This is a genomic window from Streptomyces sp. IBSNAI002 (assembly GCF_052244475.1).
Lineage (GTDB): Bacteria > Actinomycetota > Actinomycetes > Streptomycetales > Streptomycetaceae > Streptomyces.
Genome location: NZ_JBQPXG010000003.1, coordinates 224,896 through 340,238 on the forward strand (window position 1 = coordinate 224,896; position 115,343 = coordinate 340,238).

Annotated in this window: 99 protein-coding genes, 1 tRNA gene and 4 pseudogenes (1 of these 104 running past the window's edge); 52 read left to right on the forward strand and 52 right to left on the reverse strand. The window is 69.8% G+C overall.

The window, feature by feature from the left end:
* On the forward strand, positions 1-326 hold the 3' portion of the coding sequence (locus tag ACTVZO_RS40910) for an STAS domain-containing protein (RefSeq protein WP_443303655.1). 76 nt of this gene lie to the left of the window's left edge; 326 of the gene's 402 nt are visible here — the last part of the coding sequence; its start codon lies off the left edge, out of view; the stop codon is at positions 324-326.
* 6 nt (positions 327-332) lie between these two features.
* Here the strand turns inward: ACTVZO_RS40910 and ACTVZO_RS40915 are convergent, their stop codons facing one another.
* Positions 333-716: an STAS domain-containing protein gene (locus ACTVZO_RS40915; RefSeq protein WP_443303656.1), complete on the reverse strand. Its 384-nt coding sequence runs from the start codon at positions 714-716 to the stop codon at positions 333-335.
* Between the two features lie 306 nt (positions 717-1,022).
* On the opposite strand from ACTVZO_RS40915, the gene ACTVZO_RS40920 reads away from it, so the two are divergent.
* Entirely contained in the window at positions 1,023-1,355 is a 333-nt protein-coding gene (locus ACTVZO_RS40920; RefSeq protein WP_443303657.1) for a hypothetical protein, read from the forward strand.
* Positions 1,356-1,398: 43 nt separating this feature from the next.
* On the opposite strand, the gene ACTVZO_RS40925 is transcribed toward ACTVZO_RS40920, so the two are convergent.
* The 4 genes from ACTVZO_RS40925 to ACTVZO_RS40940 form a co-directional block, all read right to left on the reverse strand.
* Positions 1,399-2,772, reverse strand: coding sequence for a glycosyltransferase 87 family protein (locus tag ACTVZO_RS40925; RefSeq protein WP_443303658.1), 1,374 nt, complete (start codon positions 2,770-2,772; stop codon positions 1,399-1,401).
* A gap of 127 nt (positions 2,773-2,899) precedes the next feature.
* Positions 2,900-3,523, reverse strand: coding sequence for a TIGR04282 family arsenosugar biosynthesis glycosyltransferase (locus ACTVZO_RS40930; RefSeq protein ID WP_443303759.1), 624 nt, complete (start codon positions 3,521-3,523; stop codon positions 2,900-2,902).
* 5 nt (positions 3,524-3,528) lie between these two features.
* Positions 3,529-4,239 carry a glycosyltransferase family 2 protein gene (locus ACTVZO_RS40935; protein ID WP_443303660.1) on the reverse strand — a complete coding sequence of 237 codons (711 nt, stop codon included), beginning with the start codon at positions 4,237-4,239 and terminating at the stop codon, positions 3,529-3,531.
* Between the two features lie 415 nt (positions 4,240-4,654).
* Entirely contained in the window at positions 4,655-5,710 is a 1,056-nt protein-coding gene (locus ACTVZO_RS40940) for an NAD-dependent epimerase/dehydratase family protein (RefSeq protein WP_443303661.1), read from the reverse strand.
* Positions 5,711-5,914: 204 nt separating this feature from the next.
* Here ACTVZO_RS40940 and ACTVZO_RS40945 point away from each other — a divergent pair, with 204 nt between their 5' ends.
* From ACTVZO_RS40945 to ACTVZO_RS40965, 5 genes are read left to right on the forward strand one after another with little or no spacing between them, the layout of a single operon-like run.
* Positions 5,915-6,466 carry a DoxX family protein gene (locus tag ACTVZO_RS40945; protein WP_443303662.1) on the forward strand — a complete coding sequence of 184 codons (552 nt, stop codon included), beginning with the start codon at positions 5,915-5,917 and terminating at the stop codon, positions 6,464-6,466.
* Between the two features lie 18 nt (positions 6,467-6,484).
* Positions 6,485-6,889, forward strand: coding sequence for an Rv1678 family membrane protein (locus ACTVZO_RS40950; RefSeq protein ID WP_443303664.1), 405 nt, complete (start codon positions 6,485-6,487; stop codon positions 6,887-6,889).
* Positions 6,886-8,010, forward strand: coding sequence for an Rv1679 family acyl-CoA dehydrogenase (gene fadE16 / locus ACTVZO_RS40955; RefSeq protein ID WP_443303665.1), 1,125 nt, complete (start codon positions 6,886-6,888; stop codon positions 8,008-8,010). Before ACTVZO_RS40950 ends, fadE16 begins: the two co-directional genes overlap by 4 nt.
* 48 nt (positions 8,011-8,058) lie before the next feature.
* Positions 8,059-8,868 carry an Rv1680 family SBP-like protein gene (locus ACTVZO_RS40960; RefSeq protein WP_443303666.1) on the forward strand — a complete coding sequence of 270 codons (810 nt, stop codon included), beginning with the start codon at positions 8,059-8,061 and terminating at the stop codon, positions 8,866-8,868.
* The gene (locus ACTVZO_RS40965; RefSeq protein ID WP_443303667.1) at positions 8,862-9,845 is read left to right on the forward strand and encodes an Rv1681 family radical SAM protein; all 984 of its coding nucleotides are present in this window, start codon (positions 8,862-8,864) and stop codon (positions 9,843-9,845) included. Before ACTVZO_RS40960 ends, ACTVZO_RS40965 begins: the two co-directional genes overlap by 7 nt.
* Positions 9,846-10,840: 995 nt before the next feature.
* Here the strand turns inward: ACTVZO_RS40965 and ACTVZO_RS40970 are convergent.
* From ACTVZO_RS40970 to ACTVZO_RS40980, 3 genes are all read right to left on the reverse strand, one after another.
* Positions 10,841-11,491 (reverse strand): fasciclin domain-containing protein, encoded by a 651-nt coding sequence (locus ACTVZO_RS40970; protein WP_443303668.1) that lies wholly within the window; start codon positions 11,489-11,491, stop codon positions 10,841-10,843.
* Between the two features lie 90 nt (positions 11,492-11,581).
* Positions 11,582-13,165, reverse strand: coding sequence for a molybdopterin-dependent oxidoreductase (locus ACTVZO_RS40975; RefSeq protein ID WP_443303669.1), 1,584 nt, complete (start codon positions 13,163-13,165; stop codon positions 11,582-11,584).
* Positions 13,166-13,232: 67 nt separating this feature from the next.
* A complete protein-coding gene (locus tag ACTVZO_RS40980; RefSeq protein WP_443303670.1) occupies positions 13,233-15,266 on the reverse strand; it encodes an MMPL family transporter in 2,034 nt (677 codons plus the stop codon).
* A 308-nt stretch (positions 15,267-15,574) separates the two neighbouring features.
* Between ACTVZO_RS40980 and ACTVZO_RS40985 the strand changes: the two genes are divergently transcribed.
* The 8 genes from ACTVZO_RS40985 to ACTVZO_RS41020 all read left to right on the forward strand — a co-directional run bounded on the left by ACTVZO_RS40985 (position 15,575) and on the right by ACTVZO_RS41020 (position 22,992).
* Complete coding sequence (locus tag ACTVZO_RS40985) at positions 15,575-15,982, forward strand: hypothetical protein (protein WP_443303672.1); 408 nt, start codon at positions 15,575-15,577, stop codon at positions 15,980-15,982.
* A gap of 103 nt (positions 15,983-16,085) precedes the next feature.
* Complete coding sequence (locus tag ACTVZO_RS40990; RefSeq protein WP_443303673.1) at positions 16,086-16,526, forward strand: ATP-binding protein; 441 nt, start codon at positions 16,086-16,088, stop codon at positions 16,524-16,526.
* A 386-nt stretch (positions 16,527-16,912) separates the two neighbouring features.
* Positions 16,913-17,641, forward strand: a complete 729-nt coding sequence (locus ACTVZO_RS40995) for a response regulator transcription factor (protein WP_443303674.1) — start codon at positions 16,913-16,915, stop codon at positions 17,639-17,641.
* Positions 17,641-19,155 (forward strand): sensor histidine kinase, encoded by a 1,515-nt coding sequence (locus tag ACTVZO_RS41000; RefSeq protein ID WP_443303675.1) that lies wholly within the window; start codon positions 17,641-17,643, stop codon positions 19,153-19,155. The genes ACTVZO_RS40995 and ACTVZO_RS41000 overlap by 1 nt, the downstream gene beginning before the upstream one ends.
* Positions 19,156-19,290: 135 nt before the next feature.
* Positions 19,291-19,842 carry a hypothetical protein gene (locus ACTVZO_RS41005; protein WP_443303676.1) on the forward strand — a complete coding sequence of 184 codons (552 nt, stop codon included), beginning with the start codon at positions 19,291-19,293 and terminating at the stop codon, positions 19,840-19,842.
* The gene (locus ACTVZO_RS41010) at positions 19,839-21,068 is read left to right on the forward strand and encodes a peptidoglycan-binding protein (RefSeq protein WP_443303677.1); all 1,230 of its coding nucleotides are present in this window, start codon (positions 19,839-19,841) and stop codon (positions 21,066-21,068) included. Before ACTVZO_RS41005 ends, ACTVZO_RS41010 begins: the two co-directional genes overlap by 4 nt.
* Positions 21,065-21,778 carry an ABC transporter ATP-binding protein gene (locus ACTVZO_RS41015; protein WP_443303678.1) on the forward strand — a complete coding sequence of 238 codons (714 nt, stop codon included), beginning with the start codon at positions 21,065-21,067 and terminating at the stop codon, positions 21,776-21,778. The genes ACTVZO_RS41010 and ACTVZO_RS41015 overlap by 4 nt, the downstream gene beginning before the upstream one ends.
* Positions 21,775-22,992, forward strand: coding sequence for an ABC transporter permease (locus ACTVZO_RS41020; protein ID WP_443303679.1), 1,218 nt, complete (start codon positions 21,775-21,777; stop codon positions 22,990-22,992). The genes ACTVZO_RS41015 and ACTVZO_RS41020 overlap by 4 nt, the downstream gene beginning before the upstream one ends.
* A gap of 62 nt (positions 22,993-23,054) precedes the next feature.
* Here the strand turns inward: ACTVZO_RS41020 and ACTVZO_RS41025 are convergent.
* A pseudogene (locus ACTVZO_RS41025) lies at positions 23,055-23,216 on the reverse strand (VOC family protein); the annotation flags it as partial.
* Between the two features lie 2 nt (positions 23,217-23,218).
* Between ACTVZO_RS41025 and ACTVZO_RS41030 the strand changes: the two are divergent.
* Positions 23,219-23,344 (forward strand): annotated as a pseudogene (locus ACTVZO_RS41030) (helix-turn-helix domain-containing protein); the annotation flags it as partial.
* Between the two features lie 684 nt (positions 23,345-24,028).
* Here ACTVZO_RS41030 and ACTVZO_RS41035 read toward each other — a convergent pair.
* Positions 24,029-24,403: pseudogene (locus ACTVZO_RS41035) on the reverse strand (NUDIX domain-containing protein); the annotation flags it as partial.
* A gap of 8 nt (positions 24,404-24,411) precedes the next feature.
* Here ACTVZO_RS41035 and ACTVZO_RS41040 point away from each other — a divergent pair.
* The 4 genes from ACTVZO_RS41040 (at position 24,412) to ACTVZO_RS41055 (ending at position 26,801) form a co-directional block, all read left to right on the forward strand.
* Positions 24,412-24,525 carry a hypothetical protein gene (locus ACTVZO_RS41040; protein ID WP_443303760.1) on the forward strand — a complete coding sequence of 38 codons (114 nt, stop codon included), beginning with the start codon at positions 24,412-24,414 and terminating at the stop codon, positions 24,523-24,525.
* 382 nt (positions 24,526-24,907) lie between these two features.
* Complete coding sequence (locus tag ACTVZO_RS41045) at positions 24,908-26,119, forward strand: hypothetical protein (protein WP_443303680.1); 1,212 nt, start codon at positions 24,908-24,910, stop codon at positions 26,117-26,119.
* A gap of 117 nt (positions 26,120-26,236) precedes the next feature.
* On the forward strand, positions 26,237-26,329 hold the full coding sequence (locus ACTVZO_RS41050; protein ID WP_443303761.1) for an SDR family oxidoreductase: 93 nt from the start codon (positions 26,237-26,239) through the stop codon (positions 26,327-26,329).
* Between the two features lie 28 nt (positions 26,330-26,357).
* A complete protein-coding gene (locus ACTVZO_RS41055; protein WP_443303681.1) occupies positions 26,358-26,801 on the forward strand; it encodes an NUDIX hydrolase in 444 nt (147 codons plus the stop codon).
* 82 nt (positions 26,802-26,883) lie between these two features.
* Here ACTVZO_RS41055 and ACTVZO_RS41060 read toward each other — a convergent pair whose 3' ends face one another.
* The 5 genes from ACTVZO_RS41060 to ACTVZO_RS41080 form a co-directional block, all read right to left on the reverse strand.
* Positions 26,884-30,852 (reverse strand): hypothetical protein, encoded by a 3,969-nt coding sequence (locus tag ACTVZO_RS41060; protein ID WP_443303682.1) that lies wholly within the window; start codon positions 30,850-30,852, stop codon positions 26,884-26,886.
* Entirely contained in the window at positions 30,849-32,087 is a 1,239-nt protein-coding gene (locus ACTVZO_RS41065; RefSeq protein WP_443303683.1) for a helix-turn-helix domain-containing protein, read from the reverse strand. Before ACTVZO_RS41065 ends, ACTVZO_RS41060 begins: the two co-directional genes overlap by 4 nt.
* A gap of 122 nt (positions 32,088-32,209) precedes the next feature.
* Positions 32,210-33,472 (reverse strand): hypothetical protein, encoded by a 1,263-nt coding sequence (locus ACTVZO_RS41070; RefSeq protein WP_443303684.1) that lies wholly within the window; start codon positions 33,470-33,472, stop codon positions 32,210-32,212.
* Between the two features lie 1,907 nt (positions 33,473-35,379).
* On the reverse strand, positions 35,380-36,360 hold the full coding sequence (locus tag ACTVZO_RS41075) for a hypothetical protein (protein ID WP_443303685.1): 981 nt from the start codon (positions 36,358-36,360) through the stop codon (positions 35,380-35,382).
* Positions 36,353-37,249: a ParA family protein gene (locus ACTVZO_RS41080; protein WP_443303686.1), complete on the reverse strand. Its 897-nt coding sequence runs from the start codon at positions 37,247-37,249 to the stop codon at positions 36,353-36,355. Before ACTVZO_RS41080 ends, ACTVZO_RS41075 begins: the two co-directional genes overlap by 8 nt.
* A 1,481-nt stretch (positions 37,250-38,730) precedes the next feature.
* On the opposite strand from ACTVZO_RS41080, the gene ACTVZO_RS41085 reads away from it, so the two are divergent.
* From ACTVZO_RS41085 to cas6e, 6 genes are all read left to right on the forward strand, one after another.
* The gene (locus ACTVZO_RS41085) at positions 38,731-39,429 is read left to right on the forward strand and encodes a PE-PGRS family protein (protein ID WP_443303687.1); all 699 of its coding nucleotides are present in this window, start codon (positions 38,731-38,733) and stop codon (positions 39,427-39,429) included.
* 890 nt (positions 39,430-40,319) lie between these two features.
* On the forward strand, positions 40,320-41,765 hold the full coding sequence (gene casA / locus ACTVZO_RS41090; protein ID WP_443303688.1) for a type I-E CRISPR-associated protein Cse1/CasA: 1,446 nt from the start codon (positions 40,320-40,322) through the stop codon (positions 41,763-41,765).
* Between the two features lie 34 nt (positions 41,766-41,799).
* Positions 41,800-42,426 (forward strand): type I-E CRISPR-associated protein Cse2/CasB, encoded by a 627-nt coding sequence (gene casB, locus ACTVZO_RS41095; protein ID WP_443303689.1) that lies wholly within the window; start codon positions 41,800-41,802, stop codon positions 42,424-42,426.
* The gene (cas7e, locus tag ACTVZO_RS41100; protein ID WP_443303690.1) at positions 42,423-43,619 is read left to right on the forward strand and encodes a type I-E CRISPR-associated protein Cas7/Cse4/CasC; all 1,197 of its coding nucleotides are present in this window, start codon (positions 42,423-42,425) and stop codon (positions 43,617-43,619) included. Before casB ends, cas7e begins: the two co-directional genes overlap by 4 nt.
* On the forward strand, positions 43,616-44,338 hold the full coding sequence (gene cas5e / locus ACTVZO_RS41105; protein WP_443303691.1) for a type I-E CRISPR-associated protein Cas5/CasD: 723 nt from the start codon (positions 43,616-43,618) through the stop codon (positions 44,336-44,338). Before cas7e ends, cas5e begins: the two co-directional genes overlap by 4 nt.
* A 43-nt stretch (positions 44,339-44,381) precedes the next feature.
* Positions 44,382-45,077: a type I-E CRISPR-associated protein Cas6/Cse3/CasE gene (cas6e, locus tag ACTVZO_RS41110; protein ID WP_443303692.1), complete on the forward strand. Its 696-nt coding sequence runs from the start codon at positions 44,382-44,384 to the stop codon at positions 45,075-45,077.
* 2,061 nt (positions 45,078-47,138) lie between these two features.
* Here the strand turns inward: cas6e and ACTVZO_RS41115 are convergent.
* Together ACTVZO_RS41115 and ACTVZO_RS41120 are read right to left on the reverse strand one after the other, a co-directional pair.
* Positions 47,139-48,329, reverse strand: a complete 1,191-nt coding sequence (locus tag ACTVZO_RS41115) for an IS701 family transposase (RefSeq protein WP_443303762.1) — start codon at positions 48,327-48,329, stop codon at positions 47,139-47,141.
* A 72-nt stretch (positions 48,330-48,401) separates the two neighbouring features.
* Positions 48,402-49,333 (reverse strand): IS5 family transposase gene (locus ACTVZO_RS41120; RefSeq protein ID WP_443303693.1). Its coding sequence is split into 2 segments (ribosomal slippage): positions 48,402-48,968 and positions 48,971-49,333, totalling 930 coding nucleotides; the frame shifts between segments, so codons are not numbered across the junction.
* Between the two features lie 1,955 nt (positions 49,334-51,288).
* Here ACTVZO_RS41120 and cas3 point away from each other — a divergent pair.
* On the forward strand, positions 51,289-54,036 hold the full coding sequence (gene cas3, locus ACTVZO_RS41125; RefSeq protein ID WP_443303694.1) for a CRISPR-associated helicase Cas3': 2,748 nt from the start codon (positions 51,289-51,291) through the stop codon (positions 54,034-54,036).
* A 371-nt stretch (positions 54,037-54,407) separates the two neighbouring features.
* Here the strand turns inward: cas3 and ACTVZO_RS41130 are convergent, their stop codons facing one another.
* Positions 54,408-55,127, reverse strand: coding sequence for a prepilin peptidase (locus ACTVZO_RS41130; RefSeq protein WP_443303695.1), 720 nt, complete (start codon positions 55,125-55,127; stop codon positions 54,408-54,410).
* Between the two features lie 364 nt (positions 55,128-55,491).
* Between ACTVZO_RS41130 and ACTVZO_RS41135 the strand changes: the two genes are divergently transcribed.
* Positions 55,492-56,916, forward strand: coding sequence for a DUF2637 domain-containing protein (locus tag ACTVZO_RS41135; protein ID WP_443303696.1), 1,425 nt, complete (start codon positions 55,492-55,494; stop codon positions 56,914-56,916).
* A gap of 23 nt (positions 56,917-56,939) precedes the next feature.
* On the opposite strand, the gene ACTVZO_RS41140 is transcribed toward ACTVZO_RS41135, so the two are convergent.
* On the reverse strand, positions 56,940-57,497 hold the full coding sequence (locus tag ACTVZO_RS41140; RefSeq protein ID WP_443303697.1) for a hypothetical protein: 558 nt from the start codon (positions 57,495-57,497) through the stop codon (positions 56,940-56,942).
* 526 nt (positions 57,498-58,023) lie between these two features.
* Between ACTVZO_RS41140 and ACTVZO_RS41145 the strand changes: the two genes are divergently transcribed.
* Both ACTVZO_RS41145 and ACTVZO_RS41150 read left to right on the forward strand, forming a co-directional pair.
* Positions 58,024-58,218, forward strand: coding sequence for a helix-turn-helix domain-containing protein (locus ACTVZO_RS41145; RefSeq protein ID WP_443303698.1), 195 nt, complete (start codon positions 58,024-58,026; stop codon positions 58,216-58,218).
* 35 nt (positions 58,219-58,253) lie between these two features.
* Positions 58,254-58,532 (forward strand): hypothetical protein, encoded by a 279-nt coding sequence (locus tag ACTVZO_RS41150; RefSeq protein WP_443303699.1) that lies wholly within the window; start codon positions 58,254-58,256, stop codon positions 58,530-58,532.
* Between the two features lie 30 nt (positions 58,533-58,562).
* Here the strand turns inward: ACTVZO_RS41150 and ACTVZO_RS41155 are convergent, their stop codons facing one another.
* The gene (locus tag ACTVZO_RS41155) at positions 58,563-58,724 is read right to left on the reverse strand and encodes a hypothetical protein (RefSeq protein WP_443303700.1); all 162 of its coding nucleotides are present in this window, start codon (positions 58,722-58,724) and stop codon (positions 58,563-58,565) included.
* 178 nt (positions 58,725-58,902) lie between these two features.
* Here ACTVZO_RS41155 and ACTVZO_RS41160 point away from each other — a divergent pair.
* The 3 genes from ACTVZO_RS41160 (at position 58,903) to ACTVZO_RS41170 (ending at position 66,171) form a co-directional block, all read left to right on the forward strand.
* Positions 58,903-58,976 (forward strand) — tRNA-Met (locus ACTVZO_RS41160).
* A gap of 213 nt (positions 58,977-59,189) precedes the next feature.
* Complete coding sequence (locus ACTVZO_RS41165) at positions 59,190-60,680, forward strand: hypothetical protein (RefSeq protein ID WP_443303701.1); 1,491 nt, start codon at positions 59,190-59,192, stop codon at positions 60,678-60,680.
* Between the two features lie 502 nt (positions 60,681-61,182).
* Entirely contained in the window at positions 61,183-66,171 is a 4,989-nt protein-coding gene (locus ACTVZO_RS41170) for a hypothetical protein (protein ID WP_443303702.1), read from the forward strand.
* 123 nt (positions 66,172-66,294) lie between these two features.
* Here ACTVZO_RS41170 and ACTVZO_RS41175 read toward each other — a convergent pair whose 3' ends face one another.
* The 8 genes from ACTVZO_RS41175 to ACTVZO_RS41210 form a co-directional block, all read right to left on the reverse strand.
* Positions 66,295-66,630 (reverse strand): hypothetical protein, encoded by a 336-nt coding sequence (locus ACTVZO_RS41175; RefSeq protein ID WP_443303703.1) that lies wholly within the window; start codon positions 66,628-66,630, stop codon positions 66,295-66,297.
* A gap of 26 nt (positions 66,631-66,656) precedes the next feature.
* Positions 66,657-66,920 (reverse strand): hypothetical protein, encoded by a 264-nt coding sequence (locus tag ACTVZO_RS41180; RefSeq protein WP_443303704.1) that lies wholly within the window; start codon positions 66,918-66,920, stop codon positions 66,657-66,659.
* A 94-nt stretch (positions 66,921-67,014) separates the two neighbouring features.
* Positions 67,015-68,520 carry a protein kinase domain-containing protein gene (locus tag ACTVZO_RS41185; protein ID WP_443303705.1) on the reverse strand — a complete coding sequence of 502 codons (1,506 nt, stop codon included), beginning with the start codon at positions 68,518-68,520 and terminating at the stop codon, positions 67,015-67,017.
* 558 nt (positions 68,521-69,078) lie between these two features.
* Positions 69,079-69,891: a phosphotransferase gene (locus ACTVZO_RS41190; RefSeq protein ID WP_443303706.1), complete on the reverse strand. Its 813-nt coding sequence runs from the start codon at positions 69,889-69,891 to the stop codon at positions 69,079-69,081.
* A 75-nt stretch (positions 69,892-69,966) separates the two neighbouring features.
* Positions 69,967-70,851, reverse strand: coding sequence for a hypothetical protein (locus tag ACTVZO_RS41195; protein ID WP_443303707.1), 885 nt, complete (start codon positions 70,849-70,851; stop codon positions 69,967-69,969).
* Positions 70,852-71,047: 196 nt separating this feature from the next.
* The gene (locus ACTVZO_RS41200) at positions 71,048-71,377 is read right to left on the reverse strand and encodes a DUF6233 domain-containing protein (protein ID WP_443303709.1); all 330 of its coding nucleotides are present in this window, start codon (positions 71,375-71,377) and stop codon (positions 71,048-71,050) included.
* 22 nt (positions 71,378-71,399) lie between these two features.
* Positions 71,400-71,666 (reverse strand): hypothetical protein, encoded by a 267-nt coding sequence (locus ACTVZO_RS41205; protein WP_443303711.1) that lies wholly within the window; start codon positions 71,664-71,666, stop codon positions 71,400-71,402.
* Between the two features lie 111 nt (positions 71,667-71,777).
* Positions 71,778-72,221 carry a hypothetical protein gene (locus tag ACTVZO_RS41210; RefSeq protein ID WP_443303712.1) on the reverse strand — a complete coding sequence of 148 codons (444 nt, stop codon included), beginning with the start codon at positions 72,219-72,221 and terminating at the stop codon, positions 71,778-71,780.
* Positions 72,222-72,386: 165 nt separating this feature from the next.
* Between ACTVZO_RS41210 and ACTVZO_RS41215 the strand changes: the two genes are divergently transcribed.
* The 3 genes from ACTVZO_RS41215 to ACTVZO_RS41225 all read left to right on the forward strand — a co-directional run bounded on the left by ACTVZO_RS41215 (position 72,387) and on the right by ACTVZO_RS41225 (position 75,117).
* Entirely contained in the window at positions 72,387-73,289 is a 903-nt protein-coding gene (locus tag ACTVZO_RS41215) for a hypothetical protein (protein WP_443303713.1), read from the forward strand.
* 134 nt (positions 73,290-73,423) lie between these two features.
* Positions 73,424-74,206: a GntR family transcriptional regulator gene (locus ACTVZO_RS41220; RefSeq protein WP_443303714.1), complete on the forward strand. Its 783-nt coding sequence runs from the start codon at positions 73,424-73,426 to the stop codon at positions 74,204-74,206.
* Positions 74,207-74,787: 581 nt separating this feature from the next.
* The gene (locus ACTVZO_RS41225) at positions 74,788-75,117 is read left to right on the forward strand and encodes a WhiB family transcriptional regulator (RefSeq protein WP_443303715.1); all 330 of its coding nucleotides are present in this window, start codon (positions 74,788-74,790) and stop codon (positions 75,115-75,117) included.
* Positions 75,118-75,292: 175 nt separating this feature from the next.
* Here the strand turns inward: ACTVZO_RS41225 and ACTVZO_RS41230 are convergent, their stop codons facing one another.
* Positions 75,293-75,664 (reverse strand): GFA family protein, encoded by a 372-nt coding sequence (locus ACTVZO_RS41230; RefSeq protein WP_443303716.1) that lies wholly within the window; start codon positions 75,662-75,664, stop codon positions 75,293-75,295.
* Between the two features lie 335 nt (positions 75,665-75,999).
* Here ACTVZO_RS41230 and ACTVZO_RS41235 point away from each other — a divergent pair, with 335 nt between their 5' ends.
* Positions 76,000-77,355 (forward strand): hypothetical protein, encoded by a 1,356-nt coding sequence (locus tag ACTVZO_RS41235; RefSeq protein WP_443303717.1) that lies wholly within the window; start codon positions 76,000-76,002, stop codon positions 77,353-77,355.
* A 149-nt stretch (positions 77,356-77,504) separates the two neighbouring features.
* Here the strand turns inward: ACTVZO_RS41235 and ACTVZO_RS41240 are convergent, their stop codons facing one another.
* Genes ACTVZO_RS41240 through ACTVZO_RS41270 form a run of 7 tightly spaced genes read right to left on the reverse strand, consistent with a single transcriptional unit; the run spans position 77,505 to position 86,281 of the window.
* Positions 77,505-78,689, reverse strand: a complete 1,185-nt coding sequence (locus ACTVZO_RS41240) for a hypothetical protein (RefSeq protein ID WP_443303718.1) — start codon at positions 78,687-78,689, stop codon at positions 77,505-77,507.
* A gap of 54 nt (positions 78,690-78,743) precedes the next feature.
* Positions 78,744-81,464: a Gfo/Idh/MocA family oxidoreductase gene (locus ACTVZO_RS41245; protein WP_443303719.1), complete on the reverse strand. Its 2,721-nt coding sequence runs from the start codon at positions 81,462-81,464 to the stop codon at positions 78,744-78,746.
* A 42-nt stretch (positions 81,465-81,506) separates the two neighbouring features.
* A complete protein-coding gene (locus tag ACTVZO_RS41250; RefSeq protein WP_443303720.1) occupies positions 81,507-82,544 on the reverse strand; it encodes a phosphotransferase enzyme family protein in 1,038 nt (345 codons plus the stop codon).
* Between the two features lie 41 nt (positions 82,545-82,585).
* The gene (locus tag ACTVZO_RS41255; protein ID WP_443303721.1) at positions 82,586-83,386 is read right to left on the reverse strand and encodes an AP endonuclease; all 801 of its coding nucleotides are present in this window, start codon (positions 83,384-83,386) and stop codon (positions 82,586-82,588) included.
* Positions 83,383-84,276 carry a hypothetical protein gene (locus ACTVZO_RS41260; protein ID WP_443303722.1) on the reverse strand — a complete coding sequence of 298 codons (894 nt, stop codon included), beginning with the start codon at positions 84,274-84,276 and terminating at the stop codon, positions 83,383-83,385. Before ACTVZO_RS41260 ends, ACTVZO_RS41255 begins: the two co-directional genes overlap by 4 nt.
* Positions 84,276-85,160, reverse strand: coding sequence for a hypothetical protein (locus ACTVZO_RS41265; RefSeq protein ID WP_443303723.1), 885 nt, complete (start codon positions 85,158-85,160; stop codon positions 84,276-84,278). Before ACTVZO_RS41265 ends, ACTVZO_RS41260 begins: the two co-directional genes overlap by 1 nt.
* Before the next feature lie 5 nt (positions 85,161-85,165).
* The gene (locus ACTVZO_RS41270) at positions 85,166-86,281 is read right to left on the reverse strand and encodes a hypothetical protein (protein ID WP_443303724.1); all 1,116 of its coding nucleotides are present in this window, start codon (positions 86,279-86,281) and stop codon (positions 85,166-85,168) included.
* A 181-nt stretch (positions 86,282-86,462) separates the two neighbouring features.
* On the opposite strand from ACTVZO_RS41270, the gene ACTVZO_RS41275 reads away from it, so the two are divergent.
* From ACTVZO_RS41275 to ACTVZO_RS41285, 3 genes are all read left to right on the forward strand, one after another.
* Entirely contained in the window at positions 86,463-87,773 is a 1,311-nt protein-coding gene (locus tag ACTVZO_RS41275; RefSeq protein ID WP_443303725.1) for a helix-turn-helix transcriptional regulator, read from the forward strand.
* A 658-nt stretch (positions 87,774-88,431) separates the two neighbouring features.
* Positions 88,432-88,698: a hypothetical protein gene (locus ACTVZO_RS41280; RefSeq protein WP_443303726.1), complete on the forward strand. Its 267-nt coding sequence runs from the start codon at positions 88,432-88,434 to the stop codon at positions 88,696-88,698.
* Between the two features lie 248 nt (positions 88,699-88,946).
* Entirely contained in the window at positions 88,947-89,870 is a 924-nt protein-coding gene (locus ACTVZO_RS41285) for a hypothetical protein (RefSeq protein ID WP_443303727.1), read from the forward strand.
* A gap of 212 nt (positions 89,871-90,082) precedes the next feature.
* Here ACTVZO_RS41285 and ltrA read toward each other — a convergent pair whose 3' ends face one another.
* Both ltrA and ACTVZO_RS41295 read right to left on the reverse strand, forming a co-directional pair.
* Complete coding sequence (gene ltrA, locus ACTVZO_RS41290) at positions 90,083-91,840, reverse strand: group II intron reverse transcriptase/maturase (RefSeq protein ID WP_443303728.1); 1,758 nt, start codon at positions 91,838-91,840, stop codon at positions 90,083-90,085.
* A gap of 584 nt (positions 91,841-92,424) precedes the next feature.
* A pseudogene (locus ACTVZO_RS41295) lies at positions 92,425-93,253 on the reverse strand (IS5 family transposase).
* 517 nt (positions 93,254-93,770) lie between these two features.
* Here ACTVZO_RS41295 and lexA point away from each other — a divergent pair.
* The 3 genes from lexA to ACTVZO_RS41310 all read left to right on the forward strand — a co-directional run bounded on the left by lexA (position 93,771) and on the right by ACTVZO_RS41310 (position 95,885).
* Positions 93,771-94,451 (forward strand): transcriptional repressor LexA, encoded by a 681-nt coding sequence (lexA, locus tag ACTVZO_RS41300; protein WP_443303729.1) that lies wholly within the window; start codon positions 93,771-93,773, stop codon positions 94,449-94,451.
* Between the two features lie 161 nt (positions 94,452-94,612).
* Positions 94,613-94,780 carry a hypothetical protein gene (locus tag ACTVZO_RS41305; RefSeq protein WP_443303730.1) on the forward strand — a complete coding sequence of 56 codons (168 nt, stop codon included), beginning with the start codon at positions 94,613-94,615 and terminating at the stop codon, positions 94,778-94,780.
* A 286-nt stretch (positions 94,781-95,066) separates the two neighbouring features.
* Positions 95,067-95,885: a hypothetical protein gene (locus ACTVZO_RS41310; RefSeq protein ID WP_443303731.1), complete on the forward strand. Its 819-nt coding sequence runs from the start codon at positions 95,067-95,069 to the stop codon at positions 95,883-95,885.
* A gap of 231 nt (positions 95,886-96,116) precedes the next feature.
* Here the strand turns inward: ACTVZO_RS41310 and ACTVZO_RS41315 are convergent, their stop codons facing one another.
* Positions 96,117-96,545 carry an NUDIX domain-containing protein gene (locus ACTVZO_RS41315; RefSeq protein ID WP_443303732.1) on the reverse strand — a complete coding sequence of 143 codons (429 nt, stop codon included), beginning with the start codon at positions 96,543-96,545 and terminating at the stop codon, positions 96,117-96,119.
* 155 nt (positions 96,546-96,700) lie between these two features.
* On the opposite strand from ACTVZO_RS41315, the gene ACTVZO_RS41320 reads away from it, so the two are divergent.
* The 9 genes from ACTVZO_RS41320 to ACTVZO_RS41360 all read left to right on the forward strand — a co-directional run bounded on the left by ACTVZO_RS41320 (position 96,701) and on the right by ACTVZO_RS41360 (position 104,343).
* On the forward strand, positions 96,701-97,729 hold the full coding sequence (locus ACTVZO_RS41320; protein ID WP_443303733.1) for a serine hydrolase domain-containing protein: 1,029 nt from the start codon (positions 96,701-96,703) through the stop codon (positions 97,727-97,729).
* 13 nt (positions 97,730-97,742) lie between these two features.
* Positions 97,743-98,228: an NUDIX domain-containing protein gene (locus ACTVZO_RS41325; protein ID WP_443303734.1), complete on the forward strand. Its 486-nt coding sequence runs from the start codon at positions 97,743-97,745 to the stop codon at positions 98,226-98,228.
* Positions 98,229-98,595: 367 nt separating this feature from the next.
* Positions 98,596-99,105, forward strand: coding sequence for a hypothetical protein (locus ACTVZO_RS41330; protein ID WP_443303735.1), 510 nt, complete (start codon positions 98,596-98,598; stop codon positions 99,103-99,105).
* A 316-nt stretch (positions 99,106-99,421) separates the two neighbouring features.
* Complete coding sequence (locus ACTVZO_RS41335) at positions 99,422-99,625, forward strand: cold-shock protein (protein ID WP_443303763.1); 204 nt, start codon at positions 99,422-99,424, stop codon at positions 99,623-99,625.
* A 235-nt stretch (positions 99,626-99,860) separates the two neighbouring features.
* Complete coding sequence (locus ACTVZO_RS41340; RefSeq protein WP_443303736.1) at positions 99,861-100,745, forward strand: hypothetical protein; 885 nt, start codon at positions 99,861-99,863, stop codon at positions 100,743-100,745.
* Between the two features lie 204 nt (positions 100,746-100,949).
* A complete protein-coding gene (locus ACTVZO_RS41345; RefSeq protein WP_443303737.1) occupies positions 100,950-101,699 on the forward strand; it encodes a hypothetical protein in 750 nt (249 codons plus the stop codon).
* Positions 101,700-101,870: 171 nt separating this feature from the next.
* Positions 101,871-102,434 (forward strand): matrixin family metalloprotease, encoded by a 564-nt coding sequence (locus ACTVZO_RS41350; RefSeq protein ID WP_443303738.1) that lies wholly within the window; start codon positions 101,871-101,873, stop codon positions 102,432-102,434.
* 2 nt (positions 102,435-102,436) lie between these two features.
* The gene (locus ACTVZO_RS41355) at positions 102,437-102,985 is read left to right on the forward strand and encodes a hypothetical protein (RefSeq protein WP_443303739.1); all 549 of its coding nucleotides are present in this window, start codon (positions 102,437-102,439) and stop codon (positions 102,983-102,985) included.
* Positions 102,986-103,212: 227 nt separating this feature from the next.
* Complete coding sequence (locus ACTVZO_RS41360) at positions 103,213-104,343, forward strand: hypothetical protein (protein WP_443303740.1); 1,131 nt, start codon at positions 103,213-103,215, stop codon at positions 104,341-104,343.
* A gap of 9 nt (positions 104,344-104,352) precedes the next feature.
* Here ACTVZO_RS41360 and ACTVZO_RS41365 read toward each other — a convergent pair whose 3' ends face one another.
* The 13 genes from ACTVZO_RS41365 to ACTVZO_RS41425 form a co-directional block, all read right to left on the reverse strand.
* The gene (locus ACTVZO_RS41365) at positions 104,353-104,685 is read right to left on the reverse strand and encodes a DUF6354 family protein (RefSeq protein ID WP_443303741.1); all 333 of its coding nucleotides are present in this window, start codon (positions 104,683-104,685) and stop codon (positions 104,353-104,355) included.
* Positions 104,686-104,908: 223 nt separating this feature from the next.
* A complete protein-coding gene (locus ACTVZO_RS41370) occupies positions 104,909-106,762 on the reverse strand; it encodes a DNA cytosine methyltransferase (protein ID WP_443303742.1) in 1,854 nt (617 codons plus the stop codon).
* Positions 106,763-106,870: 108 nt separating this feature from the next.
* Entirely contained in the window at positions 106,871-107,293 is a 423-nt protein-coding gene (locus ACTVZO_RS41375) for a hypothetical protein (RefSeq protein ID WP_443303743.1), read from the reverse strand.
* Positions 107,290-107,931, reverse strand: a complete 642-nt coding sequence (locus ACTVZO_RS41380) for a hypothetical protein (protein WP_443303745.1) — start codon at positions 107,929-107,931, stop codon at positions 107,290-107,292. The genes ACTVZO_RS41375 and ACTVZO_RS41380 overlap by 4 nt, the downstream gene beginning before the upstream one ends.
* A gap of 86 nt (positions 107,932-108,017) precedes the next feature.
* Positions 108,018-108,209, reverse strand: a complete 192-nt coding sequence (locus ACTVZO_RS41385) for a hypothetical protein (RefSeq protein WP_443303746.1) — start codon at positions 108,207-108,209, stop codon at positions 108,018-108,020.
* A gap of 75 nt (positions 108,210-108,284) precedes the next feature.
* A complete protein-coding gene (locus ACTVZO_RS41390) occupies positions 108,285-108,878 on the reverse strand; it encodes a hypothetical protein (RefSeq protein WP_443303747.1) in 594 nt (197 codons plus the stop codon).
* A 100-nt stretch (positions 108,879-108,978) separates the two neighbouring features.
* Positions 108,979-109,317, reverse strand: a complete 339-nt coding sequence (locus ACTVZO_RS41395) for a hypothetical protein (RefSeq protein WP_443303748.1) — start codon at positions 109,315-109,317, stop codon at positions 108,979-108,981.
* A 300-nt stretch (positions 109,318-109,617) separates the two neighbouring features.
* The gene (locus ACTVZO_RS41400; protein ID WP_443303749.1) at positions 109,618-110,574 is read right to left on the reverse strand and encodes a methyltransferase; all 957 of its coding nucleotides are present in this window, start codon (positions 110,572-110,574) and stop codon (positions 109,618-109,620) included.
* A gap of 147 nt (positions 110,575-110,721) precedes the next feature.
* Entirely contained in the window at positions 110,722-111,609 is an 888-nt protein-coding gene (locus tag ACTVZO_RS41405; protein WP_443303750.1) for a hypothetical protein, read from the reverse strand.
* 169 nt (positions 111,610-111,778) lie between these two features.
* Complete coding sequence (locus ACTVZO_RS41410) at positions 111,779-113,833, reverse strand: type I restriction-modification system subunit M (RefSeq protein ID WP_443303751.1); 2,055 nt, start codon at positions 113,831-113,833, stop codon at positions 111,779-111,781.
* Between the two features lie 205 nt (positions 113,834-114,038).
* Positions 114,039-114,221: a hypothetical protein gene (locus tag ACTVZO_RS41415; RefSeq protein ID WP_443303752.1), complete on the reverse strand. Its 183-nt coding sequence runs from the start codon at positions 114,219-114,221 to the stop codon at positions 114,039-114,041.
* Positions 114,222-114,309: 88 nt separating this feature from the next.
* Complete coding sequence (locus tag ACTVZO_RS41420; protein WP_443303753.1) at positions 114,310-114,750, reverse strand: hypothetical protein; 441 nt, start codon at positions 114,748-114,750, stop codon at positions 114,310-114,312.
* A 75-nt stretch (positions 114,751-114,825) separates the two neighbouring features.
* A complete protein-coding gene (locus ACTVZO_RS41425; RefSeq protein WP_443303754.1) occupies positions 114,826-115,329 on the reverse strand; it encodes a DUF4262 domain-containing protein in 504 nt (167 codons plus the stop codon).
* Positions 115,330-115,343 lie beyond the last annotated feature (14 nt).

The window sequence follows — 115,343 nt, forward strand, 5'->3', positions numbered from 1 at the left end:
CGCCGGTTCTCCAGGGGGCGCTGGCGCAGGGCGCCGTGCATGAGGGGGTCCTCATGGTCGATCTTCAGGGCGTTGCGTTCATGGACTCCGCGGGCCTGCTGCTTGTTTTGGACCTGCACCGGCGGGCGGAGTGCCTGGGCCTGCGGGTCCTGGTCGTCGGCTGGCAGTCCCAGCCCCAGCGGCTGATGGCGCGGGTCGCCAGTATGCCGGGGCCCGGCTCGTCCACCGGTGAACGCTATGCGCTGGCGGGCTTTCGCCGCCTGATCGAGAAGCGAGCCTGGCGCGAGAATTTCGCGGACCTCGACGTGGCGCTCGACGGCCTCTAGCGGCATCTAGTGGACAAGCCGCCGACGGCCGGCTGTCGGCGTGCGGCGCAGCGGGAGGGTCGGTGGGCAGCGACGGCCAGTGCCCGGCTGGCCCGGGTCGAGGTCGTCGATAAGGTCCAGGAGCCGCAGGGGCTGGCGCTGCCAGTTGTAGGCGAAGAAGTCGATGCCCCGGCCATGTATGTGGGCGGCCATGTCCAGGAGGCGGTGCAGGCCGGTGACGTCCATGAACGTCAGGCCGCGCATATCGCAGACCACTACCGAGACCTGGCCGTCCGGAAGCGCCCACAGCCGTTCGAGGGCCGGCCGCGTGTCGAGGTCCAGTTCTCCCACTGGGCTGCAGTGCACGGTCGGACCGTAGCGGCGGATCATGATGTGGAAGTCGGGCTCCATGCCTCTCACCTTGCTACCCTGAGCGGCTTGACGCGTAGCCGACCCCAGGCCGGGATCAGGGCCCGTTTCGATAGTCGCCCCGCCCCGAGCACGGCAGCAAGCCGGGCAGGCCCCGGCGTCCCCTTTCGCCCGTCACGTCGCCGAACCCGTTCTCGCCCGCCCGCCTCCACGAGTGGGCCGAGCGCACCGGATCCTGAAGATCATCTTGTTGTCTCTTTGGCGCCTTCAGCAGGCCCGCCGGTCCGTCGGGCTGCTCCGCGGACATCAGTTCCGACAGTACGGCGGCGCCTCTGCCGGCCAGCACGAATGCAAGCGACGAACACGGAGTTCGCATGCATCAACCCGGAGGTGTTCATATCCTCCGACACCAACGACTACCGCAGCGGGCTTATGCAGCTCCTCGGCGTGCTGGACTTTCGCTCCTGCAACGACCGGCGCAAGCCCGTCATGGAGGCGCTCAAGCTCACAAGCGACCCAGGGCACCTACCTGCCGCTCGGCGAGACCATCGCGCGGGAGGGGGTGGTGTGCACGGACTGGATGTGGTTCGCGATCTTCACCCCGGCAAGGGGCCCACGCGCGTCATGCGCACGGTGTACGGGGCATGCGTCTTCCAGGCGCTGCGCGAAAGGCTGAGCTGAACGAACCCGTGTCACTCAGGATGGAGTGAGAGTGCTGGCCCGGCTACTGGTGGTCCGCAGTCGGCCGGCTGCGTCGTAGTGCCCACCCCGCGAGCACGGCGGCCGCAGCCATGGCGTACGCGGTTGTGCCCACGGTGTACCGGCCGTCGAAGGTCCGTCCTATGAGGTACGTGGCGGCGCCGGCGGCCTGGACGCCCAGCCATTCCCAGCGGCCGTCCAGGGCGACCAGTGCCACGAGGAGGAGTGCATACCAGGAGTAGCCGGGGGTCAGCAGGAGGAAGGTCGTGCCGGTGATCAGCAGGGCGCCGGCCCAGGGGCGCTCCCGATCTCCGTGCCGCACGACGTGCCAGGCGACGGCCAGCAGGGCGACGGCCAGGACGGGAAGGATCAGAGAGTCGGGGAGGAGCAGGCGCAGCAGGGCGTACCGATTCGTTCCCGAGGCTGTGTCGTCGTAGCCTTCCTCCTCGAGGTAGCCGCCGAGGTAGCCGAGGACCGAGCCCTTGGACATCAGCGTGTACGGCAGGTAGACCGCGGCCGCCACTGCGGCGGCGGGGAGGAGTACGGTCGCTGCGTCCCTGAGGCGCCGCACTCCTGAGAGGGCGCCGGGCAGTACCAGGGCGGGCAGGAGTTTGGTGGCGGCGGCCGCGCCGAGCAGGGCGCCGCCCGCACTGGGGTGCCGGGTGACGATGCCGAGGGCGAGGACGGTCAGGAGGGCGCCGAGTGTGTCGGCGTGTGCGTTGTTGACCGCTTCGATGGGGACGGCCGGGCACCAGGCCCAGTACGCGGCGTGGCGCACGTTACCGACTCGGCGCAGCACGAGCAGCAGGGCGCCGGTGACGCCGAGTGCGAGGAGCATTCCAGCGATTTGGAGTGGTTTGTGTCTGGCGTTGTCGGGGGCGAGGGTGCGGACGAGCAGGAAGTAGCCCTGGGCGACGGGCGGGTAGATGGAGTGGGCCTGGGGGCGGTTGATGCGGGTGCAGTGCGTCGTGCTGTCGTCGGGGGCGGGGATGCGGGCCCGGTCGGGATGTGCACAGGCGGCGCCGGTGGGGAAGAGCCAGCCGTCGCGCAGTCCCGCCAGCTGCGGGTCGGCCGGGGGGTGGTCGTAGGGGGAGATTCCGGCGGCCTGTACTCGTCCGTCCCATGCGTAGCGGTAGATGTCGGTGCTGGTGCGTGGGGGCGCGGCCAGGCCCGTGGCAGCTACCGCGATGCCGCCCGCCAGCACCAGCGCCACGGTGTGACGGACGGGCGTCTTGCGCAGTGACCAGGCTGCGGCGGCGAAGAGCAGCCAGCATGCCGCGTACCAGCAGGCCAGCCCGGCCGGATCGGTGTGGTACCCGTCGTTTCGGATGGTCAGGACCAGGACGGTGGTCAAGGCGGCCAGCAGGGTCGCGGTGCGGGCGGCAGGTGCACGGTTCACCGGTTCGCGGCTGCCGTTCCTGCTGTATCCGGCGGGTTCATCGGCCTGCCGACAGCCTTGCGGGGCGGCCGTGAACCCGGAGGGGCGCATCCGCGTGCCGGGCGGCTGTGTGGTGCGAGGGCGGTGGTCAATGGGGCCCGGACTGTGTCAGCAGGGTCAGAGCGGCGGCGAAGCGGGTCTGTGGGGCGGTGGCGGCCACGGCCCGTGCGTCGGCTGCGGTGTCGACGTCCCGCAGCACGGGCAGGTCCCGCACGGTCAGTCCGGCCTCGGTCAGCCGTCGGCGCTGCCGGGCGCCGGTGTCGGGGGCGTCCATCCGTACTCCGCGCAGCAGCGCGGGATCGGGGTGGGCCAGTCCCAGGGCCCAGAATCCCCCGTCGGCTGCCGGGCCGAACCATGCGTCGCAGCCCTGCCAGGCGTCCTGGGCGAATGCGGGCGCGAGGACGGCGGGGGTGACCTGCGGGGTGTCCATGCCGATCAGTACGGCCGGGCCGGTGCAAAGTCCGAAGGCCGCGGCGAGGCGTTCGTCAAGTGTGCCCGGTGCCTGCGGTGCGACCTCGATGCCGGGCGGAAACCAGGCGCCGGCAGTGCCCTCGAGGACAAGCACGCGTCGTTCGACGGGGGCCGCGAGCATGGCGTGGAGGGAGTCGCTGAGCATCGCTTCAGCCAGCCAGGCCGCCTGTCGGGGCGTGAACGGCGGGGTGAGGCGGGTCTTAACCCGGCCGGGCATCGGTTCCTTGGCAAGGATGAGCATCGTGGTCACCGCGTAGCCGCCCCACCGGACGCCGGAGCATGCCGGGGTGGCTCCGACAGCACCGCGCGCATGTCGTGCACCGCGTGCCAGGTACCCCTCCACGTTCCGGTGACCTTCGACTTCCCGGCCCGAGGCAGATACGGGACATCGACCTCGCTGACCCGCCAGCCCGCGTCGGCCGCGCGCAGGACCATCTGAAGCGGGTAGCCGCTGCGCCGGTCGGTCAGCCGCAGGCCGATCAGCGGCTTACGCCGGGCGGCGCGCATGGGCCCCAGATCGTGCAGGCGCAGCCCGATACGCCGGCGCACCATCTGGGACAGGGCAAGATTCGCGGCCCGCGCGTGAAGGGGCCAGGCCGCATGTCCCTGCGGGCGGCGTCGTCCCAGCACCAGGTCCGCCGTTCCGTCCGCCACTTGCTGTACGAAGGCGGGCAGCAACCCGGGGTCCAGGGAGGCGTCGCAGTCGCAGAAGCAGACGAACTCCGCCTCCGCCGCCAGCAGCCCCGTATGACAGGCGGCGCCGAACCCGCGCTCCGGCTGGTACACGACGGTCGCGCCGAGAGCGGCGGCGATGGCGCCTGAACCGTCGCTTGAGCCGTTGTCCACGACGATCGCCCGCCAGGTGGGCGGGATGCGTTCCAGTACCCAGGGCAGGGCGCGGGCTTCGTTCAGGCACGGCAGTACGACGTCCACCGTTACGGCGTTCTGGCGGGCCATGGTCTCGCTCCACGGGGCATCGAGTCTTCAACGGTGCCCGTCAAGCACCCTGACGGGCACTCGATGGGAAGGTCCTGAAAGAGAACGTGCTCGGCTCGAAGAGGGACATGATCTCCGTGCACAGCGGGAGTCCGCTGCTGCCGACGACGGCTCCAGAGCATCCGTTCCTTGATCTTGACGACCTCGTCGTCCTTCAACCGTTCGACGACTCGCCAGCGGATACCCATGAACGTGGCCACATGGGCCACGTTCCGGGAGGTCGGCAGTTCGCTTTCCTCCAGGGTGAGTTCAGCCACCTTGAGGAGCATAGCCATCGCCGATGGTCCCTGGTCGATGACACACCCGGATACCCATGTCGGCGTGTCCGGTGAGGCCGTGCGACGGCGGGGAGTGACCGCCGCAGGGGTCTTCCCGATCAGGTTCCACGCTGCGGGCTGTGCGCGAACTCCGCCATTCCTTCGGTGAAGCCGGTCTGCGCCCGCCAGCCCAGTTCGCGGGTCAGCCGCTGCGAGGATGCGGTGATGTGCCGTACGTCGCCGAGCCGGTACTCGCCGGTGACCACGGGTTCCGGGCCGTCATGTGCCCGGGCGAGCGCCTGAGCCATCTCCCCGACCGTGTGGACCTGCCCGCTGCCGGTGTTGAACGCACTCAGCATGCCGGGCTCCCGGCCGGCGAGGGCCTCCAGCACCAGCACGTTGGCCGAGGCCACGTCCCGGACGTGTACGAAGTCCCTGCGCTGCCCGCCGTCCTCGAACACCCGGGGAGCCTCCCCGCGGGCGAGCGCGGAGCGGAAGAAGGAGGCGACGCCCGCGTACGGGGTGTCTCGCGGCATCCCCGGACCGTAGACGTTGTGGTAACGCAGGGACACGGCCCGGCCGCCGGTCGCCCGCGCCCATGCGGCGGCCAGGTGCTCCTGGGCGACCTTGGTTGCGGCATACACGTTGCGCGGATCGAGTGGCGCGTCCTCGTCCACGAGCCCGGGCTCCAGATCGGCGCCGCAGTCAGGGCAGGAAGGCTCGAAGCGCCCGGCATCGAGATCCTCGCTCGTCCGTGGCCCGGGGTGTACCTGTCCGTGCCGGGGGCAGTCGTAGCGGCCTTCCCCGTAGACGACCATCGATCCGGCGAGGACCAGCCGGTTGACCCCGGTCTGCGCCATGGACGCCAGCAGCACGGCGGTCCCCACATCGTTGCAGCTCACATAGGCGGGCGCCTCGGTGAAGTCTTTGCCCAGACCCACCATGGCCGCCTGATGGCATACCGCGTCCACCCTGCGCAGCGTCCGAATCAGCGCATCCTGGTCCCGTACGTCCGCGTGGACCCATTCCGCGTCCGGGGCGGATGGGTGTGCGGCGGTCCGGTGGACCGCTGGCAGCTGGGTGTCGAGTACGACCGGGTCGTGGGCGCGGTCGGCGAGCGCGGTGGCGATCTGCGAGCCGATGAAGCCCGCTCCGCCGGTGACCAGTACACGCATGACCCCAACGCTAGGCCCTTCCCCCCCTGGGCTCCGGGGCGCGCCGCGCTGTCGTGGTGCTGGGAATGTGTTGACCGCTGTCCGGTCTGCAGGACGCACTTGGTAGGGGCGTCTACGGCTTGCCGTGCCCGGGGCGGCGTGAGTGGATGGAGGTGCGGCAGAAGATTTCTCAGGTTCCTGGAGCATGATCAGAGGTCGTGCAGTATGGCCGTCAACGAGCAGACCGAGCGCCCGGGACCGGAGCCGCTGGCCTCGTCGCGTGCTTCCCGAGTGCTTATGGCCGTGTGCCGGGTCACGGTCGCCCTGCTGTGGATCCAGAACCTCTCCTGGAAACATCCGCCGGACTTCGGGCACAGCAGTGACCCCCCGGAGGACCTCTACGCCTGGACCCTCAGAGGGGTGGACAACGAGGTCTTCGCCCCGTGGGCGTGGCTGGTCGAGCACGTGATCGTCCCCCACTTCGCGGTGTTCGCCTGGGGCGCGTTCGCGATCGAGGCATGCCTGGGAGCGTTTCTCCTGGTGGGTCTTGCCGCCCGGTTCTGGGCGCTGGTCGGTCTGGTCCAGACGACCGCCATCACCTTCTCCGTGCTGAACACCCCGCACGAGTGGTTCTGGTCCTATTTCCTCATGTATGCCGTCCATCTGGCGCTGCTGGCCACCGCTGCCGGGCGCGCCTACGGCGTCGACGGCGCTCTGCGCCCGCTGTGGCGGCAGCGGGGCGGCCGGCTGTCGCGGGTGCTGATCGCGGCGTCGTGAACCCAGGAAGGGGCTCCCATGCGTACTGCGCGCTCCGCCATTGGGCGCACGGCCGCCGGTCTGGGCATCGGCGCTGCGGCCAGCTGTGTCCTGGCCATCGCCGACGGCCCGCCGTGGCGGCTGGTCACGCTGGGCGGGACGGGGACGCTGGTGATGCTCGTCCTGGCCGCAGTGGCCGTGACGGCGGGGCTCGTGGAGTCGCGGGCGTTGATCGCCCTGGCCGGGGCGGGTTTCCTGGCCGCGGCCGTTGTGCAGCTGGTGCAGATCGCCTGGACCGGTGCGAACCACCTGCTCGGGGGCGACGGATCGACGGTGGCCCTGCTGCTCGGCTTCGCCGTGGGACTGCTCGCCCTCGGCCTCACCCCGGCGCCCGACGACCGTGATACCCCCACGTCCGCCACGGGAAGGCACGATCCCGCATGAACGTCGACAGTCTGTTGAAGCCCGTCCTGGCCACCGCCGCCGAACACGCGCCGGCCGTTGATGCCGAGTGCCGGTTCCCCACCGAGGCGGTAGCGGCTCTGGGCGCCTCGGGCCTGCTGGGTCTGACAGTGCCCGAACGGGAAGGCGGGCTGGGCGTAGGCCCGCGAGAGTTCGCCCACGTCACGGCCGAGCTGGCCGCCGTGTGCGGGTCGACGGCGATGGTCTACCTGATGCACGTCAGTGGCGCCATGACCGTAGCGGCCGCGCCGCCGAAGGGGATGCCGTCACTGGTATCGGCTCTCGCGGGAGGCGAGACGCTGGCCACGCTGGCGTTCAGCGAACCCGGGTCCCGCTCTCACTTCTGGGCGCCGGTCTCCCAGGCCGAGCGCAACGGCGGCCCGGATGCGCGGTTCACAGCGGACAAGAGCTGGGTGACCTCCGCCGGACACGCACAGATGTACATCACATCCGTGCTCTCCGCCGACGAGGCCGGCACCGTCGACCTGTACGCCATCGAAGCAGGCGACCCGGGCGTGTCCGTCACCGGGACGTTCCGCGGCCTGGGCCTGCGCGGCAACGCCTCCGCTCCGATGCGCTTCGACGTGACCGCCCCCGACCCCACCCGCCTCGGCGAGGCCGGCAGCGGCCTCACCCTGATGACCGAGACGGTCATGCCCTGGTTCAACCTCGGCAACGCCGCCGTCTCCCTCGGCCTGGCCCGCGCCGCCCTGGACGCCGCCGTTCGCCACACCAGCGCCGCCACCCTCCAGCACACCGGCCAGAGGCTCGCCGAGCTACCCACCATCCGCGCTCGCCTCGCCCGGATGTCGCTGCAGCTGGAGGCCGCGGACGCCTACCTGCGCGCAGCGGCGGGCAGCATCGCCGCACCCGACGAGCAGACCCCGTTGTACGTCCTCGGGGTCAAGGCTCTGGCCAACGACACTGCCCTGGCCGTCACCGACGACGCCATGCGGGTGTGCGGCGGTGCGGCGTTCTCCCAGCATCTGGCCGTCGAACGGTTCTTCCGCGACGCCCGGGCCGGTCACGTCATGGCCCCGACCGCCGACGTCTTGTACGACTTCTACGGCAAGGCCATCACCGGCCAGCCGGTATTCGGCTGAACCTGGACCGCCCGCACGTGCACATGCGCCCGGTGAAGGAGGGACCGAATGGAACCGCTGGTCGTGGGAGCAGTGGCCTACACCCCCAACGTGGTGCCCATCTGGGAGGGCATCCGCGACTACTACCGCACCGCACCGGTCGAGATGGACTTCGTCCTGTTCTCCAACTACGGCCGCCAGGTCGACGCACTCCTCGCCAAGACCATCGACATCGCCTGGAACACGAACCTGGCCTGGGTCCGCACCGTCCTGCAGAGCGATGGCCACGCCCGGGCACTGGCCATGCGTGACACCGACCTCACCTTCCGCAGCCACCTCGTCTGCCGCGCCGGGGCCGGCCTGCGCGGCCCCGCCGACCTCCGAGGCCGACGCCTCGCGCTCGGCAGCCGCGACTCCGCACAGGCGGCCATCCTGCCCCTGCACTACCTGCGCCGCGAAGGCATCAGCGACGGGGACGTGGAGCTGCTGCGGATCGACAGTGACATCGGGAAACACGGCGACACCGGCCGCAGCGAGCTGGATGCCATCCGGGCGGTCCTCGACGGCGACGCCGACGCCGCCGCGATCGGCATCACCACCTGGGAATCGATCGGCCGAGACGAACTCATGCCCGATGCCCTCGAGGCGTTCTGGACCAGCCCCACCTACTGCCACTGCAACTTCACCGCGCTCGACACCCTCGACACCGCCCGCGCCGACGCCTGGACCACACACCTGCTGGCCATGGACTTCAACAACCCCGAGCACCGCCGCATCCTGGAACTGGAGGGCCTCACCCGCTGGCTGCGCCCGCAGCTCGCCGGCTACACCGACCTCTTCCAAGCGGTCGAGGAACAGGAGATTGCGTCGCGATGGTGATCCTCGACCTCGTCGAGAAGCTCTCCGCCACGGCGGAGGGCGACACCGTCACGCTCCCCATCACCACACCCGCCCAGGCCGCCCTCGCCGCCTCCTGGTGCCGGCGCACCGGCAACACCCTCATCACCGCCGACGACACCAGCATCACCATCCGCAGGGGCCGCCCACCCGACCCGATCACCGCCCTGCCCCCGGAGCGCCGCCCCGGGGCACGCCTGTGGCTCTACACCAACTTCGACTGCAACCTCGCCTGCGACTACTGCTGCGCCCGGTCCTCACCACAGACAGCCAGACGAGCCCTGGGCGTGGACAGGGTAAGAGAGATCGCGAAAGCGGCCCCGGCCGCCGGGGTCCTGGAGATCCTGCTGACGGGCGGCGAGCCGTTCATCCTGCCCGACCTCGACGAGATCGTCTCCGCGTGCACCGCCGCGCTGCCCACCACCCTCCTCACCAACGGCATGCTCTTCCGCGGGCACCGCCTCCAAGTCCTCCAGGCCATGCCCCGCGACCGGCTCACCCTGCAGATCAGCCTCGACTCTGCCACCCCCGACCTCCACGACTCCCACCGCGGCAAAGGCACCTGGGCCAAAGCAGTCGCCGGCATCCGCATCGCCCTGGGCGAAGGCTTCACCGTTCGGGTCGCGGCGACCCTCACCACCGACGACCGGCACGAGGAGCATGAACTGCGAACCTTCCTGGACTCGCTCGGAATCACACGCGAGAACCAGGTCGTCCGACCCCTCGCCCACGAAGGCGCCGCGGACGACGGTCTGGAACTCACCGTGCAGACCCTGATCCCGGAAGTGACCATCACAGCCGACGGTGTCTACTGGCACCCCGTCGGCGCCGACGACGACGAACAGCTCGTCACCCGGAACGTCTTCCCCCTCGACGCCGCCATCGACCTCGTGCGAGAGCGATTTCGCTCATTCCGGAACACCGCCGACTCCGCAGCCCTCGCCTTCCCCTGCGCATGACCCGACCACACTCGACCCGAACGGCCGGAGTCCCCTGGCCTCGCGGGTGACGCTCCTACCCCGGCCAGATCGAGCGCAACTACGTGCGGCAGAGCACCTCAAGGCGATTCGTGTGCTCTCTGGTGGACCTGGGGCGGCCCGGCGACCTCCCCCAGAGACTGGGCGCCGGGCCTGGCCCGCACACGCCATTCCGGCACGGGCTGCAGCCGACCCTAACCCGCACCCCTACGAAGACGAACCAGCCGCGCCGCCTTCCTCACATGACGCGTGTGGCGACGACTATGGCCGACGCCACAACGCATCCAGGGATCAACAGCCCAGAACGGAAGTACCGCTCCACGAACTCGGTTCACCGAATTGCGACGCGGCACCGAACCCGGGGCGGCCGCTACATCCGGATCACGCCCGGAGGGAGCGTCGTTGGCCGACCGTCATGTGACCAGGGCTGCAGGCTGAGGTAGGCCCTGACATCTGACAGGCACACCAGCGCGCTGGGTGGGGATGTGGACACCACCGCGGGTGAAACCATCACCCGGGAGCTTGGCCGGGTCGGCAACTGTCAGATGCCAGGGTTAGGGCCCCGGCCAGAGAGTCGAAAGCGAAGGATCGCCGGCCGGGGGTGCGTCCCCGGTCCGTTCAACGACCCAACGGCCATCTGGTTACTGCCGGTTGCGGTCCCATCGCTTCGATGTGGCAGGGCATCGCCATGACAGCCTTCACAGCCGCTCGCACGGGCTGGCGTGCGCACCGTCCAGGCTCCGGACGCCTTTCCGGCGAAGCACCAGGACACCGAACCAGCCCTGCCCATCAGCCAGAAGCAGCCCTTCGCCCGCTCCCTCGATCGGTACACGTCCCGCGTCACAGAACCCGCTATGCAAGGGCCGGGCTCGTCCTGCCATGGCCCCGGCTACTGCTGGTCAAGCCGGTGGCCCTGCACGCCCCCGCAAAAGGGGGATGCAGGGCCGCCTGGCATTCCTGGGCCGAGGCAGGGGGTGCTACTTCGGCATCAGGACGCTGTCGATGATGTAGACGTTGGCGTTGGCGGTCTTGACGTTGCCGCAGACCACGTTCGCGGTGTCGTTGACCTTGTAGGCCTCGCCGGAGCCGGTGGTGGTGACCATGCCCTTCTGGAGGGTCTCGAAGCTGCCGTTCTCCAGCTGCTTGGGCGTGAGCTTCTGGCCGACGACGTGGTAGGTGAGGATCTTGGTGAGCTGCTCCTTGTCGGCGAGGACCTTGTCGAGGTCGGCCTTCGGGATCTTCGCGAAGGCGTCGTTGGTGGGGGCGAAGACGGTGATGTCCTTGGCGTTGTTGAGGGTGTCGACGAGACCGGCCTGCTTGACGGCGGCGACCAGGGTGGACAGGGCCGGGTTGTTGGACGCGGCAGTGGCGACCGGGTCCTTGGCCATGCCGTCGAAGGAACCCGCGCCATCCTTCGGCACGCCGGCGCAGGCCGGGCCGAAGGGCTTGTCGCCGGTCATCGTGTCGCCTGCCGGGGTACTGGCGTCGGTCTTGGCCTCATCGCCGGCGGCCGCGGTGGGGGCGGCCTTGGTGTCGCTGCCGGAGTCGGAGCAGGCGGCGAGCGAGAAGGGCAGCAGGGCGGCTGCGGCGACGGCGATCGCGGTACGGCGGATCTTCATGCTGTTCATTACGGTTTGCTCCTTGCGGAATTCTTCAGGGGTTTGAGAGGGATGCTGGTTGTGCTGCCGGATCCGGTCCTGAGCGGGCGGTCCGGTGGTCTAGGGGATGGTGACGAAGACGCTGTGCCAGCCGCTGGCTCCGTCGGGGATGGTCCGGGTGCGGTCTTCGGTCTGCACCGATCCGGTGCCGTCGGTGGCGCGGACGGTGATGGTGTGTCCGCCCGGGGTGGGGTTCCAGCGGTAGGACCACTGGCGCCAGGTGTCGATGGTGTCCTGGGCGGCGAGGTCTGCGTCCTGCCACGGCCCGTCGTCGATCCGGACCTCGACGCGGGTGATGCCGCGGCGCTGGGCCCAGGCGACACCGGCGACCGTGACGGGGCCGGCGGCGGGACGTCCGAACGGCTTGGGGGTGTCGATGCGGGCCTGTGTCTTGATGGGCGCCTTGCGGGCCCACTTGCGCTTGACCCAGTAGGGGTCGTAGGTGTCGAACGTGGTCAGTTCGATGTCTTCGATCCACTTGCAGGCGGACACGTAGCCGTAGAGGCCGGGTACGAGCATGCGGACGGGGAAGCCGTGGTCGAAGGGCAGCGGTTCGCCGTTCATGCCGATCGCGAGGATGGCGTCGCGGCCGTCCATGAGGTCCTCGACCGGTGAGCCGAGGGTCATGCCGTCCACGGAGCGTGCCACCAGCTGATCGGCTTTGCCGCCCTTCGAGGGAGGCCGGACGCCGGCCTCTTGCAGGAGGTCGGCGAGGGGGACGCCGAGCCAGCGGGCGTTGCCGATGTAGGGGCCGCCTACCTCGTTGGACACACATGTGAGGGTGATGTCGCGTTCGATGAGGGGGCGGGCCAGGAGCTGGTCGAGGGTGTAGGTGCGGGGCCGGGTGACGCCTTTGCCGTGGATCCGCAGCCGCCATGTGCCCGCGTCGATCTTGGGAACGACGAGTGCGGTGTCGACACGGTAGAAGTCCCGGTTCGGTGTCGTGAAGGGGCTGATGTCGGGCACCTTCAACTGGGCGCCCGCCGGGACGGCAGGGGCCGGTGAGGCCGGCTCAGGAAGGACGAGGGCGTTGCGGGAAGCCACGGCGCCCTCACCGCGCCGGCCGACGAGGAATCGGCCGAGTGCACCGGCGGAGGTGGCCGCACCGGCGGTCACGGCGGCAGCGGTCAAGAACCCCCTCCTGCTCCATCCCAAACTGTCGCTTTCGCCGCCCACAGCTGCGGGGGTCGATGCCTTGCCCGCCAGGAGATAGAGGATGCCTGCGCCGGCGGCGGCTCCGGCGAGCGAGGGCAGGGCGTCACCGATTCCGGCAGAGTCGGGCCGGCTCCAGGCCGCGGCCGCACCGGCGATGCCGAACAGCAACACGCCGGCTGCGCCGGTCCGCCGGTGGCGCAGGCTCAGCATGCCCAGGCCGATGGCGAACAGCGCGAGGAGGGCAAGGATCCCGAGCTGCAGGACGGTCTTGTCGTTCTCTCCGAACGTGCGGATCGCGAAGTCCTTGACCGGTGCCGGTGTCCGGTCGATGACCGCGCCGCCCACCACGGTCACCGGTCCCGCGGCGGGCCGCACCAGAGCGGCGACCAGCTCGGCCACGGCCAGAGCCGTGAACGCGGCCAGGAGTCCGGCCAGCGCGCCGAGCACGGCGCGGAACAGGGTGCTGCGGAAGCTGCTCACACCTCTCATTCGGCAGCACCCGCCCGGCGGATTGGCCCAAACCCCCGGGAGAGTGAACCGTTCGCCCGTGTTGCCTTCACGGCGCGGACGTGGCCGCCTTGGTGCGGCCCTGGTCACCGAGTGCGCGGTCGGGGCGGGCCGGGTCACGTCCGGGGGTGCGGTCGCCTGTCAGGCGGGCGGGCCACCAGGTGCGGTGTCCGAGGTCGAGGATGAGGGCGGGGACGAGGAACAGGCGTACCAGGAGGGTGTCGATGAGGACACCGAGGGCGACGATGCCCCCGATCTGTGCCAGGTAGAGCAGGGGCATGACCGTCAGCGCGGCGAAGGTGGCGGCCAGGATGAGCCCGGCGGCGCTGATGACGCCGCCGGTACTGGCCAGTCCCCGCCGTACCCCCGCTGGGGTGCCGAGCAGGACTGCTTCGCTGCGGATCCGGTGGACGAGGAAGATGTTGTAGTCCACCCCGAGCGCGACGAGGAAGACGAAGGAGAACAGCACCACGGCAGGCTCGGTGGCAGCGTCGCCGAGCAGCACGCGGAAGGCGAGCGCGGCGGTCCCGAACGCAGTGAGCAGGCTGACCCAGGCGGCCGCGACCAGAAGCAGCGGCAAAAGCAAGCAGCGCAGGAGCACGATCAGGACGGCCAGCACCACGACCAAGACCATGGGCGTGATCAGCCGGTGGCCGCGTACGGACGCCTGGTGCAGATCGGCGAGCTGCGCGCTCTGCCCGCCGACCAGCGCGTCGGTCCCGGCGAGCGCGGTACGAAGGCGGGTCACGGTGTGGCGGGCTCGGGCGCTGTCCGGGGGATCCGTCAGTGTCACCAGGATCTGCACCCTCTCACCGGGACCGGCGGGGCCGGGGGCGGTGGTGGTGGCCGCGACGCCCGCCGTCACAGCGATGCGGCGGCCGGCCTCGGCGGCGTGCGCGGCGGGAGCGACGACGGCCAGGGGGCTCGCGGTACCGGCGGGGAAGTGACGCGCCATGACGTGGTGGCCGGCAACGGAGGGCGAACCCGGAGGCAATGCCCGGTGCAGGGGCACCCCGCTTTGGGTGAGCAGCGGCGCGCATGCCGCTCCCACGGCCAGCAGGGCGAGGCAGCCCAGCCACACGCGGCGCGGCCGGCACTCGATCGCACGCGCCGACCGTGTCCACCAGCCATCCGCCCTGGCCGGCCGCAGTGCGCGTCGGCCGCATAGGAGGAGGACGGCCGGCAGGAAGGTCAGTGACACGCCGGCGCAGCAGCCCATGGCGATGGCCACAGCCGGTCCCAGCGCCCGCTCGGAGGGCAGGCTGCTGAACAACAGCGTCATCATCGCGCAGGCGATGGTCGCGGCGCTGGCCAGCACCGGCGGCGCGGTGGCCCGGCACGCGGCCGCCATCGCCCGGGCGGTATTCGGCTGCGTAACGAGTTCTTCGCGGTAGCGGGCGGCCAGAAGGAGGGCGTAGTCGGTGCTGGCTCCGACGACCAGGACGAACACGATGCCCTGGCTCTGCCCGTCAATGGGCAGCAGGCCCGACCGGGCCAGGACGTACAGGGCGGCGCAGGCCACGGCCAGAGCCATCAGTGCGCCCGTGATCACCAGCAGCGGCATCAGCAGGCTGCGGTAGACCAGCAGCAAAATCACCAGTACTCCACCGATAGCGACGGCCAGCAGAGCGCCGTCGGTCTTCGCGAAGGCGCCGTCGAGGTCGACCTGGGCGGCCGCGGGCCCGGCCACGTGCACGCTCGTGCCCGCGACGGAGGAAGCCGCCTGCCGGACGGCAGTGAGCTGAGCGGGCAGATCGTCAGGGCCGACGGAGATCACCGAGATCAGAGCCCGGCCATCGCCGGCAAGCACCGGGACGACGGCGGGGCCGGGAGCGGAAAGCCGGCCAGTGACCTGACCGGCCGCCTTCCGCTGCGCCAGGGTGATCCGTTCGCTCTCGGCGCGCGGGGTCCAGATCACGGCAAGGGGCAGCGGCTGGCCGGCGGCGGCCGGATTGAGCAGTCGTGCCGCCTCGGTGGACTCCGCACCTGCCGGCAACTGCACCACGTGGCCGGCCTGCGTCACCTCGCCGAGACGGACGGTGAAGGGGCCGGTGGCGACAGCCAGAACCAGCCACAGCAGCACTACGACTAGTGACCTTGCATGGTTGAGCCTCAACGCGAAGCCATCCCTCTGTGTTGCCGCCGCTGCCGCCCCACGGGCTCCGTCCGGCAGCAGAGCACGGGCGCCTGGGTTGCTGTCCTCCTCTCGTTTCGGCACGGCACAGGGACCGGGATGGGCGGGAGCGCCGGAGATCACCCGAACGGCTGCCGCGTATTGGCCACAGATTCACGCAATCCGGCAGATGGTTCGTCCCGAATCATCCGCATAGGGCCTCGAAAGTGCAGGGGCCATGAAGCACAGCGATCGAGCAGTTGAAGGAGGTGAGTGCGATGACCGCATCTCTGCGCGTGCGGCGGCTGGTTGCCGGAGCGGCCTCGGCCGGGCTGTTGGCCGGTGCGTCCGCGCTGGGCGTCTCCGCCACGGCACAAGCCGCGCCGGCACCGTCCGCGGTGGCCTCGACGGTCACCGGCGACCGGGACCACCGGCATGACCGGTGGGACCGAAACGACCGCCATGACCGGTGCACCTGGGCCAAGGGCCACTGGTCACAGAAGTGGGTCAAGGGCCACTGGGAAGGCAAGTGGCACCAGGGGACCTGGCACCACGGCTACTGGGACCACCACGGAAAGTGGCACGACGGATGGTGGGGCAAGGGCTACTGGAAGCAGCACTGGGTGCCCGGCCACTACATCAGCCATTGGGTCCCCGGCCACTGGAACTGCCACGCCAAGTGGTGACCGCTGGCCAGCTGCGGTGGGGCTCCGGGTTCACCGGAGCCCCTACTGCGCTTCCCTTCCGCCCGGCCCCGGTCCCGGGGACCGCTCACCTGGAGGAATCACCATGGACACCGCCCTCACATCCCGCGCGTGTCCGGCCACCCTGCACGTCCAGCTCCCATCGAGTGCGCAGGCGGCGCGTCAGGCGCGTCAGGGGGTCGTACGAATACTGGCCCTGGAGATGGAAGGGGCACCCTGCCCCCGCAGTGTCGCCGAGGACATCCTGCTCGTCGTATCCGAGCTGGTCACCAACGCAGTTCTGCACGCCGATGGGCCCTATGCGCTCACCTTCAGCCTCGAGAAGGGACGTGCCGGTATCGCCGTCAGCGACGGCTCCGGCGACCTGTCCGGCCACCATGACGGCACCCAGCGGATTGGGCCGGGCGGCCGCGGCCTGAACATCATCCGGGCGCTCGGCGCCGATCTCTTCGTCTGCCCGTCCGACCACGGCAAGCAGGTCATCGCAGTCCTCACCTGGGGCACTTCGCCGAATCATGGCCCCTGACCGATGCACTGCAGCAGAGCCAGGCCGCTACACAGACCACGGCATTGGTTCCGGAGGCCCTGACCGGCCTTGCACATCGCGCTCAGCCCCGCCGCCTGGCGCTGTACTGCTGATGGTCGCCATGACTGATGTCGTCGGCTGTCCCCGTCCTCACGATGGGTCGCGGCCTCGGGAGTGCGCAGCTGGACGGGCGAGAGTGACTCATCGCGATCCTGCCCGACGGCAACCGCAGTCAAGATGACGGCATAGCCCTCGTCGAGGCCGCCACCCGTACTGTCGCCTCAGCCGTCAATGTCATACCGGAAGGGCATCCCGAGCCGTGTTATGTGGAGATGCAAAGGCGGCTCTCAGCTTCCTTTGAGGTTGCTGCGGTACGGATGGAAACCATGACCGACACCGCACCGTCCCCCACCACCGTTCTCGTCGTGGACGACGAGCCGAACATTCGTGATCTCCTGTCCCAGACCCTGCGCCTGGTGGGCTTCGACGTCGCGGTGGCAGCGACCGGGTTCGACGCACTGACGGCCGTAGAGTCAGCCTGCCCTGGTCTCATCGTGCTGGACGTCATGCTTCCCGATCTCGACGGATTCGAGGTGGCGGCCCGGCTGCGGGCAGCCGGTCAAGAGGTGCCGGTGCTGTTCCTCACGGCCAGGGACTCCCAGGACGACAGGATCCGGGGGCTGACCGCTGGCGGTGACGACTACGTGACGAAGCCGTTCAGCCTGGAGGAGGTGGTGCTGCGGATCCGGGCGATCCTTCGCCGCACCCGTTCAGGAAATGGTCCGCGCACCGAGGAGGCTCCCGATGCTGTGCTGCGCTACGCCGACCTCGAGCTCGACGAGGACCGGCACGAGGTGCGCCGCGCCGGCATGCGCATCGACCTTTCACCGACCGAGTTCAACCTGCTGCGCTTCCTGCTGGAGTATCCGGGCCGGGTGATCAGCAAGGCCCAGATCCTGGACCGGGTGTGGTCCTACGACTTCGGGGGCGACAGCCGGATCGTGGAGTCCTACGTCTACTATCTGCGTCGTAAGCTCGACTCCACCGGCCCCCGACTCATCCACACCGTCCGCGGCGTGGGGTACACCTTGCGGCTGCCGCACGGAGACCGGTGATGCTGTCCGGGCCCCGCCGGTGGCGGCACTGGACGCTGCGGTCCCGGCTTGTCGTGGTGAGTGCCGCCTTGACCGCGGTCGCCCTGATCGGCGCCAGCACGGCCGGGGTGGTCCTGCTGCGCTCGTACCTTGTCGACCGCGTCGACCGGCAGCTGTCCGTTCCCGGCTGGGGAGGCCAGCAGCAGCGGCTGGTGCGCAGCCTCGCCGACCCTGCGCCGGACGGGCCGCGCGCCCCCGCGTCCGGCGACCAGTTCCTGTCGGGGGTGTTCGGTTCCGACGCCCGGATCTACCTGTTCGAGCAGGGCGGCAAGCGTGTGATGTACCCGATGGACGACCCCGAACCGGGCCCCGCCCTGCCATCGGTGGCGGAACTGGCCGGGCATGCGGGTGTTCCGTTCACCGTTCCGGGAGAGGACGGGGGCGCCGACTGGCGGGCCGTCGTCAAGGTGGTCGAGCCGACGGCCGGCCTGGAGCAGGGCGGGTTCATCGTCACGGCCATCTCCCTGGCTCAAGTGGAGGAGACCACGGACCGGCTGATGCTGATCGACGCAGCCGTCGTGGCCGGCGCGCTCGCGCTGCTGGGGGCGGGGGCGGCGTTCCTGGTCAGGGTGGGCCTGCGCCCTTTGACGCGGATGGAGGCCACCGCCGGGCTCATCGCGGCAGGAGACCTCTCACAGCGTGTCCCGGATACGGATCCCCACACGGAGCCGGGCCGGCTGGGCGGCGCGATGAACGCGATGCTCGGCCGCGTGGAGTATGAGATCGAGGCCCGCACGGCCTCCGAACTGAAACTGCGGCGCTTCCTCGCCGATGCCTCGCACGAGCTGCGCACCCCCCTGACCTCCATCCGGGGCTTCGCCGAGCTCTACCGGCGCGGTGGTGACCCGGTGGACGCCATGCGGCGCATCGAGGCGGAGGCGGCGCGGATGGGGGTTCTCGTGGAGGATCTTCTGATGCTGGCCCGGCTGGACGAACAGCGGAAGCCGGAGCAGCTGCCCGTCGACATCCTGGAGCTCACTTTGGACGTGGCGCGGGCTCTGCACGCCCGTTCCACGAGCCGTGTCGTGCGGATCCTGGACCTGGACGAGTCGGGCGCTCTGATCGAGCCCATGACGGTGATCGGTGATCCGCTGCAGTTGCGGCAGGTGCTCGGCAACCTGCTGGCCAACGCCGACCGGCACACACCTCCCAGCGCGGAGATCACCCTGCGGCTCGGCTCCAGGTGCCCCGATGCGCTCGGCCCGGCCGTCGCGGCCACGGGCAAAGCGGGGCCCGGTGACCGTCCGGCCGCGGTCATCGAGGTGGCCGACACGGGCCCCGGGGTGCCGCCCGGGCATGCCCCGTACGTGTTCGAGCGGCTCTACCGCGCCGACCCTGCGCGCACCGGCGGCGGTGCGGGTCTGGGGCTGTCCATCGCGGCCGCGATCGTGGAGGCGCACGGCGGTCGGCTGGATCTGGCGGCGCGGCCCCCCGGTACGGGCGCGACGTTCCGGGTCATCCTGCCGCTTTCATGACGCGCCGCCGATTCCCAGGTGGCTTTGAGGTCGGGCCCAGGGTCCGCTGAACCTGGGCTGCCAGCATCACCACTCGTACGGACACGCGGGCCGCGTCAGCGGCCGGCGGTAGTCGGATTCAAGGGAGTGGTGAGGATGCGAACGGCGCTCCAGGCGCGTGCGCTGACATGGCCGGCCGCCGTGATCGTGGCGATGGGCCTGCTGTCGGGATGCGGCGGATCGGACGGCGCCACCTCGAAGGTGGCCTCGGTCAGCGGTGAGGGGAGCGGGTCGGGCGGTGCAGGCTCGGCCAAGAGCGATGCCGAGCAGTCGCAGGAGTTCGTTTCCTGTATGCGGGACAACGGTGTCGACATGGAGGACCCGGACCCCGAGACGGGGAGGCTGAACCTCCAGTCCGTCATGGGAGGCGGCGCCGACTCCGGGGCGCTGCGCACGGCGTTGGAGGCCTGCCGGGACAAGGCTCCGCAGGCCATGAAGGACCGCGGCGGCCAGGGCACCCCGGACGCGGCGCAGCTGGAGAACATGAAGAAGTTCGCGGCGTGCATGCGCGAGAACGGCGTGGACATGGACGACCCGGGCCCCGAGGGCTTCGACCGGGAGTCGATGAACATGAGCGACCCCAAGTTCCAGGACGCCATGGGTGAATGCCGCGAGTTCCTCAGCGGCATGATGGGAGGCCGGAAATGACCCTCCGCGAAAGCACCGAGAGCCTGGAGGCCGTGGACGGCGGTGCCGAAGCCGATCGCTCCGCCGGCCAGACCTCCGCCGCCCCGCGCCGCAGGAAGCGACCGCTGCGCGCCTCGCTGGTCGCCGTCGCGGTGGCTGTCGCCGCCGGAACCGGAGTGGCCGCCGCCACCGGAGCCCTGGGCGGAGACGGCGACACGACCACCTCAGCCGTGTCGTCGGGACCACCCAAGACGGCGAAGGTGGAGACCGCTTCACTGACACGTACCGAGACCGTCAGCGGAAACCTCGGCTACGGTGACGTCACCGGAGTCCAAGCCCCGCCTTCCGGTGCCTCGCAGGGTGGACAGAGCACGACCGGCAGCGGTTCGGGCGTGATCACCTGGCTGCCGAACGAAGGCGACACCATCGCACGCGGCGACACCGTGTACAGCCTCAACGAGGTCAAGGTGCCGCTCCTGTACGGGTCCACCCCTCTGTATCGGACAGTCCAGTCGGGCAGCGAGGGCAAGGACGTCAAGCTTGTGGAGGAGAACCTCTCCGCCCTGGGATACACCGGTTTCACGGTGGACGACGAGTACACCGACGCCACCGCCACCGCGGTGAAGGCATGGCAGGAGAACCTCGGCCGCGAAGAGACCGGAACCGTGGCCCCAGGAGACGCGGTCGTGGCCGTCGGCGAGCGACGGGTGGCCGATGTCAAGTCCGCCGCCGGCAGCGCGCCCACCGGGGACATCCTGACCTGGACCGGCACGGAGCGGATGGTGACCGTCGACCTCGAAGTGAAATTCGAGGACCTCGTCGACGAGGGCACCAAGGCCACCCTCAAGCTCCCGGACGGCACCAAGGTCGACGCCACGGTCAAGGGTATCGGCACGGCGGCGACCGCCGCCCCGGCCGCGGGCAGCACCGCCGGCTCCGCGGGGGCCGGCGCCAGTTCCGCCGACGCCACGCTCCCGATCGCGCTCGAGGTCAAGGACCAGAGCAAGCTGGGCCGTTACCAGGCCGCGCCCGTGGACGTCACCTTCGAGGCGGAGACCCGCAAGGATGTCCTGGCTGTTCCGATCAACGCCCTGGTGGCGCTCCGGGAGGGCGGCTACGCGCTGGAGACCGTCGGGCCCAAGGGCGTCGAGTACCTGCCGGTGGAGCTCGGCATGTTCGCGGGCGGACTCGTCGAGGTCTCCGGCCAGGGCGTCACGGCCGGCCTGGTCGTAGGGGTGCCCAAGTGAGCCCCGCCACCCCTGCGGTCATCGAGCTGAGGGGCGTCTGCAAGACGTACGGGGAGGTCGCCGCCCTCGCCGGAGCCGATCTGGTCGTCCAGCGCGGTGAACTGCTCGCTGTCGTCGGACCCTCTGGCTCCGGCAAGTCCACCATGCTCAACATCATCGGCACCCTCAGCCGGCCGACCGCCGGAACCGTCGCCATCGACGGCCACGACGTCTCGCAGCTCAGCGACCGCCAGCTGTCCGCGCTGCGCGCCGGCACGATCGGCTTCGTCTTCCAGCAGTTCCACCTGGCCCCCGGTGTCCCCGCACTGGACAGCGTCGCCGACGGGCTCCTGTACAGCGGAAAGCCCCGTGGCGAACGGCGTCAACTCGCCGAACGGACCCTGCGTCGAGTGGGTCTGGGCCACCGGCTGTACAACGAACCGCACCAGCTCTCGGGCGGTGAGAAGCAGCGCGTGGCCATCGCCCGCGCCGTCCTCGGCGACCCGCCCCTGCTGCTGGCCGACGAGCCGACCGGCGCACTCGACTCCCGCTCCGGGGCAGTCGTCATGGAGCTGCTCCACGAACTCCACGACTCCGGAACCACTGTCGTGATCATCACCCACGACCGCGACATCGCGGCCTCCCTCCCCCGAGAGGTCCGCATCAAGGACGGCCACATCGAACACGACTCCGCCGTACCGGGCCGAGCCTACGAGAGGGCCGGGACATGACCACCACAGCACCTCCCCGTCCTCGCCCGCAGGCCGCCCGCCTGAGCCCGGCGGACGTACTGCGCGTCGGCGGTTCGGGCCTGCGCTCCCGCCCCATGCGGGTGTTCCTCTCCGCACTCGGCATCGCGATCGGCATCGCGGCGATGATCGGCGTCGTAGGGATCTCCACCTCCTCCAGCGAGGAACTCAACCGCAAGCTGGACGCGCTGGGTACCAACCTCCTCACCGTCTCCCCCGGGCAGTCGTTCGGCGGCGGCGACGCGCACCTGTCTGCCGAAGCCGTTGAGATGGTCGGCCGGATAGGCTCCGTCGAGTCCGTGTCGGCCATCGGCAAGACGGACGCCAAGGTCTACCGCAACGACCGGATCCCCAAGCAGGAGACCGGCGGCATCGGGGTCTACGCGGCCCGCACCGACCTCCCCGACACCGTCGGCGGCAAGGTGGCCACGGGGCAGTGGCTCAACGACGCCAGCGGCAAGTACCCGGCCGTCGTCCTCGGACCCAAGGCTGCCGAACAACTGGCCGTCTCCCAGGCCGACCCCGACACCCAGGTGTGGCTGGGCGGAGAGTGGTTCACGGTCGTCGGTATCCTCGAACCCAACGAACTCGCGGCCGAACTGGACGCCGGCGCGTTCGTCGGCTGGGAAGCCGCCCAACGAAACCTCGACTTCGACGGGTACCCCACCACCGTGTACACCCGCGCGGACGGGGCGGCGGTGACCGACGTACAGGCCGTACTCGGTGCCACGGCCAACCCCGAAGACCCCAGCTCGGTCGAGGTCTCCCGGCCCTCCGACGCCTTGGCCGCCAAGGAAGCCACCGACGACACCCTGAGCGGACTGCTCCTGGGACTCGGTGCCGTCACCCTCCTCGTCGGCGGCGTCGGAGTGGCCAACACCATGGTCATCTCCGTACTGGAACGCCGCGCCGAAATCGGCCTCCGCCGGTCTCTGGGAGCCACCCGCGGTCAGATCCGCACCCAGTTCCTCTGCGAGTCCCTCTTGCTGTCAGCCCTCGGCGGTGCGGGCGGCGTACTCCTGGGCATCGCGGTCACCGGCGGCTACGCCACCTACCAGGGCTGGCCCACCGTGGTACCTGCCTGGGCCATGGCTGGCGGAGTCGGCGCCACCCTCGTCATCGGCGGCCTCGCCGGCTTCTACCCAGCCGTCCGGGCAGCCCGCCTGCCCCCGACCGAAGCACTCGCGGCCTCCTGAATACCGGTGCCCCCTGCCACACCTTCCGGGCAGGGGGCACCGGTGCCGCGGTGGGAGGGGGGTCAGCAGCCCCATTCCTGGTTCATGTCGAGGTCGCCCTTCTTGGCCTGGGTGAAGGAGAACCAGTTGCCCGAGTCGTCACGGAAGATCGCCTCCGTGCCATAGGGCCGCTCCTGGGGTTCCTGGAGGAACTGCACCCCCCGCGCCTTGAGGGCCTGGTAGTCGCGGAGCCTCCATCCGTACCCTCGCCGCCAGCGCCGGGCGTTCGTACGGCTTCGTCCACCGCATCCTCACCGAGGCCGGCGTCCCCCTGCGCGGTCGCGGCGGTGCCACACGCACCCCGAACGCCTGATCAACAGTCGCCTGGTTCCGGGTGGCAGACAGGGGCTGTCCGGGCGCCTTGAAGGAGTCACGATGCCGCCTATACCCGAGGGATTGACCCCCGCCCGCTGGCAGTGGATTCGCCTGGCCACCAGCTGCCAGCCGATCCCCTTCATCTACCACCCGCCCGCCCGCCTACCCCGCCGACCGGCGGCAGATCCGGCTCTATGAGAGGGACGGCCTGGATGCGGGCCAGTTCGTCTGGCAGGTCTGTGACGCCTGCCGCCACGGCATCATCAACAAGATCTCCATCGACGAGGAATGGCAGAGCCGCGGTATCGGCCGCCGTCTCATCACCCGTGCCCTGCACGGCACCTGCGGCTACACCTGGACCACCACCGGCCAGTGCGAGCAGGCCCGGCGCTTCTTCCCCGTGATGACGGCAGAGACCGGGGCCGCCTTCACCCCGCTGGCCACGACCTGTCCGCACATCCGCGAACACGACCGCATCCCGTACGGCCAGCGGCCGAAGCCGGTCCTCGCGCGCGGCATCTGACTCCGTACGGCTGGGAGCCGACGACGGCCTCTGACACCAGGCACGGAATTGCCGTCCCGTGGCACGGCGGAATGCCACCGGAACGGCTCGACCATCATGGCCTACGGCACCCGAACGTCCAGGGTCTTCTCGTCCTCCGGGTCCGCCTCGGTGCAGCCGCTCGACGTTGATGTTCAGGCCGGTCTCCTCGTGGACCTCGCGGCGGACCGTGGTATCGAGGGCCTCGCCGGGGTGCTGGCCGCGGCCGGGGAGGAAGTAGCAGTCCTGTCCGTCCCACTGGGCGCGCTGGAGCAGGACGCTGCCGTCGTGGAGGATGACGGCCTTGGCTGCGTTCCGGACGGTGGCGGTGACGGTTTCGGCCACGTGGGGCTCCCACTCGTGATCGGTGTTGCCGAGGGTCTGGTGGTCCAGTTCAGTCTTACCGAAGCCGAGGCGGCGCCCGGTGGCCTTAGCCCAGCGGCGTCGTTTCCCCGGTGGCGTGAGCGGACTGCATCTCCCTGGAAGACGACGCCGAGCAGATCCGTGAGTGGGCACCGCTGGCGATCACCGGGCTGCTGCAGAGCACGGCCTACGCCCGGGAGACGATGACCGCGACCGGCGAGAAGCGCACTTCCGAGGAGATCAAGGCGCTCGCCGAGGTACGCCAAGCCACGTGATCGGGGAACACGGGGACGCCGCGGTGATCTGCGCGTCCTCCACCACCGTCAACGGCAAGCCTGCCGCCGTCCCTCTCGCGGACGTACGGGCGGAATTTCGGGCCCGCCCCGGACGGATCAAGCCGAGATCGGCCGCACCCGCTGCGGACCCGCCGGGGCCGTCCTGTCCGCCCTGGGCCTGGTGTTCGGACACGACGACGGCACCACCGAACTGTCCACCCGCTACGACAGCGCATGGCTGGGAATTCCGTTGCGCTTCACTGCCGGCGAGCCCGTAACTTGCCTGCCTCTGCTCGACTTCACCGAGACCAGGGCTACCGGACGCGGCCCGGTCGAAGCTCCACTCCGCCTACGCGGACATCGCCCCCTCCGAGAGGACATCGTGAACGCGCTCGCCACACGCATTCAGGCCGCCGACGCGACCGTGACCGTCATCAGCAACACGCCCTCCATCACGCAGTGGGCCACCCGCTACTTCGGCGACTGGTGGAACGCGGCAGCCGTAGAACCCGCCACCGTGTGTGCGGGCCCGATCGTCCTCGCCGACGTCAACCCCGAGCGGTACGCAGACATCGGGCGGCAGGTCACCGAGACCCGCCACAAGGAGATCGTTTACGCGAAGGCTCCGATGCTCGTGGCCGAAGACCGGGATGGTTCGGTCCGGGCGTTCTCCCCGCGCGACCACCTCGCCTACATCTCCGAGCCCCACACCGGCAGCCTCACCATCGTCGGCACCGATGCAGAGACGGTGGCCGTCGCCTCCTCCCGCCTGGCCCGGGAAATGGTCCGCGGGCTCCTGCTGCGGGATGGCTGGACCCTGCTGCACGCCTCCGCCGTCGTCATCAACGGGAACGCGGCCCTCTCCTTCGGCTCCAAGGGCGACGGGAAGACCACCACGGCGCTCCTGCTGGCCCGCAAGTGCGGCGCCGGCCTCCTCGCGAACGACCGGATCTTCTTGCGCCCCGACGAGACCGGAGGAGTCCAGGTGCTGTCGTGGCCGTCGGCCGCCGCCCTGGGCCCGGGCCTGCTCGACGCACTCGGCATGTACGACGTCGTCCACGAACGCCTCATGAGCGGGGAGCATCTGCACCCCACGCAGGACGCCCGGGTCACCGCCTCGCTGCTGGAGGACCAACGAGAGCCTCTGTGGTCGCCGAACGGCAAGGAGATGAAGGTCCAGCTCTTCCCCGACCAGTTCCCCGACTGGTTCGGCATGGAACTCGCCCCCATCGGCCGGGCCTCCATGCTGTTCTTCCCCGCGATCCTCCCGGACACCATGCCCGAACTGGTGGAGGAGGACCGGGGCCTGGTCGAAGGCGACTTCATGAGCGGTGACACGGAGGACCGCTACCCCGACGTCTTGCGTCTCGTTCGGGTCGACGGAGGGGGCCGCGCCCAGGACCGCGAACGCGTCGCCGCCCTGCTCGCCGAGCTGCCCCACCAGAGCCTGTCCTCGGCCACGACCCCGAGGCCGCCGCCGAGTTCCTCGCCCAGGTCGCTTCCGTGGACTGACCCACTTACCAACCCGCGCCCGGCTGGTCTCGCAGGCGCCGTGACAGGGTGCACCACCCACGGAGTTCCTCTCCGGACCTGACCAGGCAGTCGGCACGGAGAGCAACGGCGCCGGGGACATGTCTGGGGACGTGCTCCCCGGCGCCATCGCCGAGAGATTCGCCGCCAGAGCATCCCCCGTCGCGGCCACCCCGACGACATCGCCGCCGCCGTCACGTTCCTCGCAACCCCCGCCGCGTCCTTCATCACCAGCCAGACGTTGCACGTTGACGGTGGCTGGCTCCTGCCCTGACATCCGCAGCCAAACGAAAGGTCGCCCGATGAAGCAGCGCGTCCGCGCGGTACTGATCACCCCGAAGAACACCATGCTCGCGATCAGGCGGATCCGCCCCGGCATCCCGGAGTACTGGGTCCTGCCCGGCGGCGGAGTCGAGGCCGACGACGAGAGCCTGGAGGCCGCCCTGCACCGCGAGGTGTGGGAGGAGATCGCCGGCCGCGCCGAGATCACCGGCCTCCTGCACACCGTGGAGTCCAACGACGAGCAGCAGTTCGTCTACCTCGCACGGATCACGGAATGGAATTTCGACGAGCGCAGCGGCCCCGAGTTCAGCCGAGACGACCGCGGTGAGTACCGGCTCGAGGAAGTACCGCTCACGGTCGAGGGTCTCGACTCGATCGACCTCAAGCCAGAGGAGATCACCGACGAGATCCGCAAGGCCCTCGACGACGGCCGCCTGGCTGCCGCCGTATCCAGCCAGAGCTGAGACCCGAACTCACCAGCACACGCCGCCGATCCCATGCCGGTGCCCAGGGTGTACGTCACGTCGGTGACCGCGGCCGACGCCATCAGACCGTCTGCCTGGCCGGGCTGTTCCATCCCGGCCGGGGTGGCTGCCCTGCGGCCAGGGTGTGGGCCAGGTGATCGGCGATCGTGAACGCGACCCTGGGGTCGGAGATGAACGCGGCCGGCTCGATGCTGCGGGTGACGATCAGGGGGACCACGGTCCATTCCAGGCCGTCGGGGGCCTGGCAGGCGCGGGACGCGGCGGCGGCGTGCGTGGTGATGGTGGCGGCCTTGGCGAGGAGCTTGTCGCGGTAGCGTTCGGTGAACTTCCGGATGTGCTGGACGAGGTTATGGGGAGCGACGGCGCCTTCGGGGTTCTTGGCCTCGATCACCCATAGGCGCTGGCTGGCCGGGTCGGCGATCAAGAGGTCGATCTCGCCGGTCAGTCCCGGGATGCCGAACTGTGCGGCGGTCTTCTCCAGGAGGCGGAAGTGGTGGGGCAGTCCGGCGTCGCAGGCGATGGTCTTCAGGTCGGCTTCCAGGCGCTCGTCGAGGTGCTGGCGGTGGCGGCGCAGTGCCTCGCCGACGGGGTTGGGCAGGTCGGGGTGCGGGAGGCGCCCCTCGTCGAGGTACGCGGCATACACCTCCTGGGCGGCGTGGACGAGCCACGGCAGGACCAGCAGTTGCCCGCCCTGGTCGATCAGGGGGTGGGTGGCGGGCCGGGTACGGCGCTCGACCTCGGTGTAGGCGTGCGGGCCCGCGGGAGCGGCGTTGCCCGGATGCAGGCGTAGTCGGTCGACGGCGGCCGCCAGGTCGGGCTCGGGCAGTCGGGACCAGGCGGCGGCCTCGCGCACCAGGTCCTCGGCGGTCACGGCAGCGATGCCGTCCGGTCCGGTCGGCCAGTCGGCGGCGGTGGCCAGCACGGAGCTGAGAGCGGCGAGGCCGAAGCCCCAGTGCTGGTGCTGGTGCAGGAGTCCGTCGGCCCGGGCGATCTGGCTGCCGGCGGGCAGAGCTGGCGCGGTGAACGCGACCGGCGTACGTACGCCTCCTGTCTCGAGCCCGGTGGCGGGGGCGAAGTGTTCAGGGTCGGCGCTGCTGACCTGGGCGATGAAGTTCTCATGGCGGGCGTGGTGGTAGGTGTCCGCGTCGAATCCCAGGTGCAGCAGTTCGCCGCCCGGGGCGTCGGCGGTTTCGTCGTCCGTGCTGGTGATGGTGAACACGCCGGTGGGGTGGATTTCCAGGTGGAGGTCGTGCAGGCGCCGGGCGGCGGCGACCGCGGTGGTTCCGCAGTGCAGGACGAGCTCGGCCAGGGCGACTAGCTCGGCGACGGCCAGGGTGTCGACGGGCCGGCATCCGACGGGCGGGCAGATGATCGCCTGCTGGAGCAGGAGCTGCAGGGCGGACGTGGCCGTGGCCGCTTCGATCTGGCGATCACCGGCTTCCGTCGCCCAGTTCGCTCCCCAAGGGGCGGTGAGGTTCACCGTCACCTCGTGGCGGCCCCGGGTACGGCTGCTCCAGGCCGCGTTCAGGTGCCGCGCCAGCTCCTCGACCAGGCCCGGCTGGTGATCGCGGATCTTCCGGTCGAGCTCGCCTTCGAGCGCGTGCAGCAGCCGTTCACCGGGGCCGCCGCTGCTGTAGGCGTCGGGGCCGTGCCAGGTGCCGGACGGCACGCCGGCGCGGCGTACGGCCGCGGCCGCGGTGCGCAGGGAGCGGGCGTGGAGGTGCGGGGAGCGCGGCAGGGTGTAGTGGGGGGCGGTGGCGGGCCAGTAGGTGGTGGCGCCGGTGAGACGAAGCACGGGGTGGGCGGCGTCCCAGGCTTCGGTGAAGGCGGCTTGGGCGCAGCCGGGTTCGGCGGCGCGGCCGTGGCGGATCTGGTCGGTCAGGTGGTGCAGGAGCAGGCCGAGGACGCGGTGGCCGGCGCTGCCGTCGCCGGTGAAGGACTCCAGCAGGGGTGGGTCGAGGTCGATTCCGATCCGGGCGCGGCCGGGGTCGGCCCCGGCATGTGCCAGCAGCCGCTCCTCCGGCTCCTGGTCCTCATCGTCCCGGTCGTGGTGTTCGGCCGGGGCCCGGTGGGGCTGGGTTCTCTCGGTGAGCACTACCACCACCGGGGCGCCCTCGGGCAGGGTGAAGTGCGCGGCTACGGGCGGGCATCCGGTGATGGTGCTGCGGATGCTGTCCGCGAGCCCGGTCATCGCGCCCAGGTCGAGAACCGCCCCCCGTTCAGCGGAGGGGCTGGCCACGACCACGAGCGGCGGAAGGGTACTGACCCGCACCACCAGCCCACCGCCAGCGCCGCCCCCGTCACCCGCCTCCGAGAGGTCGGCGTACGCGCCCGCCACGCCCGGCGCGGGCTCGGCGAGGTGGGCGAAGCGCCAGTGGATCGCGGTCGGCAGCCCGGCGGCGGCTAGGACGTCGTCCAGGCGAGCCCATGCGGCGGCCCGCCGCCACGTGAGGTCGAACCCGGCCGGCGGGACGACGGCCACCTCCTCGCGGTCCGGGCCCGGCAGTAGCATCGTGCCTTCCCCCAGCCAGGAGGCCCAGGCGTCGAGCGGTTCCCGGTAGAAGACGGCGTCGACGCCGGGGTGCTCGGTCAGCTCCAGCACGAACAGGGCCAGCAGAGCCGGGTCCCCCTCCGCGCCAGCGAGGATCTCGGCGAGCTCCTCGACATGGAGGTAGGCGGTGTCACGGATCAGCTCCGGCCCCAGCACCGCTGGCCCGGCATAGACCACGAGCCGTCCCCGGCCCGGGTCGCCGGCAGCGAGAGCGGCGCGCCCCTCCTCGACCCGCCCAGACAGGCTCTCGGAGAGCGCGCTGACGATCGCGATGTCGTACCGGTGGGTGGGGGAGGAGATCACGCACACCGGCCCCGGCCGCACCGGGGCCTCCCGCAGACCCAGCAGGTTCGCAATGCGTTCCACCGCAAGCTCCTGCAGCCGCTGCTCCACAGCCACACGGTCCGGTACCTCGGCGATCAGCTCCCGCAGCGCCGCGGCGAAAGTGTCCAGCGCTGCGGACACGGGCACCAGCCAACGGCGGCCGTGCGCGACGACGGCGAGCACCGGACCCAGCAGCGGCGCCGCCGGGTGGTAGCGAAGCGGCAGATCGGCCAGATCCGCGGTCAGCCAGTCCAGAGCACGAGCTGCCCGCTCCGGATCCCGGCACAACCCGACGAGCACAGCCGGATCCAGATCCGCCAACAGCCGTGCGGCCTCCGCTTCATCAGTGCTGATCCCGCACGTGAACTCCCCCGGCTCCTGGTCCTCGTACTCCTGCGGCCAGGCCGGCGCGAGAACGGTGACCACACGGTCGGTGTAACGCAGCGCGAGCTCCAGGACGTCGGTGAGGGTGAACCCGCGCACCGCAAGCAGCGCCTCGTCGACGGCCAGAGCCGTCATCTGCGCGCCGCGCAGGAACGGCAGCGGGTGGTCGAGCTGGCCGGGATGGACCAGCAACCGCTCCCCCGCTACCTCGGCCGTCACCAGCGTCCGCGGGTCGTTCGGCTCCGCTGCGGTCACCGTTCCCCGACCCGGAGCAGCCCGGACGGCGGCCTCGACCAGACCAGGCAGTTCACCGGCCCCTGCTTCCGCGCCCGTTCGGGGCCGTGTACGCAGGACCCGGGTCCACAAGAGCAGCAGATGATCATGGAATCGGGAACAGCCCGGAGAGGCGAGCGCGGCGTGGAGCAGCACCAGGAGGGACTCGGTCGAGTACCGGGCCAAGGCCCGGTCGATCAGCTTCCACTGCACCCTCCGGTGCTGCGCGGAGGTGGGCTGCTGTGCCGTTGCCATCGTGGGCCTGTCTCCCTTGCCGGATTCCTCCCCGAAGCCTGGCAGGAACTCCCCTTCCGGCGCTGGGTATTTGCCGTCGGGCACCACCAGTCTCTTCGCCCAGAGCGCATTCACCCCGGTGGCCAGCAGCCCGCCGGTGCCGTAGCTGTCCGGGCCGCCCGGTCCGATGAGGGCCGTTCTGAGGTCGTCGATCACCGGCGACGCGTTTGCCGCGGTGCGGGCGACCGTGAAGCGGGTGATCACGCGCACGCTTCCACGGCCGGACGGGTGAGGTGGTCACGCCAGACGGGTCTGGCCGGATCGGAGGTGTCCCAGCCGCGCCAGGCATCGTCCAGGAGTTCGCCGGTGACCGGGTCGACGGCGCCTTCGGGTACCAGTCTCAGCGGCGGGCGGGCCGGCCTGCGATTCTCGGCGCTGCGGCGGGCCCGGTGTTCCAGCCATCGCTGGTACCCGGCCCGCTGGTCGGCGTGCCGCTGGCGGCGGCGCTCGCCCAGCCCGTTCGTGCCGCGTTCCTCTGCCACCCGGACCAGCTGCTCCTCGTCCGGCTGCAGCCCTTCCCCGCCGAGACCGGCCAGGTGCCGGGGCAGGTAGAACAGCCCGTCAGCCTCCTCCACCAGGCCGTCGGCGATCAGCTTGTTCATACGTCGACGGACCGTGGTGCGATGCAGCCCCGAGGCCAGCGCCAGAGCGGGCACGTCGGCTCCGTCCAGCGGATCCAGACAGGCCAGCAGCCGTGCCCCCGAGGCACCGTGGCCGAAGTGGTGGAACGCGTCGTGAGCCATCACCTTGTCCAGCGAGCGGGTGCTGAGAGAGGGTGTGTGCATCGCCGGGACACCTCCTGCCCCCCTCTCCCCTGCAGCTGGCAAGTGTCCCGGGGCTGCACCACCTGCCTCGGCCACCACTGGTGGGACGCGTAGAACCCACTGCGAGCCGCAGTTCTTCCCCACCCCCGCGCTGATCAGCCGCATCCAGCCCGCGGCCCGCAGCCGGGTGTTGCTGGCCTCCACTGTCGACTTCGCGCATCCGATCAGCTCAGCCAGCTGCCGGACCGACACCTGGTGGTCCAGCCCGCCGGAACGCTCCGCCAGCCGCAACCGGGCCGTCAGGTTCTTCTCGTCGATCCCGCCGCTGCTCCCCCGCCACACGGCACGCTCCACCGCCTCGCGAACCCCGACGACCTCCACCACGCCGTCGACCCGACACGCGATCGTGCCCGACGAGCCCACGAATCGGCGGGCCTTGGCCAGCATCTCGCCCAGCTTGCCCTCGGCGTACCGCTCGCCCTTGCGTGACCGCAGAGTCCGCGCCCAGGCCCCGCCCGCTGTCGGGCGCAGCACCAAGACTTCCCACCACCGCGCGAACGTCCACTCCCGCCCAGGCTGGGAGACCGCGACCGCCAGGGCCATCGTCAGCCGGTAGCCGGCCTCGGATTCGGTACGGCCGCCGTACCGGCCGTGGACGTCACCATCGAGCAGCAACCGCCGAGCTCGCGACGATAGCTCGGGCAGCGACTCCACCCACGCCCGGAGCCCGGCCGACGGGGATGTCGGCGCCCCGATGTACACGTGCCGTACCACGCGGCTCCTCGATCGGCGGCCGTTCATGCCGCTCCCACCATCTGGTGCGAAGTCGTCCAGGACAGTGCGGCTTCCTCGGCGGCCGCGACAACGGTGGCGTCCTGGACGCTCTGGTCGAGCCCAGCGGAAACGGCGGTTTCGCGAGCCAGCGCAACTCGGTGTCGGACGTCCGCGCAAGCCCGGGCCGCTGCAGCAAGCTTCTCGGATCCCGGCAGCCCCGCTCCGGCCGCGTCCATCGCAGTGATCTCCGCCTCGCGTACCGCGAACCGCACCGCGCAGCGGCCACACCGACCACCAAGCGCTCGGCCGTCGGCCCAGGAACCGCAATCCGGGCACCGGCAGGACAGCGAGTCCATCGGATCCTGGGTGAGACTTGGGGCGGTCCTGACCGGGGGTTCGGCTGTCGGAACCGGCCGAGGTGCCGGGGCGGGCCGGCACGTCCAACACCGGCCGCTCTCGGCCAGTCGGCTCCTGCAGTCCGGACACTCCCCGGCCTCCAAGAGCCTCTGGCGCTCCCGCGCGGCACGCCGCTCCAGGCGGACGGCCAGACACTCCGCGCACTGCTCGCCCGAGTGCCAGCGAACGCCCTCCTCGCAGCGCGGATCGTGGCAGCCCCACCGCACCGCGGCGACCTTGAGCAACCAGCCCTCAACACTGCGCATCGAGTCCGGAGATGTCCTGGCGAACCGGGCCTCAAGCCGAGCCCGCAGCCGCTCCGGCTCCACACCCTCGGCCAGCTGACTGCCCAGCTGGCGGGCGAACTCACGCTGCACGTAGGTCCCGGCGCGCTCCACCAGCCAGACCACCGGCTCCATCACCCACGCCATCCGCGGGCTGAAAGTGAGCCCCGGACCCGTGTAGGCACCGGCGTCGTCGGCACCGGGTTCGGAAGAGGCGGGGATTGAATTCTCATCCGCGCGCAGCGCGAGACCAGAGCTCTTCGACCCAGGCGAGCCGTTCGGCTGCGGGTTTTCCACAGGGGCCTCGCACGCTACTACCTCAGCCTCGCCTATGGCGGATGAGTCCAATCCACCCTCGTCAACGAATCCGTCAATCTGCAGGTCTTCCTCAGTCGCGAGGGATCCGTCACCAGCCGGGGAACCCGAACCGTCACCAACACCTGAACAGCCAAGCGCCTGTTCAGCAGGTGCCTCATCGCCCCCGTCGTGCTCCACAGCACCCTCGACGAGGCCAGGACGCTCCAAGACTTCGTACACATGCCGGCCCTGAAAACCTGCCCTGCGGTGCACCTTGAGCCACCGCAGAGCCTCCAGGGAGTCCACCACGGCCGACGCCGCACCCGCCCCAATCCCCTGCCCCGCCCGCTGACCCGAGTGATGCACCAGTACCTCACCCAGCTGCGCCTCGGAAACATGCACACCCCGGGCAGCCGCGTACGCCAACGCCGCCCACGCCCGCAACTGCCGCGGCTCCAACAGCTCCGCTGCAACCACCGGCACCCACACAAAGGGTTCGTGACGACGCAACGGCCGAACGCGGCGCTCCGCCGTCGTTCCGAGCCCACCCGGCTTCGTACGCCGACGCGAGCGAAGCTCCACCACACCGCTAGAGGCATCCGGTCGCGACAGTGCCCGCAGACCCCGCTCCACCGCCGAAGTACTCATCCGCAAGTAGCCGGCCAACACGGATACCCCGGCCGTGCAACCCTCTGGGCGCCAGCCCAGGGCAGCCGCCTTCACATACACCGACAGCGCAACATCCGGATACGCACACGACGAAACCAACCGCCACGGCACCCGCACCCGACCTCGACGAGTCAGAGCTTCGTCGAGTGCACGAGGGGACAGCGCAGTGCCAAGACGCCGGGAGATTCGGGTGCGCGAGGTGTGAGAATCCGGATCACTCACGGATCCGTGCTGTTTAGAGGAGGGTGCCGTCTCGGCGATGGGCAGCACGAGGTCCACCCCAGGAGTCGTAGCGATGACTTGCTCCGGGAGCTAGGAAGGGAATTTGGCAATACCAAACCGGCCCGGGTGGCCCTGAGAAGCGCCGGCCGGGTAGTTGGTTCGGTCAGAAATGAGACGGGTTCCTGGCGAAACTCCGATCGCGTAGGGAGGTTGGAAGTGAACGTCAGGTAGCTCGCGGTGAGGGTCAGCCGCGAGCCGGACGGTTACGAAGTAGCAGGCTGGCGGCGCGTCACTCCGCGCCTCGGAGCGTGCTTAGGCGTCTTCGCAATTACGGACGGGAGCTCATCGATCCAACGGCCGATAGGGAGCCTGATTGCTACCTGGGCGTCGAGAGCGGATGGATCCGTACCCTCGGGAGTTGAGGCCTCTAGGAGGGCTCGCTCCGACCGTGAGTTTGCGATGTGTACGGCTGTTCCGAGGACGTAGAGAGTCGTTTCCGGGGTTGTCTTCTCATCAGTTACCGCGTCGCGTACGGCGTTGAGGGCTGCGAGTAGCCATGTATCCGGCTTCTGCTTAACCGAGCGTTGCTTCGGCCTATCGGGCCACGCAAACTGCGAGAGAACGCGGTAGACGCGCAGGACGACCACGTCGGCAGCGAAGCAAGGCTCGCTCAGCACTCCTATATCGATAGCGCGGTAGACCCAGTTCTTACTGACTCCCGCAGCTACCGCAACGGCGTTGGCGCTGAGAACAGCACTTGGCATTGGCAGGCTCTCCTGTGCTCCCAAAGGGAAGGTTCCGTCGGACTACAGCCTAGCGGATCCGGCAGAGGGAGTTCCCTGTCAGGGACATCAGGCAATGGCTTGGTGAGGTGGTCAGGTCGTGGGTGCGTGGGTATACGAACGAACCCGGGTATCGGCTTGGCGTAGAGCCCCCGTATCGGTGTTCCTATCGGTAGGGCTATGAGAATCGGCATCGGTATAACTCCTGGTCACAGCCGCTGAGGGGGAGCACTCAGACCGCAGCGCCAGGTTGGGATCTGTCGTCTGTAGCAGCCATGGCGAGGGCTGGCTTAAGGACTAGAAGGGCGTGCCTTGCGCCGCGCATATCCGTCGTTTGAGAGGGCGGGGCGTACTGCGCAGGCCCCAAGTACGCGGCGTCCATAGGAGATATGTGATGGCAGCTCGGCGTGTCGCCCAGGAGTGCCGCTGCGAGCGTGACTTGGGGCTGGCATTCGTGCGATGGAACAGAAACGGGGTGTAGACCGCTCAGTGCGGTCTACACCCCGTAGTGCTGTGTATGTAGAGAAGCGTGGAGCCGGATAGCTAGAAGAGAGGAGGCAGCTCCGGCTTTCTCAACGGCCCTTCAGCTTCGAGCTTCTGCAGGTGGACGATGACAAGGGCAGACACCACGTACAGACCCTTGCGCGAGTAGTCCGCCTCGTCAAGAAGGGCCTTGATCTCAGAAGCGTTTGCCTTTGCCTCGGGGCCCAGGCGAAACGTGGACTTCTTGCCACTGCCCAGGTAGCCCAGGCGCTGGTCGGATAGCCTCTTGTACAGGACGACGAGTTCTTGCGCGTCCATTGGCGCTTCTCGGTACACGACGTCCATGTAATGGCCAGCCGCGAGCTCGGGATTGCCGGAGGAGCGGCGGTCGCTGGCGATGCGACTGCGTAGGGCATCCCACACCTCCGGAATCATGTTGGCCCCGTGAGAGGACCAATCTCGCGAGTTCGTGCGAGAGTCCGCGAAGGTTGAGTGGATCGCTGCATGCGTCGGGCCGAGCTGGTTCGCCGCTCGAGAGGCCTTGCGAGGCTTCTGCGCAGGGGCCGGTGAAGTCAACTCGGGCTCAGGTGTTGCGTTCTGCTCCGGCATCGAAACGACGGACTCAGGCTTGGGTGGGTCGTCGGCTACACGATTTCGCGAAGGCTCTGCGGGGGCAAGGACTGTCCGCGCCACAGGCTGCGCCGCGGAGACAACGACGGCCTGCTGAGCGGGCACATCGCCTTCTCGAAGCGGCGTGGGCGTTTGATCCGTGGCGACCGGGCTTGGCGCGATGGGGGGAGGCGTCACCAGGCTGGCGGGTGAGAGGTCCGTCACCACGGCAATGGGTGACGCCAGGGCGGTTACATTGCCCATGAAGCTGGCATCGGCGACCTCTTCGGCCTGCTGGAGAAGCGTTGCAGCGAGATTGGCCTGAGGGGCCGGAGGACGTCGCCTCCGCACAGCACCGAAGGCGCCAGCGTCCTTCTGGTCCGCCTTCTTTTTGTCTCCTCCCCCGCTTTGCATGGCCTGGCCGTCAGACACTGACGCTCTCCCTCGCCACACCGTTCAGCTGGTCCTCAACCCGCTGCGCGACCTCCCACTCGCCCTCGGGAGCATCCATCCGGTCCAGCACCTCCTGGAGGAACTTGGCATAGCGCTTGCCCGGGGCGTGATTCGCATAGCCAAGCACCGAGGGAACCCCTATGGCGTAGCTACGCGAAATCCGTGTGTCCTCGCGGATGTCGGTAACGAACGGATGAAGGTTCGTGTCGATCATGAGATCCCGAACCTCCATCTCTTCCTGTGACCAGTCCGACGGCGGCTTGGCCATATTGAGGACGGCTCCCAGGAACTTGGGGTCAGCGTTGGTCCTGTCCTTGACGTGGCGAATCGTTGACCGCATGGCAACTGCACCTTCGACCGTGGCGTGCTTGGGAAGGCACAGAGTGAGGGCGTAGTCGCTGGCCGCGAGAGCGACACCGTTGAGGGCCTCAACGGCCGGCGGCGTGTCGAAGACTGCGTAGTCGAAGTCGTCTTCGATCTCCGCCAGGAGCTCGCGAAGCACCTGGACTTTCTCGTTCCCGGCCGCGTGCAGAATGTGCTGCGCGTTAGCCATGGTGTGCTGCTCCGAGGCCAGAAGGAACAGCTGTCCGGCGCCCTTGAACTTGTGCAGCAGCTCGCTGCGGTCGATGAGGATGTCTCGCACGCCCGCAGGCACGCCCTGAGCCGCCATCTGGAGCTTGAGCCCGAGAGAGAGGCCGATCTGGGCCTTGCTGAGGCGAACGCCGAGAGCCTGGCCGGCCTGGGCTTGAGGTTCGATGTCGAGGACAACAACGCGAGCGCCAGTAAGAGCGAGGCCAGCCGCAAGGTTCACCGTCGTGGTGGTCTTGCCCGGTCCGCCCTTCTGGCTTGCAACGGCGATCTTCTCCACAGGTCCAACTCTCCTCGGCAGCTCGGGCTTTGCGCGACGTTCCGATCCGTCCTTCTCGATCTGACCAGCCGTGCCGGCTTGGCCCTTCAACGAGGTTTCTGTCAGGGAAGTCATTTGGTGAGGAGACGATAACAGGAATCGGTCGCATCGGACGGCAACGGCGTGTCGCTTGCGAGAGACGCGTGAGGCGGAAGAGGGAGGGAGCGGAGCACGGTTCGGGCCGCCGGTTCGCCGGTGGGCTGTTGGCTCTGGTAGTCGGGTGTAGCTGCGGCCTTGACAGCGATGGGTGAGACCGCGGACGCATCTGTGCGCAGGAGGGACGGAGACCGGCTCGTCGGATCTCCTGGGTCACCTCACTACACGCCTCAGGCTCGTTCTTGTGTAGCTGCGTGAGGCCGGTCTTGCGCACCGAAGTGTGTTGTGTGTCCCTCTCGTCGGGACGTCGGTGCTGTGAAGGCGTACTTCCTTCGACTGCGGTCTGGTGCGGTAGGACCGTAACGCGGTCATGCGGACGTGGCTACGGAGATTCGTGAGCTGGGTGTCTCTCAGGGAGTGCATGCCGAGCGGTAGCTGTGGAGCTGGGTCGCACAGAAGTGTGGACCCTATTTCGTTCCACCGGAGATTCCGTGCTTGTGGCGTGCTGTGTGTCGAGCGTCGAGTGTGAGGTTCGCTCTAACGTCAGATGGTTGCGAAGTACGGAATCGCGTGCGAGCGGACGGAAGTAGCGTCTCAGTATCCAACTAATGGTGAGGCGGTCCGAGGGTCTTACGTCAGTACGCAACATTGATCGCTCAGTGAGACTGGCTTAGTTAGAGGCGTGAGGAGCCTCAGTGTTGCGTCAGTCGAGGTGTAAGACCGTTAGGTGTTACCGGCAATCCAACGAGGCGCAGACCGTGCGGTCATTCGCACTGGCGGTAGGAAGTAAGGGCGTTCGGTTGTGCGGTCGGACGTTAGGTCCTAGTAGATGACGTAGGGGTGGTTGCTGTAACGCAAGGTAGATCGGTAGGTCTGGATATCGATCGGGCTATCGGTAGTACTTGCTATCAAGACAAGTGTCGGGATATGCATCTGGACTCGTATGGTCACTTCGATAGAGATCTTCATAGGTAGCTTCATAAAGGTCTCTATCTGGCTTGGCTTCTGGATTTCCATCGGCATTGTTATCTGGACTGCTATCGGCATATCTATCGGTATAATCGCAGGTCAGAGTGGGTGCAGCTGAGTCACGCCGAGCGACTCGTGAGGCAATATGTCACGAAGGGTGCGGGGGTCTGAGGCCACGGCGGAGGGCAGCAGGACCCTGCCTGACGTGGCGAGGTGAGCCGGTCGAACTACCCGGCCCAGGCTGATCGGAGCAGCGCGGGTGCACAGCTGCCGTTGACATCTGCCAGACACCCCGTCCGTGATGGCACCGCCGCCCCGGCGGTCCTCATCACCAGGTGCCGGCGGGCCAGTTCCCAACGTCAGTCACAATGGTGGGCGTGGATGGAACGGATGAGAGCGAGGGCGCGCCCATAGACCTGGGCGCGGCGGTGAGCATGCTCGCGCAGTTCCTTCACCGTCAGCCGCTTACCGAGTCGATCGCCGCGCTGGAACGCCGTCTGGAAGGCGCCGACGCTGCACACGCAGCCCGGGCCGCCGCTGAAGCTGGGGTGGACGCAGACCTCCTTGCCTCGGCGCTCACCGTTCGCGAGAGCCTGGGCCGCATCAACGACCTCATCCACGCCTCCGGCATCCTCTTGGTGCTCCCGCACGTCCTGGAGGTGGATGAGAAGATCATCGTGCGGCCGTCCTTGGGCGCCGGCAACAACGCCAGCCGGCCCTACGACGTCGAGACCGACCAGCGCGTAGTGGAGTTCAAGCTGGCACGGTGGCGCGGCGCCGACGCGGCCCGGAAACGCCAGACCTTCAAGGAGCTGGCCATGCTCGCTGCCGACCGGTCCGGTCGCCGCGCCGACCTTTTCGTCATCGGCGCCGAACCTGGCCGTTTCCTCCGCTCAAGCACCTCCAAGGCCGCCTGGGCGCTGGACCGCTCCCCCGGAGCCCTCCGCACCTTCCAGGCCGCCTTCGGATCCCCGGATATCCAGGTGAGTGAGTTCACCGCCACCTACGCCAGTCACTTCCGCATCATCGACCTGGGCGACCACCTGCCGCCGGCAGTGACCCGCCTCCTGCCATGACCGAACACGTCACCATGTCCCAGGAGACGCTTGATCCACAAGCGAAGCATGAAGGCCGCAAAGTCTCCCGGCCCACCCCAACCTCGCTGCACCGCAGCGCCGTCGGCATCCCGTGCCTTTCCGCCCGGCGTGGAGTGCCGGCCGACCTGTCGCCTATCCGCCCGGAACCGGATCCGCCACGGCCGGGCGTCGTGCGCCGACTGCGGGTGCACACGGCCGAGCTGCCTTGAGGGGCCGCCTGCAAAGCGCGGCGCCAGCGGTAGCACGAGTGCACTGACGGCCGCCGCGGCCGGGCCGCGGACAGGGCCTGCGGTAGGGCGGCTGAGCAGCCGTCCCGTAGGTCCTGTGCTGTGCAACATCTCACAAGAAATAGCATCAATAGGTGACCGTTCAGGACTTACTGATCGCGTCGTTGGACTGAGCCTGGCCGGGGGAGGGGCTACCGGTATAGCCATTCCGATCGGGTCAGCCTGAGGGGATGAGCGGCTGCCGTTCCGTCAAATATGGGGCTCTCGGGATGCAGTTGCGCGTGTCCGGAGACGGGTGGCCCAGGCGAGGGAGTGATCGGTCGAAGGCAGCCGAAGAGCGGCCCGGCGGCGCGCCGACGGGCAGGTCGCGGGACTCTACCCAGCACCTATGACAACCGGAAGCTCCCTCACAGTCCGCTCATGACAGCTGTTTTGCGCCACCCGGCGACCGCTTGCTTCCATGACGCTCACTCACCGCCCTGATCTGCACTTATGTCGGTCCGGGTGGCCGTTGCAGTGAGAGGAAGGAGCAGCGTGTCGCATCCGTTTCGCGTTGACCGTGACCCCTGTGTCCCGGTCCGTGTCCGTGCCGGTCTCACTGAGGACGAGGTTGAGGAACTGGCTGGTCTGGTCCCCGGGGCCGTGGACGGCGGCACGGTCATCCTCGGCCTGCGGTCTGTGTTCGCGGCCGCGCATCTTCTGGCCGACCTCAACGTGCCCGAACCGCCAGTGGAAGCGATGTGGCGCCGGGTCCTGGCCGCGGTCGCCCTGCGTGTCGGCGGCCTCGAGACCCCGGACGGCGAGGCCTGGCTCGACGCCCGCGAGGACCTCCTGGAGCGCGGCCGGTTCGACGCCGACCGGGTCGCTGGCTACTTCGACCCGGCGTCGGAGCGGTGGCGCCTGTTCGGAGGGCCGCGTCCGTTCCTCCAGGACCCCCGCCTTGCCGACGAGGGCGGTGACCTCGCTCCTCCCGGCCGGCTGGTGATGACCCGGGCTTCCGGTGCGAACGCACTGTGGGCGGACTCCACCCCGCAGGACGTCCCTGTCGACGCGGGGGAGGCGGTCGCCTGGCTGCTGACCTGGCGCGGCTACGGGCCCTCCGGCACCGCGGGAACGCGCCGTCACGGCGGCCGCAGCAGCCACATCGCCAAGGCCGGCCCCTATCGCGCCCTCATCTCCTACTTCCCCCACCACCCCGACAGCCTGTTCACCACCCTCGTGCTGTCCGTGCCCGCACCCAGCGCCTGGCCCACGAACCCGGGCCCCGACCAGGCCCCTTGGGAGAGCGAGCAGCTGCACGACCCACTCGCGGTACTCCCTCCCGCCGGACCCGCCTCCCTCCTCGCCAGCCGTGCCGCCCACGCCGTCCTGCTGACCGGCGACGACGATGGCCGGACCGTCGGATGCCGGATCACCTGGGGCACCACCACCGACCTGCCGCCCGCCACAGACCCGTACGTCATCGAACGCGACACCGGCGGACCCGTACGTGCCTCCCGCAGCCGCGCCGTCTGGCGCGACCTGGACGCCCTCCTGCTCCACCAGCGGCCCGGCGACAAGAACACCCTGCGCCGCCCCACCGTCTTCGACCACCTCGCCGAGCTCGACCCCGACCTCCTAGGCGTCCTAGGCGTCCGCGCTCTGGGCTGGGACCAGGAGCGCCGCGACCTCGACCGCGCTTGGTACAGCGCCACCACCCCGCCCGTGCTGCGCCACCTCGCCGAAGCCGACCCCGACGGCGCGGCCGCGATCGCCGCCGCCCACCGCAGCGCCGAGACCTGGGCCGGCCAGCTGCGCCGCGCTCTCGCTGCGGCCTGGCGCGGCGCCAACCCCCTGCGCCACAAGGACGACCAGCCCGGCTTCGTTGACCAAGGCTCCGCCCAGTACTGGGAGCGCGCCGAACCCGAGTTCTGGACCGCGATCACCACCCCCGACACGCCTCCGGCCTTCCAGCCCCTGGCCATCACCTGCTTCGACACCGGCACCGCCGCCCTCAAATCCACGGCCCGCGGCCGGCGAGCCACCGCACAGGCCCGCGCCAAGCTGTTCCGCGCACCCGGCAAGGGCGTCTCCCGCCCGGCCGCCTGACCCCTTCACGTCCATCTGGAAGATCGGCGAACCGATGACCTCCACCACCTCCGACCAGCCCGCCGTGGACGGCCCTTCCCGGAAGAACGAGCCCCCCTTGTGGCTCGTGCGGGAAACCGCCTACATGAGGTACGTCGCCGACGTCTGCTCCACCCCGCAAGGCCGACGTGACCTCCGAGACGGCCTCAACATCCGTCGCCTGGACGAGTCGTGGCGCATGATGCGCCACCTTCGCCCCCGCATCCCCAACTGGGGCCCCGACACAACCCTCGCCCACCTCGCCGTCGCCGGCCTCTACGCCCACCAGGCCGCCAACCCCACCACCAGCCGTGACACCGCCGTCCTGTACGACCCCGAGCACGGCAACCTCGGCTGGTCCCTCGAACGCGCCGTCCACCATGGGGTCCTGCGCGAGGACGGCACCGCCGACCTCCTGGAGCGCACCGCCCGCCAGCGCCGCCTCCAGCCCGCGCTCGCGCTGCTCTCCCGGCCCGTGACCCGCATGACCGCATCCGGCATCCCCGTCTCCTGGCCCCGGCTGCTGCACGACCTGAACGGCTGGCCCAAGTACCGCACCCAGATTGCCGACGCCTGGATGCAGAGCCACTACAACCCCCACCCCACCCCCGACACGAACGCCGCCGAGGAGCTTTCCGCATGAGTCTCGTCATCGACATCCACGTCCTGCACGCCTACCCGCTGTCCAACCTCAACCGAGACGAGTTCGGCTCCCCGAAAATCGCCGTCCTCGGCGGGGTCGAACGCACCCGGATCTCCTCCGCCTGCCAAAAGCGCGGATGCCGCATCAACACCGAATCCGTCCTCGGCGACCGGGCCCTGCGCACCCGCCGCATCCCGGAGAAGGTCGCCGCCGAGCTGCGTGCCCGCGGTTGGGACGAGAAGGAAGCCCTCGACGCCGGGCAGGCCATCGCGCTGTCCGCCCCGTTCTCTGGCCTGAAGCTCGCCGACGCCGGCACCACCAACGTCATGCTCTTCGTCCCCGAGTCGGTGATCGCCGACCTCGCCGACCTTGCCGCCGCCCACCGCGAACTGCTCGCCCCGGCCGCCGAGCTGGCCCGCGCGCAGGCCGACGCCGCCGACAAGACCAAGCCCAAGGGCAAGGCGAAGGCGCCGGATCTGGACAAGGACACCAAGGCCAAGATCGCCGAGCTCAGGGACACCATCCGCGCCGTCCTGTGCCGGCGCAACGGCTCCATCGCCGCCTTCGGCCGGATGCTCGCCAACACCCCCGAAGCCACCGTCGACGGCTCCATCGCCGTCGCCCATGCGACGACCACACATGCCGGCGAAAAACAGCCGGACTTCTTCACTGCGGTCGACGACATCCCCGGATCCGACAATGGCTCCGCCCACATGGGCCAGCACGCCCACGCCTCCGGCACCTTCTACCGCTACGCCACCATCAACGTCGACGAGCTCGTCCGCAACCTCGACAACGACCAGGCCATGGCCCGCGAAATCATCCACGCCTTCCTCACCGAGTTCGCCTGCCACGTCCCGACCGCCAAGAAGAACAGCACCGCACCCTTCACCCCGCCCGCCCTGGTCCACATGGTCGTCCGCGCCGACCAGCCCATGAACCTCTCCGGCGCCTTCGAAGCCCCCGTCACCGCCGACGACACCTCGGGCTGGACCGCCCCCAGCATCACCGCCCTCGACCGTCACGCCGCCGCCGTCAACTCCTTCCTCGGCGACGAGCACCTCCGGGCCGCCGCCCACTCCGGCACCGCCGACCTCACCCAGGTCACCGCCCTCGGCACCCACATCCCCCGCCTCAACACGCTGGTGTCCACCATCACCGACACCGCGCTCGCACCGGCAGGCCAGCAGTGACCCCCGGACTTCTCCTGCACCTGTCCGGGATGCAGTTCTGGGGCGGCCCGAAGGGCGGCACCACCCGCACCAGCCACCCCCACCCCACCCGCAGCGGCATCACCGGCCTCCTCGCCGCCGCACAAGGCCGACCCCGCGGTAGCGACCTCACCGACCTCGACGAGCTCACCCACACCATCCGCATCGACCGGCCCGGCCAACGCCTCCTCGACTTCCACACCGTCGGCGGCGGCCAGCCCAAGCACCAGACCGTCCCCACCGCCAGTGGCGGACACCGCGGCAACGCCCTCGTCTTCCGCGACTGGTACCTCCACGACGCCGCGTTCACCGTCGCCGTCACTGGCCCGGCCCCCCTCATCGACGACCTCGCCGCCGCGCTGCGCGACCCCGTCTACCCGCCCCACCTCGGCCGCCGCGCCTGCCGCCCCGACACCCCCGTCCTCATCACCACCACCGGCCATCCCGACACCGCACTCGAACACCTCCCTCTCCACCGCAACGCCCCCCGCACCACGGAGAGCGTGCCGGTGACCTTCCTCCAGGAACACCCGCCCGCCCCCAACACCCCCCACACCCGCACCATCGACGACGCGCCCCGCCCCGGCCGCACCTGGACAACCCGCCGCATCTGGGAAACCACACGTCACCTCCCCGCCACCCGCTGCGCCGGCCTCGGCACCGCTTACCTCAACGCCCTCACCACGCACCGAACCCACTAACAGCCACCACCCGCCCACGCGGGAATCCCACCGGAGCACCCCCATGCCCCCCACCGCCCACCTCACCCGCCTCAAACTGAACGCCATGTCCGCCGAGGTCGCCCGCGACCTCCGCAACGTCCACTCCCTGCACCGCACCGTCCTCACCCTCGCCCCGGACCACCTCGGCGACAGCCCGCGCCAAGCAGCCGGCATCCTCTTCCGCCTCGAACACAACCCCCGCGGCCAGACCCTCCTCATCCAATCCCGCCACCCCCTCAACCTCGACCAGCTGCCCATCGGCTACGCCACCGCCACCGACGAACGCGACCTCACCCCCCTCCTCGCCTGGTGCCAACCCGGAATGCCCGTCCGCTACCGCATCCACGCCCAGCCCATGCGCAGCACCCGCCCCGAGAACCCGGAACGAGACGAGAAAGGAAGTCTCAAGCGCGGCCGCCGCATCCCCCTGCACGGCGACGAAGCCACCCACTGGTGGCACGACCGCGCCGCCGCCGCTGGCCTGACCCCCGACACCGACACGACCAGCACAGACTCCCAGCCCGACATCGCCGGCTGGAAAGACAACCTCGACCGCAACGGCCAACGCATGCGCATCTGCGGCCGGGTTACCCGCTTCGAGGGAACCGCCACCATCACCGACACCCCCGCCCTCCACACCGCCCTCACCACCGGCGTCGGCCGAGGCCGCACCTTCGGCACCGGCCTCCTCTCAATAGCCCCCCTCACCCGGATGTAGACCCACCTCAAAACACCCGGCCCCAGAAACCTCGAACCTTGATAACAAAAGAAGCAAAGCCCTCAGAAATGGGCAGGTCAAGAAGTGTGCAGCCCGCCCGCGCGGGTGTCCGACGGGCCGGCGGTCGCGCACCGAGCGACCGATGGGGTGCAGCCCGCCCGCGCGGGTGTCCGACGCTGACAGAGGGACACGAGATCGGGCACTATGAGTGCAGCCCGCCCGCGCGGGTGTCCGACGCTTGGGTACGTGATCGAGCTGATCCCCGGCACGTGCAGCCCGCCCGCGCGGGTGTCCGACGTCGTCCGGGTCCGCATACGGATCCTGGATCCAGCGAACCCGCCCGGGCGGGTGTCCGACGTGCTCGATCACGGACGTGGCCGGTAACTGGATGTGGAACCCGTTCGTGCGGGAGTCCAACGGCCGCGGCCACGGTATCGACGTAGCCGTCGTGATTCTCGTCCTGCCCGCGCGGGGTCCGACTGGTGGTGACGGCAAGAGCACCTTCGCGCGAGAGCAGCCCGCCCCCGCGGTTGCCCGGCGTACGGCGCCTGGGACGTGACGACACCGGTCGCGTGCAGCCCGCCCGCGCGGGTGTCCGACGTCGTGGCCCCGCAGGTCGCGGTGGATGTCGGGGTGGAACCTGCCCACGCAGGTGTCCTGCGTGGCCGAGCTTGGCCCCGGAGTTGTCGATCCGGTGGAACCCGCCCACGCGGGTGTCCGACGACGTCTCCGCCCCGGTTCTTCTCTCCCGAACCGTGAAGCCCGCTCACGCGGGTGTCCGACGGCCTCGCGGCACCGGGCCCCTTCGTTGGTGTCGCGAATTCTGCCCGCGCGGGTGTCCGACGGAGAAGGGCAAGCCGCTGTGCCCGGGCGAAGTGAAGCTCGCCCGCGCGGGTGTCCGACGAACTTCCCGCCGTCTGGCTCCAGGGTGAGCAGGTGGAACCCGCCCGCGCGGGAGTCCGACCTCGCTCAGCATTGCGGGGGCGCATGCCCTGATGTGGTGCCTGCCCGCGCAGGAGTCCACCGTTCCCAAAGGGCGGCGGAGGCGTTGCGATCCCGAGGAGTCCGCCCGCGCGGGAGTCCCACGCGCGGTTGGCACTACCGCGAGGTCGACCGGATGTGGAGCCCGCCCGTGCGGTAGTCCAGCGGCAGGCCCCCCAGCACAAGTGCGGCAGGCTGGGTGTCGCCTGTCCGTGCGGGTGTCCGACGTACTTCGCCCAACCAACCCACTGGGGCATGATGTGGAGCCCGCCCGTGCGGGTGTCCGACGTGTCCGCCGGGGCTTTTGCCTTGTGAGTACCGGTGAAGCCCGCCCGCGCGGGAGTCCGACGGCCAACATCGCCGCTTTCGCCTCGCAGTTGGAGTGGAGCCCGCCCGAGCGGGAGTCCGACGGGGGAGGTCGATTCCGTGACAGCCCCGGGCGCTTGGAACCGCCCGTGCGGGAGACCGGCGAGCGCCAACGTCGGCGTCCGCGTCGTCACCGGGTGGAGCCCGCCCACGCGGGAGTCCTTCGACCACTGGGATGAGAGCGCGGCCTGCCGGAGCGTGGAACCCGCCCGCGCGGAAGCCGACGCCACCGCCGTGCGGCTCGGCGACGGATGGATCGTGGAACCCGCCCGCGCGGCTGTCCGACGTGCACCCCGGGCACCATGGCGCATCGCCACCGGTGGGAACCTGCCCGCGCGGGAGTCCGACGCAGTGGAAGGAGCACGGCTGCTCTGTCCGCAAGTGCAACTCGCCCAAGCGGGTGTCCGACGCCGTGGCACCACGCGTTCAGGGCTCTGGTGGAGTGCAGCCCGCCCGCGCGGGAGTCCGACGTTGGTGCGTGCGGCGAGGGCCGCCAGGTTCACGTGGAACCTGCCCGCGCGGGAGTCCGACGCCCCCGCTCGTCGGCCTAGTACTGCAGCGGTCTTTGTGGTGATGGTTTGTCGGTTTCGGGTGGGGTGTGGCCGCGTCGTTTGTAGTGGCTGACGCGGGCTTGGTGTTGTCGGCGGCGGCGCCAGTGTGACCAGTGCAGGATGTGTTCGACGGGTGGGGGTCGGCGGTGGGTGAGTCGGGTGATCAGGCGTCGGATTTCGGGGAGGGTGAGGGGTATGAGCTGGGAGGATCCGTTTCTTCTTTCTCCGTGTCTGCCTCGCGCGCCTTCAGGACAGTCAGGCAGGCGTGGGCGGCCATGGCGAGGGTGATGTGGCGGTGCCAGCCGGGATATCGTCGGACTTGGTAGTCGTCCAGGCCGCATTCCTGCTTGGCGGTCTGGAAGCATTCCTCGACCGCCCATCGGCTGCCCGCGACGCGGATCAGCTCTTCCAGGGTGGTTTCGGCGGGGCAGTAGGCGATGTAGTAGGAGATCTGGTCGGGCCGGCTGACGCTTCGGCGGGCGATGACCCAGTGGCGGCGGTCCTCACGATGCCAGGGCCGGACCTCGACCCTGGCCCAGTCGTAAACACGCGGGCCGTGGGCGCCGTTGCCGCAGGAACGGCGCTTCCACTTCTGCCTCGCAAGGCCCGGGAAGAGGTCGTGAACCGGGTGGTCCATGGCCCAGCGGGTGACGACGGTGTCGTGCCGGGTGGTGGCCATGACGTGAAAGACGTCCGCCCGCTCGAGTTCCGTGCGCCAGCCTTTGGAGAAGCCGTAGGCGGCGTCCGCGGTCACCCACCGGAACGGGATCTTCTCCGTGATCGCCCGGCGGACCATGGCCTTGGCGATGACCACCTTCGTCTCGAAGACGGTCGTGTCCTCGATACCCGCGGCCCGGCATCGCTCGCGGTCATCGGTCCATGACGTGGGCAGATACAAGCGGCGGTCGATCAACGTGCGACCACGGGCGCCGGAATAGGCGAGGAAGACACCGACCTGGCAATTCTCCGTGCGGCCCGCCGTTCCCGAGTATTGGCGCTGAACTCCGGCGGAGCGGATGCCCTTCTTCAGAAACCCGGTGTCGTCGACGATCAGGACCCCGTCGGGGTCGCCGAGGTGCTCGATGACGTAGTCGCGGACATCATCGAGCACCTCGTCGGCATCCCAGTCGATCCGGTTGAGCAGTCGGTGGATCCGGTCCGGCCCTCCGTGCCCGGCCTCCTCCGCAAGCGTCCAACCGTTCTTCCGCTCCAACGGCGCTATCAGACCCCGCATATACGCCAATGCCGACTCCCGCGGCTCCACCCGCGAGAACCGATGGACAAACCGCGCATGCAACTCCGACAACCCCGCCGACCACACACGGGCATCCGCCCGCACCGACTCCCACCCCATATCCACCACAACGACATAACTACCCAACCGTCACCCAAAGAACCGTTGCAGTACTAGGGCCTGTTTCTCGGATCATGTGCGGAGCCAGATGGTGAGGGCTGCGAGGGTGACGGTGCCGAGGTAGATGTAGGCGCGTTTCTCGTAGCGGGTGGCGACGGCGCGGAAGCCCTTCAGCCGGTTGATGGCTCGTTCGACGGAGTTGCGCTTCTTGTAGCGCTCGCTGTCGAAGCCGGTGGGTCGGCCGCCCCGGGAGCCGCGGTTCTTGCGGTGTCTCTGCTGGTCGAGGCGTTCGGGGATGGTGTGCCGGATTCCGCGTCGTCGCAGGTAGCGGCGGTTCTTCCGGGACGTGTAGGCCTTGTCCGCCAGGACGTGGTCGGGGCGCGTGCGGGGCCGGCCGACGCCGATACGGGGCACGGAGATCTCCTTCAGCACCCGCTCGAACTGGGGCCCGTCGCCGTAGTGTCCGGGTGTCAGGACGAGGGCGAGAGGCCGGCATCGTCCGTCGGCGGCGAGGTGGATTTTGGTGGTGAATCCGCCGCGGGAGCGTCCCAGGCACTCGCGGATCTGACCACTTCCTTCAGCCGGACGATCAGTCTCCGCAGCACCGGATCGACCTGGTTCGTCCCCTGCAGGTTCCCCTTTTGAGGATCGGTGGCCGCCGGCGTCTTCCTCGCGCCGGCGGCGTGCTGGTGGGCCCGCACCGCTGTCGAGTCCACCGAGACGTCCCAGTCGATCCGGCCCTCCGCGTCCTCAGCCGCCTGGATCCGGGACAGCAGCATCGACCACGTTCCATCCGCCGACCAGCGGCGATGACGTTTATAGATGGTCTCCCACGGCCCGAACCGCTCCGGCAGATCCCGCCACTGCACACCCGTCCGGACCCGGTAGAGCACCCCGTTGATCACCCGACGGTGATCACTCCACCGGCCCCCACGCGCACCACCAGGAGGTAAGAACGACTCCAGCCGGTCCCACTCCGCGTTCGTCAGATCCCCACGGCCCATACAGCAAGCCTGACCCCAACACCCCACCCACGTCATGCGATCCGAGAAACAGTGCCTAGGAAACCGGTGCATGTGAACCCGCCCCTGCGGGAGTCCGACGAACGCCCACGTCTACGGCCGCCGCCGCGAGGTATGAAGCCCGCCCGCGCGGGAGTCCGACGGAACGGGCCCTGTACGCGGCCGGTACTGCGGAGTTGAACCCGCCCGGGCGGGAGTCCGACGACCAGCAGATGGAGGACTGGGACCCGACCCCCGTGGAACTCGCCGCGCGGGAGTTCGACGGCAAGAGCAGGTTGATGGACGTGGGGGCGTGGTGGAACCCGCCCGCGCGGGTGTCCAACGAAGCGCGACGGCCCTTACCAAGCCGTGGAACCCGCCCGCGCGGGAGTCCGACGCAGCTGAAGCGGGTCGGCGTCACCCACAAGCAGTTGAACCCGCCCGCGCGCGAGTCCGTCGTGCGGGCACTGCTTCAAGAAAGCCGTTAGCCGGTCGAACCCGCCCGCGCGGGAGTCCGACGACGTTCATGTTCCTGGACTCGCCCCGGGTCCAGTGGAATCCGCCCGAGCGGGGGTCCGACGAGACTGCGAACGGTGCTCTCCCACTGCCTGGGGTGGAAGGGAGTCCGAGGTACCGCAATGCCCGCGGCCTTCCACGTTGGTGGAACCTGCCCGAGCGGGAGTCCGACGCCGTTACTCACACCAGAGCAGCGACTCGCCTCGTGGATCCCGCCCACGCGGGAGTCCGACGCGCATCACCTCGTCCAGGCGGTGGACGTTCGGGAGAAACCCGCCCGCGCGGGGGTCCGACGTCGCGCTCACGCTGCAGCTGGTGCAGTTCGGCGTGGAATCCGCCCCTGCGGAAGTTCGACGAACCCGTCCTTCCCGACGCTCGGGTAGACCGCGTGGAACTCGCCCGCGCGGGTGTCCCACGAAGGTGTGGCGTATCAACGTGGTCGAAACCACGTGCACCTGCCCGTGCGGGTGTCCGACGACGGCCACCGCCGTGTCCCCGGCCGGCGCGTAGCGGAACTCGCCCCGCGCGGTAGTCCGACGTTCAAGGACATCCTGGAGACGATCGTTGGTGTGTGGATCCTGCCTGCGCGGGAGTCCGACGATGGCCCTGGAAGACGAGCGCCCCCGCCTTTAGTGGAGCCCGCCTGCGCGGGAGTCCGACGAACTGGCTGACCAGAGAGGGATTGCGCCCGAGATGGAACCAGCCCGCGCGGGAGTCCGACGAGTCCGGAAGGCCACTGCGTGCCTGGCCGGTGGAGGAACCCGCCCGTGGGGGAGTCCGACGCACCAGGTCAACCCAGATCGGACGGAACTCCGGTGGCACCTGCCCGCGCGGGAGTACGGCGTACGGCGACATGGACGATGACGACAGCATCCGGTGGCACCCGCCCGCGCGGGAGTCCTTGGACAGCTGGGATGAGAGTGCGGCCGGCCGGAGCGTGGAACCCGCCCGCCGGAAGTCCAACGTGCACCCCGGGCACCATGGCGCATCGCCACCGGTGGAACCCCGTCCGCGCGGGAGTCCGACGCCGTACAGGCCCTGCATGCTGATGGCCATGCCGTGGCACCCGCCCGCGCGGGAGTCCAACGGAAGGGGTTCGCCAGAGCAGGAGCGGGACATCCTGGAACCCGCCCTCGCGGGCGTCCGACGATGGCCATGAGGGGCAGAGTCCACCACCAGTCGCACAGGCCGCTGTTGCGGGGGTCTCACGGCGGCGCGGCCAGCATGCGCTGCGGCCTGCTCCGCTACCCGCCCCTGCGGGATCCGCCGATCATCACGGCGGCGACTGCGCCGCCGACGAGGTACAGCACGCCCTGTGCGGGGGGTCCGCGGTCCCCAGAGGGAGGTCGCGGGAGGAGATAGCCGGCCTCGTGCCAGGTCTGTCCTTCGCCACTGGGCCATCGTGGGTGTCCTATCTTTTACGTTTTGAGGTGATTTTCTCAATGGTCTTCGAGTTGTGCTCCTGTGTGTGGGGGAAGTCTGACGAGTTGCCTGCTCCGTATCCGCTGGGCTGTCATTCGCTGGATACCGCGGCTGTCGCGATGCTGCTTTGGGATGTTCATCTCTCCGCAGGACAGCGCCGGTTTGTGGCCGAGTCGTTCGGGGTCCCGGAGCGGCAGGCGCGTGCGCTGGTGGCGTTCTGGGCTGGTCTTCACGACCTGGGAAAGTGCTGTCCTTCGTTCCAGTCGTCGCCGACGGGGCCGGAGCCGGAGTTCCTGCGGCAGGAGGAGTTCGCTTCTCCCACGGGCTGGATGAACGAGGGTGCGGTCCGTCATGAACGGGTGACTCATCTTGTTCTGCCGTCGATCCTGGCCGATTACGGGTATGACGCCGCGTCGCGGCCGGGGAAGTCAGTGGCCCATCAGGTGGCGCAGATCCTCGGGGGACATCACGGGGTCTACGGGCTGATGCTGGACCGGGCGACGCTGAGGCATTCGGAGCGGGCGGAGCCGCGGGTTGGGACGGCGCCGGGATGGCGGGAGCAGCGAGCCGCGCTGGTGGATGTCGTGCACGCGGCGTGTGGACGGCCGGCTGCGCCGGGCCGTGTGGCGCCTGCGGGTGCGGCGGTGCTGGTGACCGGTCTGGTGGTCCTCGCGGACTGGATCGCCTCCGGTCATCCGTGGGTGCGTGCCCGCCAGGACGACTGGATGGCGGACGAAGACGAGGACTGGCAGGCCCACTTCGAGCGGGCGTACACGGCTGCGGGCCCGGCAGTGGAGAAGCTCCAGCTCGCGGCGCCGCAGTGGGCGCCCGCATCCCGTTTCGAGGACGTCTTCCCAGAGATCACCCGCCCGTACCCGCTGCAGGCCGACATCGCCGCGCGTCTGCCGGGTCTGGTGAGCGGAGCGGGCATCTTGCTGGTGACCGCACCGACCGGTGACGGCAAGACGGAGACCGGGCTCTTCGGCGCCCGCCTCCTCGGCGCGGCAGCAGGCCAGCCAGGGCTTGGGGTGCTGCTGCCGACAATGGCCACGACCGACGCGATGTGGGACCGAGTCCGCGCTTACGTCCGCCGTGCCGCGGCAGCCGACACCCCGGTCACTTTGCTGCACGGGATGGCCTGGCTGAAGGAGGCGTACTCCACGGACGCCCCTGATGCCGAGCTCTGCGACGACGGGGTGTCCACGACGGCGGGTGACTTCGTGCGCCGTAAGCACCTCGGTCTGGCCGCCGGGACCGCGGTGGGTACCTGGGACCAGGCCGCGATGGCCTGCCTGCCCATGCGGTTCAACACCCTGCGCTGGCTCGGCCTGTCCGGCAAGACGCTGATCATCGACGAGGCCCATGCCTACGACGCCTTCGGCCACGCTCTCACCGTCCGCCTGCTCCAGTGGCTCGGCCACCTCGGAGCCCCGGTCGTGCTGTTGTCCGCGACCCTCGCCGGCAGCCTCGCCGAGCGCCTGGTCCACGCCTACCTCCAAGGCGCCGGCCACACCTCCCCGGAGCCGGTCACGCCGGCCTACCCCGGCTGGCTGTTCGCGGACGCGGCCACCGCCACCGTGACCACCTCCGCGACGATCCCCAGCACCCGTGCGCACTCCCTCGCCGTTGACCAGCAGTCCGTGCGCCACACCCACGACCCCCACGCCGCCGAGGGCCGCGCCGCGCACCTCGCACGCCTCCTCAGCCCGCTGTACGACGCAGCCGAAGACCCGGGCGCTGTCCTGGTGGTCTGTAACACCGTGCCCGACGCACAGGCCACCTACCAGGCACTTGCCGCCCGCTCCGGTACCCGCACCCCCAACCTCCTGCTGCTCCACGCCCGGATGCCGCAGTGGCAGCGCGAGGACCTCACGCACCAGCTCCTCACCCTCCTCGGCCCCCGCGCTCAGCGGCCCCACGAGCCGTGGATCGTCGTGACCACCCAGGTTGCCGAGCAGTCCCTCGACGTCGACTTCGACCTCGTCACCACCGACCTCGCCCCCCTCGCCCAGCTCCTCCAGCGCGCCGGCCGCGGACACCGCCACATCCTCGGCCGCCGCGGCCGCCGGCCGAGCTGGGCACCAGCCCCGCGCCTGGTCGTCCTCGTACCCGCCGGAGACCTTCCCCCGCCGACGTGGGGCAACGTCTACGACGCGGCCCTGCTGCGCCGCACCCGCGACCTCCTCACCGAGAAGGCCGGCAGCCCCGTCGCCATCCCGGAGGACGTCACCTCCATGATCGAGACCGTCTACGCGGACCTCAACACCCTCGCCGAGCAGGCCCTCCACGACGACCACCGGCGCGCCGGCCAGGACGCGGCCGCCGACACCGCCGCCATCCCCGCCCCCGACACCCTCACCGACCTCTACCCGATCACCGACCGCGACCTCGACCCCGACCTGCTCACCACTCGCCTCGGCGCCGACTCCGCCCGACTGCTCCCGGTCTACCGCACAGCCAACGGCACCACCTGGCTCGACCCCCAGTGCACCCGCCCACTGCCGATGCCGGCCTCCGGCCACAAACGCCTCACCCGCGCCCAGGTCGCCGACCTCGCCCGCCTGAGCGTCCCCGCCCCCGGTACCTATCTCCCCAAGGGCCCTGACACCGCCGTGCCCGGGGCATGGAACAAGACCCCACTCGCCCGTGAGCTGCGCCTGCTCCCGCACAGCGTTCTGCCTGACGGAGGCATCCAGGGCCACCGGACCGAGCGGCACATCCTGCTCCTCGACCCTGTCCTCGGCCTCGTCCGCACCGCCGTCCGGTGAACCCTGAAGATCGTCGGGCCGTTGTGGGGGCGGTTCTCAGCAAGGCCGGGGCGGCGCGGATCCTCTTGCTGGCTTCCGGACCACGGCTGGCGTGACCCAATTGCCCTGGCAGTCCTCCTGGAGCGCTACCCCACCCTGGAACCGGCCGGGCCTGCTCCCCGTGGCGCCCGTCACTGCGAGCCCGCGGCTTGAAGGAACTCCCGGTGCGTTACGCCGCGGAACGCCGCGCGGACTGAGTCGCGCCGACCCGCACCTCGGCGTAGACCGTACTGATCACCGGGGTGGGCTGGTTCGCCCGCCGGGAGCCGCGGCTGAACCTGCTGTCCAGCCGTGCTGCCGTCCCGCGACACGGTCCGGGAGGCCCGGGCTACTCAGGTGGCGGTGCTCAAGGAGGAGACGGCTAGGGCCCCGAGGATCATGTAGGGGCCGAAAGCGAGTTCGGTCTTCCTGGACGCTTTCCCAAGCAGCATCAGGATGAGGCCGCTGGCCGCGCCGAGCGCGAATCCGGCGATGGTGCCCCACAGGAGGGCACTCCAGCTCGACCAGCCGAGAAGGGCACCGACCGTCGGCGCCAACTTGATGTCGCCTCCGCCGGCCCGGATGACGAAGTAGACCGTCGTAACGGCCGTGGCTCCGGCGAGGGCGCGCCAGATACTGCCGGGCTCGCCTGCGAGTTCGGCTCCGGTGACGAGCAGGAGGGTGCCAGCCGACGCCGGCAGCGTCAGGACGTCGGGCAGGCGGTGGACGGCGAGGTCGATGAGGGCCAGGGCCGCACCGCAGGCCAGCAGCCAGTACTGGGCTGCACCGATCCAGCCCGTGGCCCCGGTGGAGGCAAGGGCGGCGAAGGACGCTCCGGTGAGGAGTTCGGGGAGCCAGGCTGCCGGACCGGCTTTCGCCTTGCAGGACGGGCATCGGCCGGTCGTTGCCCGGAGTCGGCCTCGGAGGCCGGGGGAGAGGTAGTCGGCGTCGCAGGAGGGGCAGGTGCGCCGGTTCGGCTCGCCGCTGGGTACGGCGCGGGCGAAGATCAGCGGCCGGGCGGCTGCGCCAGCGGCCAGGCCCGCGAGGAGCGCGACGGCGGTGACCACGTGCATCTGGCTCTCCAGGCGATCTGAGGTAGCTGATTTCAGCCAGCCCGCAAGCTGGACAACTGAAGCGTAACGAAGTCGCCCGGGGTTGCCGCCGGGTGGGGCAGATCGTGATCTTCAGTACAAACCAGCAGGTCGCACAGGGTAACGTGAGGCAAAAGGGGGTGGTTCGCAGACTTCATCCCTCGTACCGTTCAGAGTCACCGGGGTGGCTTGAATGCGAGGGCATGTCGATCCGGTGTCACACCCGAGGCGTTGATCGCACCTCTATGTGCGATGCGCGCCTGCGCACGGACTCGACGAGAAGGAAGTACGACCAATGACCGCTGGGTCGAGCAGCACAAGTCTTCAGCCGCCCCACTTGCCCGACGTGGCTGCGAGGCCTGCCCGGGTGCGGTGGACGAGGGGACGCAAGGCGCTGTTCGGTGCCATCGGGTTCGGGTCGACCGTCATCGCGGCGGTCGGTTTCGTCGGCTCCTACACCGCGGTGCGCGCGCTGGCGGAGGAGAAGGGCTTCGGGTCCTTCGCGCCGGCCTTCCCGCTCGCGGTGGACCTCGGGATCGCGGTGCTGCTGGCCCTGGACCTGGCCCTGACGTCGATCAACCTGAAGTATCCGCTGCTGCGCTACATAGCCTGGCTGCTGACGGCCGCGACCATCACCTTCAACGCGGCCAGCTCGTGGCCGGACGTGCTCGGCTCCGCGATGCATGCCACGATCCCGTTGCTGTTCATCGCGGTGACCGAGGCGATGCGCAACGCGATCGCCAAGGCCACCTCGATCGAGCTCGACCAGCACATGGACTCCATACGGCTGTCCCGCTGGTTCCTCTCCCCGGCGGCGACGTTCTCCATATGGCGGGACATGAAGCTGTGGGAGATCCGCTCGTACGCCCTCGCCCTGCAGCGCTACCAGGAGAGGATGCTGCTCCGCCAGGACCTGAGGGCCGAGTACGGACGCGGCTGGCGGAGGAAGGCGACGAGCGCGCAGCTGCGCCCGCTGCGCCAGGCCCGCCTCGGCATCGCGGTCGAACGCGGGACCACCGACGTGCTGGTCGCCGAGCAGATGCGTGACGAAGTGCCGGTCCAGGCGCTCGCCCCGGTGCAGTCGCCGCGACCCGCTCCTCAGGGCCCGGCCGTCGTCCTGGAGGCGACGGCGGCCCTCGCGCCGCAGAACCTTCCCGCCCCGCCCGCACCCGCGGCCGACGCCGTCCAGGCGCGCGCGGTGGTGCCGGAGCAGTTCGTGCCGATGGCTCCGGATCCGGCTTCTCAGCCCGCCGTTGAGGCTGTCGCCCCGATCCCGGCCACGCGCGAGGAACTCGTCGAGCCCGGCCTCGACGTGGGCACGCCGCAGTCCGGCCCGGTACGGGCTCCGGTCGCCGAACCGCAGAGCGGGGACCCCGTCGCACCCCAGGGCGTCGACGCTGCCGGTCCCAGAACGGGCGAGAGCGGCGAGGAGTCCGAGACCGCGGACGACGCCGAGGACGACGAGGCCGCCGGTGGAGAGATGGAGGAGCCCCGGGTAGACCTGGGTGTCGCGCCCCCGGGGGAGACGAAGGGGCAGCGCGCCGAGCGGATCTACCTGGCCCACCAGCAGGCCGGGGTGGAGCTGACCAAGCCGAACCTGGCCCGGTGGGCGGGCTACCAGCAGGAAGGGTCCGGCCGCACGCAGTACAACAAGCTGGAGAAGACGCACGGACCGATCGTCGTCCGCGAAGGCGCCGACCAACTCGACCTGGACTGGCGCCAGCCCGGAGGCCAGGACGCCGGACTGCGGCCGGCCGAGCCCGTGCGTTAGAACCCGGAGCGGACCGGGGCGCTCTACGGGGCGTGTGAGGGGCGGGGCAGGCCGTTCATCCAGCACAGGTGGGAGACCCGCCGGTGAAGGGCGGCCCAGTCGTCGCCAGCCGGTGCGAGGCTCTGCTGGAGCCGGTCGCAGACTTCGCTCAGGCACCGAAGGGCCTCACGGCCGCGTCCGCCGCGTACCGCGTTGCGGGCCCGGTCCAGCAGCAGATCGGTCTCGGCGTCGGGCGCTCGTCGCTGCATCGCGGTGATATAGGGCAGGAGCTCGGGGATGACCGGCGTCAAGGTGCGGTCGGAGAACGCGACGGACCGCGCCCGTCGGAACAGGTGCACGATCACGACGAGCCCGGCCGTCCACACCACCTGCTGGGCCAAACCCAGGAGCACACCGCCCGGGCGGGAGAGCAGGCCCAGCTGCATGATCAGCAGGAGGCCGAACTGGCCCGCGGTCACGAGCGCGACCCAGCCCATCGGGCCCGGGAGCGGCGAACCCCAGCGACGCTCGGGGTCTGCCGCCTTGGCGTACCCGACGGCGCCGAACGCGATGGCCGTGAGCCAGCCCAAGGTTCCCGCCATCACCGTCACTGCATGCACCGCGCGCCCTGCCCTCATCTCGCCCGTCTGGTCGCACGACACTACCCGGGCGCTCTGACACCGCGAGGTTCCCGATTCAGGGGAGGCCCGGCCGCCCGCGCCCGGTGAGCCGATCCTGCCGAAGAGCCCATGAAGGCTTGGCGGTGAAGTTCCGGCACCATCCGACGGCGTGGAGGAGCAGAACGGAAAGGAGGCCGCCGCAGCGTCGACGACCATGGCCGACACCCGAAACGCCCTCCTCCATGCCGGTGAAGATCGCCTCCGCCCCGCCCCCCTTCGCGAGTCCGGTCGTTCTGTTCGACATGCGGTCGGGACACGGTGAAGAGGGCCGAGGATGAGCAAACGCCAGAAGGGCCGAGGGCATCGCAGCGTGAACCGGACCCCGCGCCCGGCCCGCCACCGTGCGGCCGCTGCCCCAACGCCCACGGCGGCGGCGGTGGCGCCCGCTGTGCGGCAAGACGGCCCCCGAATTCCCGCGCTGGCCGAACCGCCCCCACTCGGCCGGAATGTGGCACAGACCTACATCCGTCTGACCGAGGCCGGGGCACACACGGTGCAGGAGTTGTGCGAGGCGGTGGGCTACACCCCGCGGACCATCAACCGCCACCTGGAGGACCTGACACGCCACGGCCTGGCCGTCTGTTCGACGGACGGCCGCTGGACGGCGATCAGGACCCCGGGGCGAGCGCCGGCGGTCCGATGATTACCTGATCTCCCAAATCAGAGGGAGACTGCACCATGGATGAATCGCTGTTCATCGGTCGTCCCGCAACAGGGAAGACCCGTCTGCCGGCCGATGCCGACATCGCCGCGTTCGTGTCGCAACTTCGGCGCGCTGAGCTGGAGATCGCCACGCGCGAAGGCGGTGCCCGTCCGATCGCTGACTACCCGCTCTACGTGCTCTCCGTCGATGCGGAGCGGCTTCGGGCCCGCCATCCCGACAGCGGAGAACTTCATCAACTCCTGGACACCGTGGCGAGCCGTGGGCCCGCAGTCGATGTCGTGATGAAGAGGTAGAGGCCGGCTTTCGGGCCGGGCCAGGCATGTTCAGGAGTCGCGGTCCTGGGTGTCGGCGACATCCTGGTCGGCTTCGCGGAGCCACTCGCGCTTCTCGCGAGCCCGTTCGGTGCCGTGGTCGAGTTCCTTGGGGTTGTGCCCGGGACAGCAGTAGTCCCGGCGCTTCCCCCGTCGCGTCATCATGATCGCCATGGCGCTTCCTGTTCCTGTTGGTCGAGCACCGTGGTGACTGGCCACCACGATGCGGAACGGATTCAACCTTAACTAGATTCATGGAATTAAGCAATCAGTTTTGTGGAGTGGAGACGCTCCACCGGGGGAAACGCGGTACGGACAGGCGCACGGGATGCCGTACAGTCGAGTTCACCGACGCGGGGTGGAGCAGCTCGGTAGCTCGCTGGGCTCATAACCCAGAGGTCGCAGGTTCAAATCCTGTCCCCGCTACTGAACCAGTGGCCCCGGCGCTCAACGCACCGGGGCCACTGGCATTCGTCACCCCGGCTGAACAGCATCCCGGTAGGCACAGGCACAGGCACAGGCACAGGCCCGGGCGACGGATCGGGCATCGGTCCCCCGATTTCCCCGCGTTCCCGTACGCGCTGACGTCCCGCCGGGGACCACCACGTGCCGTACCCAGGGGGTGCTAGCCTCCGCCGAATGAGCAGCTCTGACTCCGGCTTGGTGCCGGTGCACATCGGCCAGCCGGCGCCCGGATCCGAGCAAGAACAGGAGCTGCTGCTCCGCCAGCAGTGGCCCGACTACCGCGGCCATGTCAATCCGCCCACGCCGCCGCGCGTCCCAGGCGACGTGCCCTGGGAGCAGCATGGGCTGCTACCGCGGTGGCTGGGCATGGAGAGCAGCGACTGCGCCGTGGCCGTGGAGCCCGGGTTGTTCTTCGGGAAGGGCGATGAGGAATTTCAGCGCTTCCTCGCAGGTGCCCGGCGCCGAGACGAAGTCGCCCTCATCGTCGCGTTCGTCGGCAATACCGACGACGATCGTGCCCGAAACCCACTGTCGTCGGTGGATGCCTCCGTACGCCTCGGTGACCGGTACACCAGTGCCGGGGCCCGGCGACTGCCGACAGGGACGTGGCCACAGATCGCACCGGGAGTGGAGGGCGCCGACCGCGACCTGGCACTCCGGCTGCTAACCCGGCCCAAGACCGCTCCGTGGTGGAGCCTGAACCTGCGCGGCAGCCAGACAGTCCATGGCGGCGGTGGCAGGCCCCAGGACCATCCGGCCGCCGGCGAACTGCACCCCATCCTCATCGACGCGCTCGGCGATCCGGTGGTCGCGGCCTGGACTTCGCCGTCAGGCGACCAGCGGTGGTACCTGGTCCCGGACGCCACCCGCTGGGAGAGCACGCTGGGCTGGCTGGTACACCGAGCTCTCCCCGAGTATGTGCCGTCCGCGCTGCGCCGCGCACGGTCTCCGCTCTTCGTCGACCCCGATCTCCAGACCTCCGACGAGCAGAACACCCGGCAGGCCCTCCAAGACCTGGAGGCCCACTACGCGGAGGAGAAGCAGCGTCTCGAGCAGGCCCTGCAGGAAGCCAAGGAGAACGCCGAGCCGGTGCGCTACGGCCTGCTCTACGGCAGCGGATCCGAGCTGGTCGCCGCCGTCGCACAGGTACTGGCCGCGGCCGGAATGAGCGCCGTCGACCTGGACGAGGACCTCGGCGGCACGAAGTCCGCCGACCTCCTCGTCAGCGCCGACGGAGCCCCAGATCGTCTGGTCGAGGTCAAAGGAGCCTCCGGCCCCGCGCAGGAACACCTCGTCGGACATCTCCAGCGACATCTGGAGACCTGGCCCCAACTGCGGCCGAACCAGCCGGTCTCCGACGGCGTGCTCATCGTCAACCATCAGCACAAACTGCACCCGGCGGAGCGGTCGGCGGACGTCTACTCACGACCGGAGTTCGTCGCCTCCCTGACCTCCCTGCCCGTGACGGTCATCAGCACCATGCAGTTGTTCAACTGGTGGCGCGCCGCTGACTGGACAGCGATCCACACGGCGGTGCTCGGCGGCAGCGCCACCTCCTCCACGGGCCCGGCTCCGTCACCGGAACCTCCCACTGCGCCATCGACGGATCGATCGAGCAGCGGGTGGCGGTGGCCAGGCCGGCGCGCTGGTCACAGCCGGCCGTGAGCGACCGGCCCGCCGCCCTCCACACCGAAGCGTCGCCGTGCGCAGAGCCTGGCGAGATCCACCCGGCGGCGCTTCTTTGATCGGTCCCGCCAGACCGAGAACACCGTCCGGTCTGGCGGGGACTCGACCCGAGCCGGCTTTCCGGTCTCTCTGTCAGTGCGGACTGACACACTGATGCGGCGCGGTCCCATGTGGCCGCCACGAAGCTTCGAGGGGGAGCATCATGGATCGCAACGTACCGCCGGATGGGCAGCGTGCGGGGACAACCGCAGATACCGCTGGATGGGGAAGCGCACTCTTCGTACCAGGTCGTTCAGCCGTCGCTCCCGGCATCGCCAAGGGCGGCGGGATGAAGTGGACCACGACCGCGGAACGGCTGGCGCTCATGCCGCAATTCCTGGAGCCTCTCGGCCTACGCGTCGTCGACGACATCAGCGACAACCCGGCCGACGAGGACTGAGGCAACAAGCCCTCGACGAGTGGGCAGGTTCACATCCTGCTCGTGGTCCGACGAGCAGCCGCCCGTCAGCCGAGAACCGACCGCGGCACGCTCGCCGGTGTCCGTGCTGGCTTCGGTGACAGCTCCTCACCTTGGCTCCTGGCCTGTTCAGGCTTCGGCTGTCAGCCGTGCTCGCTACGCTTCCTGGTTGGTGTGAGGCGGCTTCGGTTCGGCTCGCCCGGTCGGGAAGGGAAAGTAGGCATGGCGAAGGGGGCCTCCCCGATTTCGGCGGGCGGTGCTGGCACGGTCTTCGAGTACCGCGTGGCGGCGTTGGACGTGGTGGCACTGCTGTGCTGCCTTCCTGTTCCCGGGCTGGACGTCATTCCGGATGAGGTTGGCCTGCAGAAGGCGTCTACCGCGCCGCTCGACGATGTCGTGGTGAGCCATGAGCGGGGCCCCTACCAGCTCCTTGTGGAGCGGCAGGTCAAGCGGACGCTGGAGATCGTCCCGTCAGCGAAGGCGTGGAAGAGCCTGATCGAGCAGTGCCTGAAGAGCCTGGAGCGCTTCGGCGACGATGTGGACGCGGGGCGCCGCCGTTTCGGCGTGACCGCCATCGGCCCGTCCGAGGACATGGAGAACTTGCGCGAGCTCGCGGCCACGGCCGCGGCACAAGCCTCGCTTGAGAGCTTCATCGAGGGGGCACTGCCGCCACTGGGCGAGCAGTACCACCGCGTGTGGGCGCACCTGAAGACCACGGTCGCCAACGCCACGACGACGCCCGGCGTCCCGCTCCCGGCACCGGAGTCGGTAGAGCTCACCGCATTTCGCGTCGTGCGCCGCCTCGTCGTGCAGATCGAGGCAGAAGGCCCCGGCGACCGGTACGCGTTCCTCTGCTCGGCGCTGGAGGAGCGGCTCATCCCTGACGGCGCCGCCTACGACGCCGCCGAGGTGTTCCGCATCGTTGAGGACCTGGTGGCCGAATGGGGCCCACGCGGCGGGTCGATCACCCGGGAGATGCTCCGCAACCGGCTGTCGGCGAAGGGTCTGGTCCTCCGGGGTGACCCGCCGGCCCGCGCAGCAGTGAAGGCATCCGAGGAGTGGACAGACAACTTCTTGAGCCGGCCGCAGGTCAAGGACCAGCTCGGCGGAATACTCCGTCTCGACCGCGCCACCTTGGGGGCCGAACTCGCCGACACCATCGACGCACACAAGATGGTGCTCGTGACGGGCCCCGCGGGCACCGGGAAGAGCGCGCTCACCCGCGCCGTCGCCGGAGAGCTTCGGCAGCAGGGCCACGTGACGGTGCTCGGCCTGTCGCTCACCGAGCACGCCTGGCGGACCGTCGCCGACATCGACGGTGACCTCGGAGGCCCGGGCCGCCTCGCCACTGCTCTGCGCGGAGCGCCGACCGGCCGCCGCCTCCTGGTCGTCGACGGCGCCGAACAAGCCCTGTCCGACGACGGTAACCTCCTCACCGACCTCCTCTCGCTCCTTCCCCGGGACGAAGAAGGCGAGGCCCTGTGGCACGTGGTCGCGGTAGCCCGTGAGCAGGCCGCCGACGCAGTGAGCGGACACCTGGCCAGCCGGGTCGGTCAAGTCGAAACGATGACGGTCGGCGACCTCACGCCCGCGGAGAAACAGGAAGTCCTGACCGCCTTCCCGGGGCTGTCGCCGCTGGCGCGCTCCCCGCGGGCCGCCCGGCTGTTGAGCACCCTCTACACGGTGGAACTGCTGGTGAGGCTGCTCGACGTGGCAGCCGACCCAGACCGCCTCGTCGGCGAGGAGGACGTCGCCGAACTCGTCTACGAACACCTGGTACGCCGCGGGCAGAGCGTGCGCCCCGACCTCGGCCAGCCCGACGACCGCAGTGACGTCTACCTAGACCTTGCCGAGGAAGTTCTCGCCGGCGAGCGATTCGCCCGGCTGCGGTCCGGCACCGGGCTGGCCAAGCAGGGTCTGGTGAGCGACGGCATCCTCATGCGCGAGCGCTCGGCCTTCGGCTTCGCTCACGACGTGATGCAGGACTACGCCGTCGCCACCCTGCTGTGCGAGCCGTCAGCACCGGACCCGACCCTGGCGCGGTCTCCCCGGCGCCTGCTGCGAGCCGTTCGGATCGCGGCCCAACTACGCCTGGCACGCGCCGGGCATGCGGAGACCGTGGCCGCCTGGAACTGGATCACCGACATCACGCGGCGGCTGCCGGAAGGAAGCGCCGACACCCGCTGGCAGGACGTTCCCTTCGAGGCGCTGTTCGAGCTCGGCCGACCGGAACCGGTCCTGTCAGCGCTGGCCGAGGTGCTGCTCGCCGACGGGGGCCGGGCTCTGGCGGATGCTGCTCTCCGTCGCCTTCACACCGTCGTATCCGCGCTGCCGGTCCTCAGATTCCTTACCGTCCACGCGGCCCACCTTGACGAGGCCGCGGCCAGCGACGCCCTGTGTCTGCTGGGCCGCTGGCTGCCGGCGCCCCTTCGGCTGGACGAGGACCTGGCAGCCAGCGTGCCTCCCGCGGTGGCCGCTTGGTTCCACAGCGGATCCAGCCAGGCCGAGCCGGCCGTGATCGCTCTTGCCCGCACTGCCCGCTACCTCGGTGAGGCCGGACGGCAGACCTTCGAGGAGATCTGCGCGACCGAGCCCCTGGTGGTGCAGCAGGTCCTGGAAGATCAGGTCCTCGCGGACAATGTGGCCCGCCACGCTCCTGACCTCCTGGCGCTCGCGGCACGCGCCTTCTACCTGGGACAGGCGACGGTCCCGCGCTCGGTCTCCTTCCGCGAGGGTGTCCGGGATCTCGGGTGGCCGGGTTGCTACCGGCCGTCGGCCATCGACCAGTTGCCGACGCCCGCGCCGCCGCCGTGGGTGCCGAACAACGCCCCGGACCCGTCCCTTCTCGGCCCGTTCGAGGCTCTCCTTGCGCACGCGCCCGCACTCGGTCTGGCCGTTGCCGGGCAGATTGTGGATGCCGCCACCGACGCGGTCACGCGTATCGAGACCGAGCGCGGAGAACGCGATTTCTCGCTCGTGTGGCCACTAACCCAGGGGGAGAAGGTGTTCACGGGCACGGCCCGGTCGTGGCGCTGGCCGTGGGCCGGATCACTTGGGCCGGGACCGGCTCTCGCCGCGGCCGCCAGGCTGCGCCGCTGGGCCCACGACCAAGCGGCAGCCGGGGCCGACCTGGGCGAGCTGGTGGAGCAACTGCTCGGCTGCGGACGCAGCATCGCCCTGGCGGCCATCGCCATCGGCGTGCTCGCCCAGAACGCCCACCGCGTCGACAACGAGCTCGATGCCGTCCTCGGGCAAGTGGACCTGTGGGCGCTGCCGTACTCCGACGCCATACAGCTGGACCACTACGCGCTGCCGCTGATCGTGTGGCGCGCCTCCGGCAAGCGGCAGGACGCCTACCGGGAGACGGCCCAGAAGTTGATGGCGGAGCACGCACACCAGCGGGCTACCCGTGGAACGGATGCAACGGCCCCGGACGACGTCATCACGGAGGCGGCGCTACTGCTCGACAGTTCGAACTACCGGATCGTGGACCTGCCCGATGGAAGCGGCCGCATGCTGATGAACGAAGCGCTCCTCCGCCGACACCAAGCCAGGCAACAGGACAGTCTTCTGAAGGAGTCCAGCGAGCGGTTCGCGCTGCTGAACGATGCCGGGCACGCCCGCGACGGTTCCGAGGAAGCCGACGCTGCAGCACTGTTCGACCGGTGGGTCGCGCTCGATCGTGCCTACCAGCAGGCGTCGGCCGACAGACCCACCGAGCTGGACCAGATCGGTCCCATGGTCGCGGCCGTGGTGGTGAAGTCGGCCGCCACGAAAGCGGGCGCGGTGGAGCCACGGCAGGTGCAATGGGCGGCCCCAGTGCTGCTCGCCGCGGCCGCTGCCACGCCACACGCGAGCACCGCCGACTGGGACGTGGAGGTCCGGGAAGTCGACTTCCGGGCCGCGGACCGCTCGGCTGCGACGGGCCTGCCCTTTCTCCTGTCCACTCCGGTGCTCCTTGAGCAGGCCGGCATCAGCGAGAAAGCCGTACGGGCCGACATGCTGCAACTTGCCGGCAGCGCCTTCATAGAGGTCCGGTCGCTGCTCTGCGAGGCGATCACCCTGCTGTGGGACGAACAGGCGTGCTCTGGCCCCCGCCAACCCCTGCACACCGCAGCCATCGAAGCGCTCTTCGAGATGGCGGCCACCGCCGGCCTGACCCTCCAGGAAGACGAGGAGAATCCTCGTACCCCCTTTCGGCTCCCCGATCCGGTTGAGGCCGCGCTCACCGAGGGCACGGCGTACTTGGATCTCCAACTCGTCGGCTACACCGCACCCGCGGCGTACCTCGCCGCCGTATCCGACTGCCCGCACAGTCGTGACGCACGGCGGCTCGCCGAGGCGCTGGCCGAGCACGACCGGCTCACGTGGACCAGCCAGTCGATGGCCATGGCAGCCGCTGCGACAACGTGGCGCCGCACGCACGATGCCGTAACCGCGCAGTTCGCTCTCGACGGAAACCGGGCCCGCCTCGACTCCTACCTGACCGCCTTCGACACGGACCCGCGAGCACTGGCAGGACTCCTTCACGCTCTCGAAGAGCATGCCACCAGCCAGACACGCGTCCAGGAGCTTCTCGGGCTATGGCCGGAGCTGCTCAACCGGTACGCGCCGCGAGCCGGCAAGGACCTCGGGCGAGCACTCCTTCCCCGGCCGGCACGTCGCACACCCTGGTCCCCCGAGCATGCACGCGGTCTCCAGAAGGCGTGGGCCCCCCACTACGCGGGGCGGCCGGACCTGGCCGACCATCTTCTGGAGATGCTCGATGCGCATGGTCTGTTCGGCGGCCGGGAGGTGAGCATGGTGCTCGACGTCCTGGGCGACCACTCGGGCGCCGTGGCCGTATCCTCGCGCCGGGCTGCGAGGTTCCTTGCCCGGGCTCTGTCCGGCGAAGTGCCGCCTATGGAGGTTGACGAGCGTGCCCGACGTCTCCTCGACGCTCTCGCCACCCAGGGGCATGAAGAGGCGCTGCTGGTTCAGCACCGACTGGAGGAGTCCTCCGGTCTGAGCTGAGCGGGAGAAGTCGGCACTGCACGGCCACCCGCTCACTGCCCCGAGGAGATGCAATCCACCGAACGTGCTCGACCGGCAGGCCTACCTACGCCGCCCCGCAGAACGTGGGCCGTGGCGGGTGGATCAGCTCGTCCAGGTCTTGAGCTGAGCAGCAACCTCCCGAACCGGGAGCCCGTCCCGTGCCGCGCGGGCCAGAGGGAACACGGTGTCCAGGCCAGGGCTCACCCGCAGGCCGCACGCCGACAGGTAGGCCGCGGTCACCGCCGCCGCGAACAGCAGGTTCCTCACCTCCAGGCTCGGGTTCCTCGCCAGTTCACACAGCAGCGCCGCCGCCTTGTGATGGGGCTCGGAGTAGACCTCTTGGCCCTGGATCTCCGCACGGTGACGCGCTTCCGCGGCGATCGGCACCCCGTAGTCGACGACCTCGGGGTCCCCGGGGATCTGCTGGGCGACGGCCAAGATCCAAGGGAGATCGATCCGAAGGTTCACGCGGCGTCCCTCGGCGCGGTCTCCGCCAGCCCCTCCGGGAGACCGGGGTACCGGTCCTCACCGAGCTCCGCCTCGAACTGGTCCTTGTACGCGCCCAGGAAGTTTCTGGCGCCGGTCATGAACAGGGCGCGCGACTCGTTGACGTCCTGCTCAATCAGGTCGGCTACGTATCCCTGCAGGGTCAGACCGCGGCGCTTGGCCCGATCCTCGGCGGCCGCCTTGACGTCCTCGTCCAGCCGGATGTTCGTCTGCTTTGCCATACCCACCACCATAGCTATCCACCGATACCAGCCGCTAGCAGATGGAGAGGCCCGCCACGAGCATCGTCCTGCCGGGCCGGGCCCACCTGGCGGCTCACACGTGCCGCCCGCATGCGCGCGTGGCGGACAGCAGTGCCGCGACGGCCAGGCTGCTCGCGATCCAGGTACCGACTCCGGCCGCGACGATGCCCACGACCGGACCTGGGGACCCGGCCGCGAGGAGCGCGCAGCCCACGGCCCCGCTGAGCAGACCGGCGGTGGAGGCGAGCTCCGCCTCCTGACCACGCCGGTGGAGCACCTGCTCGACCAAGGCCCGCACGGCGGCCGCCGCCATCACGAGCACCGGCCCAGTCACCATGCCCACGAGAACCGCCGCCCACCACGGCATCGCGCTCCAGCCCAGCAACACGACCATCGCCACCGAAGCGATCAACAACGCCGCGAACACCCCGACGACACCCTGCTCGCTCTCCCCGCCGCGGGCGCCTTCGTGCCGGGCCTCCAGCCGGGACCCCACCGCCACGCAGCCGCCGGCCAGCAACCCCATCAGGACGCTCGCTGCGTCCGGGAAGGAGGTGAACGCCATCAGCTGCCCGCAGACCAGGACTCCCGTCAGCGCCCCGGCCCGCCAGGCCGCCGAGCGCGACGCACGCCCGGTCGGGCGTACGGAGCCGACAGTGGTCGGCGCGACGACCGGCGCCGAAGCGAGAGCCGTCCTGGCCGCCGTGCCGGACGCCGCCGCGGCCGCGACGACCGAGTCGGCCACCCGCATGGTCGTCGCCGGTAGTGCCCGGAGCCGCTGGGCGACGTCCGCGGCCGTCGCGGGCCGGCCCTGCGGATCCTTACTCAGCAGCTCCGCCACCAAGCGCTCGAGCTCGGCGGGCACCTCGGGCCGGTGGGAGCGGACTGGTACGGGGGCTTGGTTCTGATGCTGTGCCAGCACCGGCCACCCGCCGCCGGGGAATGGCGGCGCGCCGGTCAGCAGCTCGTACAGGAGGCACCCCAGCGAGTACAGGTCGCTGCCGGAGCCGATCTCCGCGTCGCCACGCGCCTGCTCCGGAGACATGTACGACGGGGTGCCGATCACCACCCCGGTCCCGGTGAGGGCATGGCCGACCGCGTCGGCACGCCGCGCGATCCCGAAGTCGCAGACCTTCACCCGCCCGTCGGCAGCGAGCAGCACGTTCCCGGGCTTGATGTCCCGGTGCACCACGCCGGCCGCGTGGGCGGCCTGCAGCCCGTGACAGATCTGCTCCCCCCAGGCCACGGCATCGGCGACCGCCGGCAGGCCGTCGGCCAGGACCTGACCGAGCGACTGCCCCTCGACCAGTTCCATCACGAGGTAGACGACCCTGCACCCGGCGACCACCGCCTCGCCGAGGTCGTGGACGGCGACGACGTGCGGATCACACAGGGAGGCCGCGGCCCGACCCTCGCTGTCCAGCCGCAGCACCAGGTCCTCGTCCTCGGAGCAGATGAGGATCTTCACCGCCACCTGGCGGCCGAGCCGCTCGTCGACCGCCCGCCAGACCTCGCCCATCCCGCCGGCGCCCAGGAGGCCGACCAGCCGGTACCGGTCCGCGAGAGTGATTCCGCGCATGGATGACGCCCTCCTTCCGGCCGGCCCCACGGGTCGGTCCGTACTGCGCCGGGCCCGTATGCCCGCCGTCGGAGCGCAGCCTACGTAAACGGTTCCGGCACACCGCTCACAGCGGCTCCGACCTCCCCTCTCGGCTGCCGCGCCGCCCCGTCACGTCGACGGCACACCCTCCGCGATCCCGCCCCAGGGCCCGGCTCAAGTACCAGGGGGCCGCGAGGTGCAGTGGACGCTCTTTCGTCAACGGGCCCAGGGCCACCACCGGCGACGCGAGGGCGTTGGATCAGCGAGGCCGGGGGGAGGTTCGTACGGCTCTGCGATGCGGTCGGGCCCCACGCCGATCTTGTGTGGGTGCACACATGCCGGTTCCCCGGCGGGGGTGTACCGGTGTCCGTCGGCCGGGTTGAAAGGTGCTTCACGGGACGGCCGGTCGAAGACGACGAAGTCCCCGCGCGGATACCGGAGGGCTGGGCAGATCCCGCACAGACCATGGTCGGAGTCGGGATCGGTATGGGGAGGGCGGCCATCCATGCCAGCACACGCTATCGGCAGGACCTGACGTCAGCCGCCGTTGCGGAAAGCCGCGTACTGCCGCGCGGCGTCGCGCAGCGATTCCGACCAGGACCCGGGGTTCTCGTCGGCGATCTCCGCCCACAGCCGGGAGTTGGCCTCCGCGAAAGCGTTCAGCGCGTCAGAGGGAGCGGCGCGCCACGCCGGCATGCGGGACGCCCACCGCTCGGCTTCGGCGGGACTCTGCTTGCCGGTGGCGATCAGCCAGATGCACCCGAGGGCCGGGTCGAGCCAGGGGGCGGCCGTGGTCGACCAGGCCCAGTCGACCAGCACGGCCCGCTGCCCCGTGATGATCACGTTCTCAGGGTTGAAGTCCGTGTGGGCGAGGCAGCGGCCGGCCAGGGCGGCGCGGTGCACTGGTTCGGGGATGTACGCCGCCCAGCGGTTCTCGGCGCGCTTCAGCTCGACTGCGGGGGCGGGGATCTCGGCGAGAGCGGTGAGGGAGTCGGCGAGCAGTAGGAGGTCGGGGGAGCTCGCCGAGTAGTCCGCGTGACGGCCCTCCTGGACGAACTCGAAGCCGAGGAGATCCCAGCCGTCGGCTTCCAGGCGCCAGAGAAGAGGCGGGGCGAGATGCCCGGTGTACGGGGCGACGGCGGCCTCGCGGCGCTGGGTCCAAGCCCGGGGGTGGCCGCTACGCAGGCCCTTCACAAAGATCGTTCCGCTGACGGTGTCCAGCCGGACGGCGATCTCGCTGTTGTAGCCGCCCGAGACGGTCTCGGCCCGCTGGATAGGCCCGGTCCTCGCCTCGATCTTGGCCTGGACAGCCCGAGGAAGATCAGTCCAGTGGAGACGGGGAGTGACCATGGGGCTCAGCATCGCAGACCCGGGGGGCCGTGCGGGGCCGAGCTGAACGAAGGCGCGCGCCGGACGGCGGCGCGGCTATGGCATCAGGCGTACGCGGATGCGGGGGTCGAGGAGATCTTCAGGAAGCCAGGTCTGGCCGGCCTGGAGTTGGATGGACGCCCCGCCGCGGATGAACGTCCTGGTGAGCTGCCGCCCAGCCGGGCTGCTGAGCACGGGGAGCACGGCGATATCGAGGCGATTCGGGGGATTCGGCCAGAGGCGGGCAACGAGCCCCGCGCGCTCGAAGGGGTGGTCGATGTCCATCCTGGGGTGGCTGAGAAGTTGGAACTGGGCAACGCGCCCGTCCGGAAGCCCGAATCCCAGGTGGGTCGCCTGGCCGGGCCCGCCGCCTCCGTCCGGATGATGGATGCGGGGCAGGAGCAGCTGCTCGTCGGGGACGGGTTCCCCCTCCGGAGCCTCTGGGTCGAAGATGCTCAGCCACAGCGAGAGATCACCGGGCAGCTCGCCGGTGCTGCGTAGATCCGCAAGCCACTCCCCGGGGAATTCCCACGGCTGCTGGTCGTGCTGCGGAGGTTCGGAATACACGGCCTCGGGATGCGCGGACAGCAGCAGCGTCTTGACCGCCCAGCGGGCGAACGAGTTCACGGCAGGCCCGGAGATCGGGCGCAGCTCGTCGAGCAGGGTGCGCACCGCTGCTTTCGCGGGCTGCTCGAAGGTGGTGTTGAGCCAGTCGTTGCACTTCAGGCCACCGGCGGACTCCTCCTGCCCGCATGCGGGAAGCATGAGCCGAGTGAGCTGGGGGCGCTCCACCACTCCGCTGGCGTACGGGACCACTTCACCGTTCACCTGGACCGTGAAGGGACCTTGGCCGCTGAACCGCTTGAGGAACCAGGACGGCAGGACGTGCTCGCGCGGCGTCCGTACCGGGGCTCCGCAGAACACGCAGTGGAGGGCAGTCATGGAACGCGAGCGTACGCCGGGAGACGGGCCAGGACAGGAGTGATACCGACCCCGGGTCCGCGATCCGCTACACAGCGCGGTGGGCAGGCGGGTCTCAGCGCGGGGGTGCGGCCCCCGTCGCGGCCTCGGGTGGCCAGGACCGCACCCCTGACCATCGAACGTACCTCCGTCGAGGGTGCTCGTGTACGGCGATGGGTCAGCCGGCCATGCCGAGCAGGTTCTCTGGGCTGCAGAACGGGCAAGGCGCGATGCCCGCGGCGAGCAGACGGCGAGCCTCTTCACGGCCGACCGGCTTGCCATCGCCCATCGAGCAGTCCCCGGCATGGACGGACAGCGCCTTCGCGCCGGAGCCCGTCCGGATCGACTCGAGCTTCCAGTCCGGCGGCGGAGGCGGGGGCCGACGGGCCTGGGCAACGGCGAGCTCCGCCTCCAGCGCCCGGACCTTCTCCTCGGCCTGGCGCTGCTGCCAGGACAGCCAGGCCAAAACGGCCCGCCAGCTCTCCAGACGCGCCTCCAGCTCACTCACGACGCCTGCGCCCCGGGCCTGGTCACGAGGTACTCCCAACGCTTCGGCCCAGAGCAGTTCCGGCATGCTCCGGCCTGGCCTCGGCCGCTCGATACAGCTCCACCCGGCCCGCTGTGCCGCAGCCGTGCTCCGCCCAGTAGGGGTGAGAGCTGATCCGGCAGAAGGTTCGGATCAGCTCGCGCCGCAGTTCCGCCGTGCCAAGAGCGGGCTGGGTGACGAGCCGGTTGTAGATGCGGATCTGCCGGCGCTTGAGGGCGACCAGATCGGGAGGGAAGGGGAGGTGCTGCATCCATCCATTCAACCAGCGATCGAACGAGTGTGCGAATCGCGGGTTCGATCAGTGGGTGGATTCCTGCCAGGGAAAGCTGATCAATCCCACCGGAAACTGATCACGGTGTGCTCACGCACCGGAAGCCCGCTGCCGGACCGCTTCGTACGCCTCGCGGGCGTCCTCGGCGTCCAGATAGCCGGAGATGCCCCCGACCTCAGAACCGGTACGGGTAATTGCGCGGTACCAGGCGTCTTCAGGGCCGACGAACAGGGGACTCCGTCCGGGAAACTGGTCGGCGGTCACGTCAACGATCACGCCTTCGCATTCCGCCCATGCGTGGGTCTGGAGAGGTCCGCTCTCTGTTCCCCGCCGCGGGCAGTCACCCGATACCCGGTGCCATGCACCGCCGATACCCGCATCGCGCATGTACTGGCACACGAAGTCGGCAGCCACACAGCAGTAACCGCCAGGAAAGGTCTCGGTGGCGAAGAACGCCAGCTCACCGGCCTCATGCGCGGCCTTCATCGCGCGCCGCAGACGGGCCGCGATCGCCTGCACCTCTCCCAAATCCATAGTGCCGATCCTTTCAGGGCACGCTATGGAACGGCAGTCCCCGCGAGCCCGGGAACGGCCGGCAGCGCTGCCGGAGCCCGAGCTGGACCTCCTGGCACCGAACGGGCTGTGCGGTGATCCTGGAAAGGGACGCCATGGCGTCCCTTTCGGAGGTGGGAGGCGGTCATGCCCGACCGGCGGTCGCGCGGGTACCAGCCGCGCTGGAAGCCCCAGGCGCCCACACTGGAGCTGCTCGCGGCGGTGGACCGGGTTCTGGACCGGTACAGGGCCCAGTTGCCGCTCACGATCAGGCAGATCTGGTATTCGCTGATCTCCGATGGGGTGCTGGCCAAGGAGGGCCGCACCTACAAGCGGCTGATCGAGGTGATGGGGATGGCCCGCCGCTCGGGCCGGATCCCCTGGGAAGCACTCCGAGACGACACCGAGATCCGAGCGGAACCCGCCTTCTACGCCGGCCCCGACGATTTCCGCGCCGCCTTGCGCCAAGCCGCGGTCGACTACCGGCTGGACCGGCAGACAGGGCAGCCGATCCGATTGGAGCTGTGGTCGGAGACAGCGGGCATGGTGAACCAACTTCGCCGGTTGGCCGGCCCGTACGGGGTGCCGGTGTACTCGGGCAGCGGGTTCAGCGGCCTCCCGGCGAAACGGGCGGCGGCGCTGCGCGCGGCCGCGGACCGCAGGCCCGTGAAGGTGTTCGTCATATCGGACTGGGACCCCAGCGGGGTGCATCTGTTCTCCGCGCTCGCCGAGGACGTCAGCGCGTTCGCCGCCGTGGACGCCCCCGGGACGGAGGTCGCCTTCGAGCGCCTGGCGGTCACCGAGCGCCAGATCGAGGAACACCGGCTGCCGACCGCCCCGACCAAGGCCGGCGACAACCGATCGTTCACCGGAACCTCCACCACCCAGGCCGAGGCCCTGCCGCCCGACGTCCTCGCCGCCGTCGTACGGGAAGCGATCACCTCCCACCACGACCCGCACATTCTCGCGAGGCTCCTGGAACGCGAGGAGCGCGAGCGCCACGACCTCCTCACCGGCCTCGGACTCCAGACCGACCCCGGGCCCGACTGACACGAGTGGACCGGGATCGAGGCGCTCGCGAACTTGCCCCGCTGAGCGGCCCCGGGATCGGACAGACCGGGATACCAACAGGTCCGCGCCACCCAGGAGCCGTTCGCGGACTGGGCGCTGCGTAGGGTTGTCACATGATGTTGCCGCTTGAAGAGGACTCCAGGCCGCCCTATCTCCAGGCGGCCGACGTTCTGCGCACCGGGATCGTGGTCGGGGAGTACGCCCCGGGCAGCCGGCTGCCGTCGGCCCGGTGGCTTCAGGAGCGCTTCGGGGTCTCCAGCTCCACTGTGCAGAACGCGCTTCGGGTGCTGAAACAAGAAGGCTTGGTCTATTCCGTCCTGGGGCGCGGCAGCTACGTGAGGAGCACGGCCCCCAACCCGTCAACGGCAGGCTGCGCGGGGCATCCCGGCAGCGTGTCCGAGGAGACGGAAGCAGAGCACGATCCCCGGCCCCCGTACGTCAGGACAGCGGACATCCTCCGGCAGGCGATCCTGTCCGATGAGTTCGGACCGGAAGGACGACTCCCGTCCGCCCGCGAGCTCCAGGACCGATACAAGATCGCCAACTCGACCGCACAGAACGCCGTGCGCGTGCTCAAGAGGGAGGGCCTCGTCTTCGCGGTCAAGGGCAAAGGCGTGTTCGTCCGCCGTACCGTGCGGGAAGAGCACTCCAGCGGGACGAGGCAACTCCCAACGCGACAGGGCACCGCCCCCGCCCCCGGGCGCACCGGCGGACCGGGCGACCACGATGCTGCCGCCAAGCTCGCTGCCGCCGAGCAGCGCCTCGCCCGCGCCGCCGACGCCTACCGGGCTGCTGCCGCCGAATTGGAGATCATTTCCCGTGAGGCGCGCAGCCGCGGACTGCTCCCGCCGGCGACCGAACGCGTGGCCGCGACGGCGTCGTCCAGCATGGCCTGAAGGACGTCGGCGGCACGGCGCGCGGTGAGAGCGCTGCCCCGGTCCAGCCCGGATCCGGTGCCTTCGCCCAGCCTGCGCTCCATGCCGGACACCATGGCAAGCCGCACCGACAACCGGGTCGTATCCGCCTGGAACCGGCTGGCGTCAGCCCGATGCGGGGCCCACCCCTTTGGCAGATGGCCGGCGACGCGGCATGGTGGCGACGAAGACCCCCAGCGCCGCGAGCGCGACTACGGTCGCCATCGCTGCGGACGCGGTGCTGTTCGGGCGGACGATCCAGGCCGCGATCAGCGCGACGGCGGCGCTGGGCAGCCCCCAGATGAGAGCCCAGCGCCGCCAGCGCGCAGACTGCGTGGGGCTACTGGGGCGGGAGGCGGTCTCGGATGGTTCGGGCACGGCGTCTCCTTTGGACGGGCAGCACCGAACATACGCGCCCGCGCGGCATGCTGCGGAACCACTCGAAAGGGTGGCGGCGACAGCCCGAGGGTAGGCAGCCACGTGGCCGGCGCCGTACGTTCACGCTTCGGCGCACCGCCTACGCTGGTGCTGCGACGGGGAGTTGGGGAGAGGGAGGGGGCGTCGTGGGGGAATCGGACGTCGACTGGGGGCAGGCGGCCTGCCGGACCGGGGATCCTGACGAGCTGTTCGCGGAGGGCGCCGCCCAGAACCGGGCCAAGGCAGTCTGTACGGGCTGCGCCATCCATACCGAGTGTCTGGCACACGCCCTCGATACAAAGATCGAGTTTGGCGTCTGGGGCGGCATGACAGAGCGCGAGCGGCGGGCTCTGCTCAAGCGCAGGCCGACCGTGGCCTCGTGGCGGAGGCTTCTGGAAGCCGCCCGCTCGGCCCATCAAGACCAGACGACCGCGACCGGTTCCGAGCAGGGGACGCCCCACTCGCTGGCCGGCTGACGGCCCATCGCCGCGCAGCTCACGCCGCGGCTTCGCCAGCTACCCGTAGTCGAACTGCTGGGCTCCGCAGGCCAGGGCGCGGCCGCCGGACGACCGGAGAACTCAAGCGTTCCGCTAGCCGGGGCACCATTCCGCATCTACTACCGGGGTAGAGGATCCGGGGCCAAGGAGACCTTCATCCACGGCACCGCGACGCCGCGGAAGCTGTGCCGACCGGGTTCACGTCGGACTGGTCGGTGAGACTGAAGCCCGTCACCATGATCATCGGCGAGTCCTCGGCGACGGAGCATACGGGTGTTCCGCAGCGCGGGCAGAACCCCCGCCGCAACGTCGGCCACGTCGCGTACCAAGCGGGCTCGCCGCCGGGGCCGCTCCAGGTGAACTTCTCCAGCTCGAACCCGACCCACAGCATCGCCGGGGACCCGCTCATGAGCGTGCAATGCTCGCAGGAACACAGGTGGGGGTCGTCCGGTACCCCACTCGCCTCGTAGCGGATGTTGCCGCACTGGCACCCACCCGTTCGTACAGCAGTAGTAGGTCCGGTCACTCGAACATCCCCCGTGGCAGAAGGGCAGTTGGGAACGCCGGTGTGTCACCGTGCCTCGCTCCCCGGGCTGGTGTTCGGCACCCAGACCCTACGACGGGGCGCAACTTCACCCTCCACGGTGAAGCCGCGAAGCCCCGATGACCACTGCGCCAGTCGCGCGCCGTACGGGGACGATCCGGTGGCGACAGCCCGACGAGACCTTGAAGGCGCCCTGGGCACCTCGGGTGCGGTGACGGAGCAATGCCAGGCCGAGCGCGGCCATCCCCCGATGGGACGAGATGGGATCATGATGTCCAGGACCCGCCCAGGGGGGACGGGCGCACCGGGAGGGCAACATGATCGACCTTGAAGAGCGCGTGAACCGCGTGTTCAATCCGGACCTGCGCCCCCTGGTCCGGGAGGCATACCGTTGCTACGCCTCCGGATCCGCCCGCGGCGCGATCGTCTTGACCTGGACGGCCATCTGCGCCGACCTCATCGCCAAGGCCCAGATCCTTCACGAAGAGGGCGAGAGCCACGCCCAGGCCCTGGTTGCCGACGTGGAGCGAGCCCAGGGCAGCGTGGAGTCCGAAGCGATTCCGATCATGCTTGCCCTGGAGAGGAGCGTGCTCGAGACCGCGGAGAAGCTCGAACTGATCGACTTCACCCAGCGCAAGCAACTGGAGCGCATCCGCGACGACCGCCACCTGTGCGCGCACCCGTCCATCCGGCCGCTCGGCGAGCTCTACGAGCCGACGATGGAGTACGCCCGCGCGCACCTCGCGGCCGCGCTGGAAGCGGTGCTCATCCACCCCCCGAGCCAAGGCCGCAAGATCGTCGGCAGCTTCCTCAAGCACGTCGTGGACCCCGGTTTCGACTACGACACCGAGTACCTCACCTACACCTTCTTCGACCGGGTCCGCCCCAGTGCCAGGTCCAAGGTCGTCGAGGCCGCCGCCAAGTTCGCCGTCCTCGCGATCGACGATCCCGCGATCGAGATCGAGCCGGAGCAGTTCGCCGACCGCACGGCCAAGTGCCTGCGCAGCTTCGCCGAACGCGACACCGAGGTGGTCAAGAAGGCGGTGGCCAAGCAGATGGCCCGCCTTGAGACGGCCGAACCCGCCGTACAGCTGCAGGCCCTCGGCCGGCTCGGCGACCTCCCCGCCTTCTGGGCATCCCTGGCCTCCCCCGTGCGCAACCTCCTGAACACGAAGATCGAGAACATCGGGAACCGGGCGCCGTACAGCGAGATCACGACCGCGGAGGCCAAGGCCCTCGCCCTGGTCGCCCACCCCGAGCTCCGTTCAACGCTGCCCGCGCTCACCGAGGCGTTCCCCAAACTCTGGGTCATCCCCCGTGCCCAGATCATCGAGCAGAGCCCCGACCCGTACTTCACGTCCTTCCTCCCGGCGCTCCTCAAGGACGTGGGCTCCTACGACCGCGGACAGCAAGTCGCAGAGAAGGCCGTCCTCCCCTGCGCCGGCTTCCTGTCCAGGCCCGATCTGGAGCAGGTCCTGACGGAGTGGAACGACAACGACCAGTGCTGGGGCCGCGCCATGCCGGGCTACCTCGTCGAGCTCTACACCCTCACAGGCCACCTCGGAGACGGGCGCAGGAGTCTCTGGACGCCCATTCTGGACGACGTCAAGGGAGACGAGCGGCTCTTCAACCTCATCGCCTCCGGCATCGGCTCGACCGAGACCACCGGCTGACGGCGGACCAGGGGCGCTCGCCGCGCCCCTCGGAACCTCTACCGGTTCCGCGCGGAGTGCCACGGCCCTCGAGTACCCCGCCTGGTTCACGCTCAGGCCGCAAGTCGATCTCCGGGCGATGGTGCCGTCAACCCGTGCGGACGCCTGTGTCACGCGACTTCTTCGGTGTGGTTACGTCCGACGTCAACGAGCGACGCGGTGAGGGCGGTGAGAAGTCGTGTGGTTGCTGCCTGGTCGTGGCTCAGGTCGACCGCCTGCCGTGGCAGGCGGTTCAGGTGCTGAAGGACCTCGGTGCGGGCGCTGGGTGTCCCGGCGTTGCCTCCGTCGGTGAAGCCGAAGAAGTCGGGGTAGCGCTCTTCGTCCGAGGTCACGAAGACGGTGGCGGTGACCTCGGAACTGCGGTCGTCGTTCACGCGGGCCGGGGCCCTGGAGGAAGAGGCGACGCGCGGAAGGAGAACACCGGCCGCGATGCCGGTGGTGGCCAGGGACAGGCCGAACCAGCGGGTGAGCTGCTCGGGCCAGATGTGTGCCTTCAGTTCCCGGCCGGACGCGGACATCAGCGCACCGGTACGCCCGGTGGTGAGGGCGTCGGTGACGCGCTGGTCCTGGGTGGGATGGGGCGGTTCGCCGGTCTGGAGGTGGGAGCGGGCGGAGTCGGTGAAGGTGAGCGCGTGGAGGAGTCCGAGGCCGACGGCGGCCGCGGCGGGCCACGGCAGGAGGTCGAGCGTGCCGTTGGTGTTGGGACGGGCGAAGCAGCAGTCGTTCGCCAGTAACGCGGCGCCGGTGGCCGCCAGGGTGAGAGCGGCCGTGGTCTTGCCCGCTCCGGAGTCGCCCAGGGTGAGCAGGGTGCGCCCGCCGGGGAACACGACGGCGGAGGCGTGGAGCAGTACCCACCCGTCGGCAATGAGCCGGGCACGCACCATCTCGCGGGCGAAGCGGGTGGCGGCGGTCGCCAGCCGCGTCGGCTGGCCCCGAAGGGCTGTCGCCTGGAGGGCTCGTGGGCTGCTGATCTGCAGGTGCTGCTCGGCGGGGGCGTACTGGTAGGCGAGGGCCGGCTCGGACAGGGTGTTCGCGCTTACGGTCCCGTCTGGGTGGCGGGTGTAGCCGATGGGCTCGCGGGCGAAGACGGCGTGCTGCGTATGAGAGATGGCCACGGGGGCGCGGTGGTCACCGTCCATGACGGTGACCACCGGCCCGGGCACGGCGGTGCTGCCTGCCGTCGGCGAGGCCTTCCAGTACCGGCCGAAGTACCTGGTAGCCCAGTCGGTGACACCGGGGGTGTTGGAGCGGATGGTGACGACTCGCTGGCCGGCGGTCAGGGAGAGGGCGTGCATCACGGCGGGGCCTTCCGGTCGGCCCGGCAGGTGGCCGGGGCGGGTCAGGTGCGGCTACGCGCTGGTCTGGGAGGCATCCGGGGCTGTGGGAGCGAGCGGTGCCCGCTCGCGCAGGACGTCGGCGAGCCGAGCGATACGGCGCAGCGGCTCGAGGTCGGGCACGGGCGGGGCGGCGTGGGTGAACAGGACCGCGGCGGCGTGGCGTACGGAGGTCTCCAGCGGGGAATCCGCCAGGACTTCATCGTGTACGACGGCGCCGTCGCGTACTGCGGTGAGCCGGTGGTGGTTGCGCTCGAGTTGCCAGCCGCCGGGTGCGGTGACGGGTTCAAGGTGCAGGGTGAAGCGGGTCCGTCCGGCTTGGACGGTGACGTGCCGGTAGCGGTCATCAGCCGCGCGAAGTCCCTGGCGCCACGGGGGCCGGGGTGCGGGTGCGGTGTCGTCGGCCTGCCCCGGGCCGAGGATCGAGGAGGTCAGCTCCAGTCGCAGTGCGCCCAGGGCGCCGGGGCGGGGGAGGTCGGCGCGTTCGGTAAGAGCGGAGACAAACAGGGCCGGGTCGTATTCCGGCTCGGTCGTGGTGGTGGCCGGGTCGGAAGCCAGGTAGTGCTCCCACGCCGGGGCGGGCAGGATGCCGCGGGTGACAGCGAGCATGTGCAGCCATTCGTAGCCCAGCACGCCGTAGTCGCGGTCGATGAAGCGCCCTGAAGCACTGTCGGGGCGCCGGTCCTTGGTGAAGAGCACCGCGACCTTGTCGATGGGGGCTCCGGGCTCCAGCGCGGCGATGAGGCTGGTGAACGCCGGCAGCGTGGTGGAGTGCCGGTACTGGTCGTTGACGACGATCCGCGCGGCGGGATGGTCGGCGAGCAGGACGTTGAAGGCGTCGATCTCGTGCCCGCGGCAGGCCGGCTTCTCCATCAGGACACGGGCGGCCGGGTTGTGCCGGAGGATCGCGCGGAGCACGGCCAGGTGCTCGGAGGTGGGACAGCAGACCGACCACAGGTCGATGCCTGCGGCCACCGACGGGGGCAGTTCGCTGACCTGATGGGGGAAGGTCCGCAAAGACGCGGGCAGGTCCTGGTGCTTGGGGTCGATGACGGCCGGGGTGGCGCCCAGGGCGGTGAGGATCTCGGTGTGCAGGCGCCCGGCGACGCCGTAGCCCACGATCGCGGCCCGCTCCAGACGGCCACGGGCAGCGGGGCGCGGCGCGGGAGAGACGGCTCGCTGACTGGTGCCAGCGCCCGGTGCGGCGTACAGGTCGTAGTACGCCTCCCACAGGCCGACGTCCGTGATGGCGGTGTCGGCCGGGGCGGTGTGTAGTCCGGTGGGGATGCGTCCGGGGTCGGCGCACAGGGCGGTGGCGGCGATGAGGGTGGCGGCGCGGTAGGCGTCGTATCCCTGGCTAGGGATGGAGTCGGCTTCGAAGAGGTTCATCGAGCGGCCGTTGCCCAGCAGGGTGACCGCCCTCTCGCCGGGCAGGTCGAAGCGCACGCCCACGCCGGGGATCTCGACGGCGCCTGCGCGGTGTGCGGCGTTCTCGGTCAGGGCGCTGAAGTCGCGGGTGGCGAAGGGGGCGAGGAGTACGCCGTCGGGAAGGACGCTCAGGTCGGTGTCGGTCAGCGCGATCTCGCCGGTGGTGCCGATGATGAGGAAGGGTCTGGTGGCGGCGAGGGCCTGGTTGGCGGTGCGGTAGGTGGTGAAGCCGTGCTCGGCGGCGTCGATGAGCGCCGGGAGGTCGGTGTCGACGATGTCGACGCGGCAGCCCAGATCGCGTAACTGGGCGGCGAGGCGGGAGCCGAGGGTGCCGTAGCCCAGCAGCAGGACCTGACGTCCGATGATCTTGCGGTCCGGGAGCAGGGCGCGCAGCCGTCGCAGGCAGGAGTCGGCGATCTCCCGGTAACCCAGGCGGGACTTGACCTGCGAGCGGGCCATGTTCAGCACGGGGATCGCCAGCTGGCCGGCGGCGGCGATGCGCTTGATGCCGCTGACTGTCAGCTCCAGCGCGGCGTCCACCGTGCGGGGCGCGCCGACGGCGCCGTAGCCGCGGGCCAGCAGGCCGCCGTCGTCGACGACCAGTACCCGCCGGCCGGCCGCGTGCGCGGCGTCCAGGAACGCGTCGATGTCCGCGCCGACGCGGGCGAGTTCGTCCCGGTGCGCGTCCGGGTCGTTGACGGCCGTGTTGTCCAGGACGTCACTGCGGTACCCGCGCGCGGTGAACGTGGCGTGGACCCGGTTGCGGTTCCACGTCTTGTCGCCCTTGTCCAGGGCGAAGATCCATTGAGAGGGGATCCCGGCCCGCTCCATCGCCAGGACGAACCCGGTGCTGTGCTCCAGGTAGTGGTCGCGGAAGAGCAGTGCCCAGTTGTCGAACGCCGGCTGCGCGGTGCTGTAGCGCTCCAGCAGCGGCATGGCCGCCCGGATGCCGTCCAGTTCGCTGCTGGTGTAGGGCAGGGCGCGTGCGGACAGAGCGTCGTGGAGCTCGGCAGCGAGCTGGCTCCCGCCGGGGCCGGGCCGGGGGTCGATCAGGATGTCCACGGCGGCCGGCGGCGGCGTCTGGAAGCCCAGTGTGCGCGGCGCCTGCGGTGGCAGGCTCTTCCACCGCACCGTGACCAGTACGTGTGCGGTCACCGGGTCGGTGAGCCGGAGCGTTCCGGCTTCCTCGAGCTCGCACCGCAGCTGGTGGCGCTCAGCGAGCGCGGTGGCGGCCGCCGTGATCGTCTCGCCGCTGATCGGTCCGCGAAGGACCACCCACTGGTCGGCGGATATGGCCGTCGTGGACATCGCTACTCCTTCATTCGTGGCCCGCCTGAAGGGCGGGAGCCGTCAGCGGCGGTGCGCTGCCCGGGCCAGGGCGCTCTCGACATCACCGAGGCCCGCCAGGAGTCGTTGAGCCGCGGCGTGCCGCAGGAGCCAGAACTGGTCCAGGTCCTCCTGGAGCAGGCCGGGCCTCAGGTAGTGCTGCTTGACGCCGTACAGGCTGGTCATCAGCTGCAGCAGCGCCACCCGGGCGCACGCGGTGACGTCGGCCGCCGGCACGTGCGGGTTGGTTTCCAGGTAGGCGCCGACCAGGTTCACGCCCGCCGCGATCCAGTCCTCGTCGAGGACGACGGTGCGCGGGTCGAACACGATCCGGCCCAGCTCGTAGGCGACCAGGAACGGGTCGGGGGGCAGGAAGTCCAGCACGGCGGTCAGTTCGTCGCCCTGGAACAGCAGGTTGACCGCCGAGTAGTCGCCGTGCAAAACCTGCGTCGTCAGCGGCGGAAGGCCGTCCAGGAGCTCGGGGATACGGTGCAGCACCGCGCGCCGCTCGGCCAGCGTCCGCAGCGCCTGCTCGTCGAACGCATCACGCTGCGCCCGCTCCCCGGCGATGCCCAGCAGCTTGACCGTGGTGGCTTCGAGCTTGTCGACGTCCGGGCGCAGCCACTTCTCCAGCTTCGCCGACGGGCCGGATCCGGCCGGGTGGTCGGCGAACGCGGTGTGGATACGCCCCAGGGTGGTTCCAGCGGCGCGCTGCTGGTCGGGGTTGAGACCGTCTTCGACGACCGCGCCGGGCACCCATTCCCACACCGAGACGGCGATGCCGTCCTGCCGTACGACGGTGTCTCCGTTGGCCGAAGGGTGCACCGAGGCGACCGGCACCTGGTGAATGCCGGCAAGCTGCGTCTGGTCGACCGCGGCCTGTTCGGCGCCCAGGTCCGATTCGCTGCCCTGGTAGTGCTTCACGAACAGCACCTGGTCACCCACACGAGCGCGGTAGTTGATGGTCACCTGGCCGACCGGCAGCCGCTCCAGCACGGCGCCGGGCAGGCCGTAGGCGCTGGCGAGCACCGCGGTGAGATCAGGCTGCGCTTCCGGGTCCAAGACAACCCCTCCTTGTAACGTGTAGTGATCGGATGAATACCCTATGGCCTTCGCGGGGGCGTCGGGGCACGCTTCGCCCACCACCGGAAGGCATCCTGGTGCCGGTCCAAGCACGCCTGGGCGGTGCGTGGTTGGCCGGTCCACTCGACGGCGACCTCGATGCCCTGCCCGCCGCCGATCCGGTCCCGGGCTCGTTCGGCCACCAGTGCGCGGCCCGCCGTGTCCAGGCCGCGTCCGTCGTCGGACAGGTGCAGCACGCGGGAGAGGACGAGCACCCGCTCCAGCGCCGCGTCCCCATCACCGCCCGCTGAAGGCAGGGCGGCGGCGAGCTGGGACGTGTCGGCCAGCACCCTTAAGCGCGGCCACCGTGCCAGCAACGTCTCCAGGGCGCCCAGCGCGGCGGGTGCCAGCCAGCCGGGGTGGTGGAGCTCCACCAGCAGCGGCAGCCGGACCGTCGGCAGCTCTCCGGTGAGCATGGCCTCCAGCAGTGGCCCCCGGGGCACGGCGCGGCCCAGCAGCCGTACCCAACCGGCGCCGATCGCGGCGCCTGCGGTTACCAGGAGCTCCAGCTCGGCCCGGGCCCGGACCCGCTCCGGTACGGACGAGGCGAACAGGCCGGCCAGGTCCAGGTCGGCGGTCACCCCGGTGACCGGCACGAACCATTCCCCGCACCGACGCCAGTGCGCGAGCACCTCCGGGTCCTGCCGGGCCAGGTCGAATCCGCGCGGGCCGCCCCGCAGATGCACGAACGGAACACCGTGCGCTCCGGCCCACGCCAGCAGCTCCGGCACGTCCATGCCCCGCACGCCGATGCTGTAGAGCCCGATGCCGGCCGCACTCACACCGTCCCCCAGTCCAACAGCAGGACGGGTTCGGCCGGGCGGCCCGGCGCGTCCAGCAGGGCGAACAGTTCCGGCGCCTTCCCGCCGGGCACCGTCCGGCACCAGACCTCGGCCAGGGCCGGATCGAGATGCCCGGCGAGCCAGCGGCAAGCCGTGGTGAAAGCGTCCTGGTACGCGCCTTCGGCAGCGGGTGCCAACTCGTGCATGCCCACCACCGTCCAGCCGCCCCGGTGCACCTGAAGCGCACCGAGCGTGTCGGTGGCGGCGGGCGTGCCAAGCAGGCCGAGGAAACCGCCGGGCGCGGTCAAAGTGGCCGCGCTCGCCGGGACGCCGGCTGCGTCGATGACCAACCGCCCCCGCCCGGCGCCCTCCGACGGTACACAGATGACGCCCGGAGCCCGGCCGATCGGTGCGTGCCGACGCGTGGTCACCACCCGGATGCGGGTGGCGCCGCGGCGGTACAGCTCCAGCACGCATCCCAGCGCGACCGGTCCGGACCCGAGGACCAGCACGTCGCTCAGGTCGTCGGTGGGCACCCGGTCCAGGCCCAGGCACGCCATCTGCTGGAACCGGGCCAGCGCCACCAGTCGAGCTTCCATCCCCGCAGGGGCAGTCACCGCCCCGGGACAGGCCGGATCGAATGCGGCTCCGTGCGGCACCGGGGCCAGCACCCAGCCCGCCGCTTCCTCGGTCCGGCCGAGCGCCATGTAACCGGCCTCGCGGTCCGCCCCCGCCAGATGCCGCCGCTCGGTGCCGGGGCTGAGCACACTGAACCGGCCCGTCAGCATGCCCGGCCCCCGCTCAGCCGCCGGAACCAGGCGCGCCCGGCCCTCCCCGACGCGGATCCGGGCTCCGACGTACCGGCGCGCTGCAGGCTTCTCCTCGGGCATCAACGGACCTCCATCGCCTGATGTGGTGTGCTGGTGCTGGCCAGGTCCTCGACCCTGCCGGCGATCACGTCGGGGGCTCCCCACACCGCGTGCAACGGGAGGGACCCGGCCAGCGCCCGCACCCGGTCCTGGCGATGTGAGGCGGCCAGGCCGTCCTCGAACTGGCGGAGCACCACCGGACTGTCGTCAAGCACGCGCTCCAGCAGATGACCGCTCGCCCGCCACCACACCGTGGCGGCCGTGTGCGCGTCCAGCACCTCAACTGCCCCCGCGCCGGCCGCCGGGTCGCCGTCCACGTCCACCACGGCGGCCACCGCCACCGGGCCCGCCGCGACCAGCGGCGCCTCCCGCAGCCCGGGCAGGTGGCCCAGATCCACCCGGTCCCCGCCCGGCGGCGGCAGCGCGAGGTCGGGGAACCAGCGCAGCGTCGGTCCGCGGCGGGCGAGGAACGCAGCCGTTCCGCCCAGCACACGGGGCCGCCGGTCAGGGTCGGAAAGGTCCACCAGCGCCACGTCACCGGCGAGCACCCGCCAGCCCCGGCGCACCAGCGCCAGCGCGACGAGCGATTTGCCCGCACCATGTCCGCCGAGCAGCACCACGACCCGGCCGTCGGCCGGAAACCACAGGGCAACCGCGTGCAAGCACAGCGTGCCGCAGGCCAGATGCAGCAGATGCAGATGGGCGTTCAGCAACCGCCGAGCGTCCCCCTTCGACACGCCGCCCGGCAGAAGGGCGGCGCCCGGACCGGCGCTGGGCCCCAAGGCGCCCGGCAGGACCCCGGGCAGGTGCGGGGCGATCTCGTCCCACCGGCAGGCCAGCGCCGTATCCGCCTCCACCCCCAGGCTCCGCCCGGCGCTCACCACCTCGTACGTGCCCCGCCCCATCCCATTCACCGGCCCCGCCCCATCTCCGGGACGATGTCCTGAAGGGCCCGCCACACCGGCGCCGACTGCAGCTGCTCCACCGCCACCCGCAAAACCGCCGACGGAACCCCGGACAGCAGCCCTTCCAGCAGCCGGGCCCCGGCAGCCTGGTCCGCCAGTCGCGGCCCACCCATCAGACCCAGCGGATCGCTCACGTACAGCAGTTGCTGAGGGACATCAGCGGCCCGGGCCACCGCCCGCTCCAGCATCCCCGCGTCCGCCCGTACGTCCTCCCCGGCGGCTGCATCACCGTCCACGATCACGACCGCGCCGAGCGGAACAGGCGGCGAGTACGTAATGTCGAGCGCGGCGCGGTGCTGCGCCGGTGTGAACAGGATCCGGTCGCGCTTCACACCGGCCACAACCGTCCGCTCACGCCGCCCGCCGCCGATGTTGCCGGCGAGCTGCACGGGCACCGCGACGCGGGTCGGCCACCCCACCACCGTGCCGTCCGGGCCGATCAGCACCAGGTCGTCGGCCAGGAACCGCGCACCAAGCTCCCGCACTGCCCGGTGGGCGAGCGTGGACTTCCCCCCGTGGCGCCCCGCCAGGAACACCAGCGCGCTGCCGTCGACGGCGACCGCCGAGGCGTGGAGCATCCGCCAGCCCGATGCCAGCAGCCGGGACGCGAAGAACACCCGCCCCAGATAGTCCGCCCACCGCAGACCGACCACGTCCCCGGGTGCCACCAGCAGCCGCGTCACCTGCTGCCCCGCGTCGACCTCCATCATCACCGCCGCCGCCCCCGGCCGATAGCGCGCCACCAGCCGCAGTACACCATCGCCGACACCCACAATCGCCAGGCGGCGCCCCCCATACGGCAATTCAAGGACCAGCCGACCGTCGAACAGGCCGCCACCATCCTCGAACTCCGGGCCGAGCTCCTCGACCTTGAGCGTCCACTGTGGCACTGCGGCCGGTGGAGCAACGGAGCAAGCCGGGACCAGCATGCCCAACACGGACCCGAGCACGTCGGGCGTCGGCGTCTCGATACGCAACCGAACACCGTGCAGCTGAACAGCACCGTGACTGTCCACCGACGTCCCCGAGGTGCGATCGACAGGCATGCTGTCAGCAAACATGGGACCAGTCCCTCCCAGCCAGAACAAGGTCGCGCGGACGGTCCACTGCGGGCACGTCGGGCCGCCGAGTCGATTACAGAGCAACAGAGCCGGTTCGCAACAGTGTTCGGGTGTCATTCTCCTGTCATTCCGCCCGGCGAATACACCTCAGAGAGGTGGGCCGGGGTGCTTCCATGGAGTGGTGGACGAACCCATCCGGCATCCTCTGGCCTACGCACGGTGGCTGCACGGCTGGTCACAAGCCGAGCTCGCCCGGCGCGTGAAGGAGGCAGCCCGACGCCGCGACCGCCGGGCTGGCACCAGCCGCCAACGCGTCTCCCTATGGGAGAAGAGCGTCACGCCGGACGAGTTCTCGCAAGAACTCCTGTCCGACATCTTCGACGTCCCGCACGAACACGTGACCGCGCTGGGCTGGCCGCACTGGCTGCCCGGCCACGAAACGCCCGCACCCCTCGGAGCAGGGCTCACCGTCACCGTCCTGAGAAAGGCCGCGCAGATGGCCGTGGACCGCCGCACCTTCCTGACCTACACACCGGCCGCCCTGGGCGCCCTCGCACTCCAATGGGCCACGATCGACCCTGCACTCGCCGCCAGTTCCACCAGCGGACGCCCGGTGGATCCCGCCCTCGTCGACTGGTTAGAGAACTCCGCCCACGACCTGACCAGCCTGCCGACCGCGCACCGCCAGCACACCGGCGCCCTCCTCGACGGACACCTGACGACCGTCGTCGATCTCCTCGAACGCGGTAGCTACGGCCACGCCGTCGGAATCCGGCTGCACTCTCTTGCTGCCGCCCTCAGCCAGACTCTCGCCTGGCACCGATTCGACTACGAACACCACGCCGCCGCCAACCGGTACTGGCACGCCGCCGTCCACGCCGCTCACCAGGCCGGCGATACGGACATGGGCGCCGGAGCCCTCTCCGACATCGCCTACCAGAGCATCTGGCTCGGCCATCCCCGCGCTGCCGCCGACAGCCTGGAGCACGCCCTCTCCCGCACCACCAACCCGACCGCCCGGTCCCTGCTGTTCCTGCGCAAGGCTCGAGCACACGCAATGCTCCACGAGGCCCGCGCCTGCTACCGCGACCTCGCCCAAGCCGAGAAGCTGCTGGACTCGACCACAGAATCGGCACCCGAGTGGTGTTCCTGGATGAGCTATGCCGACTTGGCAGTGGATACCGGCAGGTGCCTGATCGATCTGGGACAACCAGCCCGCGCCCACGACCAGATCAGCCAAGGAATCACGCTGCTGCCCACGGCACGAGACAAGACCAAGGCAGTGTTCCTTGCCTACGAGGCAGAGAGCCTGCTCGCCCAGGGAGACATCTCCCAGGCCGCACAGCTGGCTCGCCAGTCCCTCGGCCTTGCCCAACAGATCGGCGCCTCCCGCTGCGTTCAACAGATCCGCGACCTGTCCGCCACATTCGACCCGCTCAGCTCGGAGCAGGGCGTCGACCGCCTGCTCTACGACGTCGCACTGACGAGCTGAACTTGTCCGCCACACTCTCCTCTGGGCGTGGGTCAACGCAGAGATCGTGGTCGCCCCGCTCCCCAAGCCGCTGACCGAAACCACCACCCGCCGCTCCACGCGTTGGCCAACAAGACCCCGACGGCAGACAGCACCGGCACGCCGCCACATCGCGCGGACAGTCCCTCCAGTCCCTCCAGTCCCTCCCGCTCCTCCGGTCCTGGCCCCCGGCCCCGGCCAGCCGTCCCACCCCGACTGCCCGCATGTCGTCGTCCCTGGCATCGCCAGCGCACCAGAGCCCCCACGGTGCGGCCCGCACCGCCGCCACCGCCACGCCATCGCCCGGTACCTCCCGAACCGCACCGCCGTCGCCGCCCGCCAAAATCCGCGCTCCCCGACAGGCGGTTGGGTCCCCCTCGGATGATCCTTGCGCGGCGGCCATTGGTGGGCCATGGCGACGACCGGCTCGTGACGTTCGACAGCGGTACTCCTCCACACGAGCTTCGGCACCACCGTCTGTTCCATTCGCGGGTCCGACTCCCAGCGTGAGCCCTACGCTGGCTGAATGCCCTGGAACTGGCTGCAGATCAGACTCCATCCAACTGGGCCCGGTACAACGGGCTACGGCGAATCGACCTACGGACCTGGCGGCTTCACATACCTTGCGGCCAGGTCAGAGGTGCAGAAAATCCTCGACCGGCTGGCCACGGAGGTCCCGCAGACGCCCGCCTACGGTGCCGCTGCCGCGTCGTGGCGCAAGGGAGACGTCGCCGACGACACCCTGACCGCGGCGCTCCTGGTGTCCCGGGTCTTCGAGTATGAGGAGGGGCGCAGCGCGGCGGAAGCCGCGCAGGAGTGGCTACAGGGGTTCAGCATGCGGGTGACAGGCGAGCCGCACCGCGTCGTCGTCTCGCCAGCAGCCCCCGGCGGAACCTTCGGGAGGTAGCCCGGGGTGGGCACTCGAATCGATGAACGACAGCGGATCGGCCAGCGCGGGGATCACGCGGGGCCGCTACCTCCCTGCCCGGCCTCGCCCAGCTGATGGCTTCCCAACACGGCGGGCAGGCCCGCCCAGGCCATCACCCTTTCGGGGGAAGGCCGCCGGGGGAGGCCGGTGGATACGCTGACGTCGGGGCTGCGCCGCCGGCGCACAGGACGGGAGGGCGGGAAGTCTGCGTGGCAACTTCGGTATCGGTGAGCGAGGACGACCTGCGCACGATGCTGGCCGAGCGCAGTGGTCTGGACAGGGACTTGCTCTGGTATCCCGTCCACGACGTACCGCGCTCCCTCGGCCTGTCGTGGCCCCTGACCGCCGAGCAGGCCGAGGGAGCGCTGTCCGACCTGCTCGACCGGCTTCGCCGTGTCCTGCCTGCACCTCGCCAGGAATGCGCAGGCCGGCGGTACGTGTACCTGTCCGAGATCACCGACCGATACCAGCGCGCAGACACCCGCCGCATCCTCGAGCGCATCCAGAGCCGCGGGGCCACCCCGGCGTGTCCGGCCTTCGGCGGCGAGGACTACGACCCGCGCTCGGAGCGGGGATGGGGTGCCCGACCCTCAACCGCCCCCGATCACGGCGGCAAGCCGAACTGGGCCTGGTGGCGCGAGGTGCGCGAGGCTGGCCCGCGGCCGCTCTACCAGATGCCCGACCCGTACCTCGGAGAAGACGAGCCGCCCGTCGACCGCGCGCTCGGCCTGCGCGAGCGTACGGGCGATAGCGCTGCCTACCGCGCGGCGCTGAGTGCTGCAGTCCGGGAGGACCCGCGGCAGATTGACTGCTGGGCGCATCTGGGAAGCGAAGCGTTCGAGCGCGCCGATGCCGACGATTCTGCCTTGCCAGAAGCCCTTGGTTACTACCAGACAGCCGTAGCCGTCGCCGAGTTGTCGCTGCCGTCGGCGTTCACCGGAGTCCTGGCCTGGGGGGAGCTGAACAACCGGCCCTTCCACCGGGCGTTGCACGGCCTCGGGCTGACCTGGTGGCGGCTGGGCGAGACGGTGAAGGCGGCGGCGGCCTTCGGCGACAGCCTGTGGACCAACCCCGACGACAACCAGGGCATCCGCTACCTGATCGGGCAGGCGAAGGCGGGCGTGCCGTGGAGCCAGGCTGAAGAGGACTAGGAGTTGTCGTCAAAGTGTCACGCCCACATCAGGAGCGACGCGAGGGTGACGGCTGCTTGGTAGGACTGGGCGGTCTTGTCGTACCTGGTCGCGATGCCGCGCCACTGGTCGGGTAGCCGGGTCATGTTGCCATGACCCGGCCCCCTCAGAACCGGGCATGCCTGTTTCCAGGCACCACGGCTCAAGCAAGCCCAAACGCTTCACAGAATCTGCTATTTGTTGCTGCCATCTCGTGCATGAAGCTGCTGATGACATTCGGAGTGAACGAGTCGAAGGTTCTTGACTTCATCAGATCCTCCGTCTCGACGGTAGGCGAAGTGGTGCTTATGCAACCGCTTCTTCATCGCGTCGAACCAGTCGATCCACTCACGTGGGCTTTCCGGCTCGTATTCTGCTCCGGCGATGAGAGCCTGACCGCAGAGCGGACAGCGTCCTTTCTGACGGGCTGCCAGAGTAAGGCTGATCTTGTCCATTGGCGGAGGTGTGCGCGTCCTACGGCGCTGACTCCAGTAGTCATGGAGCGCGGGATCGTCGGGTGAAGACTTTCCCTTGACTAGTTGGTGTCTTCTGATGTTGGTCCAGGCAAACTTGGGAAGATGTGCACCTGTGGTGCGATCACCGAAGACCCAGTTATTTTTCTTGGACCGGTTGAGTCTGCCGAAGTACTTGTTGACGATCCAGTGCTTCGACTTCTTCGGGTGGGTGCGCTTGGCCCACTTGTAGGTGAGCGTCCACACGTAACTGTCCAGCGCTGAGAATGTCTTGCTGGACACCACCGTTCGGTAGTACGCAGACCAGCCCCTGACGATCGGGGAGAGTCTGCGGAGCACGACTGTGATGTTCTGCCCGAGAAGAGCTTGCATCTCGGAACGCAGACGATACCGAATTCTCTTCACCGCATCCTTGCTGGGCGTAATGATCAGGCTGTCGCCATGGCGTCGGACGTTGAAGCCGAGGAAGTCGAACCCTTCGGAAAGGTGAAGGATTCGCGTCTTCTCTTCGTTGAAGCGAAGACCTCGGGGTTCAAGCCATTCGCCAAGCTGCGACTTGACCGTCTCAGCCTCCTCCTTGCTCGTGCAGAACACTGCAAAGTCGTCGGCATAACGCACCAGGATGGGCGTGCCCTTCGCGGCCCACATCACTGTTCCTTTGCGGGTTGCGAAACGAACGCCTGCGGCTTCCTCCATTCCGTGGAGTGCAATATTGAGCAACAAGGGACTGATCACTCCGCCTTGAGGTGTTCCCTCGTCGGTGCGAGTGAAGCGTCCGTTGTCGATCACGCCCGCCTTCAGCCACTGCCGGACGAGTTCTCTGGCAGGGAAGCCGCCGACGCCGCTGAGCAGGTGGTCGTGGTCGATGCGGTCGAACGCTGCGGCCAGGTCGGCGTCGAGTACCCACTGACGCTTGGCCGTTTTGCCCTTCGCGGTGCTGAAGATCGCCTGGATGGCGTCGTGGCATCCGCGGCCTGGTCGGAATCCGTAGGACCGTGATTCGAACCGGGCTTCCCACTCGGGTTCCAGTGCGTTCTTTACGCGCGCCTGAACTACTCGGTCGCGCATTACTGGGATGCCGAGCGGGCGTTGCTTTCCATTGCTCTTCGGGATGTAGACCCGCTTGACGGGCCTGGCTCTCCAGGGTTGGGTTTGCTGGCCGATGTCGACCGCCATGCGAGCTCGCGCCTGGGGGGTGAGTGCTCGTTCCCTATCGATGCCTGCCGTCTTGCGGCCCTTGCTCTGCTGCGTCACCCGTTTCACGCTCAAGAGCGTGTTACTGCGGCTCCGCAGCATGAGCTTCTGCAGATTGCGGACCTTCTTGAGGTCCCCTTCCTGTGCCGCTTTGAAGATCCGTTGTCTCAGGCGCCGTACGTTTCCCTCAGTGCTGGCCCAGTCGATCCCGTGCCAATCCAGTGGTTCGCCCTGCGGTCCGTTCGCTGTGGAGGTGCGGCCGGCAGTAGAGACTGTCTGTCGCATGTTCCTCCTTCGCGTCCAACTTGTCCGGCAGGTTCTGGCGTCATTACTTGGGATGATTCAAAGGCTCACCCGGCCCACGTGGGCACCCTTTCGGGTCAGGCCATCAGACCTGTATCCGGCGAGTTATGGCCTGGGTTGAAGGACTCCAGGGTTTTCCTCTGACCTTTCGGTCGACCGGCATTCGCTTCTTGGGCCATCCTGTTCCCGCTGGAGAGTTGGGCCTTCCTTGCGGTCGGCTTACCGGGCGAGCCCGGACTCCAACGGGGTTTCCACGTTCCACACACGTAAGCTTCGGCTGGGGTGGGTGCCCCCTCTATCCCGGAACCGGCGGTGTCCTCCTCCCGACCTAAAGTCCTCGGGAGTCGCCTGGCGTATTTCAACGCCGAGTTCTGTAGCCGCTGATTGCGAACCATCGGGCGGCTTCAACCTTACGAGACATCAACGGGGGTTCACGCGGTTCACCCGTCCAGCCTTTCCCTCGCCTGTTGTTCCCCGATGGCCAGGGAACCCTTGGGCTTGAACGCTCAGCTTCACACCCCGCTGTTACCAGCGACGCATGTGAGCGCGGGAACGGATTGCGGACACTAATCCGGGGTCAGCACATTCCTCCTTCCTTCGTGGCTTTCCCACTTAACGTGTGCGACTTCGTGTCGCACCTTGAGCCGGTTGAAGCACCGTTCCACCACGTTGCGGCGCTTGTAGACCTGCTTGTCGAAGGCCGGCGGCCGGCCTCCCCGACTGCCTCGCCGGGTCCGGTTGCGGACCTGGTCAGACCGTTCCGGGATCGTGTGCGTGACGCCGCGGCGCCGCAGCCAAGTACGGATGGCCTTCGAGCTGTAGCCCTTGTCGCCAATGACGTGGTCGGGCCTGACGCGCGGTCGACCCGGCCCGATCCGGGGCACCCGTATCGCGTCCATCACGGCGGTGAACTGAGTGCAGTCGTTGGTGTTCCCGCCGGTCAGGACGAACGCGAGGGGGCGGCCCGTCCCATCGCAGGCCAGGTGAATCTTGCTGGTCAGTCCGCCGCGGGACCGGCCGAGGGCCGGGCTGCGGAGCCCCCTTTTCGGGCCCGGCCGCGTGCTGGTGGGCACGGACAACGGTGGAGTCCACCGACACCAGCCACTCGATGTCGCCTGCCGCGTCCGCTTGCGCCTGCACCGCCTGGAGCATCCGCTCGAAGGTTCCGTCCGCCGCCCACCTGCGGAAACGGGTGTGAAGGCTGGCCCACGACCCGTACCGGTCGGGCACGTCCCGCCAGGCGACCCCGGTCCGGAACTTCCACACGATCCCGTTCAGAATCGTCCGGTCGTCCAGCCGCGGCCGCCCCAGCACGGGCCGAGGCAGCAACGGCTGCACGAGTTCCCACTCAGCGTCCGACAGTTCATGGCGACGTATCACCCGACCATGATCCACAACGCAAGATCACTTTGACGACAGACCCTAGCCCAGGCCGTCCCGCCGCCGAGTCCCGCTGCCGTTTTCCCCCGCGCCTTGGAGGTGCCGCCACGCGACGGCCGTCACCATGCCACCCTGACTCGTTGACGCCCGCCTACCGCCCAGATCCAGCCCGGGCCGAAGGCGGCAGCCTTTCGCAGCTGACCAACCCGGTCAGCGGCTGGACACCGTGTCGGGCCAACATCGCGGACACCCTGGATCGGGGCCCGCGGCCATCAGCTGCTGGAGTTTCTACGCCCAGTTTCGAGTCCGACGAAGTGACGTTGCCGGCGCTCACGTTCTACGTCCGCACGATGGTCAGGTCCGACCGCGATGAACCAGAGCCGTCGGCCAAAAACGTGCGCTGATCAGGCAAGAGTCGAAGGCGCAGCGCTCGCGGCGTCCAGCGTCCCCGCGTCCACAGCTGTCGAAATGATGTTCCATTTGTCAGTGGGTGGGGCTACTGTCCAGAGACGCAAGATCGCAAGGGGGCACCATGAATATCACCCACTTCCGGCCGGGCCGGCCTCCGGGCATCCGTCAGGGCTCCGATGGGCTGACCGACAGGCAGCGGGCCATCGTCGAGTACATCGCCAGCTCGGTTTCGGACCGCGGGTACCCGCCGTCGATGCGCGAGATCGGTCAGGCCGTCGGGCTGTCGAGCACCTCCAGCGTTGCGCACCAGCTCCTGGCACTGGAGAAAAAGGGGGAGCTGCGCCGCGACCCGCACCGTCCCCGCGCCTACTGCGTTCCCCCCAAGGCCTTTACCGCCGAGGAGTCTGAGCTGCCAGAGAGCGCGCCGAAGGCGGTGGAGGTTCCCCTTGTCGGCCGGATCGCGGCCGGTGCGCCGATCCTCGCCGAGGAGGTGGTCGAGGACACCTACGCTCTGCCGCGCCAGCTGGTGGGCGAAGGCGAGCTCTTTGCCTTGAAGGTGGTGGGCGACAGCATGATCGACGCAGCCATCTGCGACGGCGACATCGTCACCGTCCGGCGCCAGGACTCGGCCGACCACGGTGACATCGTCGCCGCCCTCTTGGACGGAGAGGCCACCGTGAAGCGTCTGCGGCGCGAGGACAACCAGGTCTGGCTCATGCCCCACAACGTGGCGTACCAGCCGATCCCGGGCGACGACTCGGTCATCCTCGGCAAGGTCGTTGCCGTCCTCCGCGCCCTCTGAACCCTGGAACGGTCCGCCCGGTCGACGGGCGAAGGGCTCCCGGGCGGACTCCGATCCTCATCTTGTCCTACTGACTCCGGGTACACGGTGAACAGGGCCGTCCTCTGAGCCGAACGAGACATCTGATCGCTGGTCGAGTTGAGCCCGTGGTCACGGAAGGGATGGCTGTTCGATCGGGCTGTTGCACGCTGAAGTCCTTCGAGGTGGAGGCCCCCTTCCGGGCGACGACCAGGGAGGTTGCGGCCACCGCGGTGAAGTACGTGACTCAGGAGGTGAAGGTGCCGGCCGAGGTGTGGGCGGCGTACGACTGGCAGGACGATCGGACCTAGCGCCCGGCAGTGTCAGGACCCCACCAACCCTCCCTAGACCCAAAGCCGTTCCCCGCGACGAAGTTCCGGTTCGACATCACCTGCGAGACCACCAGTACAACGGTCTGTATCGCCGTCCACATCCGCGACGGCGGATTTGTGAACGCGTCCGCCGAGGGCACCGACATGCGACCGCGACTACTACGGAGCGCTCCCGGGCGTACTGGACCGCAAGAACTTGTACCTCGCCCGGCTGATCGCCCTGGTCCCCGACTCGATTCAGGAGTGCGACGGATTCTGACGCTGGGTGCCCGGCGGGTGGGGCTGGGGCTATCCGGCCGCCGACCCGTTCTCGCTCCTGCCCACGGAGCCTCCTACCCTGGAGCAGGAACGGCGTTGGGCGGCGCGGGAGCGGATAGCACGGACGCGGCTGCGCACTGTGAAGAAGCGGATGTCGGACGAGTGGCACCGCGAGTACGTGCCGCGGCTGCGCGGCCAGGCGCGGAAGATGAACGAGAACGGATACTCGCGCCCGCGGATGGCTCTGGAGATGAGCCGGGGCGAGGACGGGGTCGAGCGCGCGGAGGCGCACCGGCGGCTCGCCGCGGCGGCGGAACTCGGCTTCATCCCTGCCCTCGGCGGACCGCCCGCCCAGGGAGATCCGGCGGCCCATCTGGAACCAACTGCTCCCCGCACCGGAGCAGGACCGGTCATAGTCGGTGCCAGCCTCATCAACGTGCTGGAGGGCTCAGTCCCTCGGGCGCAAGTTGGGGCCTTGGAGCTCGGCATGCCCGGTGGCGGCGATGCGCAGCGCGAGAGAGCGACCCGCGTCGGGGTGAGCGGCGAACCCCGCGCACACCGCGCCGAGAAGGTTGCTGTCCTGGCCGGTCTCGTGGCAGACGATGTGCCCTTCGTCGGCCACGCAGTCGCGCACCAGGCGGGCAAGCTGTCCGGGGGCGAGATTGCCCCGGTTTCCGGGACGGAAGTCGCATGTCGCGCACTGGTCGGCCATGACGCGGACACGGCCCGTGTCGTCGTCGGCAACCGGGGTCTGCCCGATGGTGACGGTGCGGTTGACCTGGGGCACGGGCGCCGGACCTCCGAGATGAGAGTGGAGCGGGACTGAAGGCGTCAAAGCGGATGAGCGCACCGCCTGAGCACCACGGGGCCTTCCAGCAGGAGCCAAGGACATCCTCCCAGCGGCCGGCGCAGGTGGGCAACCAGGTCAGCGCTTGAAGTACCCGTCGGCACGAAACAGCCGAAACCCAACGACCGCTAACGCGGAGGCCCCACCACTGATGCTCCGGTCTGGGCTCAAGCGCTGGACCGCCGCCTGGTCGCCTCGCTGACCAGTGGCTCATAGCCCGATGGCCGCCTTGGGACCCATGTACGTGCCGGCCCCAGGAAAGCCGTCCTGGCACAGCGACATGAACCTCTCGCTGAACCCGAGGCCGGGCAGCTCAGTGAGCTTCACGAACTCGACCTGCCGGATCGGACGCGTATCCGCGCCCGCCGTTACGGCCCCGATCTGCCCGCCGACCCGGCATGCCTCGAAGGTGATGTGGAGGACATGAGCGGCCGTGTGGTCGCAGACGTACAGCAGACGGCCGACCTCGACCTCGGCACCGGTCTCCTCCAGCATCTCCCGCTTCAGTGCCTCTTCCAGGGTCTCCCCGGGCTCGACCTTGCCCCCGGGCAGGCTCCACGACCGATCGCCGTCGGTGTCTTGGTCCAGCAGCAGGATCTGGCCGTTCTCGATGACGATGCCCGTCACGCGTGTATGCATCGGCCGACGCTATCGCTTGACGACATCGCCGCGCTGGCCGTCGCGGCACCACCTCTACTATCCAGAGGCTGCACCATCTGCGGCGCGGCATTGGCCACTTGCTCGACGGGTTCGCCACGCTGGGGGCGGAGATCACCACCGAACCGGAGGACTAGATGAGCGCCCTGCCGTTCACCACCGCCGACACCGACCTGCTCCACGAGGGCCTGCGCCAGGCCGTCGCCGACGGCGCGAGCCCCGGCGGCGTCATGGTCTGCGGTACGGCCGCCGGAGACCGCGCCATCCTGACGGCCGGGGTGGTCTCCCCGGAAACCAGCCGCCGGGCCCCGGAGGGGGCCACGGTGTACGACATCGCCTCGCTGACGAAGGTCGTCGCGACCTGGCCGCTGGTCGGCCGAGCCGTCGACGCCGGGCTCCTCGACCTGGACGACTCGGTGCGGGAGTTCCTCCCCGCCATGGAGGGGCCGGCGCCCAGCGCCGCCGCGACCGTCCGCGAGCTGCTGTCCCATACCTCCGGGCTGCGGGCCTCCACCCGCCTCGACTTCTACGCCGGACGCACCGAGCCCCTGTACGAGCTGATCTGCCGGGAGCCGCTGGAGGCGGCCCCCGGCGCCCACCGCTACATCAACCGCGGCTTCATCCTCCTCGGGCAGGCCCTCGCCCACGTCCACCAGCGGCCACTGGAAGACGTTGCCGCCGACATGTGGGACGAGCTCGGGATGAAGGACACCTCCTACGGGCCGGTGCCGTCCGCGCCGGCGGTCGCGCCCACCGAGCAGCGGCACGGGGCTGCCCGGCTGTGGGGGACGGTGCACGACGAGAACGCTGCCACCATGGGCGGGACCGCCGGGCACGCTGGAGTGTTCGCGCCCGCCGACGACCTCGCCACCTACGCGGAGGCCCTCCTCGACCGGCGTCCGGACAATCCGCTGGCCGCCTGGCTGGGCGAGAGCATGACCGCGCACGCCGAGATCGAGCCGGGTCTGCACCGGGGACTGGGCTGGATCCTCGCGGACGGCGGCACCGTGGCGTACCACCACGGCTTCACGGGCATGAGCCTCTACCTCGCCCCTGCCTCGGGCCGCTACATCGCCATCGCCACCAACGCCGTCCACAACGGCCCCGCCCGCACCCGCATCGCACCTCTGCGCGAGCTCATCCTCAAGACGATCACCACGACCTGACCGGAGTACGACCGTGACCCACCCGCACACCAGCGAACCGAGAGTCAGCGCCCGCGCGGTCGTGCTCAACACCCGGGCCGAGATTCTCCTGGTCCGCCACCGCGACCAGGAGCGGGAGTTCTACGTCCTGCCCGGGGGCCGTGTCGAGCCCGGTGAGACCTCGGCGGAGGCCGTGCGCCGGGAAGTCCTCGAAGAGACGGGACTGTCGGTCCGGATCGGTGAACTGCGCTGGGTCAGGGAGTACCTGCCACAGCGCCACCAAGGCGATCCGCACCACACGACCCGTCTCCAGCAGCTCCAGCTGTACTTCGACGCCTACCTGGAGAACGAGAGCGTCGCCGCGCCGCCGGGCAATCCCGACCGGACCCAGTTCGCAGTCGTGTGGCACCCTGCCGCTGCGATCGGTGAACTGGCGCTCCTGCCCGCCGGCCTGACGGGCCCGGTGGCCGATCTCGTAAACGGCCAGGCCGGCCCCCGGTACCTCGGCGACCTGCCGTGAGCATCCCCATGGATACACCGTCCGTCGGCGAGATCGTCTTCGTCAGGATCCGGCCAGTCGTGATGCCGCCGCCGAAAAGCGCCGCCGGGGGATGCGCCGAGGCCTGAAGGGCGCACCGGTTGGGGCCAGCCACCGTGTGACAGCGGGCGGCAGCGCGTGGCAGAGGGGCTGTGGCCGGGCGGAGTCGCAGAGTCAGAAGGAACGGGGCCAGGCTGTCGGTATGGTGCCGTAGGGTGCATCGACGGTGGCCCAGTGGCGAGAGGCCCGATCGTGCTCAGGGGGAGATGTGGCGTTTAGTTCGCGTATTCGGGTCTCCCGCGATGCACGCGGTGAGCCGGACTACACCGCGCCTGCCGGTGGGATCGCGATGGGCACCGCGTGGGTCGCCTTTGGCGCGGCGGCGTACTTCGCGCTGGAGTCCCAGCTGTGGCACGACCACCAGACGACGGCGTACGCAGTCATCGCCGTGGTCACGGCCGTCGCGACGTTCGCCGCGTTCCTCGCCGCCAGGACGGTGTTCCGCCGCTTCGGAGCACACTGGTGGCACATCGCTCTCGCCACGGCGGTGCTGTGCTGCACGGGCGCGGCGGCGCCGGAGGCTGCCGCCTACGTGTTCCCCGACCAGATGGCCCGGTATCACCGGGAGCTCGGCGGCCCGGGGCAGTGCCTGCACGGCACCCCGTACGCGAGTGAGCGCGAGTTCCCGAAGGCTTCGCAGGTCACCTACGACGACCGGGACTCGGAGCGGATGACCGTCACCCCGATCGACAAGGCGTACCAGCCGCTGGTTCTTGATCACGCTGTCCGGGGCGGGCTCCACCGGCTGACCCCGGCCGATGCGAAGTCCAGCCAGATCCTGGAGTCCCACGGCTGCTGAGGCCCTGCACCGCACCAGACGAGTGCTGTCGGCAGGACTTCGGCCAGCTCTCCCCGCTGAGGGAAGTCCGGAGGGCGTTGCCAGGGGCAGCGGCCCGCCCGTCGGCGTCAGCTCGTCTTCTGGCCAGCGAAGGCGAGGCGGTGATCGTCGCTCTCTGGTAACGGCCGGTTCCGGCATGTAACTTCACCTTCAGCTGTCGTGGTTCGCAGTCCCTGCCCGCGCCCTGGCGTGGGCGTTTTGCTGTGCAGTGCCGGACCAGGGCGATCACCTCCGGATTCGCGTGGTGCGGATCCGACCTCGACTGGAAGGCATGACCATGGCCAGCGGAACCGTGAAGTGGTTCAACTCCGAAAAGGGCTTCGGCTTCATCGCGCAGGACGGCGGCGGACCGGACGTCTTCGCGCACTACTCCAACATCTCGGGCAACGGTTACCGCGAGCTCCAGGAGGGCCAGGCCGTGACCTTCGACATCACGCAGGGCCAGAAGGGCCCGCAGGCGGAGAACATCACCGCCGCCTGAACCGCCTGCTGGCCTGCCCCGGAAGCTTGGACTCCCGGGGCAGGCTGGAGCGAGCTACCACCCTGAAACACACGGCCCGGCTACAGCCTTAACCCCATGGACCCACAAGACCCAGGTCCGACGAGCGTCTGAGACTGGCCGGCATTGGCTCCGTTGGCTCACTCACCGTGGGTGCCAGCGCGATCCGGGTGAGGCGGTCCCCGGCGACGTGCGGGCGGTGGGTGACAGTGGGGGCATGGTCGATGTCGACGCGGTAACGATCAAGCTGTACGGGCTGCGCCCGGAGGAGTTCACGGCAGCCCGGGATGATCAAGCGGCGCAGGCCCGCCGGGCGGGAGAACCGGCCGCGGCGAAGCACATCGCGGGCCTGCGCAAGCCGACGCTCGCCGCGTGGGCAGCGAACCTGCTCGCCCGCGCGGACGAGGACCAGGCCCAGCGCCTCCTTGCCCTCGGGCAGGCGCTGCGCGAGGCGCACCGGGCGCTGGCCGGGCAGGACCTAAGGGAGCTGTCGCACCAGCAGCACGTGGTGATTGCCGCGATGGCTCGTGAGGCCCGCAGGCTGGCGGGAGAAGCGGGGCACGCCGTCTCCGAGGACGTCCAGCGCGAGGTCGAGGGGATCCTCCACTCCGTCCTCGCCGATCCGCCGACGGCAGAGGTGTGGGTGCGGGGAGTCCTGGTGAAGGCACCGACTGAGGCGGTCGGGTTCACCGGACTGGAACCCCCACCAAGCAAGGCGCCGCCCCCGAAGAGGCCGGCGGCGACGGCGAACACGCAGAGACGGTCTCCCAGCTCGGCGCTGTTGGCCGAGGAACGGGAGGCGAAAGAGCTGGCCCGTGCCGAGGCGGACCGCACGGCCCGGGAGGCGGAGCAGGCCGAGGACGCGCTCGCACGGGCGGAGGCGGACCTCGTGCAGACCCGTACGGGGATCGGTGCGCTCGACGAGCAGATCGCGGCGCTGCACACACAGCTTGACCGGGTCGGGCGGGAACGAACCCGGATGAGTGCTGCTGAGGAAGCCGCCGTCCGCCGTCATCATCAGGCCGACGAGGAGCTGACGAAGGCGCGTTCAGCAGCCCGGGAGGCCAAGCGCGCCCTCAAAGCACTGGATGGCGGGCGCTGACCGCAGGGGCCCGGCACCGCAGTACGAGCCCGGACGAAGGCACACCGACGACACCACGTGGCCTGGAGCAATACGCATTCCCGCAAAGATCACCTCGCTCGTCGCTATAGACCGCTTCCCTCGGTGCAGGTCACTCATCTGAGCAACCGGTTCGCGACCTGATAAATGGGAACGATCCGCTGTCGCCCCGGGGAGAATGGCGGCATGACGAGCGAGGTATCTGTGAACGCGCAGCCGTTGACGGCCGCCCAGGCCGATGCCTTGCACATCGAGACTCACACCCCGTACCTCGCTGCCCATCCCGAGTTGCTGGACGGACTAGCAATTGCAGAGCCGTCCCAGGTGTGGTGCACGGCGAAATTGCCTGACGACGTGTGGTGGCGATCGGCCGCGGTCCACGAGGCGGCACACGCGGTGCTCGCCTGGGTCTTCGGGCTGGAGGTGAAGCGGCTGACCCTCGCCGGAGACCGGACCGCGCTGGAGGGGGGCGGCTGCTGGGTGACTGGAAGGGGGGATGCGCAGCACTACACGCTCGGGTGGCTGGGTGCCGGGTACGCCCAGGCCGACTGGCTGACGGACCACGGATACACCCACCCGGAACTGCGCCGCTGCGTGTTGGAGCACGGTGCGCTCGGCGACCATCGGATCGTGGACGGCTATGTGGCGTCCGGATTCGTCATCGACCGCACGCAGGCGATCGCCGATGCGCAGCGGGTACTCGCTGAGCCGCACACTGCGGCAGCCCTTAACGACCTCGCCGTTCTGCTGCTCGCTGAAGGTCAGCTGGAGGCCCATCGGATTAATGAGACCCTCCTGGCCCGGTGCGTCGAGCGGCCCGTGACCCTAGCGGTGTGGGTCCCCGGCCAGCGATTGCCCTTGATCGCTATGCCACAGCAGTGCTGTGCGGAGGTAGCCGAAGCACGGCGAGGCAGTGCTGCGTCACGGCAATCCTGACGACTCGGCTGTTTCGTCGGTTTCCTTGGTCGGCAGCGATGGCGCGTCGGACATCGTCAGCACCGGCACCGCGCCCTGCTCCGCGTCCCCCGCTCCGGAGCGAGCCCTCCACGGGGCGACCGCCGCGCTGAAACGATCGTCCTCGGCCGGAGCTCCTCTACCGTTGATGGGATGCGCAATTTCCTAGCAGGCCCTGCGGTTTTCGCCGCCGTGCTGCTGCTCACGCCGGCCCCGGCGCACGCTGCCGTCGCGGCTCCGTGCATCGCGAAGTCCGGGAGCGACGCGACCGAGACACGTGAGGACAGCTCGGTCGACGAGGGCGAGATCCGGTGGACTGCGAGCACGAAGTACAAGGCCGAGTACCAGCACGCGAACCGGGCCTGGTCGTACTCCGGCGCGAAGATCAAGATCGCGCCGGATTCGGCGACGACCGTCAACGACCTGAACTACGAGGACTTCTCCGACGCGAGGAATTCGGCGGCAGGGGTGTGGTCCCGCCATCCCGGACCGGCGGCGACGGACCTGATCCGCTTCAACAAGGCGCGGATGGACATCTTCGACGTGGAAACCCGCCGGATGGTCGCCGCCCATGAGCTCGGGCACGCGCTCGGCCTGTGCCACAAGTCGGGCAGCGGCACGAGCGCAGTGAAGTCCGTGATGTGGCCGGACGTCGCCCGGTACCCCGACGCGCCTACCGACGTTGACAAGGCCAACCTGAAGAAGCTGTGGGGCTGATCATGAGCATGAAGCTGTGGGTCTGCGGCTGCCTCGCCGCCGGCGTGGTCGCCTCTGGCGCGGCCTGGTTCGCCGTCGCCGCCCAGCAGGCCGAGACCGTGCATGCGGTGTGCGGCCCCGACATGAGCCGGGACGAGGTCGTCGCGGCGAAGTCCGAGGGCGTGGCCGTCGTAGAGGCGGTCGAGAACACCCGGTACCGGGAGGACGGCGGCAGCGCCTACCTGACGACCCGGGTGAAGACCCTAGAGACCTTCAAGGGGAAGTTCGGCGACGTCCTCCACATCACGCAGGGCGTGAAGAACGGTGGCGCACCGGGCCGGTACGCGACCGAGGACCCGGACCGCTACGCGGTGCTGGAGCCGGGCCGCCAGTACGTCATCGCCGTCCAGTCCGGATCGACGACGGGCACAGCCGGGACCGAGGCGTGGGCGTGGTACGCCGAGCCGGCGCAGCGCGGTGTGGCCGGGGAGCGGGAGCACTGGAAGGAGGCACTGGCCACCGCGCCCGAGGCCGCCGTAAGCAGCAGCTGCGAGGACGTACAGGCGGGCTGATCCCCGGACGGGAGACAGCCTGGGACGGGTGCTGCGGCCCTGAACCGGCGGCTACGACGATGGACGGGCTGAACGTCGCGCTGTGCCGCGGCGCGAATCGCGCCAGCGGTCCTCCGGAGGAGCCGGCTGGTGTGGACGCGCGGGGGTGCGGTCAGCTTCCGTACGCGATAGGCGGCGGGTTGAGAGAATCGGCCTTCCTACTCTCCGGCAGGCAGCGAGGCAGCATCGTGTTCCCCTTCGACCACCGGCGCAAGGGCGGCGCTGCCCTGCTGGGCGCCACCGCTCCGGGACAGCCTGGGCCGTTCGGCGTCTTCCCCCACCCCGGCGACGAGGACACCCAGGACGTCGTCCGGCCGGTGCTCGACCGGTGGGTCGCGGATGCGGGCGAAGACCACCCTGTCCGGCGGTGGCCCAATGAACCGGAGACCCCGCACTCCCGGGCTGCGCGCGACGTCCTGGACGAGATGCTCGGAGCCCTCGACGAAGTCGGCGGGGATGACCCTCGATGGGCCGCCAAGCGGCGTGAGTTCGCCAAGCTGACCGACATGGACCAACTGCTCGAGATGCGCGGCGAGTTCGCGGTGGCGCTGGCTCTCGCATCCGCCGGCATCGGATACCGGCTGGGGGACACCAAAGTGCCCAACCCCGACCTCCTCCTCCGGGACCCGGCCAGCATGGACCGTCCTGCGGCCGGCATCGAAGTCACCGCCCGGTCACCCCGAAACATCGCCGAGCTCGTCGAACGCGCCGAGACCGAACTCGGCGCCGCTGACGGCCTCGGTGTCCGCCTGGTCTTCAGCCGCTACCCCTCACGACTCCAGGCTGATGTCGCGGACACGGTCGCCGCTGCCGTCCGCGCTCAAGCGGACGCCGCGGGGCGCGGCAACAGCACCACGCCGGCCGTGATCGACGTCGACGACGCCTTGAAAAATGCCGGCTCGTTGACCGTCACTGTCCACGTCGAGCAGACCGAGGAGCGGGCACGGTGGGAAGTCTGTGCCGGGGAGCTGGCCGGTCCCATGTCCTCCGCGCTGTACGCGGCGTTCGAGGCCGGCCGCGGCAAGGAGAAAGCCGCGCAGGGGCGTTCACTCGGCAGCGAGCCGGTGCTCCTGGCCGTCGACCTCTCACGCTACGGCGCCGCCTGGATGCGGCCCGCGTGGGTATGGGCCGGGCAGCTCGCCGCGAGCGAGTACTTCACCCCCGACTACCCGTTCGCCGCGATCGCAGTCTTCCACCAGAGCCTGGAAACCCCGGCCGTCCTCGATGCCGCCGTCGGCATCTCCCCTCACCTGACCCCGGAGGCCCGCCGCACCGTGCTGGAGCTGTGCGAGGCCCTCGGCTGGGCTCACACCGCCTGAGGGGACGATCTACTGCTCGGCACCGCGGATGGCGTGCAATGCAGCTCGGGCGTAATCGGCGGGGGCGGCCTCGGGCCGATGGACCTCGGCCATGGCTGCCAGGAGAGCCAGGTACAGCGGGTCGGTATCGGCGCGGTCCTCCAGTAGTTCGAAGGCGGAGGACATCAGCCGGGTGATGCTCGCGTGGGTCTTCTTCCCGGCCGGCGCGCGGAGGTCGTGCTCGACGAGAAGGTCGGCGCGTCCGCTGCCGACGGCGATGACGCGAAGGCGTCGGTCGCGGGACTTCATGTCGGGGGCGAGATCGCGGTAGAGCTGCCCCTCCGTGACGATGACGGCGGCCATGATCAGTTCCCTCCTTCAGATTCTCGGGGCCCTGCCCCTGTGGGAAGCACCTTAAGCTCCTCCGGCCGGAGTCCACCTCTCCGTACCGGCATCTCCGGCACGAGCCCGCAGCGCCCTGCGCTGTCAGTGGGCCCGCAGGTCGACTCCTCTGACGGCGTGCCGACTTGGGGGCTACGATCCGGAGCCGCGTTGACGGGGTTCACCCTCGGCCAGGCCCTTGCTGTTAGCGGGCGGCCCTTCGGCGTCGGCCGCGCCGGGCCGGCGCCGTTCCAGCAGCGGGAGCTGAGGGGCGGGCCACTGCGGTGCGGGCGGCGCGGGTCAGCGCCCGGCCCTCGCGAACCACGGCGTCGTACCGCTTACGCTCCGGACTCTGCTCGAACCGGGCCCTCCAGGCCTCGCCGCGCTCACGGGCAGCCTGTACGACGGCGTGCCGGCCCGGGCCGTGGAGGCGGTAGAGCTCGTGTACGTACGCGCGGGTCTGGGGTTCCCAGATGCGGCCCAGGATGTGGCCGATCCAGGCGGCCGAGGCCATCGGGCTGACCGTGTCGGCGATGAGCTGGGTCTTGTTGCGGATACCTGCGCCGCGGCCGACGTGGGTCCACGGGTAGCTGGCGCGGAAGCCGACGGCGCGGCCGAGGTCGGCGCGGGTGTGGGTGAGGCCGTCAGCCTCGCGCTTCCATCCGTAGGCCGTGCCGGTGACCGTGGTGCCGGGCTGGTCGGCGATGAAGGTGCCGCCGCCCTTGGGCCGGCCGGTATCGGGGTTGATCCCGCGCACGCCGCGGGTGTTGACCTTGTGGCCTTTCTCCCAGCCCATGCACGCGGCCCAGGTGGTGGTCGGGATCGGGCTGCTGGGCCGGTAGCTGATGAACGGGCGGGTGTAGCGCATGCACACCATGAACGCCCTGTTCCTCTTGGAGGCGGCCCCGTAGTCGGCGGCCTCGATCAGGCTGAAGTCCGCCCACTCCCATCCGGCGCCGTAGAACTCCGTCCGGATCGCCTCGACCACGTACTCGGCGACCTTGGACTTCACGAGGTTCGAGGACTGCTCCATGGCCACCCAACGGATGTTGTTGTGCTTGGCCTGCAGCGCCAGCGGCCAGATCACGGCCTCGACCAGGAGCCCCGTGCGCCCGTCGTTCAGGGCCGACAGGGGGGCGCGGACCTCGTCCCAGGTGGCGCCGGTGGGCGGGGCGTAGCCTTCCATGCCGTCGCCGGCGTCGTCGACCATGATGAACCCGGCCGCCGCTCCGGCCTCGGTGATCACGTCTTCGACCAGCTGCATGGCCTCTTCGGCGAGCCCGGCCAGTTTCCCACCGGGCGAGAGGGTCTGGCAGGGCGGGGAAAGAATTACGGCAACCACGTAGCGCAGCGCCGGGTTCGCGGGGTCCAGGTCCGTGACCGAGGCGCAGATCCGCCGGTACCCGGCGGCCTGTGCCGTGGCGCACGCGGCCTCCGAGATGTCCACGCCGACCATGTCGACCGGCTCGCCCAGAACCTGCGCGATGCCCTCGCACCAGCCCCCGGGCCCGGCGAACAAGTTCACGATCCGGATGGGGGCGCCGGGCTTGGGCCGGTATAGCCACTCCATCGGCCAGGGCCCGGCGAGCTCCGCGCGCTCCTCGTCGCTCAGCCCCGCGATGTAGGCGTCGCGCTCCTCGTCGTCGAGGAGGTCGACGTCGTCCACCGGCAGCCCCAGCACGGCGCGGACCTTCGCCACCGACACCCGGGCCCGCTGGGCGACCCAGTGCGCCATGTGCGCCCGGGCCCAGATCGCCGTACTCGCTTCCTCCAGTTCCCCGCGGTACTCCCAGCCCTCGTCTTCCACCGACTGGGGTAGCCGCCAGCGCCGCGCCCAGTCGACGGCCTCGTACGCAGCCCCGACCTCATCGGAGTGCGCCTCTGCTGCCGCCAGCGCGGCGGTGTGCCGCTCGACGGCGAGGGCGTGCCGCCGCTGCGTCTCCGCCAGGGGGCACGGCGAGGGGACTGCCGCGCCCCCTTCGTTGTCCATGGAATCGGGGCCGCCGGGGTCGCTGACCACATCGGCCCGCGAGATGGCGCGGGGGAAGGCGGTGTTCATCGTCGTGTTCCTCATGGCTTCGGCCGCCTCGGGTGGGTCGGCGGGAATGGCCCCTGAACCGGGGCGGCCGGACCGCAATCGGTCAAGCAGTTGCAACCATAGGCAATCTCATAGAATTAAGTAACTAAGTTCAGGGGGTTGGCGCCCCGGGGTTGATACGGGCCCGCTGTGTCCCGCAGCAGCAGCTCCGTCTGCTGCTCCCCGAACGCCCTCGACGAGCGCGGAGACCTGGACTTCCAGGCCGCCGTTGTTGATTGCGCTGGTCCGGCCGTCGGCGCCGTCGAGCACGGCGTCGAACGCGTCGAGGGAGCTCAGCCCCGACTGCCCTCCGCTGTTGTAGGCGTTCGATGCGTCCCGGTGAACGATGTCGTAGACAAGATCGTCAACGTCCACTTCCCTCAGCCCCAGCTGGCCGGCCAGGGGAATCAGCGCCGCCACCACGCCCTGGGGCGCCTCGGTCGGCCCTCCGTCTGCGTCACCACCGCGCGCCACAGGGGCGGTGCCGCCGTCGCAGGCGGAATCGGAGTTCATTCTGCCGCCCCCTGCGCCTCCTCGCGGGACAGCTCGATGCGGGCGGCCTCGGCGCCAAGGCGGTCGATGACCTTGGCCGCGACGGCGATGTGGAGGCGGGCCCAGTCCAGAGACCGCACGGACCCGTCGATCCTGTCGATGACATATCCCTTGCCGCTGCCAGTCTGCCGCACCACCCAGGTCCGGCCCTCGGGCGCGGACCACGTCCACCGGCTCTCGCCGTCTTCGGTGAGGATCATGGAGGTGCGGACCGTCAGCAGCGGGGAGGGGGCGGGGTGCTGCTCGTCGCAATGCTCGGCGAACGCGGACACCGCCTTCGGCCTGTGCACGTAGGTGCCCAGGACACCGCAGCGGGGGCAGGAGAGACGGAGCGTGCTGTCGGTCATCCGGCGGCCGGTCGGCTTGAGGTCCCGGCCCGTCACCGGTTCTGCTTCCTTCGCGTACTGGGCCAGGTGGTGTCCCTTGCGCTCCTCGGTGGTCGCCCGGATCTCGGAGGAGTACGACCAGCGGCACCCGGTCTTCTTGCAGCTGGCGGTGTACCGGGCCCGGCCGGGGCACTCTGGGTCCGTGCGCGGGTGGGTGCACTCTGTGCCGTCGGAGTGGTCAGCTCGAATGGGGGCCTGATGGCGTGTGCTCACGCGGGTGTCCTTACGGGTCGGTGGCTGTTGGGCGGGCAGACGGCGGGGCTCGGCGCGCCGGGCAGCGCCCGGCCCGCCGTACACGGCTACGAGAGCGAGACGCCCGCGCTGTCGAGCAGACGCCGCACCTTGTCGAACTGCTCGGTGATCGAATTCTTCTGGGCGTCGGTCAGTTCACGCTGACCGGCGGGGCTTCCTTCCTCGTAGAACGACGCGAGGGTGCTGCTCAGGGTTTCGGCCGCACGGTGGGCCTGCCACACATCGGTCAGGTCGGACATCGGGAACTCGCTTTCGTGGAAGGGGGGCGGGGATCGTGGACCCGGGCGGCGGCGCGCCCGGGCAGCTTCACGGGGTCAGGCGTCCTCGTCCTCGCACTCGCCGGGAATGCTCAGGTCGAACCCGAGGAAGTGGAGGCGATGCTTGATTGCCTCCACGATGTCGCCGCCCTCCAGGTCGGGATCGGTCATGGCGCCCAGCACCGAACGCATCCCTGCCTGCACGCCCGGCTCCGACGCCGCGCTAGCCTCCGGCCGGCCGAACTCACCAGCTAGCACGGCCATGACCGTGCCGAGCATCTGGAGACGCTCGTCGACGTGCCGGTCAGCGGCCTCGTCGTGGTCGTCGTAGTCGTTGCCAAGCAGGCAGCCGTCGGGCCTCTTGAAGGGGGCGATCTCGGCCTGCTGCCGGGCGAGGAGGGAAGCGTTGGCCGCAATCAGGCCGTGGATCACGGACAGGGACGAGCCCTCCTTCGCGCCGGGGACCTCCTCGTGGCTGCGCCACATCGCCGCGCACTGGAGCCATGCGGCCAGTTCCTGGACCTGCTCGCTACGGGCGCGGTCCCACTGGTCGAAGGGCTGCGTGGCGGCGGTGGTGAGCGCGGCGAGCGTGATGGACACGGTCGTGGTGTCGGCGTCACCGGGGGAGGTGGACAGGGCGGTGGTGCTCATCTTGATACCTCGGGGGTGTCGTCGTCGTTCGGGATGGGGTGAGCGGTCGTGGTCGTCGGACTGGGCCGGTGCCGCGCGGGACGCGGCACCGGCGCTCGGGTCAGTGTTCGGCGCCGGTCACGTGCAGACCGGAGACGCTGGGCAGCTGCGACAGGATCGTGTGGAACTCCGCCGGCCGGTATTCGGCCTTGCGGGCCGCCTTGGCGAGGCGGAGTCCCAAGTGGACCTCCACGTCATCGATCTCGTGGTCCCGGGTGGCGATGTATCCGGTGTCGAGGCACGTGAAGGTCACCGAATCCACGACCGTGATCAGTTCGCCGAAGGCGACGCGGTCGCCCTTGCGGGGCAGGGGGAGACTGCCCGTCTCCCAGGTGAATCCCGCCTCGTACTCGACTTCGCCGTCGCTGATGCCCAGGCCGAAGCCAACTTGCGTCCGCATGGATGCTCTCCTTCTTCATCGTTGGTGAGGGCCGTGGGGCGCGTTGCGCGCCCGACAGCTGGGGGTTCCTGCTCCGGCGCGATCGAACCCCGCGCCGGAGCAGAGGAGCTTGGACAACGGGTGTCCCTGCCGGCGGTTCAGACTTACGCCTGTCGCTCCCCAGCAGTCTCAACATTACATAGACTCATAGAGTTATGCAACCTCGTAAGTGATGGAGGTGCCCGAGTTCCCGGGCGTCCGGTGGTCGACCGCGTCGCCAACACTTGAGGGCTGGCCGATACGTCGAGTGCGTCGTAATGGCTACAGGTCGAACGAGAGCTGCTGCTCACACGACTGCCTGCTGACCAGAGGCCGTTCGAGGTCACGCTGAAGGGCTTGCATGTGCCGCTGGGCCTCGGCGAGGTCGCGGATGATCTCTTGGACGATCGCCGCCGGCGACCGCAGTTCCTCCTGCGCCGCCGCGGCGATGGTGCGCACCATCGGCTCCGCCGCGGGCTCGGGCCGCTCCCAGCGCCGTCCGCGGCCGGGTAGCACCACGACCACGGTCCGCATCAGCGTCCCGCTCTCCTGGAACGCCTTGTCGGGCAGCTCCTCCAGCATGCCGCCCGTCCGCTCCACCAGGGCCCGGAACTGCCGGGCGGCGCGGGTCGAGTGGAAGGTCACTCCGGACGCCATCACTGCGACGAGCAGGCCGTCCGGCGCGAGGAAGTCGTACGCGTGGGTCACGTGGGCGATGTCGGCGCCTCCGGCGAACGGAGGGTTCATGATCACGCGGTCGTACTGCCGGGATGGTGCCAGGTCGAGGAAGTCTCCATGCGTCACGCTCCGGGCGATGCCGGCCTGCACGAGGGCTTGGACGTTGTCCTCCAGCAGTTCGACGCAGTCCACCGCGCAACCGGCCGCGGCGGCCTGCCGCGCGATAGCGCCGCGCCCTGCGGAGGGTTCCAGCACTGTCAGGCCGGGTGAGAGGTGGGCGAGTTCCACCAGTCGCTTCACCACGGCCGCGGGAGTGGGGAAGTATCCGAAGTCCTGGGCGGTGACGAGTTCGCCGGTGCTGCACATCTGCTGGATGGCCGGTCCTGGGGCCTCGGGGAAGACGTGGGCCTGGGCCTTGCGGTCCCAGCGGCCCCCGGCGGCTTGCAGGGCCTTGTCCACGCGGGTGTAGAGGTTGGGGTCCACCTGGGCGGGCAGGCGCAGCGCGACGCCTTCGATGACGGCGCCCGCCAGAACGGCGAGGACATCGCTGGCGATCTTCATGGTCTTCCTTCGGAGTCGGGGCGGATGTCGGCCTGGGGGCGGGCAGGGCCGGGGTGCCGCCCGGGTCGCCCAATCGGCACGCCGTCGGGGCTGCTGCCCAGAGCACCGGGGATCATCTCGGCGGCGTGAAGCGGACTGGTCGCCGGTTCAGAACGGCCAGCGCGGAGACCGCGTGCGGGTGCGATACAGCAGCGGCCGGCGAGCCTGCTTGGCGATCGCCCGCTCTGCCCGCTGCCGGGTGGGCTCTTCGAGCTCCCGCGGGTCCCGCAAGGCGTTGCCGCACGACACCGTCACAGCGCGGCCCAGCCGCCACAACTGCGCGTTGACCGCGCAGCACGCCGAGTTGAGAGGGGCCAGGTCGTTCAGCCACCAGTGGTACTGAGCCGGGTCGAGACCCTGGGACCGCAGCGTCGCAGCCGCCGCGCGAGCCATGGTGCCGGTACCGGCGCACGGTTCGAGGAAGAGCGCTCCGGGCTCCAGGCGGGTGCCGAGGGCGATTTCGCCGACATTGGCCGCAGCAATCGAGGGGGTGAAGAACTCGCCGGTTGCCTGCCGCTGGCTGTAGCCGCGCATCCGCTGGACCAGCAGACCGAGGAGGTCTTCCGACTCGCACCGGGAGACGTCGCTGCAGTACTCCAGCAGACCGGCGCGCACCAGGATGCGGGCATAGTCGCCGAGGCCTCGGATGTCGTCCTCGCTCGGCTCGGCGAGCCACTCGTGCAGCAGCCGGGCGGCATCGGCGCGGACGGGGTCATACGCCCACAGGCTGTTCCAACTGGCCCGAAGGGCGTCCGCCAGCTCCTCGTCGTTCAGGGGGATCAGTAGCGGTCCGTAGTCCGGACCGTCGACACGGCTGGGAGCGGACAGAGCCAGCGCGCCGACCGTGCCGACCGCGATGGCCAGGTCGCCGGTGCCGCCGCGGTTCGACAGCCACCAGGCGTACGCCGCGTCAACGATGACGCGGGCGTGTTCGCGTCCGGTGTCCGGGGCCAGGAAGCGGCGCATGCCCGCGGGTGGGATACCGTACAGGGTCACGTCGTACTCCAGGAGCAGGAGGAGAGCGAGGGAATGTGCAAGGGAGGGCCTGGCGGAACCGCACAGGCGTTAAAACCATAACTTAACTCGTAGAATTAAGAAACATTGCGTGAGGGGGTTGCTAAGGCAGCCGAAGCGCGGACACCCCCCTGCACGAAAACCGGAAGACCTACCAGACCATCAGCCTCCGAATCTCGGCCTGTAGCGCCTTCAGCTCCGCATCGATCACCTCCAGGGGGCGGGGCGGCGTGTAGACGTAGAAGTGACGGGTGAACGGAATTTCGTAGCCGATCTTCGTCCTGGCATGGTCGATCCAGGCATCGGGCACGTACGGCAGCACCTCGCGGCGCACGTACTCCTCCGGGTCCTCACCGAGCGGGACGTTCTCGAAGTCCCGTAGACCCGGGTCAGGCACAGGGCCGTCCCCGGACTGCTGCACCTCACCCTCCGGATCGACAACGCCCAGCGCCGCCCGCAGCGCCCTGGTGAACCCCGCCCCCGACGGCCACGGCAGGCCAGCTGCGGCCACGGCGGACGAGAGAGCACGCCAGGCATCGGCCTCCGTCGCCCACACCGTGCCGATCAGCGGGCGCAGCGCCTTGGTGAACGCCACAGCGTCGGTCGCCCGCCGGACCGGCTTCGACGCGGTCAGCGCCGCGAGCGCCGCCTCACTGACCTCGAACCGGAGCCGCAGCGGCCGCTCGACCGTGATTCGCCGGTGGCCGAAGTCCTCGTTGCGGAAGACCTTCACCTTCTGGCCCGCCGCCCGCGGCACCGCTGCACCGTGGTCCACCCGACCGAGCGGGACCGCCGGCGCCTCGGCGTACAGGCGGGTCAACTCGGCGATGTGCCCCTCGCTGAGCTCCTTGCGTTTGTCACCCAGCGCCCTGCGCATCTTCTCCCAGTGGTCACGGGCGTCCAGCAACACGACCCCGCCCCGCCGCCTCTCGGCCTTGCGATTGGTCAAAACCCACAGGTAGGTGGAGATCCCGGTGTTGTAGAAGAGCTGGTCGGGCAGAGCGACGATACCCTCCAGCAAGTCGCTCTCCAAGATCCACTGACGGATGCGGGATTCTCCCGACCCGGCGGCCCCCGCGAACAGCGGGGAGCCGCTGAAGAGGATCGCGATGCGACTGCCGCCCGCACCCGAGGCGTCGACCGGCTTCATCTTCGCGATCATGTGCTGGAGGAAGAGCAGCGAGCCATCATTGATCCGCGGCAGCCCGGCCCCGAACCGCCCGCGCTCACCCAGCTCCCGGTACTCCCGCTCGACAGCCTCCCGGGCCTTCCTCCACTCGACGCCGAACGGCGGATTGGCCAACAGGAAGTCGAACGTCGCGCCCGAGTGCCCGTCCTGAGTGAAGGAGTTCCCCAACGCGATGTTCCCCGGGTCCTGCCCCCTGATCATCACGTCGGAGCGGCAGATCGCCCAGGACTCGGGGTTCAACTCCTGCCCGAACACCTCCACCGGGACATCAGGATCAAGCCGGAGCAGCTGCTCCTGCGCCGCACTGAGCATGCCGCCGGTCCCGCACGCCGGGTCCAGGACCGTACGGACCGCCCCGGGAGTGGCCGACGCGCGCCCGTCGGCCAGGAAGAGGAGGTTCACCATCAGCCGGACCACCTCGGGCGGCGTGAAGTGCTCACCAGCCGTCTCGTGGGACTGCTCCGCGAACCTGCGGATCAGCTCCTCGAAGACGTAGCCCATCTGATGGTTGGACACGACCTCCACGGGCCTCCCGTCCTCGCCGCGAACTACGGCGTTGCCGGTATCCCGCTCGACCGCACGAAGATCCAGATCCGCGAAACGCCCGACGACATGGTGCAGCAGCCCCGCCGCGGCCAAGCGCCGCACCTGCTGAGCGAAGCCGTACTGCTCCAGCACCTCACGCGCTCCGGGCGAGAACGCGCCGCAGTACTCGAGCAGCTGCTCCTCGCAGCGCTCGGGATCCCTCGCGATGCCGTTCAAGGTGATCGGGCTGGTGTTGTAGAAGCCGACCCCGGCCACCGCGCGCAAGAGAGCGTCTCGACCGCTGCCCTGCCCGGCGAGACGGGCCGCCTCCAGGACGGCGGCCTTGGTGGGCTCCAGGACGCACTCAAGACGCCGCAGCACCAGGAGCGGCAGGATCACCCTGCCGTACTCGGATTGCTTGTAATCGCCGCGCAGGAGATCGCCGACGGACCACACGTGGTTCGCCATCTCAATGTGCTTGCTGTTGTTCAACGCGTATCCCTCCAAGGCCTATCCGTTGAGGACAGGCGAGAGCCGGGGCAGCCGGAATGGCCAAGGACATCGACGGGACGAGTCCCGCCGGGCACGGCCAGCCGTCCGCTCTTCGAGCGGAGGGGCCAGCGACAGCCCCGTGCGGATGGTGTGGCCGGCCGATCCCTGGGGGACCAGCGGCCGGTCCCCCAGGTTGTCGATCTCGTCAGGACCGGCGGCTGCGGCGTGCGGCCTCTGCCTGTGCATCCTCGGCGGTGTACCCGCAGTCGCAGTCGGCGTAGCAGAACGATCCGGCGGGAGCGGAACAGCCCTCGCACGGCTCGTCGAAGTCCTGAGGGTGGAAGGGCTGACGCTCCACCGTGGTGAAGGAGCGCGGTGGCATGGTCACGGATACTCCAGCTAGCTCGTGGATCAAGTCACGTCAGGTCAGGGCGAGACGCGAAGGGGAACAGCTCCCGACGAGGTGCTTCTCGACGTCACCGCTCGATCGGACCTGAAATGATGATGCTTGTCGTAGAGGTCGTCGTACCGTCGAGACTCTGGGTCGTCCAGCGGGTCGAGCTGACCTCGATGATCGGCCCAAGATCGCCGTCTCGCGGCCCCTCCCCGGTTACCCGGAGCTTGACATCGACATCTCCGATGCTCTGGTGCACCTCGGAGAGCTGGGTGATGAGGTCGCAGACGTTCAAGGCGCGCTTGGAGGCGCCCTGAGGGCTGTCCTCGTCCTCCACGCGGCCTTCAATCATGACCGTGGCACCCCCGGAGGGGCGGGCACCCGCGCGGCCGTGTTCGACGGTCACGCCGACCACAGGCCCTTCAAAGCCTTCCCATTTGCCAGAAAGAACCGATTCAACGGCGACGTTCCCTACGTGCTGACGGTGTTCGTCGAGGCGGGTTACAAGTTCGGAGACGCGCATCGTCTGTCCTTCTGGGGGTGTGGGTTACATCCCGGCTTGTCGGCAGCCGGAGTGTGCGGCGGGATACGGCAAGCATCAGCAGCAATACATTATGTGAAATCCTAGATTTAAGCAACCTCTAGAGCATGTACTGACCCGCCGGCGAGAGGAGGCACCCGGGGTCACCCGGAAACCGGCCCGCCTGGTCCGGCCAAATAGCCTGCCAAACAGGGGGTTGTAGCCGTAGAGGGTACGTGCCATGACGAACGGATCCAGGCTGCCAGCCTCCACCAGCCGGAGCGAATAGCCGTTACCGGCAAGCCCGGCGATCTCCAACGACGGAGACGGAGCGGACTGCTGCTCACCCAGCCACGCGACGAGCGAGTTGAGAACGGAACAGGACGCCTCGTAGGTAAGTCCGCTGATCGCGAGCTCGTAGCCCCGCTCGACGTGCAGCCCCACCGTGTACGCGAGCGGTGGCTCTTCCGCCCCCGAATCAACGAACTGAACAGCATGACCACGCTCGTTGATGAGCACCACCAGGCCGTCCAGGTAGTCACTCATCAACTGGCGCGTCTCGGGAGAAAGCATCGGTTCCATCGGATTGTCCTTTC

Coding starts and splice junctions, on each gene's coding strand:
- ACTVZO_RS40915 (WP_443303656.1), bottom strand. CDS start 716: ATGGAGCCCGACTTCCACATCATGATCCGCCGCTACGGTCCGACCGTG.
- ACTVZO_RS40920 (WP_443303657.1), top strand. CDS start 1,023: ATGCAAGCGACGAACACGGAGTTCGCATGCATCAACCCGGAGGTGTTC.
- ACTVZO_RS40930 (WP_443303759.1), bottom strand. CDS start 3,523: ATGCTCATCCTTGCCAAGGAACCGATGCCCGGCCGGGTTAAGACCCGC.
- ACTVZO_RS40935 (WP_443303660.1), bottom strand. CDS start 4,239: ATGGCCCGCCAGAACGCCGTAACGGTGGACGTCGTACTGCCGTGCCTG.
- ACTVZO_RS40940 (WP_443303661.1), bottom strand. CDS start 5,710: ATGCGTGTACTGGTCACCGGCGGAGCGGGCTTCATCGGCTCGCAGATC.
- ACTVZO_RS40945 (WP_443303662.1), top strand. CDS start 5,915: ATGGCCGTCAACGAGCAGACCGAGCGCCCGGGACCGGAGCCGCTGGCC.
- ACTVZO_RS40950 (WP_443303664.1), top strand. CDS start 6,485: ATGCGTACTGCGCGCTCCGCCATTGGGCGCACGGCCGCCGGTCTGGGC.
- fadE16 (WP_443303665.1), top strand. CDS start 6,886: ATGAACGTCGACAGTCTGTTGAAGCCCGTCCTGGCCACCGCCGCCGAA.
- ACTVZO_RS40960 (WP_443303666.1), top strand. CDS start 8,059: ATGGAACCGCTGGTCGTGGGAGCAGTGGCCTACACCCCCAACGTGGTG.
- ACTVZO_RS40965 (WP_443303667.1), top strand. CDS start 8,862: ATGGTGATCCTCGACCTCGTCGAGAAGCTCTCCGCCACGGCGGAGGGC.
- ACTVZO_RS40970 (WP_443303668.1), bottom strand. CDS start 11,491: ATGAACAGCATGAAGATCCGCCGTACCGCGATCGCCGTCGCCGCAGCC.
- ACTVZO_RS40975 (WP_443303669.1), bottom strand. CDS start 13,165: ATGAGAGGTGTGAGCAGCTTCCGCAGCACCCTGTTCCGCGCCGTGCTC.
- ACTVZO_RS40985 (WP_443303672.1), top strand. CDS start 15,575: ATGACCGCATCTCTGCGCGTGCGGCGGCTGGTTGCCGGAGCGGCCTCG.
- ACTVZO_RS40990 (WP_443303673.1), top strand. CDS start 16,086: ATGGACACCGCCCTCACATCCCGCGCGTGTCCGGCCACCCTGCACGTC.
- ACTVZO_RS40995 (WP_443303674.1), top strand. CDS start 16,913: ATGACCGACACCGCACCGTCCCCCACCACCGTTCTCGTCGTGGACGAC.
- ACTVZO_RS41000 (WP_443303675.1), top strand. CDS start 17,641: ATGCTGTCCGGGCCCCGCCGGTGGCGGCACTGGACGCTGCGGTCCCGG.
- ACTVZO_RS41005 (WP_443303676.1), top strand. CDS start 19,291: ATGCGAACGGCGCTCCAGGCGCGTGCGCTGACATGGCCGGCCGCCGTG.
- ACTVZO_RS41010 (WP_443303677.1), top strand. CDS start 19,839: ATGACCCTCCGCGAAAGCACCGAGAGCCTGGAGGCCGTGGACGGCGGT.
- ACTVZO_RS41020 (WP_443303679.1), top strand. CDS start 21,775: ATGACCACCACAGCACCTCCCCGTCCTCGCCCGCAGGCCGCCCGCCTG.
- ACTVZO_RS41055 (WP_443303681.1), top strand. CDS start 26,358: ATGAAGCAGCGCGTCCGCGCGGTACTGATCACCCCGAAGAACACCATG.
- casB (WP_443303689.1), top strand. CDS start 41,800: ATGACCTCCACCACCTCCGACCAGCCCGCCGTGGACGGCCCTTCCCGG.
- cas7e (WP_443303690.1), top strand. CDS start 42,423: ATGAGTCTCGTCATCGACATCCACGTCCTGCACGCCTACCCGCTGTCC.
- cas6e (WP_443303692.1), top strand. CDS start 44,382: ATGCCCCCCACCGCCCACCTCACCCGCCTCAAACTGAACGCCATGTCC.
- ACTVZO_RS41115 (WP_443303762.1), bottom strand. CDS start 48,329: ATGGGGTGGGAGTCGGTGCGGGCGGATGCCCGTGTGTGGTCGGCGGGG.
- cas3 (WP_443303694.1), top strand. CDS start 51,289: ATGGTCTTCGAGTTGTGCTCCTGTGTGTGGGGGAAGTCTGACGAGTTG.
- ACTVZO_RS41130 (WP_443303695.1), bottom strand. CDS start 55,127: ATGCACGTGGTCACCGCCGTCGCGCTCCTCGCGGGCCTGGCCGCTGGC.
- ACTVZO_RS41140 (WP_443303697.1), bottom strand. CDS start 57,497: ATGGCGGGAACCTTGGGCTGGCTCACGGCCATCGCGTTCGGCGCCGTC.
- ACTVZO_RS41150 (WP_443303699.1), top strand. CDS start 58,254: ATGGATGAATCGCTGTTCATCGGTCGTCCCGCAACAGGGAAGACCCGT.
- ACTVZO_RS41155 (WP_443303700.1), bottom strand. CDS start 58,724: ATGGCGATCATGATGACGCGACGGGGGAAGCGCCGGGACTACTGCTGT.
- ACTVZO_RS41165 (WP_443303701.1), top strand. CDS start 59,190: ATGAGCAGCTCTGACTCCGGCTTGGTGCCGGTGCACATCGGCCAGCCG.
- ACTVZO_RS41180 (WP_443303704.1), bottom strand. CDS start 66,920: ATGGCAAAGCAGACGAACATCCGGCTGGACGAGGACGTCAAGGCGGCC.
- ACTVZO_RS41185 (WP_443303705.1), bottom strand. CDS start 68,520: ATGCGCGGAATCACTCTCGCGGACCGGTACCGGCTGGTCGGCCTCCTG.
- ACTVZO_RS41190 (WP_443303706.1), bottom strand. CDS start 69,891: ATGGTCACTCCCCGTCTCCACTGGACTGATCTTCCTCGGGCTGTCCAG.
- ACTVZO_RS41195 (WP_443303707.1), bottom strand. CDS start 70,851: ATGACTGCCCTCCACTGCGTGTTCTGCGGAGCCCCGGTACGGACGCCG.
- ACTVZO_RS41205 (WP_443303711.1), bottom strand. CDS start 71,666: ATGCAGCACCTCCCCTTCCCTCCCGATCTGGTCGCCCTCAAGCGCCGG.
- ACTVZO_RS41210 (WP_443303712.1), bottom strand. CDS start 72,221: ATGGATTTGGGAGAGGTGCAGGCGATCGCGGCCCGTCTGCGGCGCGCG.
- ACTVZO_RS41215 (WP_443303713.1), top strand. CDS start 72,387: ATGCCCGACCGGCGGTCGCGCGGGTACCAGCCGCGCTGGAAGCCCCAG.
- ACTVZO_RS41220 (WP_443303714.1), top strand. CDS start 73,424: ATGATGTTGCCGCTTGAAGAGGACTCCAGGCCGCCCTATCTCCAGGCG.
- ACTVZO_RS41235 (WP_443303717.1), top strand. CDS start 76,000: ATGATCGACCTTGAAGAGCGCGTGAACCGCGTGTTCAATCCGGACCTG.
- ACTVZO_RS41240 (WP_443303718.1), bottom strand. CDS start 78,689: ATGCACGCCCTCTCCCTGACCGCCGGCCAGCGAGTCGTCACCATCCGC.
- ACTVZO_RS41245 (WP_443303719.1), bottom strand. CDS start 81,464: ATGTCCACGACGGCCATATCCGCCGACCAGTGGGTGGTCCTTCGCGGA.
- ACTVZO_RS41260 (WP_443303722.1), bottom strand. CDS start 84,276: ATGCCCGAGGAGAAGCCTGCAGCGCGCCGGTACGTCGGAGCCCGGATC.
- ACTVZO_RS41265 (WP_443303723.1), bottom strand. CDS start 85,160: ATGGGGCGGGGCACGTACGAGGTGGTGAGCGCCGGGCGGAGCCTGGGG.
- ACTVZO_RS41270 (WP_443303724.1), bottom strand. CDS start 86,281: ATGTTTGCTGACAGCATGCCTGTCGATCGCACCTCGGGGACGTCGGTG.
- ltrA (WP_443303728.1), bottom strand. CDS start 91,840: ATGCGACAGACAGTCTCTACTGCCGGCCGCACCTCCACAGCGAACGGA.
- lexA (WP_443303729.1), top strand. CDS start 93,771: ATGAATATCACCCACTTCCGGCCGGGCCGGCCTCCGGGCATCCGTCAG.
- ACTVZO_RS41305 (WP_443303730.1), top strand. CDS start 94,613: ATGGCTGTTCGATCGGGCTGTTGCACGCTGAAGTCCTTCGAGGTGGAG.
- ACTVZO_RS41315 (WP_443303732.1), bottom strand. CDS start 96,545: ATGCATACACGCGTGACGGGCATCGTCATCGAGAACGGCCAGATCCTG.
- ACTVZO_RS41320 (WP_443303733.1), top strand. CDS start 96,701: ATGAGCGCCCTGCCGTTCACCACCGCCGACACCGACCTGCTCCACGAG.
- ACTVZO_RS41330 (WP_443303735.1), top strand. CDS start 98,596: ATGGGCACCGCGTGGGTCGCCTTTGGCGCGGCGGCGTACTTCGCGCTG.
- ACTVZO_RS41335 (WP_443303763.1), top strand. CDS start 99,422: ATGGCCAGCGGAACCGTGAAGTGGTTCAACTCCGAAAAGGGCTTCGGC.
- ACTVZO_RS41340 (WP_443303736.1), top strand. CDS start 99,861: ATGGTCGATGTCGACGCGGTAACGATCAAGCTGTACGGGCTGCGCCCG.
- ACTVZO_RS41345 (WP_443303737.1), top strand. CDS start 100,950: ATGACGAGCGAGGTATCTGTGAACGCGCAGCCGTTGACGGCCGCCCAG.
- ACTVZO_RS41350 (WP_443303738.1), top strand. CDS start 101,871: ATGCGCAATTTCCTAGCAGGCCCTGCGGTTTTCGCCGCCGTGCTGCTG.
- ACTVZO_RS41355 (WP_443303739.1), top strand. CDS start 102,437: ATGAGCATGAAGCTGTGGGTCTGCGGCTGCCTCGCCGCCGGCGTGGTC.
- ACTVZO_RS41365 (WP_443303741.1), bottom strand. CDS start 104,685: ATGGCCGCCGTCATCGTCACGGAGGGGCAGCTCTACCGCGATCTCGCC.
- ACTVZO_RS41370 (WP_443303742.1), bottom strand. CDS start 106,762: ATGAACACCGCCTTCCCCCGCGCCATCTCGCGGGCCGATGTGGTCAGC.
- ACTVZO_RS41375 (WP_443303743.1), bottom strand. CDS start 107,293: ATGAACTCCGATTCCGCCTGCGACGGCGGCACCGCCCCTGTGGCGCGC.
- ACTVZO_RS41385 (WP_443303746.1), bottom strand. CDS start 108,209: ATGTCCGACCTGACCGATGTGTGGCAGGCCCACCGTGCGGCCGAAACC.
- ACTVZO_RS41390 (WP_443303747.1), bottom strand. CDS start 108,878: ATGAGCACCACCGCCCTGTCCACCTCCCCCGGTGACGCCGACACCACG.
- ACTVZO_RS41395 (WP_443303748.1), bottom strand. CDS start 109,317: ATGCGGACGCAAGTTGGCTTCGGCCTGGGCATCAGCGACGGCGAAGTC.
- ACTVZO_RS41400 (WP_443303749.1), bottom strand. CDS start 110,574: ATGAAGATCGCCAGCGATGTCCTCGCCGTTCTGGCGGGCGCCGTCATC.
- ACTVZO_RS41420 (WP_443303753.1), bottom strand. CDS start 114,750: ATGCGCGTCTCCGAACTTGTAACCCGCCTCGACGAACACCGTCAGCAC.
- ACTVZO_RS41425 (WP_443303754.1), bottom strand. CDS start 115,329: ATGGAACCGATGCTTTCTCCCGAGACGCGCCAGTTGATGAGTGACTAC.